The organism is Amycolatopsis albidoflavus, from assembly GCF_039525725.1.
Classification (GTDB): domain Bacteria; phylum Actinomycetota; class Actinomycetes; order Mycobacteriales; family Pseudonocardiaceae; genus Amycolatopsis; species Amycolatopsis albidoflava.
Genome location: NZ_BAAAHV010000006.1, coordinates 1 through 112344 on the forward strand (window position 1 = coordinate 1; position 112344 = coordinate 112344).

Here is a 112344-nt window from a genome sequence, read left to right on the forward strand (position 1 = left end):
GCCGAGGACTTGCCCACAAAGATCGCTCGCATCCACTCTACGGTTCTGAAACACCACACCGGCCCCACCATGACAGGTGGGTGGTGTGTGTTGTTTCGGAGTGTTTCGGTGGTTTTAGCGTCAGGGAAACGCCCGGTCCCATTCCGAACCCGGAAGCTAAGCCTGACTGCGCCGATGGTACTGCAACCGAAGGGTTGTGGGAGAGTAGGACACCGCCGAACTTAACCAAACAGTCTGGGCCCCGGTCGAGAACCTGAAAAGGTTTTCCCGGGGCCCAGACTCATTTCCAGGCCCGTCAAGGCCCGAACCCCCGCCGGGGTTCGGGCCTTCGTCATATCCAGGTCACAGCGGCAACCCGCGGCTCCGAACGGGAGAAGAGAACACAAGCGACGTCGTCGTCTCGCCGTAGCGATGGGCCCGCTCCACGAACTGCTCCAGCTCCGCCGTCGTACGGCAGTGCACCCGGAGCAGCCAGCACTCGTCTCCGGTGACGTGGTCGGCGTCGGTGATCTCCGGCAGCGGGAGGATCGTCTCGCGGAACCGCGGGCCGTCCAGGCTGCGGACTCGGACCCGGACCATCGCCTGGATCGGACGGCCCAGCTTCTCCGGGTCGACCCGCGCGCCGTAGCCGGTGATCACCCCGCGCTGTTCCAGCCGGCGCACCCGCTCCGTCACGGCCGGCGCGGACAGCGAGACCCGGCGGCCTAGTTCCGAGAACGTCAGGCGGCCGTCGTGCTGGAGCAGCTCCAGCAGCTGTCGATCAACGTCGTCCAGATCCACTCGCGGCACCCCTTCCCGAGACTCAAGGCTAACTGCTGTCCAGACCTGGAAAACCCTGGTGAAGACGGCGGCACACCTGGATCTTCCCCTGTCTCCCGACCGCGGCGGAACGGGAGGATCAACAGCGTGAAACCTCGCATCCTCTCCCTTCCCCTCGAAGCTCCTGTCAACGCCGTCGAGTACTTCGGGCGGGAACTCGCCTTCGAGGTCGATCCGGTCGATCTCGCCCTGGACCTCGCGGACGGACGCACCGACGGCTACGTCCTGGTCGAGACCCGCAGCCCCGGCGCGTACGAGGAAGCGCACCTGCCGGGCGCGATCTGCTTGCCGTACCGGGAAATGACCGAGGAAGGCACTCGTGACCTCGACCGGAACCTCGTCTACGTCTGCTACTGCGAGAGCATCTACTGCAACGCCGCCACCCAAGGCGCGTACCGGCTCGCGCGGCTCGGCTTCACGGTGAAGCGGCTCTCCGGCGGCATCACGACCTGGCTCGCCCACGGCTATCCGACGGAGGCCGGCATGGCCGTACCCTGGACGCCGTGACTCGTCTGCTCATCATCCAGCCCGACGCCACTGACCCGCTCGGCCCGCTCGGGGAGTGGCTCACCGAGGCGGGGGCGGAGCTCGACGTGCGGCTGCCGCCGGAGCAGGACCTGCCCGCGAGTCTCGACGGCTACGACGGGCTGATCTGCCTCGGCGGCGGCATGGGCGCGCTCGACGACTCCCGGCACCCGTGGCTCATCGACGTCCGGAAGCTTCTCGCCGCCGCGGCCGGGAAGGCCGTGCCGACGCTGGCGATCTGTCTCGGCGCGCAGCTGCTCGCCGTCGCGACCGGCGGGCAGGTCGCGGAGGGCGAGGCCGGACCCGAGGCCGGGCCGGGGCTGGTGTCCAAGAAGGACGCCGCGTGGATCGATCCGCTCTTCGCGGACATGCCGTTCCTCCCGGATGTCCTGCAGTTCCACCGCGACGTCATCACCGTTCTGCCGCCGAGTGCCGAGCTGCTCGCGTCCACGCCGAAGTACGCGAACCAGGCCTACCGGATGAACCGTTGTGTCTACGGTGTCCAGTTCCACATCGAGACCACGCCGGACGTCGTCCTCGCCTGGGCCGAGGCGGAGCCGGAAATGGCGGAACTCACCCGTCCGGGCGCGCTGGACAGCGACACCTTGATCTCTGCGCACGCGGACATCGCCGAGACGTGGCGTCCGTTCGCGCGCCGGTTCGTCCAGTTGGCCGCCGGTCAGCTACAGGCGGCTCCGGAAAGTCAACGCCAGTTGCCGTTGGCTTAACGGATGACGTCGGAATCACTTACGGCGAGTTAACGGTTCACCCAAACGGTCAGGTACCTTGCGAGAGGTATTTCCGTAGGGTTCGGAGGTCGGGGTGGACCCCTCGCTGCTCGTCGTCGTCGTGATCTGCACGGCGCTGGTTTTCGATTTCACGAACGGCTTCCACGACACGGCGAACGCGATGGCGACCTCGATCGCCACCGGAGCACTCCGGCCCCGCGTCGCCGTCGCGATCTCCGCGGTCTTGAACCTGGCTGGCGCGTTCCTGTCGGTCGAGGTCGCGAAAACGATTTCCAGCGGTCTGGTCGACGAGACGAGGATCGGGCCCGCCATCGTGTTCGGCGGGCTCATCGGGGCGATCGTCTGGAACCTCTTCACCTGGTACGTCGGCCTGCCGTCGAGTTCGTCGCACGCGCTGTTCGGCGGCCTGATCGGCGCGACCTGGGTGTCCGCCGGCGCGGATTCCGTGCACTTCGCCAAGATCGTGGACAAGGTGCTCGTTCCGGCCGCCGCGTCCCCGCTCATCGCGGGAGTGGCGGCGGCCGCGGTCACCTTCCTCGTCTACCGGTTCCTGGTCCGCAAGCGCGGCGGGCGCGGATTCCGGGTTGGACAGATCATCTCCGCGTCTCTCGTCTCGCTCGCGCACGGCACCAATGACGCGCAGAAGACGATGGGCGTCATCACCCTGACGCTCGTGGCGGCTGGCAGTCTCCCTGCCGGGTCCGCTCCGCCCGTCTGGGTGATCATCAGCGCCGCGTCCGCGCTCGCGTTGGGCACGTACCTCGGCGGCTGGCGGATCACCCACACGCTCGGCAAGGGCCTCACTGACATCGAAGGTCCGCAGGGCTTTTCCGCGCAGACCAGCAGCGCGGTCGTGATCCTGCTGTCCTCGCACCTCGGTTTCCCGCTGTCGACCACGCACGTGTGCTCGGGCGGCATCGTCGGCTCCGGCGTCGGCCGTCGCGAGGCTCCGGTGCGCTGGCGGATGGCGGGCCGGATGGTCGTCGCTTGGCTGTTCACGCTGCCTGCCGCGGCTGTCGTAGGTGCGGCGGCGGGCAAGATCGCGTCTCTCGGCGAGGCCGGGACCATCGCGGTCGGCGTCGCCGGGATTCTCTTCGCAGCCGGGATTTACCTCCTGTCGCGGCGCAAACCCGTCACCGCGCACAGCTTCCAGGTCCCCGAACCGTCCGCCGCCGATACCGAACCGGACCGCCTGGCTGCCTGAACCACCCCGTGTCCGGCTACGGTGTGAGCGATGGCAGAGCGCGCGCGGACCACAGCTTCGGCGGCCAGGTACGGCTTCACTGACACCCGGGCCGACGGTCAACTGCGCGCAGCGGGCTGGTGGACCGAGGGCGGACCAGCCGACGGTGCCGCGGACGTCCTCCTTGCGTTGTCTCGCGCTGCCGATCCCGACCTCGCGCTAGCCGGGCTCGACCGCATCCGCGAGGCTGACGAACCCGGCTGGCCTGAGCTGGACAGCACGCTCCGCGAGAACCGCACGTTCCGCGGGCGGCTCCTGGGCGTGCTCGGCACTTCCACCGCGTTGGCGGACTTCTTGGTCGCCAATCCCGGTGAGTGGCGCTGTCTCGCGGACAACCGCTGCACCGATCCGGCGAAGTTCGCGGAACGGCTGCTCGAGCGGGTTCGGCAGGACGACGGAACGTACCTCACCGGGACGGCGGCCGAACACGAGTTGCGTGCTGGCTATCGCGGACTGCTGCTCGGCATTGCCGCTGCGGACCTCGGCCACCTCGTGGAGCCCGGGCTGGAACACCCGCAGTTCCGCGACGTCGCCAGCGAGCTGACCACCCTCGCCGAGGCGTCGCTGCAGGCTGGGCTCGTGGTCGCCGAGCAGGAGGTTGGCGCGTCCGCCGAAGGCACGCTCGCGGTGATCGCGATGGGCAAGACCGGCGGTCGCGAGCTGAACTACGTGAGCGACGTCGACGTCATCTTCGTCGGGGCGGGTGATCTCAGCGTCGCGACCCGGCTGGCCAGCACGATGATGCGACTGGTCGGCAACGCGTGCTTCGAGGTCGACGCGGCATTGCGGCCGGAAGGCAAGAGCGGTGCGCTGGTGCGCACGCTCGAAGGGCACACCGCGTACTACCAGAAATGGGCGAAGACCTGGGAGTTCCAGGCTTTGCTGAAGGCGCGTCCGGTGGCGGGCGATGTCGAACTGGGGCGGCAGTACGCGGAGATGGTCGCGCCGATGGTGTGGTCGGCCGCGGACCGCGAGAACTTCGTGACCGAGGTCCAGCAGATGCGCCGGCGGGTGGAGGACCACGTCGCGTCGGAGCATCTCGAACGCGAGCTGAAGCTGGGCCGCGGCGGGCTGCGGGACGTCGAGTTCGCGGTGCAGCTGCTGCAACTCGTGCACGGCCGGGTGGATCCCGCGCTGCGCTCGCCGTCCACTTTGGAGGCTTTGGCCGCGCTCGGCGATGGCGGGTACGTCGGCCGCGCGGACGCGGCGGAGATGAGCTCGTCGTACGAGTTCCTGCGCACCGTCGAACACCGGCTGCAGCTGCGCCGGTTGCGGCGGACGCACCTGTTCCCCGCCTCGTCGGACACTGATGAGCTGCGGATTCTCGCGCGCGCCTGTGGGATTCGGCCGGTTCGCGGGCGTAGTCAAGGCGAGGCGCTGCTGGCCGAGTTCCGCCGCCACGCGCAGGGGATTCGGCGGCTGCACGAGAAGGTCTTCTACCGTCCGCTGCTGCAGTCGGTCGCGAATGTGCCGACAGAAGCGTTGCGGCTCACCACGAAACAGGCCGCCAGCCGGCTCGCCGCGCTCGGGTACGCCGCGCCGGAAGGGGCGCTGCAGCACATCAAGGCGCTGACCTCGGGGGTCTCGCGGCGCGCGGCTATTCAGCAGGCGCTGCTTCCGGTGTTGCTCGACTGCCTGGCCGACACGCCGGATCCGGACGGCGGGCTGCTCTCGTATCGCAAGGTGTCCGAGGCGCTTCAGGACACGCCTTGGTACCTGCGCGTGCTGCGTGACGAGGGCACTGTCGTCGAGCGCTTGGCCTTCCTGCTCGGCACGTCGAATTTGGTGCCAGACCTGCTCGTCCGCGCACCGGAAGTGCTGCAGCTGCTGGGAGATCCGGCGCGGCTGACCGGACGTACTCCGGCCGAAGTGGCGACGTCGCTGCGGGCCGCCGTACGTCGTCAGCCTGGGTTGAGCGCCGCCGTCACCGCTGCCCGGTCGCTTCGTCGGCATGAGCTGCTGCGTGTCGCGTGCGCGGATTTGTTGGGACTGCTGGATGTTCCGTCGGTCTGCGAAGCGCTGTCGAGCGTGTGGGTGGCGGTGCTGCAGGGCGCGTTGTCGGCGGCTTACCGGCAACGGCAGGCTGAGCTGGGACGTACTCCGGCGACGATCGCGGTCATCGGCATGGGGCGGCTCGGCGGAGCGGAACTGGGCTACGGCTCGGACGCCGACGTTCTCTTCGTCTGCGAGCCCGCCGAAGGGGTTCCGGACGCCGAAGCGGTGCGGTTCGCCTCGTCGGTCGCGGAGACGGTGCGGAAGATCCTCGGCGCGCCGAGCGCGGACCCGGCGCTGGTCGTCGATGCCGATCTCCGGCCGGAAGGGCGCAGCGGGCCGCTGGTGCGGACGTTGGAGTCGTACCGGGCGTACTACCAGCGCTGGGGCGAGGTGTGGGAGTCGCAGGCGCTGCTGCGGGCCCGGTTCGTCGCCGGCGACGAGGACCTCGGCCAGCGGTTCATCGAGATGATCGACCCATTGCGCTACCCGGAGGGCGGGCTCGACCCGACGGACGCGCGCGAGATCCGGCGGATCAAGGCCCGGGTGGAGACCGAACGCCTCCCGCGCGGCGCCGACCCGACGCGGCACACGAAACTCGGCCGAGGCGGTCTCGCCGACGTCGAGTGGACCGTCCAGCTTCTGCAGTTGCAGCACGCACACGAGGTGCCTGGCCTGCGGACGACGTCGACCCTCGACGCACTGACCGCCTTGGCCGAAGCGGGTCTCGCGCCCGCGGAGTCGGTGGAGTCGTTGCGCGAGGCTTGGCTGCTGGCCACGCGCGTGCGCAACGCGACGATGCTGGTGCGCGGGAAGGCCGCGGACGAGGTGCCCGGCACCGGCCGCGACCTCGCCGCAGTGGCGCGCGTGTTCGGCTACTCGGTGGACGACGACCCTGGCGAGTTCCTCGACGCCTACCGCCGTGTGACGAGGCACGCGCACGCGGTGGTCGAGGAACTTTTCTACGACAACTAACGTGGGCTGCGTGACTGACCGCGAACCGTTCCGCACCCGGATCAAGGTGCGCCACTACGAACTCGACACGCTGGGCCACCTGAACCACGCCGTGTACCACTCGTACGGCGAGGTCTCCCGGCTGGAAGTCTTCGAGGCAGCGGGCGGCAACACCCTGCACGAATCGCGTCTCGCGCCGGTGCTGCTCGAATCGAACATCGTCTACCGGCGGGAACTGCGCGCCGGCGACGAGGTGGACGTGACCTGCGACGCGTCGTTCAGCGAGGGCAAGGTGTTCTGGATGACCTCGCGCATCGTGAAGCTGGACGGGACGCTGTCGGCCGAGATCAAGTGCACGCTGGGGCTGATGGATCTGGAGAAGCGCAAGCTGGTGCCGGATCCGCGGGGGCATTTCGAGCGGGCTGGGGTGGATTTGAAGGTGCTGTCCACTTCGGAATGATCTGCGGAATGTCAATAGCGGCTTAATCTATCGGGTAAAAGCGCGCGTCTCCCCGGATGAGTATTTCTCGAAGATCTTTTTTATACGGTGGTCGCGCGCTTTCCTGCCGAAGCCGATTGCGGGGTCCGTGCGTCGTGCCGCGTACGGGCGGCCGAGATCTCCTCGCCGTGCTGCTCGCTCCAGTCGATGAGACCGCGCAGCCGTCCGCTCAGGTCGTGCCCGATGGCGGTGAGCGAGTACGAGACCCGCAGCGGCGTCTCGGTTTCGACCGTGCGGTCGAGCAGTCCGTCGCGCACCAAGGTGCGCAGGTTCTGCGTCAGCATCTTCTCGCTGATCCCGCCGATCCGGTCGCGAAGCTGCGCGAACCGCAGCGCGCCCGGCGCGAGTGCCAGGAGGATGAGCAGGCCCCAGCGGCTGGTCGCCTGTTCGAAGAGCGGGCGGCCGGGGCAGTCCTTGCGGAACGTCGCGTCCAGCGGCGCGGCGGCCGGGCTTCGTCCAGGGCTGGTCGCATCCACGAATGGACCTTACCAAATTGTCAGTGCTTGTCAGTGCTTTTCAGTGCGGCGCAGGGATCCCTATTCTTGCGGCATGACGAAGATCGCGGTCGAAATCTGGTCCGACTTTCTGTGCCCGTGGTGCTATATCGGCAAGCGGCGGTTCGAGGTCGCGTTGTCCGAATTCGAGCGCGCTGAGGACGTTCGCGTCCGGTGGCGCAGTTACGACCTGCACCCCGACGAAAAGAAGGTGCCGGACCTGACCATCCCGCGCAGGCTCGAACGGGACCTCGGGCTCAGCCTCTCCGACGCGGAGGCCGCGGTCGACCAGGTCGGCGAGCTGGCCGCGGAGCTGGGGTTGCGCTATCGGATGCGGGACGCGCTCCTGGTGAACTCGTTCGACGCGCACCGTCTCGCGCACTTCGCGGAGGCCCGCGGGCACGGGAACGACTTTCGCGAACGGCTGATGCGGGCCTATACCGGCGAAGGGGCGAATATCGCCGACCATGCTTCGTTGCTGCAGTTCGGCGTCGACGCCGGGCTCGACAAGGACGACGCGCAAGCATTGCTCGACAGCGACGGTTCCGCGGACGCTGTCCGGGATGACCACCGCGAAGGACGGGCGCTCGGCGTGAGCGGCGTTCCGACGGTGATCGTCAACCGTCAGTTCGTGGTTTCCGGAGCCGCGTCCTCGGCCGCTTATCTCGACGCCCTCCGCCGAGCCGTCGCGGCCTGATCCGGCGGGCTGGTCAGCGCTACCCTGGTCAGAGAGCCTTGGGGGGGGCGTTCATGGTGGGAAGCTCATTGCAAGTGTCACTCGACGGCTGCACTCTTCGCGGGCAGACAGCCGGAGAAGGTCCGGTGCTGGTGATGGTGCCAGGCGGAGCCGGTCAGGCACATCAGACAGATCCGATGCGAGAGATGCTCAAGCCGCGGTTCGAGGTGGTCTCCTACGATCGCCGCGGCATCTCGCGCAGCCCGCTCGCCCCGGGCGCGCCGTCTCCGACGATCCAGACGCATGCCGATGACCTGCACAGCTTGATCGAGACGCTCGGCGGTGGCGGCGTCTTCCTCTTCGCCACGAGCATCGGCTGTCTGATCGCTCTGGATCTCTTGGCCCGCTACCCGCACGACGTCGTGAAGCTGGTCGCTCACGAACCGCCGGACACTCATCTGCTCAGCGGCGCGGCGCGGGAAGAAACAGACGCCGGGATCGCGCGCCTGGCCCAGACTTTTCAGACTGACGGCACCGTGCCGGCGCTGCAGCAACTCGCGGCTCTGATCGGCCTGAATCCGGCCGAGCGCGAGGCCGATGCCCCGGAATTCGTGGTGACGCCGCAGTTCTTCCAGGACATGTCGTTCTACTTTGAACACGATCTCGGCGCCGCGCGCGACTACCGCCTGGACATCGAGGCCCTTCGCACGCATCGAGACCGGGTGATCGTGGGCGCGGGCGAGAAGTCCGGCACGCTGTGGACTTGCCTTTGCGCGCAGGCACTGGCCCGGGAACTGGACCTGCCGTTGACCACTTGGCCCGGCGGTCACAACGGTCCGACGGCGTATCCGAAAGCCAGCGCGAGGGCCGTCATCGAAGCTCTCGCCGAGGCCTGACGCGGTCAGTCCAGTCGCATTCCGTGCCACACCAGGTCGACCACTCCTTCGGTCTCCGCCTTCCAATCTCCGTCCGGGGTAAGGAAAAACAGCCCGCCGAGGCCGCGCATCAGCGTTTCCGTTTTCAGGTCCGGCCGGATCGTGCCCGCTTCCGCGTTCGCCTTCCGCAGGGTGTCCAGTGCGTCGATCATCCGCGCGTACGCCTGCGTCGGCAGTTCGCTCTGCGACGCGCGCAACGCGTTGGCCAGCCCGCGTTTCGTCATCATGTAGTGCGCCAGGTGGTCCACGATCCAGACGCGCAACGCCTGATCGGGGGAATGTTTGGCGAGTAATTCGGGCACGATCTCGACGAGCTGGTTCACCTCGCGCTCGTAGACGGCCAGCACCAGCGACTCCGGCGTGGGGAAGTGCCGGTACACCGTGCCGACGCCGACGCACGCTTCCTTGGCGACCGCGTTGAACGACACTTCTCCCGCTCGGCTCACGGTTTCCGCGGCCACCGCCAGGATCCGTTCGTGGTTGCGCCGGGTGTCCGCCCGCCGCGGGCTCACCGGCATCGCGCCTCCCGCGTTTGCTTCGCCTTGTCTGACCTGGAGCCGCTCCAGCCTCACCTGGAGCAGCTCCACTTCGTTGCGTAGCGGATTCTAATCCGCTAGCCTCGTTCAAAGCGAGCCAAGCGGATGAATATCCGGTTTACCCCGGCGGCTCGTGTTCCCGAAGGGCCGTCACCACCACCATCACGCCGCAGGACGTCCGCCGCGGACGGGCTGCGGGAAAGCGAACCCTACTGTGGACATTTCCCTTGAAGTCAATGGAAGAACCGAACAGGTCAGCGTCGAGCCGGGAGTGACCCTCCTGGACGCGCTGCGCGAGCGGCTCGGCATCACCGGCCCGAAGAAGGGCTGCGACCGCGGTCAGTGCGGCGCCTGCACCGTGCACGTCGACGGCAAGCCGGTGCTGTCCTGCCTCACGCTCGCGGCCGCTGTGCGCGGTCCCGTCACCACCGTCGAAGGACTGTCCACTGAGGACGAACTGCACCCGGTGCAGCAGGCGTTCGTGGACCAGGACGCGCTGCAGTGCGGGTTCTGCACGTCCGGTCAGGTGATGTCGGCGGTCGCCGCGGTGCGCGACGACGTGTCCGACGTCCGCGAGTTCATGTCCGGAAATCTGTGCCGCTGTTCGGCTTATCCGAACATCGTGCGCGCCGTGGAACAGGCGAGGCAGGCCGATGCGACCGTTTGAGCTCACCGCACCCGCCACGGTCGAGGACGCGCTGGGCAGCGCGGGCACGTACCTGGCAGGCGGCACCACCCTCGTCGACCTGATGAAGCTCGACGTCCTCACCCCGCAGCAGGTGCTGGACATCAACGACCTGCCGTTGCGGGGCATCGACACCGCCGACGGCCTGCGGTTCGGCGCGCTGGAACGGATGGGCGACATCGCCGCGCATCCCGGCGTGTACCCGGCGATCTCCCGCGCGCTGCTGCTCAGCGCGTCGCAGCAGCTGCGGAACATGGCCAGCATCGGCGGCAACCTGATGCAGCGCACGCGGTGCTCGTACTTCCGTGATGTCGCCATGCCGTGCAACCGGCGTTCGCCGGGCAGCGGCTGTTCGGCGATTTCCGGCGTCAACCGGATGCACGCGATCCTCGGCACCAGCGACTCCTGCGTGGCCACCCACGCCAGCGACGTCGCGGTAGCGCTGGTCGCGCTCGACGCGGAGGTCGTGCTGGCCGGCGCCGAGGGCACCCGGACGGTCGCGCTCACCGAGTTCTACCGCGAACCGGGCGACACCCCGGAAATCGAGCACGACCTGCGTCCCGGCGAGCTGATCACCGAGGTGCGCGTGCCGCGGCTCGACTGGGCGGAGAACTCCACGTACCTCAAGATCCGCGACCGGCAGTCGTACGAGTTCGCGCTGTGCTCGGCGGCGGTCGCGCTCGACGTGCGCGACGGCAAGATCGCCGACGCGCGCGTGGCGGCGGGCGGGGTCGGGACGGTGCCGTGGCGGCTGCCCGCCGTGGAAGAGGCGCTGCGCGGCGCGGAGCTGACCGAAGAAGCCTTCGCCGCTGCCGCCGCGGTCGCGGTGGACGGGGCAAAGCCGTTGTCCGGCAACGTATTCAAACCTTCGCTGCTGAAGCGGACGATCGTCCGCGCGCTGCTCGAACTGACCGAAGGGAGCCGGGCATGACTGCGCGGCTGGACGGTCCGCGGAAAGTCACCGGCCAGGCCGATTACGCGCTGGACCGCACTCTCCCGGGCATGCTGTACGGGTACATCGTGCTCAGCACGATCGCGCACGGCGAGATCACCGCGATGGACGTGACCGCGGCGAAGGGCGCGCCCGGCGTGGTCAGCGTCTACAGCCCGTTCGACCCGCTCGAACTGCACCCGTTCAAGTCGCAGCTGATGGGGGACGTGTGGCTGCCGCTGCACGACCGGGACGTGGTGTTCTACGGGCAGCCGATCGGGCTGGTCGTGGCGGAAACGTTCGAGCAGGCGCGGGACGCGGCGGGGCTGATCGAGGTCTCGTACCAGGAAAAGCCCGCTCAGACGTCGATGGAGGACGGGCTCGCGACTGCGGAGGACGCGCCGGAGAGCCGGGGAGCCGCGCCGTCGATCGAGGTGCTCGCCGACGGTGTCGAGTCTATTGTGGACGCGTTGGCGCAGAGCCCGGTCGTCGTCTCGCAGACGTACCGCACCGCGACGCAGAACCACGCGGCGATGGAACCGCATTCGGCGGTCGCGAAGTGGGACGGCGGCGAGCTCACCCTCTACAGCGGAAACCAGGCCAGTCACCTGCAGGCCATGGAAATGGCCGGCGTGCTGGGCATCGAGCCGTCGGCGATCCACGCGGTGAACCCGTATGTGGGCGGGGCGTTCGGCGGCAAGGCGGGTACCTCGGCTCCGGGGATGCTGGCCGCGGCCGCGGCCAAGGCGCTGGACCGGCCGGTGAAGTGCGCGCTCACCCGCGAGCAGGTGTTCACGGCGACCGCGAACCGGCCGGCGACGGTGCAGAAGGTGGCACTGGGCGCGGACCGCGACGGCACGCTGATCGCGGTGCAGCACGATTCCTGGTCCGCCACGTCGATGAGCCGGTCCTTTGTGGAGCCGACGTCGCACGGCACGTCGCGCGAGTGGTACGCGACGCAGAACCTGTCGATCAGCCAGAAGATGGTGCCGCTGCACATTCCGCCGGGCACGTTCATGCGCGCGCCGGGGGAGGCGTCGGGGTCGTTCGCGCTTGAGAGCGCTGTTGACGAACTGGCGATCGCGCTCGAGATGGACCCGATCGAACTCCGCAGGCGCAACAGTTCGCTCGCTCCGCCCGGGGTCGATCTGCAGTGGTCGAGCAAGCATCTCGACGAGTGCTACGAGATCGGGGCGCAGCGGTTCGGCTGGGCGAACCGGTCGCCACGCGGGCACGTCGACGGCGACTGGCTCGTCGGCATGGGCACCGCGACCGCGATGTTCCCGGGGCTGCGCTTCCCTGCGACGGTCGAGATCACGCTCAACGCGGACGAGACCGCGGACGTCTCCACGAGCGGGGCCGACCCGGGCACCGGGCTGCTCACCGTGCTGGCCACCATCGGGGCCGAATCCCTCGACATCGACCCGGAACGCGTCACCCCGCACCTGGGCGACTCGCGGTACGCACCGGGCGGGATGTCCGGTGGCTCGACCGCCACGGCGAGCACCGGCACCGCGATCATGCTCGCGGCGACCGAGTTGCTTGACGAACTGGTGGCGCTCGCCGCCGAACCGGGCGCGCCGTTCGAGGGCGAGGTGGTCACGTACGCCGAGGGCCTGCTGCACGGCAACCGCGGCACCATGCCGTTCGGTGAACTGCTGCGCGAGATCGGCCGGGAATCCTTGTCCGCCAAGGGTTCCTCCGCCCCGGGCGAGGAGATGACGAAGCATTCGTTCAGCTCGTTCGGCGCGCAGTTCTGCGAGGTCCGGGTGCACCGGCTGACCCGCGAGGTCCGGGTGTCGAGGATGCTGGGCGTCTTCGACGGCGGCCGGATCATCAACCCGACGCAAGCGAGGAGCCAGCTGTCCGGCGGCATGATCTGGGGCGTGTCCGCGGCTCTGCACGAGGGGCTGGAAGTGGAGCCGAGCGGCCGCTTCGCGAACGCGGACTTCGCGAGCTACCTGCTGCCGGTCAACGCCGACATCCCGGAGATCGACGTGCAGTTCGTCGAATACCCGGACACGCTGCACAACGCCGTCGGCGCCCGCGGAGTAGGCGAGATCGGCGCGGTGGGCATGGCGGCCGCGGTGGCGAACGCGGTGTGCAACGCGACCGGGATTCGGGTGCGGAGCATTCCGATCATGATTGAGGATCTGCTGGTGGAGTGACCCCGGTGGGGGCGTCCGGGTGTGGGCGCCCCCACCGCCGGGGTCCGGGGTGGTGCACCGGAGGGCTGCCGTGCCGTGGATCTTCGGCGGCGGCCGGGCAAGCGAGTGCATGCGCAGGCGTTCCCGGAGCGGCGGGCAGCGCGTTCCGGAGTGTGTGCGCGCTCGGTCGTGGAGCAGCGGCGAAGGCATGGCATCGGGCCACGAAGGCGGTGACCTCCGCGGTTCGCTCAGCACAGCCGAACCCGGCGGTTCGCTCAGCACAGCCGAACCCGGCTAGATCGCCGCGCACGCCGTTTCCGCGGAGCCCCTCGAACCGTCGCCGGAACTGCTCCTCGGTCCCATTCACCCCATTGCCCACATCCGGAAAATTGTCCTCAGCTGTGCGGCGCAGGTCTGGCCCCGCGTGCCCGGATGCGGCTTCCGCAGGTCAGCGGCCAGATTCTCCTTCCCATTTTCCCCTGGTGAGAAATTCGCTCGTGCTTCCGCTCTCGGGCGGTATGGTTTCGAGGGCACTTGTTCGGGGAGGCTGGCGAATGGACGCAGCACCGGCCGGGAGTGCGGACCTGCCTCGAAGAGGCGGGGTCGGCTCGTATCGCGGATCCGAACCGGGCGTTCCGCTGATTGGCCGGGACGCCGAATTCGCTGTGCTGGCAGGGGCGATCGACGCCGCGGGCACCGGGCGAGGGGGCGCGGTCGTGGTCTGCGGGCAGCCGGGGATCGGCAAGTCCCGGCTGGCCGCCGAGGCGATCGGGGCGGCTCGCGGCAAGGGATTCGCGATTGTCGAGGGGCGCGCGGACCCGTTGTTGTCGGGCCTTTCGTACGCGCCGATCGTCCAGGCTTTCCGCGGCCATCTGAGTGAATCCGCCGGATTTTCTCCGGAGCCCGGTAATCTCGGCGCATTGTTCCCCGATCTGCGTCCGGTTTCACCCGAATCCGGGGATCCGGGACTGCAGCGCACCCGGATGTGCGAAGCGGTGCTCGCGGCGACGCGGCAGCTCACCGTCGGTAGTCCGGTGCTGCTCGTCGTCGACGACCTGCATTGCGCTGATCGGGGGACCATCGAACTGCTGCACTATCTCGGGCGCAACGCGGAGGAACTGCCGCTGCTCGTGATCGGGTGTTTTCGCTCGGGCGTCGACAACGAGGCGCTCGACGCGATGGCGGAGGCGACCCGGCGGCATCAGGCGGGGAGGCTGCTCGAACTCGCGCCGCTCACCGACCAGGCGGTGCGCGATCTGGTGCAGCACGTCCTGGGCACGCCGCCGCCGCTCGCGTTGCTGCGTGCGGTCACCGCGCGCGCGTCCGGGTTCCCGTTGTTCGTCGTCGCGCTGACCCGGCATCTCGTCGCGAGCCGGATGTGCGGGCCGTTGCCGGAGGTGATCCGGGACATCGTGCGGGAGCAGATCAGCCGGCTCGGCGAGGTGGACCGGCGGCTGCTGGAGGTGGTCGCGGTCGCCGGGACGCACGGGCGGCCGGAGGTGCTGGCCGATGTCTCCGGCATGGGGTTGCCCGCGCTGCACGCGGCGTTGCGGCGGCTGGTCGGGCGCCGGCTGGTCACTGAGCATCAGTCGGAGGTCGAGCCGCATTATCAGGTGGCGCATCCTCTTTACGCCGAGGCGGTTTATCACGAACTTCTGCTCGCTGAGCGAAGGGCGCTGCACGCGGCGATCGGGGCGGCGCTGCATCGCGCGGACCGTACCGTCGCGGCGGCGCCGCATTACGCGGCCGGCGGGAACAGCGTTCCGGTGGACCGGGCGATCGAGGCGTTCAGCGCTGCGGGAACCCGGGCGCTGACCGTCGGGGATTTGGACGAAGCTGCTGAGTATCTCGCGGCCGCGTTGCGGCGGGCGCGTGATGCGCGGCCGGACGCGGTGCCGGCGTTGCTTGTCGACTTAGCGAGATTGCAGCAGGGGCGTGGCCGGTTGGACGAGGCCGCTGAGTTGTTGCAGGACGCGGTCGCGCTCAGCGAGCGGCGTGGGCAGGACACCGAGCGTCGGCGGGCGTGGCGGCATTTGCAGGCGTTGCTCGAAGTCGAGCGCGGGAACCTTCCGGCGGCGGTCGGGCTGGCGAGGGCCAGCGGTCGCCGTCCGGACACGGATCCGCCGACGCGGTTGCTGATCCATTGGATTATCGCGTTGCGGCACGGCGATTTTCCGGAGCTTGCGGTGATTTCGCAGGAACTCGTCGCGCTTCCGTCCACAAGCGACACTCCGGGGGCGCATTCGGTCGCGCATCTCGGGGCCGGGGCGCTGGCGGCGTTGTCGGGTGATGTCGAGACGGCGGTCGTGGAGTTGCGCAGTGCGCTGGAGCTTGCGCTTCGCTGTGGCGACGAAGGCCCGCGGCTCGCGTTCGCTCCGCGGATGATGCTCAACGGTTTGTCAACGCTGCGCGGTGATCTCGTCACGGCGATCCGGGTCGCGGATGTCAGCAGTACTCCGGCGGTGCGGCAATGGCTGCCGTCTGCCACGTGTTATCTGCAGACAATGCTTGCGACCACACGGTACTTCTCCGGGGATCTCCGGACCGCACTGTCTGAAATGGACAGTGCAGTGGCCGAGGCGCGCCGGGTCGGGCAGGATCGGCTGGTGGGGCGAACCCTTGCTGGACGGGCGTTTGTCCGTGCGGAACGAGGTCATCTTGATGAAGCAGCGGCGGACCTGGCCGACGCGCGCAGGCATTACGACCCTTCGCAGATCGATCTGCTGGACGCGTTCGACCTGGCGGCGACGGCATTGGCGGTGCGGCGAGGGGTCGCGGCACAAGCCCCGGCGCTGACCGACACGCTGCCGTTCGGCGACACGCAGCTCAACTGTCTCCGAGTGTCGTTCGCTGGATACGCAGCGGTGCAGCGGGGAGATCTGACGGAGGCTGACCGCGTGGTCGGCCTGCTTCGCGGGGCGGGCAGCAACGCTCCGGTGCTGCACGCGCTCGCCGACCGCCAGCAGGGGTTCGCCGAGGCGGCCCGGGGGAACGCGACGGAGGCGGTCGACCGGCTGCGTGGTTCGGCGACCGTGCTTCGCGGGTTCGGGATGAATCTGCTTGCCGCGCAAGCGGAATTGGAGCTGGCCGAACTGCTGGACCCGTCGGAGGCGGAGGTGATGGCGTCCTCGGCGACGGCGGCGTTCACCGCGGCCGGCAGTGCGCCCTGGCCGGAGCGGATCGTGAAGCAGGGGCATTCGGTACCTGCGCAGCGGTCCGGGCCGCTCACCCGGCGGGAATCGGAGATCACCGTGCTCGTCGGGAAGGGACTGTCGAACGCGGACATCGCCTCCGCGCTCTTCCTCAGCGAGCGGACGGTGGAGACGCATCTGCGCAACGTCTACCGCAAGCTCGGCCTCAAATCCCGGGTGCGGCTGGCGCAGTGGGTTCGCGACCGGCGCGCTCGCTGACCGACGGCAGCGTCGCGGGGAAAAGGAATATGCCGAATTTACCGGCCGTCGCCGCGAAAAACGGTGACGTAGCGGTGACGGATCCCGATGACACTGCCCCGGTGGTCCAGTGATCGGGAGGGTCCTCGATGGAGCAGCACGTCCGGGTGCCCGCGCCGGGACCGGCCGAACCCGGGCCTGAGCCCGCGCGCGGAGGAAACCCGCTCGAACCGGACATCCGGCATTTCATGGAGCAGCGCTTCGGCCAGGACTTCAGCCAAGTGCGCGTGTACTCGGACCGGACGGCAGCCGATTCGGCGGCCTGGCTCGGCGCGAAGGCGTACACGGTGGGCGAGCGGATCGTGTTCGGTACTGGGGAATACCGGCCCGGTACGGCGTCCGGCAATCGATCCCTCGCACACGAACTGGCGCATGTCGTCCAGCAGCGGCGCGGCGGCGGACCGGCGGCCGGGCATCAGCTCGAACGGTCGGCGGACGTGGCGGCGGACGCGGTCGTCAGCGGCGGGCCGGTCAAGGTGTCCGGGGCCAGTGCGCCCGGCGTCGCCCGGCAGGCTGAGCCCGACACCCGGGCGGTGGTCACGAATCTTCGCGGCAACCGGATCTTCGGCGCCGCGCGGGTGGCCGTCTCGGTGTTGTCCGCGCCGCTGAGGTTGCTGGGGTGGGCGATCACCGGCGCCGCGATCGGGATGCGCGCTTCCGGCAATGCCGGTGCGGTGGTCGGGGCGGGCGCGGGGCAGGACACGATGGTCTTCGTCAACATCGAGTCCGGCGAGGTGACGACCGACGTCATCGGTTACGCCGAACTCGGGGTCGGCGTGACCGCGGGAGGCAGCGAAGCGATCGTCTTCGCGCTCCGGCTCGGCCCGGCCGGCCGAGCGGGAAATGTGTCCGGCGCGTATGCGGGCGGAAGCGTCAACGTCGCGGTGAAACTGCTTGCCGGGGTGGGGTTTTCGGTCAGTACCGGGCTTTTCTCGGGGGAGGAAGGCTGGGTGGCGGCCGCGTTCAGTCTCGGGGCCGAGGCCGGCGCGCGAGCGTCGGGCAGTTACGGCGTGAGCGTGACGGACACGGTCGCGCCGGCGGTCGCGGCATGGACTCAGCGCGTCGCGACCGGGCTGGCGTCCGGGGTGCAGACGGCGGGTGCGGTCGCGCAGGGCGTCAGCAGTGTGGTGGCGCAGATGTTCGGCAGTGTGATTGGCATATTCGACTCGGCCAACTGGGATCTCACCGGGTACACGCCGGCGGAGCAGCAGGCGTGGCGCGAGTTCGGCGGGTATCTGGCCCGGGTCATCACCAGCACCACTCTCGACCGGTTTCTCGCCGGGGAAGCGCAGGGGGTGCCGGTGTCGCAGCGGATCGCGTCGATCGGGGACGTGGGGGTGTTCATCCGGGTCTCCGAGGCGATCAACGCGCGGTACCGCCGAATGGCTGGTGCGGCGCTGCGGCCGGGTGACGAGATCTGGCCGGCCAACGCGTTCAACCAGCGCACGTATCTCCAGTTCCTTTCCTTCCTGCGGGACCAGAGACTGCTGGCCGGGGCAGGTCCGGGAGGGTCGTTCACGCGGGCGCGGGAACGACCGTGAGCGAAGTTACGTGGTAGCACGGATGGCGCGGCGGCGGCACGGTCACGATCATCGGAGTACGACCGGCAGCGCTCGCGGGGGACGCTGCCGTGGATCGAGGGGGTGTCGGTTCGGATGGTCGGTTCGCGGGCGAAAACGGTGGACTACGAATCGGGAGAGGGAACTGGAACGGCGTCGGTGCTTGTCGTGCAGACGTTGCCGGCCTTCGCGGTGGACGGCGCGGCTGACGCGCGGCCGCTTTCCCGTGCGGCTCAACGGTTAGTGACTTATCTGGCGCTTCGAGACCGGCCCGTGCGGCGGGCCGAGGTCGCGCACGCGCTGTGGGCGGACTCGTCGGAGGAACACGGTGCGGCGAGCCTCCGCACCACGCTGTGGCGGATCGGCCGGGTGCATCGGGATCTGGTGCAGGCGACGGCCGAGCGACTGTCGCTCTCGGACACCGCGGCCGTCGACGTGCAAGCCGCGTCGAGCCTGGCGCGTTCGCTCGCGTCCGCCGACGCGGAGCTTCCCGACGACAGCGAACCGGTGATCGGTTTGCTGTCGACCGATTTGCTGCCGGACTGGTACGACGACTGGCTGTTCGTCTTCCGTGAACGGTGGCGGCAGCTTCGCTTGCACGCGTTGGAATGCCTGGCGGGACGGCTCGGCGAAGCGGGCCGGTTCTCCGAGGCGATCGACGCCGCGCTCACCGCGGTTGACGCCGAACCGTTGCGGGAGAGCGCGCATCGCTGTCTGATCCGGGTTCATCTTCTCGAGGGGAATCGCGGGGAAGCGGTGCGGGCTTATCGCGCCTTGGCGGAATTGCTGCACACCGAACTCGGCGTGCGGCCCAGCCCGGGTGTGCGGGCGTTGCTCGCCTGATCCGGGTGACGGTGCGGTGACGGGGAACCGTTGTACTGCACCGTATGGCAGGTGCGGACCCGGAGCGAATCGCGCTGCACGTCCTTCGGGCGTGGTGCACTTCCGAAGGACAGCTGCGGGTCCGCATCACGACCACCGCGGACGTGCGCACCGACGCGACGACGTCGGAGGTGCTCACGACCCGCGAACAGGTTCTCGCGTCGGTGGACCGCTGGCTGAGCCGGATCGGCGCCGGCGAAGGCGACGTGACGCCGCGGTGACGGAACCAGTGCACGCTCACGACCACGGCCGAGAAAGCCGCGGAGGGAGACGGCCATGCCCATCACGCCCACTTTTCCGGGTGTCTACATCGACGAACTGCCGAGCGCGGTTCGGACCATCATCGGGGTGCCCACCTCGGTCGCGGCTTTCGTCGGCACCGCACCGCGCGGCGTCACGAACGTGGCGGTGCACATCACGAGCTGGGAGGACTACGAACAGCAGTTCGGCGGCCTCGATCCGGCGAGCGACCTCAGCTACGCGGTCTGGCAGTTCTACCAGAACGGCGGCAGCGAGGCCGAAATCGTGCGGGTGTTCGGCACCGCGCAGCCGACCACCCCGCCGTCCGGCACGGGCCAGCCTGCTGCCGAGGACACCACGCCACCGCCCGCGGCCGCGCGGGCGAAGATCGTGTTGCCGGCGGGGCCGACGCTGAACGCGGCTGGAGAAGGAACCTGGGCCAACGGAACGCTGCTGGCGCGGGTCGACTACAACACCGTCAAGGACGAGCTCAACCAGCTGTACAACCTGACTGTGCACGACCGGACCAGCAAAGTCACCGAGCAGTACCTCAACGTCAGCATCGACAAGAATTCCCCGCGCACACTGGGGAACGTCATCGCGTCCTCGACGTTGATCGGATCGGTCGAGAACGCCGAGCGACGGCCGACCGCGCACAGTTCCGCCGGGCTGGAGGACGGGCAGGATCCGTTCCAGGACACCACGAAGAAAGACATCTGGTACACCGAAGCGGGCCAGGGCGCCAACGGGCCCACGCCGCGGCGCGCGGATTACCTTGGCGACAAGGTGCAGCAAACCGGCATGTACGCCTTGCTCGAGACCGACATCTTCAACATGCTCTGCCTGCCGGGCGCACCGGGGCTCATCGGCGGCGCGCAGAGCGTGCTGGACGACGCGATCAAGTTCTGCGTGGACCGCCGGGCGATGCTGATCGTGGACCCGGACCCGCAATGGCAGGCGCCGGATGTCGTCGCCAAGGCCGTGAAGGCGGACGGATTCGTGATGAACAACGATTTCGCCCGCAACGCGGCGCTGTACTTCCCGCAGGTAAAACAGCCGGATCCCAAGCAGGAGAACTTCGTTCGCAATTTCCCTCCGTGCGGAATGATCGCGGGAACCTGGGCGCGTACGGACGTCCAGCGGGGCGTCTGGAAGGCCCCGGCCGGAACCGAGGCGACGCTGAACGGGGTCAGCGGTCTCACCGTCCGGCTCACCGACCTGCAGAACGGCGTGCTCAACCCGCTCGGCGTGAACTGCCTGCGCGGCATGCCTTCGGTGGGGAACGTGATCTGGGGCGCGCGCACCCAACGCGGCGCGGACGTGCTCGCGAACCAATGGAAATACCTGCCCGTGCGGCGGTTGGCGCTCTTCATCGAGGAAAGCCTTTTCCGCGGCACGCAGTGGGTGGTGTTCGAACCGAACGACGAACCGTTGTGGTCGTCGATCCGGCTCAACGTCGGCGCGTTCATGAACAATCTGTTCCGGCAAGGCGCGTTCCAGGGCCGTACGCCGAAGGACGCCTATCTCGTGAAATGCGACGCGACGAACAATCCGCAGAACGACATCGACCGCGGCATCGTCAACATCCTGGTCGGGTTCGCCCCGCTGAAGCCCGCCGAGTTCGTGCTCATCCACATCCAGCAGCTCGCCGGCCAGATCCAGGTGTAGCAGGAGGTAGACGTTATGTCCGACAGCAAGACGAGGCGGCGCGATCCGTACAAGAACTTCCGGTTCCGGGTGAAGTTCAGCGGCGGCGACTATCTGCTCGGGGTCAGCAAGATCACCGGCTTCAAACGGAGCACCGAGGTGATCAAGCACCGGTCCGGCGGCGATCCGGCGACCAGTGCGAAACTGCCCGGCCGCACCGAATACGACGCGATCACCCTCGAACGCGGCGTCACCGCGGACAAGGTGTTCGCGCAGTGGGCGAACCGGGTGTGGAGTTTCGCCAACTCCGGGCAGGGGCTGGAGACCTCGCTCAAGGACTTCCGCCGCGACCTCATCGTCGACGTGTTCGACGAGGGCGGCCAGAAAGTACTGTCCTATCAGGTCTTCAACTGCTGGGTCTCGGAATGGCAGCCGGTGTCCGATTTGGACTCCAACGCCAACGCGGTCGCCGTGCAGCACATCAAGGTCGAGAATGAGGGGTGGGTCGCCGAGGAGGTTTCGGAGCCGCAGGACACGTCCTTCGAAGACCCGGCGTGATGTTCACCGAAGCGAGCCTTCTCGACGTATGGGAGGCGGCGCACGGGCTGGGCGCGGTACGGCGGGCGCTCGCGCTGGCTGTGGCGGGCGGTGCGGAACCGGGCGAGGTCGGCGATCTCGCGGTGGGCCGGCGGGACGAATTCCTGCTGGCCCTGCGGGAACGGTGCTTCGGGACCGCGTTTCCGTGCCTCGTGAGCTGTCCTTCGTGTGGTGAGGAACTTGAGCTGGAACTGTCGAGCCGGGATCTGCGTCCGTCGCAAGTGGACGCTGCCGCGATCGTGGCTGTCGACGGGTACGAGGTCGAGTTCCGTGCGGTGACGAGCCGGGATCTGCTGGAAGTCCACAGTAGACGGGCGTTGCTCGAACGGTGCGTGGTGACCGCGCGGACCGGCGGGCAAGAGGTGGAGCGGTCCGAGTTGCCGGACGCGGTGCTCGGCGCGCTCCCGGACGCGTTGGCCGCGGGCGATCCGCAGGCGGACGTCCGGATCGACCTGGACTGCGCGGTGTGCGGCCACCGGTGGGCGTCTCCGTTCGACATCGCGGTTTATCTGTGGGCGGAGCTGGAAGCCTGCGCGCGGCGGTTGTTGTATGACGTGCACGCGCTGGCGCTCGCCTACGGCTGGTCGGAGGCGGAGGTGCTCGCGGTGAGTCCGGGGCGGCGCCGGCGGTATCTGGAACTCGCGGGGACGATGGCATGAACGATTTCGTGGACCGGCTGCTGGGCCGGATCGACGCGCCGCCGATCCGGCCGCTCGTGCCGACGTTGTTCGAACCCGCCAGTCCGGTCGGGGCGGAGCCCGAGTTGCCGATGGGCACGTTCACCGAATCGGAGCAGAAGCCGGTGGTCACGAAGGAAACCGAACGGGTCCGCGAGGTTCCGGGTCTGGGGCGGGTTATCCAGGAAACCTTGGCGACGCTGCCGGGTCCGGTCGAGCGCGTCCGCGAGACCGAAGTGTCGCACACGGAGCGAGTCGAAGGCGGTCACGAAACCCGGGTGCTGGGGCCGGAATCAGTCGAGCGAGTCCGGGAAACCTCGGTGCCGTCCCCTCCTCCGGTGATCGAGCGCGTCCGCGAAGTTTCCGAGCCGGGAGAGCCGGGCACTGTGGTTCGAGAAAGTGTTGTCGAGTCACGGACGCACACCGAGCACGCGACCGTATCGAGCTCGGAGCGGGTCACTGAATCGTTGCTGGAGCACGAAGTGCGTACGGAACACCTGCAGCGAGAGACGGTACTGCAGCCAGTCGCCGCGGCGGAGCGAGAAGCCGTCCTGGTGCCTCCAGAACCAGAACGGGCCGCGCCGGTGCCGGCGGTCGAACCGGTCCGTGCGCATCCAGTCGCGCGTCCCCGTCCGGAACCGGGACCGCAGCCTCAGCAACAACTGCAGCAGCCCTTGGTGATCCGGCGACAGAAAGCACCGGCTGAACCGGACGTGCACATCAGCATCGGCCGGGTCGAGGTCGTTGCCCGTCCGGCTCCTTCGGCGGCACCGAAGCCGCCGAAGGAACGGAAACCGTTGCTGAGCCTCGACGACTACCTCCGGGAGCGGGGATGAGTGACGCCAACGCGATCGAGGCCGTGACCGAGGCGCTGGTCCAGCTGGTCCTCGAAGGCGCGCGTGAGGTCGAGAGCGGCGCGAAGGTCGAAGCGCGGCCTCCGCACGAGACGCCGGGGCCGAGCGGCGATCCGCAGCTGAACCTGTTCCTCTACCAAATCGGCATCGACGAGGCGCTGCGCAACGAGGATCCCGTAGGGCTGCGGTCCGGAGAGCACGGCGATCCGCAGCTGCCGCTCGTCCTGCACTACCTGCTCACCGCGTACGTCCCGGGCGGCGCGGACACCATCGCGCACCGGATGCTCGGCGGTGCGCTGCGGACGCTGCACGAACATCCGCACCTCAGTCGCGCGCGGCTGAGGCAGGTGCAGTCGCCCAGCGACGTCTCGGAACAGTCCGAACTGGTCCGGCTCACCTGGCAGTCCTTCGCGGAGAAGGACATCTACTCGCTCTGGTCGGCGTTCCAGACCAGCTACCGGCTCACGGTCGCGTTCGAAGCCGGGCCGGTGCTCATCGACAGCCGCCGCCCGCCGCGGACAGCGGTGCCGGTGCTGCGCCGGGGCGCGCTGGACCGGGGGCCGGAAGCGGCTGCCAGCGTCGAATCGCCGTACCCGCAGCTCACCGCCGCGGTGCCGGTCGCGGTCGGCCCCGACGGTCTCGAGCACGAGCAGGCGTCGGTCAAACTCGGCGGGCGCGTCGTTCTGCGGGGCGCGAATCTCGACCAGGCGAACGAGGTCCGGTTGTCGCATCCGCTGCTGGCCGGGCCGGTCTCGATTCCGGTCGTGCCGGGCAGTGCGGCCGAGGTCCGGTTCGAGCTGACGGGGCCGCCGCAGGCGTTTCCGGCCGGTCTGTGGTCGGTGGCGGTGGTGTCCGGCACGACGGCGACGAACGAGGTCTCGCTCGCGGTCGCGCCGGAGATCACCAGCGCGATGCCGATGGCTGTGCAGCGGGACGGGACCGCCGCGGTGGTCCAGCTCGTCTGCCGTCCTCCGGTGCGGACCGGGCAACCGGTGCTGCTGGTACTCGGGTCGCGATCGGTGCTGGAGCGGCGTGCGGTCGCGGCCCAGCCGGAGGACCCGGTGGCCGGCGCGGACCTGACCTTCGACGTCCCGGACGCGCCGGTGGGCACCCATCTCGCGCGACTGCGGATCGGCGGCGTGGACAGCCTGCTGGTCGACCGCACCGGGCCGAAGCCGGTGTTCGACGCCACCCAGACGGTGACGATCTCATGACCTGGGAGGCGGCGAACGGACGCTTCCTCGCCGCGTCGCTGGAGTGGGTGCGGGAGGTGCTGCGACACCCCGGCGAAGAGGTTTCGACCGCCGCCATTGAGGAAGCCGAGGCGATCGACCCGCCGCCCGCGCTGACGGTACTGGCGGCGCGGCTCGGGCTGTCGCGGTTCGAGCGGGACACCTTGCTGCTGTGCGCGGCGGTCGAGCTGGATCCGTCGATCGCCGGGCTTTGCGCCGAGGCGCACGGCAATCCGCACATGGCGTATCCGACGTTCGGGCTGGCTCTTCGCGTGCTGCCCGATCCGGCGTGGGAAGCCGTGTCGCCGCAAGGCGGTCTGCGGTATTGGCAGCTCATCGAGGGTGTGTCCGGGCAGGGCGTGGTGTCCGCGCCGCTGCGGGCCGCTGAGCGCGCGGTCAACTATCTGAAGGGGCTCAACAGTCTCGACGACCGGCTGAGTCCGCTGGTCACGCCGCTGGCTCTCACCGAGCTGTCGGCTTCGCAGCAGAGGATTGCCGAGGAAGTCGCCAGCCAGTGGGCGCTCGCCGGTCCGGTTCAGCTCACCGGTGCCGACGAGGCCGCCAAACGACAGGTCACCGCGCACGCCGCGGAGATCTCCGGACTGGCGGCGTACCGACTTGAAGCGGCCGCGTTGCCCGCACAGCCGGTGGAGCTGGACCTTCTGGCTCGCAGCTGGCAGCGCGAGGCCGCCTTGCTGCCGCTGGCGTTGTACCTCGAAGCCGACGACGCGGACGGTTCCCGGTTTCTCGACCGGATCACCGGACCGGCGGTGCTGGCCGTGCGGGAAGGCGGGCCGGGACTCCGGTCGATCGAGGTCAGCCCGCCGACGCCGGCGGAACGGGCGCTGGCGTGGCGGGAGGCGCTCGGGAGCGAGCAGCCGGTGATCGACGCGCTGGCCGCGCAGTTCGCGCTCGACCTGCCGGGCATCGCGGCGGTGGCCGCGGTCGCCGGAGCCGATCCGGAGAAGGTGTGGCAGGAATGCCGTGTTCGCACCCGGCCGCGGCTGGACGGCCGCGCGCAGCGACTCGAATCGACGGCGGGCTGGGACGATCTCGTGCTGCCGGAGCAGCCCCGCCGGTTGCTCGGCGAGATCGCCGACCAGGTGGGGCAGCGCACGCGAGTGCACGAGACGTGGGGCTTCGGTGAGCGCGGCCTGGGATTGAGCGTGCTGTTCACCGGGCCGAGCGGTACCGGCAAGACGATGGCGGCCGAGGTGCTCGCGAACCGGCTGGCGCTGGACCTTTACCGGATCGATCTGTCCACAGTGGTCAGCAAGTACATCGGGGAGACCGAGAAGAACCTGCGGAAGCTGTTCGACGCGGCCGAGGGTGCGATCCTGTTCTTCGACGAGGCGGAATCGCTGTTCGGCAAACGCGGCGAGGTCCGCGACGCGCACGACCGGTACGCCACGATCGAGGTCGACTATCTGCTGCAGCGGATGGAAGCGCACCGTGGCCTGGCGATCCTCGCGACCAACATGCGTTCGACGCTGGATACCGCTTTCCTGCGTCGGCTGAGGTTTGTGGTCGAGTTCGTTTTTCCCGGGCCTGCTGAGCGGAAGATTATGTGGCAGAAGGCGTTTCCGACGCGGGCCCCGTGCGAGGGCCTCGACTTCGGCCGGTTGGCGCAGCTGCAGACGAGCGGCGCGATGATCCGCAACATCGCGCTCAACGCGGCTTTTCTCGCTGCGGCGGCCGGGTCGCCGATCACGATGGAGACGGTGCTGGCCGCTGCGCGCACTGAGTTTCGGAAGCTTGAACTTCCCGTGCCGGAACGGGATTTCCGGCGGTGATCGAGGTCCGGATCGACCGGCTGGTGCTGACTGGGGTGGTCGAGGATCCTGGTCTGCTTCGCGATGCTGTGCAAGCCGAGTTGGCGCGCCAGATGGTGGCTGCCGCGCCGCGCCGGGGGTGGCGGGAGTCGCGGCGGCGGGTCGTGGTGGCGCAGCTGGCGGAAGGCACGCTCGCGGAGGCGATCGCGAGCTCGATTCACCGCGGCATCCGCGAGGCGGCCGGTTGAGCTGACCGGGTTGGCTGAGGATCCCGGTCAGCTTCGCGATGCCGTGCAAGCCGAGTTGGCGCGTCAGATGGCAGCCGCGCCAGGGTCGGCGGCGGGTCGTGGTGGCGCAGTTGGCGGAGGGTTCGCTCGCGGAGGCGATCGCGCGGTCGATTCACTGTGGGATTCGTGAGGCGGCCGGTTGAGTTGATCGGGTTGGCTGAGGATCCTGGTCAGCTTCGCGATGCTGTGCAAGCCGAGTTGGCGCGCCAGATGGTGGCTGCCGCGCCGCGCCGGGGGTGGCGGGAGTCGCGGCGGCGGGTCGTGGTGGCGCAGCTGGCGGAAGGCACGCTCGCGGAGGCGATCGCGAGCTCGATTCACCGCGGCATCCGCGAGGTCGCCGGCTGATCGGTGACGGCTCGGTGACGCGCTCCCGGCACGCTTTGGGGCAAGGCGTTCCGCCGTTCGCTGGGGAGGACTACGACGATGACCACCTTTCCGCAGAGCCTGAATCCCGTCCGGGGCGGGTTCGTGCTGGTGGATCCGGACAGCGGGCGGGCGTCGAAGACGATTCCGTTCCAGTACAACCCGGACACGCTCACCCGGACCCTGCAGGTGCAGGGCCTCGGCGGGGAGCCGGGCGACCGGCTGGAAGCGTTGCGGCTCAAGGGGCCTTCGCACGAGACGTACCGGTTCGACGCCGAGTTCGACGCCACCGCGGCGCCCGAGAAGTTTCCCGACGGATTGTTCCCCGTCCTGTGTGCGCTAGAGAAAAGCCTTTCGCCGACCTACGCCCAGCTGCAGAACGAAGACCAGCTAGCCGGCCAAGGGCAGCTGGAAATCGTGCCGGTCGAGGCACCGCTGACCGTCCTGGTGCTCGGGCCTAAACGCGTGCTGCCGGTGCGGATCACCGACTTCAGCGTCGCCGAGGAAGCCTTCGACGCCGCGCTGAATCCGATCCGGGCCAAGGTCAGCATCACCGTCCGGGTGCTCACTGTGGACGATCTCGGCTACCCGCGTCCCGGCGATCCGGGAGCGCGCGCCAAGGGCGGAACGCTGTACCTGACGTATCTCCAGCAGAAAGAACAATTCGCCGACGGGGTCGACAACCCGGTGACCGACGTCGGCGTGCCGACCGTCTAGGAGGTGCTTGATGTTCTCCGCGACCAGTCGTTACTACAGTCTGCCCACCGCGGTCCGCGACCTTCCGGACGGTCGTTCGGTCCGCTTCGTCCAGCGGCGGTTGCTGCCCCAGCCTGAGCAGCTCGCGCAGATCGGCGAGCGCGTGGTCAAACCCCGCGACCGGCTCGATCGCATCGCCGGCGAGGTGTTCGGCGACGCCGAGCAGTACTGGCGGATCGCCGACGCGAACCGGGCGATGGATCCGGACGCGCTGACCGCGGAGCCGGGCCGCCGGCTGCGGATCACGCTGCCGCCCGGGATTCCGGCGGGAGGGACCGGTGGGTAAGAGCTTTCAGCTGCAGTTGATGATCGGCCGCGTCCTCGCCGCACCGGTGCCGCATGAGCTGATCGACGCGTTGCAGTCCGTGCAGGTCACCTCGTCCGCGGGCGAGCGCAGCGGGTTCCAGCTGACCTTCGCGGTGAGCCGGAAGTCAGTGCTCACCCGGACGTTGCTGCCGTCCGGGCTGCTTGATCCGCCCGCGCGGGTCGTGCTGTCGGCGATCGTCGGCGGTTCGGTGGACGTGCTGATGGACGGCGTGATCACCCGGCACGAGATGAGCCCGGGCGCGGGGCCCGGCGAGTCGCGGCTCACCCTGACCGGCGAGGACCTCACCGCGCTGATGGACCTGCGGTATGAGGAAGAGATCTTTCTCGAGATGCCGCTGCACGTGCGGGTGCTGAAGATCCTCGCGAAGTACGCGATGTACGGAATCGTGCCCGCTCCGGTACCGGCGCGGCTGTGGGAACCGGAGCCGCCGCTGTCGAGAATCGACGGCCAGTCCGACACCGATCTCGGCTATCTCCGGGAACTGGCGCGGCAGGCGGGGTACGCGTTCTACCTGACCCCGGGGCCGATGCCGGGTGCGAGCATCGGGTACTGGGGCCCGGAAATCCGGGCCGGGGTCGTGCAGCCCGCGCTCACCGTCGATTCCGGGACCGCGACCAATGTGGAATCCCTGTCGTTCAGTTTCGACGGGATGTCCGGGAAGCAGTACACGATCCGGATCACCGAGCCGCACACCAAGATCGGGTTTTCCATTCCGGTGCCGGACCTCGCGTTGCTGCGCCCGCCGCTGGCCGCTCGTCCCGCGGTCGCCCTGCAGGAGCGGCCGTTGCCGGACCTGGACGGCCGGTCCACGACGGACATCTTGTTGCGCGGCCTCAGCAAAACCGCGAAGGCGGCCGACGCGGTGACCGGACAGGGAAAGCTCGACGTGCTCCGGTACGGCCACGTGCTCAAGGCACGCGCGCTGGTCGGGGTGCGCGGCGCGGGGCTCGCGTACGACGGCCTCTACTACGTCAACCGGGTCACCCACGAGATCAAACGCGGCGAGTACAAGCAGAGTTTCGGACTGACCAGGGACGGTTTCGTCCCCTTCTCCCAGCAGGTGAGCGCATGACCGAAGAAACGCGGTTCGACGGCACCTACGAGGGCGTGGTGGTGTCCAATGTGGACCCGCTGCGGCTCGACCGGCTGCTGGTGCGGGTCCGCGAAGTGCTGGGCGACAACGCCATCTGGGCGCGGGCGAGCACCGCGACGCCGGGCATGAACGTGGTGCCGCTGGTCGGTTCCGGGGTGTGGGTCGAGTTCCAGAGCGGAGACATCGGCCGCGCGATCTGGACCGGGTTCCGGCGCGACGTGGCCGAGGAAGGACCGCCGATCGCGTCGAGCATCCTGCCCGGGGTGCCGCAGGTCGTCATCGGGACGCCGCTGACCCCGTTGGGCGTTCCGCCGCAGAACTACCTGCTGATCACTCAGCAACCCGGTCCGACCGGCGGCATCCAGCTGCAGATCCTGGGGCCGTCCGGGCCGTACATCAAGCTCAACGAGACCGGGATCGAACTGTCCTGCGGTCCCGGTCTCGCCTCGATCCGGCTCGCCGGGACCTCGGTCATCGTCAACAACGGCACTTTCGTCGTTCCGAACTAGGGGGTGGCGGCATGCCGGGTTTCCTGCTCCACAGCGGAATGACGATGACCTGCCCGCACGGCGGCGCGGTGACCGCGATCCCGGCCGGGCCGCCCGCGGCGCTGGTGAACGGAATGCCGGTGCTCACCACGAAAGACCAGCTGATCGTCGCCGGGTGCACGCTGACTCCGCCGTGCGCGACGGTGCAGTGGACGAACATTTCGTCCCTGCTGGCGGGTGGAACGCCGATGCTCACGCAACTTCCTCCGGCCGGACAGGGCGGCGGCACGTGCCTCGGCTCTCTTTCGCCCGGTCCGCCGATTGTGCTTGTCATGCAACAGTCCGTCACGGGGAGGTGACCACTGTGGACATTGACTTCCCGTTCCACTTCGACCAGCGCGGCCGGGTCGCGGAAACCGGCTACGCGAACCACGTGCTCGACCTGATCGAGCAACTGCTCTTCACCACGCCGGGGGAGCGCGTGATGCGCCCGGACTTCGGCTGCGGACTGCTGGACCTCGTGTTCGAGCCGAACAGCCCGGAGCTGGCGGCGGCGGTGCAGGCGTCGGCGGAAGGCGCGTTGCACCGCTGGCTGGGTGACCTGATCACCGTGCAGCACCTGGAGGTCACCGCGGAGGAGAGCACTTTGCGGATCGAGATCGGGTACATCCTCCTCGCGACCGGCGAACGGCGCGAGGACGTCATCACCGGGAGGGCGGCATGATCGGCTGTGCGGACGAGCGCCGCCGGGCGGACGTGCGCGTCGCGGGCGGCAACGGGATCGACTCGGTGGGCGTGAGCGACGACGGTCGTTCGCTCACGGTGGGGTTCTTCGGCAAGGCACCGGAAGAGTTGGTGCCGGCCAATTTCCGGATCGACGGCGGACGGCGCGTGACCGGGATCGCGGTCGTCGCGGTCGAACTGTGGGCGAGCGACGATCCCGACCTCGCCGACGCGGTACGGCTGACGGTCGACCGGGCCGGAGATCTGTCGACCTACCGGTTGTCCATTGTGGAATGCGGACCGATCGGCAAACCGGGAACGAGGCCGTATCCGGGCTTTGATCCGCGGTACGCCCAGGTGGACTTCACGTTCGGCAGCTGCGGCGACGTCGACTGCGCGCCGGTCGCGGAAAGCGCGCCACCGGCGGAAGCAACGGCCGAGATCGATTACCTCAGCAAGGATTACGCCAGTTTCCGGCAATTGCTGCTGGACCGGTTGAAGCTGACGATGCCGTCCTGGACCGAACGGCACGTCCCGGACATCGGCATCATGCTCACCGAACTGCTCGCCTACGAGGGCGACCGGCTGAGCTACCAGCAAGACGCCGTGGCGACCGAGGCGTATCTGGATACCGCGCGGCTGCGGGTTTCCGTGCGTCGGCACGCCCGGCTGGTCGACTACCCGATGCACGACGGATGTTCCGCGCGGGCTTGGGTGTGCATCGAAGCGGACGAGGAGGTCCCGCTCCCGAAGGGGACTTTCCGGTTCAGCACGCTGCCCGGCGTCTCCCTGAAGGAAAGCGATCTTCGCGGTGCGCCGGAGATCTTCGAGCCGGTCCACGACGAGGAGGTTCGGCTCCTTCCCGCGCGCAACCGGATCAGCCTGTGGACGTGGGGCGACCACGACTGCTGCCTGCCGGCCGGGGCGACCTCGGCGACCCTGGTGGACAGTGACCGGGCGTTGGGTCTCGCAGCAGGGGACGTGGTGCTCTTCGAGGAACTGATGGGCGTGCCGTCCGGTCTTCCGGCCGACGCTGATCACACGCACCGACAGGCTGTCCGGCTGACGTCGGTGAGCGAGACCGAAGACGAGCTGTATCGGCAAAAGCTGCTGGAAGTGACCTGGGGTCGCGAAGACGCGCTCACTTTCCCGCTGTGCGTCAACTCTCGCGGCGGCCCGGAGTGCCTTGACCTTGAGGTCGGGGTCGCTCGCGGCAACGTGGTGCTGGTCGAGCACGGCTGGCGAGTCGACCCGGAGTGCCACCCCGTTCCCGACCCCGCACCGGACGAGCCGCAGTGTCCGCGCGACTGTGGCTGCGGTTGCGGCGGTGAGACCGAACCCGAACCTGCTTACCCGCCGTTGCCGGTGGTTGTTCAGCCGCAGCTGCGACACCAGCCGATCACGCAAAGCGTGCCGTTCCCGGATCCCGCCGACATCGCGGCCGCGCAGGCGCGCTGGCTGGTGGGGCTGCCCGGCCGGATCCGCGCGAGGCTGATCAAGCTGTGGCGGAGCGAACTGTCCGAAGAGGACATCAAGTTCGTCACCGTGCTTTTCGGGGCCAAGCTCGTCAAGAAGCTGCACCTCCGCGAGCATCCGCGACGCGCGCTGCGGTACCTGCTGGCGTGTTTCGACGACCTGCTGGAAACCAAACTGGAGCGGGTGAAAGACCTCATCCGGCAGGCTCGCGCGGGATACGTGCTCACGGCGAAGAACGAGGGCTGGGAGATCGGTCAGAGCTGGGGTGCGGACGAGGGCGCGAAGCTCGACGAGCACCGTGAGGCGTTTCGCGGTCCGGCAAGTCTTGCCACGCAACCGGATCCGCGCGCGGCGCTGCCCGCGGTAACCGTCACTGACCGAAACCATGATGTTTGGCTGCCCCAGCGGGATCTGCTCGACAGCGGGCCAGTCGACCGGCACTTCGTCGGCGAGCTCACTGATACCGGCGCGACCGTGCTGCGATTCGGCGATGGACGCAACGGCGCGAAGTTCCCCTTGAGTGGCGAGCTGACTGCGTCGCTGCGTGTAGGGACCGGTCTGGCGGGGAACGTCGGCCGCGAAGCCATCAGCAGCATCATCTTCGACCGCGCCGACGTGCCCGGCATCCGAAGCGTGCGGAATCCGTTGCCTGCCAAGGGTGGAGTGGATCCCGAGCCGGTGTCCGAGGTCCGGCTGCGTGCTCCGCAGGAGGTCCGCCGTCGGCTGCTGCGCGCCATCACGGCGGACGACTACGCGACGCTGGCCGGTGCCTCGCCGAGCGTGCAGCGCGCCGCGGGCGACCTGCGGTGGACGGGCAGCTGGTACGAGGCGCAGGTCGCGATCGACCCGCTCGGCACGGAGGTCGCGCCGAGCTGGCTGCTCGACGAAATCCGCGCCGGGCTGTACCGCTACCGCCGGATCGGCCACGACCTTTCGGTGTTCACCGCGACCCTCGTGCCGCTCGACCTCACGGTGCACGTCGAAGTGCTGCCGGACCACATCGCCGGACACGTGCGGTCGGCCCTGCGGCGGGCGCTCGGCGCGTTCTTCCAGCCGGATCGCCTCACCTTCGGCACTCCGATCCGGGTCGGCCAGATCGTCGCGACCGTGGCCGCGGTACCCGGGGTCCGGCACGCCGAGGTGACCCGGCTGGAGCGGCTGTTCGGACCGCCCGGCACCGCACTCGCCACCGGCGTCCTCCCGATCGGGCCGCTCGAGGTGGCGCAACTGGACGACGACCCGAGCCGGCCCGAGAACGGGCAGCTCACCCTCGACCTGGCAGGCGGACGATGAACTGCTGCGCGCGAACCAGCCTGACAACTCCGGCGACGACCTACCAGCGCCCCGGCCTGCCCGCGCTGTCCCGGCGGATCGGCACCTACGCGCGGTTCCGCCAGTCGATGCTGGCCAGGCTGGCGAGCCGCGCGGCGCTGGCCCCGCTCACCACGCGCGACCCGGACGACCCGGCGATCGCACTGCTGGACTGCTGGGCCGTCGTCGGCGACGTGCTGACCTTCTACCAGGAGCGGATCGCGAACGAGGGCTACCTGCGGACCGCCACCGAACCCGAATCGCTCAACCACCTCGGCACTCTCGTCGGCTACACGCCGCGGCCCGCGCTGGCGGCGACCACCTTTCTCGCGTACACGCTGGATCCCGGCGCGCGGACGGTGATTCCGGCTGGCACCGCTGCGAAGAGCGTGCCCGCGCAGAACCAGCTGCCGCAGACGTTCGAGACCACGGCGGAGCTCCAGGCGCGCGAGGAGTGGAACGCGCTCCAGGTCGCCACTGCCGACCCGGTGGACGTCACCGCCGACACCGCCCCGGCCACCGAACAGATCGGGATCCAAGGCACCACCGCGGCGCTCAAGCCGGGGGACCGGTTGCTGCTGCTGTTCGGCAAGTTCCCGCCGGTGATCCGCGTGGTCGCCGAAGCGGCGACGGACTTCCAAGCCAACCGGACGACCGCGAAGCTGGTCATCTCAGGCCTCGACGACCTGAACCGGGCTATCGCCCACCTCCGCAAGGTGATCGGCACCGCGGTGGAGCGAAAGCCCGCGCCGTCGGACTGGATCGACTGCACGGTAACCGTGTTGAACAACACCGAGACCTATCTGCGCGGCCTCGGTACCTCGGCCACGGTGACCTATGTCCTCGCTCGCACGGCCCACCAGGTGAGCACCGAACTGGCGGAGCAGGCCGCGCTCGCCAGGGCGCACGCGAGCTGCGCTGTCCAGGACTGGTTTCGCGATTCCGTCGGGCCGGTTTCGGACGCGACGGACGTGCTGCTGAAGCTCTGTACCGCGGCGATGCGCGAAAGCGATCCGGAGCTGCGCTACCTGAACAACTTCGCCAAGGAACTGTTCTGCTCGTCGCCGGGATACCGCTTCGAAGGCAGCGGCGACGGCTGCGGTTGCGGTTGCGGCTACGGCACCGATTGCGACCGGGCGGCGGCGCTGATCGGGCTCACCCCGGTGCTGCCGTGGCTGCGGCGCGAGCCGTCCCGGCCGCCGCGCAAGGCGGTCGACCTTCCGTCCACAGTGGACCAGTTGTTCCACGCCGGTTCCGACGTGCACCCGAAGCTGCTCATCGAGGCCGACCCCCGACTGGGACCGAACCTGCACCACGCGTGGGCGAACGAGCAGATCGCGCCGCCGCCGGCGTTGTCCGGCCTGCAGGTGCTGCGGACCAGGGCGGTCGCGATCGCGCGCCCGGCCGGTGCGGAGGCGGACCCGGCGGGCACCACGAAGGTGTGGCTGGACGCGGTGTACGACGGCATCGCCGGCGGCAGCTGGGTCGTGCTCGAATCGCCGGACGGCAAGCGGTCCGCCGCGCAGGTGACGTTGGTGGAGCTGGCCAGCGTCGACGTCACCGTTCCGGGAAAGACCGACCCGGTCGGGAAGAAGCAGGTCACCAAGATCACCGTGAACCAGGTCGTTTCGCCGGTTCCCGGGGCGGGCACGGTCGTCTGGGCGCGCGGCGAAACGCTCACCGCGGTCGGCGACCCGATCACCAAGGACGTCGAAGGCGCCGAGATCGAACTGTCGCGGGTCTACGACGGGCTGCGGCCGGGCCGGTGGCTGGTGGTGTCCGGCGAACGCACCGACGTGCCGCACACCAGCGGGATCCAGGCCGCCGAGGTGACGATGGTCGCCGGGATCCGGCAGCGGGTCGAGCCGACGCGCAACGGCAGCCGGGTCCGCACGTTCCTGTCGCTGGCCACGGAGTTGTCCTACCGGTACCGCCGGGACACCGTGACCCTCTACGGCAATGTCGTGGAGGCGGACCAGGGCGAGACCCGCACCGAGGTGCTCGGCAGCGGCGATCCGGGCGTCGCGAATCAGGTTTTCCAGCTGCGCCAGGCCAATGCGGACAATCCGCTCACGTTCCGGCCGTCCGCCAACGCTTCCGGCGCGGAGAGCACGCTCGCCGCTCGCGTGGCCGGTGTCCGCTGGCACGAAACCGAGGGGCTGGTGTGGTCCGGGCCGACAGGCCATGACTACGAGGTCTCGGTCGGCGCGGGCGGCACCCGCTCGCTTCGGTTCGGCGACGGTGTCCACGGCGCGCGCCTTCCCGCAGGCGTGGAGAACGTGACGGCGGTTTACCGGATCGGCGCGGGCCACGACGGGAACGTCGCGGCCGGGCAGATCAGCCAGGCCACTGGCCGGCCGCCGGGCGTGCGCGCGGTGACCAACCCGCTGGCGTCCGGCGGGGGAGCGGACGGCGACGGACCGGCGGACGCCCGGGCGTCGATCCCGCTGCGGATGCTCGCGCTCGACCGGCTGGTGTCGATCCGCGACTACGAGGACTTCACGCGTGCGCGGGCCGGGATCGGGAAAGCCAAGGCAGTCAAGCTGTCTGACGGCGGACGGCGGGTCGTGCACGTGACGGTCGCGGCGACCGGGGACGCGCGGATCGACTCGTCCTCCGGCTCGGTGGTCGCGCTAGAAGCGGCGCTGGCCGGCTTCGGCGATCGCGGCGTCGGAGTGCGGGTCGCGGTGCGGGAACGGGTGCTGCTCGTGCTGCGCGCCGGGGTCAAGGTGCTGCCGGACTACTCGTGGGAGCTGGTGGAGCCCGCGGTGCGCGCCGCGTTGCTGGACAAGTTTTCCTTTGCTCGCCGGGAGCTCGGCGAGCCCGCGTTCCTCAGCGAGGTGTTCGCCGCGATCCAGGCCGTGCCGGGCGTCGACTACGCCGCGATCACTGTCTTCGACGGCATCGCCGGCGACGTCACGCCGGTCGAACTGGCCACGGTCGCGGACCGGCTCACCGAGGCGAAGCCGTGCGTCGGGGCGTCCGGGGCGCGGTTCGAGGAGGTTTTCGACGAGGTGGGCTACGTGGACTCGTTCGGCAAGGACACCTTGACGACGATCGCGCTCCGGCACGGGCTGACTGTCGACGAGCTGGTCCGGTTGAACCCGGGGCTGGAGTCGACGGAGCTTGAGTGGGGACAGAAGTTGACTGTGTACCGAGGAATCCGGCCCGCGCGGCTCGCTGTGCTCCCGGCGGGGGTGCCGGAAGCGCTGATGTTGGTGAGGATCCCATGACTCGCAATCCGGATCGGCTTTACGACCTGATGCCGTCGGTCTACCGGCGGCGCGACGAGGAAAACGCGGGGCCGCTCAAGGCGTTGCTCGGCGTGATCACCGAGCAGGCCGACCTGATCGGCGCCGACCTGGACGCGCAGTACGCGGACTGGTTCATCGAGACCTGTCAGGACTGGGTCGCGCCGTACCTCGGCGATCTCGTCGGGTACCAGATCCTGCCGGGTGCCGACGAGACGCTCGCGACGGGATCGGCGGCGGCCCGGCGGCTGTTGTCCGCTCTCGCGCCTCGTCGCGATGTCGCGCACACCGTCGGCAATCGGCGACGCAAAGGCACCTTGGCGTTGCTGGAACAACTCGCCGCGGACGTCGCGGAATGGCCCGCGCGGGCGGTCGAATTCCGGCAGCTGCTGGCGGTCTCGCAAGCGATCCGGCTGCACGGCCGAGACCCGCGTGCGGACCGGCGACGGCTGACTAGGGGACAGCTGACCGACCTTCACGGCGCCGACGCGCTCGACCGGCTCGACGGGCCGTTCGACGAGCTCGCGCATTCGATCGACGTCCGCCGGATCACCTCGCACCGGGGGACCGGCCGGTTCGGCATCCCGGAGATCGGCCTGTATGTATGGCGGCTGAAACCGTACTCGATCACGCGCGGGCCCGCGTATTGCGAGGACCGGGCGCGGACCCGGTTCACGTTCAGCATTCTCGGCAACGACACTCCGCTGATCGTCTCTCCGGTCCGGGAGCCGTCGCCGACCCACATCGCCGACGAGACGAACGTTCCGGTTTTCATTCGGCGGCAGGCGTTTTCCGAGCGACCGGCGGTCTACTATGGACCGGAGAAGAGCCTGTGCGTCTACCTCAGCGACGGGAACCCGATCCCGCTGGACGACATCATTCCGGCGGATCTCTCCGGCTGGCGTTACCGGCCCGCGCACGGGAAGGTCGCGCTCGACCCGGTGCTCGGCCGGATCGCCTTCCCCGCCCGGCAGGCGCCGGAATCCGGGGTGTGGGTCGACTACCACTACGGGTTCTCCGCCGACATCGGCGCCGGTGAATATCCGCGAGCGCCGGAAACGGCGAAGCACGTCTATCGCGTCGGTCCCGGGCACCACGAACTCGTCATGGAAGCCGTCGAGGAGTGGCAGCGGGACAAGGAAACCGACAAGACGGCGCGCAAGGCGGTCATCGAATTCACCGACAGCGGGGCGTACCAGGAGCAAATCAAGCTGGTGGTCGACCGCGGTGATTTCCTGACCCTGCGGGCGGCGAACGGAAAGCGTCCGGTGCTGCGCCTGCTCGACTGGAACAGCAACCGTCCGGACGCGCTGCGGATCATCGGCACCGACCGCGGCGCGAAAGACGATCCGCTGCCCAAGGTCGTCTTCGACGGGCTGCTGATCACTGGGCGCAGCGTCCAGGTGCACGGTCCGGTCGGGCAGTTCGCTTTGCGGCACTGCACTTTGGTGCCCGGATGGTCGCTCGACGCGCAGTGCTGTCCGGAACACGAGGAAGAGGCGAGCGTCGAACTCACTGACACGCCAGCGTGCCTGTGTGTGGAACGCAGCATCCTCGGCACGATCCTCGTCACCGCCGACGAAGTACACCGCGAACCCAACCAGATCCGGCTCATCGACAGCATTCTCGACGCCACCGGACCCGGCCTCGCCGCGCTGTGCGGCCCGGACGACGGCTGCGCGCACGCGGTGGTCGACTTCCGCCGGTGCACGGTGTTCGGCTCGGTTTTCGCACATGCCGCCGGATTGCTCGAGAACTCCATTATGGACGGTCGGGTGCGGATCGCCCGTCGCCAAGACGGCTGCGTGCGGTTCTGCTGGCTGCCGAAGAGTTCGCGCACCCCGCCCCGATTCCATTGCGAACCGGAGCATTCCGGCGATCCGGTCCGCGTCGTCCCCCAGTTCACCTCGACTCGCTACGGCACCCCGGGTTACGCGCAGCTAGCGCGGTCCGGGCCGGAAGAAATCAGCCGCGGCGCGGAGGACGGTTCGGAAATGGGGGCCTTCCACGACCTGTTCCACCCGCAACGCGAGGACAGTCTCCGGCTGCGGCTCGCCGAGTACACCCCAGCCGGCACGGACGCCGGCATCCTGTTCGCCACTTAGGAGACCGCCATGCAAGCCGACTTCTCGCGCCGCACCTTCGACTCGCTGAAGCACTTCTCCGCGGTGCTGGCGCAGCAGGGCCGGGTCCAGCTCGACGCGGACGCGAACGAGCAGGCCGCGATCCTGCTGTACCAGCTGCGGACCACGGTGGCCGACCTGCTCGGCCAGTCCGCCGCGCCCGCCGGGTCGCACGGCTTCCGGATCGACCCGCACCAGGAGAACTCGAAAATCACCGACCTGGACCTTTCGGCGGGCCGGCTGTACGTCGACGGGCTGCTGGTCGAGAACGACCAGGCCACGAGCTACTGGACTCAGCCCGAGGGCTACCTCGACCAGGAGAAGGACGAACTCCCCGAGACCGGGCCGTTCGTGGTGTACCTGCGGGTGTGGGAACGGCTGATCACCGCGTTGCAGGACCCGGCGATCCGCGAGATCGCGCTCGGCGACCCCGGCCCGGACACCGCGGCGCGGGCCAAGGTCGTCTGGCAGGTGGCCTGGTGCGCGGGACAGACCGTCGACGATTTCGAGACCTTCCGGAAATCGCTGAACCCGGAACCCGGTCTGCTTGCCGCGCAAGCGAAACACCCGGGCGACACCGACGCCTGCCATCTGCCGCCGGAGGCGCGGTTCCGCGGCCAGGAGAACCAGCTGTACCGCGTCGAGGTGCACACCGGCGGTCGCGGGTGGACGGATTCCGTGCCCACCAAGGGTTTCCGCCGGACACTCCACGGCGCGACGTTCAAATGGTCGCGGGAGAACGCGTCGGTGGTGTTCCCGATCGTCTCGGTGTCCGGTGCGACGGTGACGCTCGGTACGCTGGGCCGGGACAGCAAACTGGACCTGGACGTCGGCGACTGGGTTGAGCTGCTCGACGACGCGGCCGCCACCCGCGTCGCGGATGACGTCCCCGCTGACGACCGGCCCGAATCCGCGCCCGCGCTGCGGAAGGTCATCGCGGTCGACCCGGCGGACCGGCTGGTCACCCTCGACGACGAACTCGACGAACGCTGCGGTCCCGGTTCCGACCCGGACCTGCACCCGTTCCTGCGCCGCTGGGACCACCTCGCCCCGGACGACAGCGAGGACGGCGCGGTGCCGCTGGTCGAGAACACCTGGATCGACCTGGAGGACGGCGTCCAGGTCCGGTTCGAGGCCCCGCCGAGGTCGTCGGCGGAGGTCGCGGCCGGGCAGCCGGGCACGTACCGGCGCGGCGACTACTGGCAGATCCCGGCCCGCACGGTGACCGGGGACGTCGAATGGCCCCGCGACGACGACGGCCCGCGTCCGGTGCCGCCGCACGGGGTCGAATACCGCTACGCCGTGCTGGGAGTGCTCGACGGGAACGGCAAGGTGACTCATCCGCCGGACACCTTCGAGCCGCTCTTCCGGACGGGAGCGAATCCCGTCACGCCTCCCGCGGAGACCCCGAAGAAGGCGACCGTGATCGACGCACCGCCGCCGGCCGCGCATCCGACTGATTCGGTGGTGTTCGAGGCGGAGAAATCAGCCGGTGCGTCCACCGGTGCGAAAGCCGTGTCCCCGGCGCCGAGCCCGACTCATGCCACGGGCACCGCGGGCGCGGGCGGCAACGGTTCGGCCGCATCCGTCGTCCCGGCGCGCGACGTCGCCACCGAACCGGATCTCCCGGACGCAACTGTCACTTCGCCGAGCACTGCAGTCACCGCACCGACCACCACCGAGCCGACCGCCACCGAGCCGTCCGAACCCCCGACCACACCCGCCACCGAGCCGGAGAAACCAGCCATGACGCAACCGACCACGCAACTCGGCGACCACTTCACCTCCTGGCTGCGCACCGTCGTCCCCGGCCTGTGGTCGGCGCTCGTCGCGTGGCTGGTCTCGCTCGGCCTGCCCGCTTCGGTGACCGACGCGGTGTCCGGGCTCGGCAACCAGGTGATCGTCCCGGTCGTGCTGGCCATCGTGTACGCGTTGCTGCGGCAGCTCGAACCGCAGATGCCGCCGTGGCTCACGCGGATCCTGCTCGGCTCCAACCGGCCGCCGAGCTACGCCGAAACCGGGTCGGACCACCATGCGCTGGGCTGACTATTCCGAGGGCACGCCAAGCCCGGGGGCGCTCAAGGGCGCCGGTTTCGACGGCGTGATCCGCTACGCCGGGCTGGGCCGCGGCACGAAGCGACTCACCGGCCCCGAATACCGGACTCTCGTCGGCGGCGGGATCACCGTCGCGCTGGTCGTCGAACTGGGCACCGACGACGCGTGGGGAAGCGGCAACGACGACGACTTCGCCCGCGGAGTCGCGTTCGGACGGGCGGGACTCGCCGACGCGCGCGGCATGGGCGTCCCGGACACAGCGCTGATGGCCTGCGCCGCCGACGCGCACGCGGCGGCTTACCAACTCGACGACGTCGTGCGGTTCGCGAGCGGGTTCGCCAGCGTGGTCGGCCGGAACCGGGCCGGGTTCTACGGGTTTTCCGAGACGCTGCGCGCGGTGCACGACGCCGGGGTCGTGTCCTGGTACTGGCGTTGCGGTTCGCAGCCGACGGCCGCCGAGCGGACCTGGACGCATCTGTGGCAGCGCAACGACGGCAAGGTCAAGGTCGACCGGATCACGTGCGACATCAACGAGCAATACATCCCGCTTTCCGGTGGCGGCACCGGACCCGCCCCCGGCAATGACGAGGAGACTCTGATGCTGATTCCCGCAGCCCCGAACGGCGACCACTTCTACATCCCGCTCGCGGGCCGGCCGCCGTATCTGTACCTGTTCGCCGGTTACGGCGACACCATCGAGATCAAGCAGATGGACTTCGTCCGCGCGACCAAGGAAGGCACCCAGGGCGACTTCGTGCCCGGCGCGGAGATCCGGAACTTCACGTTCCTGTCCGACCGGCCGGGCCCGCTGGACCTGCGCAGCGTGGCCGCGGCCGGCGCCATCGGGATCTCGATCTGGTACCAAGCCAAGCACTCCTTCACCGCGTACGTCGGCTGACGCTTCGGCCGGTGCCCCCAATGTGGCATTGGGTGCATCTGACGCACCGAACGCCACATTGGGTGCATCCCGCGCACCCAATGCCACATTGAGGCGGCGGCCCCGGCGCGAGTTCAACCGGGCAGCTGGGCTCCGTCCGGGAAGTCGGTGGACCGGCTCAGCTCGGCCCATTCCTCGATCTCCTTGTCGACCGCGGCGCGGCCGTTCGCGACGAGCCGCAGCGCGTCCGAGCCGAGGACCAGGTGCGCGGGCGGGTTCGGGACGTCGAGGATGCGCAGCACGGCCTCGGCGGCCTTCCGCGGGTCGCCGAGCTGTTTGCCGCTGGCCGCGAGGCGGTGGTCGCGGATCGGGTTCATCACCTGGTCGTAGTCCGGCACGGAACGATCGGTGCGGACCATCGACCGGCCCGCCCAGTCGGTGCGGAACGATCCCGGCGCGATCGCGGTGACGTGCACGCCGAACGGCGCGACCTCCTTGCCGACGGTTTCGAGAATGCCCTCCACGGCGTACTTGCTGCCTTGATAGAAGGACGTGCCGGGCACGGTGATCAGCCCAGCCATCGACGTGACGCCGAGGATGTGCCCACGCCGCCGCTGCCGCAGGTACGGCAGCACCGCCTTTACAGTCGCGACGACGCCGAAGACGTTGACCTCGAACTGCGCGCGCAGCTCCGCCATCGTCGACTCTTCGAAGACGCCCTCGTGGCCGTATCCGGCGTTGGCGATGACGACGTCGATCGGGCCGACCTCGGTCTCGATCTCGTCGACGGTCCGGAACACCGCCTCGTCGTCGGTGACATCGAGCAGGCGCGCGAGGGATTTCCCCGGCTGGAGCTGCTCGAACGCCTCGGCGTCGGCCTGCTGGCGGACGGTGCCGACGACGGTGTGGCCGGCCTGGAGCGCGGCCTCGGCGAACGCGCGGCCGAGGCCGGAGCTCGCGCCGGTGATCAGGAAGATCTTGGTCATGAAGCAAACTCTACACTGTGCTGATAAAAATCTGCACAGCGTCAAAAATAGTCGGCGTGATAGAACGTGCAGGTGGAAGAGCAAGGCACCCGGGCCCGTCGCCGGACGGCTCCGACCAAGGGAGACCTGCGCGAACGCGCGATTCTCGACGCGGCGGAGCAGCAGCTGAACGCGACGGGCGGGGCGTGCATGACCGTCGCGACGATCGCGCAGGAGGCCGGGATCACCCGGGGCGCGCTCTACTTCTATTTCGGGTCCAAGAACGACGTGCTCGCCGCGCTGGTCGAACGGACGGTGGCCAAGCTGCGCATCGAGGTCGACGCAGTGGACGCGGCCGCCGAGGTTCCCGGCGACGCGGTCCGGCAGGGGATCGAGCAGACCGCGCGGATGTGGCGCGAGCACGGCACGGTGATGCGCACGGCCGTCGAACTGTCGCCGTCGGTTCCGGCGATCGACCAGGCGTGGCGTTCCGCGGTGGTCGCGCTCGCCGACACCATGCGCGGGGTCGCCGAGCGCGCCGGACTGCCGTCCGGAACCGCGGCGGAGGTCGCTGCGGCATTGGTCTGGATGACTGAACGCGTCTTCTACCAGGCGGTTGTCGCCGGCAGTTCGCTGGACGACGCGGCGGCGACGCTGACTCAGGTGTGGCTGGCGGCGCTCGGCCTCGCGGCCTAGCCCACGGCGATGGCGACCTTGCCGCGCGGACGTCCGCCAGCCGAGCCGCCTTCGACCAAGGCGTGCGCTGACGCGATGTCGGCCAGCGGGAGCACGGTACCGATCACCGGCCGGAGCTTGCCTTGCTCGATCAGCTGGGTGAGAGCTTCGAGCTTCGCGCGGCCGGGGCTGACGAAGAGGAAGTGATACGTCGCGTTGACACCCCACGCGGCGAGCAGGTTCTGCGGTTCGGGAATGTCCACAATGGACACCACGCGGCCTCGATCGGCGAGGACCTCCGGACTGCGGGTGAGGGTGTCTCCGCCCACGGTGTCCAGTACGACGTCCACTCCGCCTAGGGTGCGGACCTGCGGCACGTAGTCCCCAGCCGAGAAGTCGATCGCGGCATCGGCTCCCAATCCGGCGACGAACTCGTGGTCCCGCTTTCGCGCGGTGGTCACCACCTCGGCCCCCAGTGCGCTGGCGAGCTGGACGGCGACCGAGCCGACCCCGCCCGCTCCGCCGTGCACCAGGACCCGTTCGCCGGCCCGCACCGCGGCGCGTTCGACCAGCGCCTCCCACGCCGTCACGCCCACGAGTGCGAGACCGGCGGCTTCGACGTGTGACAACCCTGCGGGCTTGCGGGCGACCAGGGCCTGGTCGACCACGTGGTACTCGGCGTAGGTGCCCGGCCCGGCGAACACCGGCGCCAGGTACCAAACCTCGTCGCCCGGTGCGAAGTCGCTTGCCCCGGGGCCGGTCTCGACCACCACGCCGGACACGTCGTTGCCGATCACCGCGGGCAGCGCGACCTGGTCGCGGTAGTCGCCGCGCCGGGCCTGCAGGTCGAGCGGGTTCACGGACGTGGCCGCCACGCGCACCAGCGCCTGGCCAGGGCCGGGGACGGGTCTTGGCAGCTCACGGGCGGCGAACGCGGTGTCCGCGGCGCCGAAGCGGGCGAGTTCCGCCACGCGCATCGAAGTCTGCATGCGGCGAACATAGATCTACATATCGCGAATTGTCAATATGATGGTGCGCGTTAGGATCGTCCGGTGTTCTCGGAGGCGGAGTTGCTGGCGGTGTTCCGCGCCCTGTCCAACCCGACCCGCCGCCAGATGCTGGTCTGGCTCAAGGATCCGATGAGCTTCCCCGGCCAGGAGCCCGAGGACGTCGAGATCGGCGTCTGCGTGACCGACATCCAGCAGCGCGCGGGCCTCGGCCAGTCGACCACCTCGCAGTACCTCGCGATGCTGCGGCAGGCGGGCCTGGTCGTCGCCACGCGGCGGGGCAAGTGGACCTACTACCGCCGCGACGAGCCGAACATCGCCCTCCTCCTGGAGACCCTGCGCGACGTGTTCTAGGCCGGGGTTGCGAGGCCCGCCGAGGTCCTGCCCGCGCGGACCAGCCGAGGGCGACGTTGGGGCAACTATGGCTCTTCGCGGAACTTCCGGGCAACGTCATTCGGTGCTTCACGTCTTTGGGGTTAGAGAATCGCCAAAGACACGGGGAGCGCACAATGGGATTCACCGCGATGAAGTCGATGAAGCTGGTCATGGTCGGCGGGGCGGTCGCCGCGACCGCGTTGCTTTCCGCGTGCAGCGGAAACAATGTCGACGGAAATGGTTCCGCGGCGAAGAGCGTTTCCGACGCGGCGGCGGTCAAGCAGGGCGGTTCGGCCGGTGCGGCGGGCACCGCGGCCACGTCGAACGGCGACGTGAACTGCAGCAAGCTCGGCGGACAGGTCGGCCCGGCAGGCGGCAAGCAAATGGACCTGATCGCGGTGCAGAGCACCAGCGGAAGCATTCCCGGCTGCACCGAGGCATTCACTGTGATGACGAAGTACTACGAATTGGCGCCGTCGCAGGGCGAAGGCCCCGGCCACCGCGTTCTCGGAATCGAAGGGCACTGGGACTGCGCATTGGGCGCGGAAGAAGAATTCACCCAGGGCGTCGTGAACTGCGGCAAGGACGGCGGCAGCGAGTTCATGATCAAGACCGCGCCGACCGCGGGCAAGGGCTCCGGCCAGCAGCCCGCCGCCCCGACGCGCCGCTTCCCGAACACGACGCAGACCGTGCAGTTCACCGGGTTCGACCGTTCGGTCAACATGGCCCAGTTCCAGCTGATCACCTGGAAGAAGGGCGGCGCGGACAACGGCCACTACGTGCCCGTTCCCGGCGACGGCAAGACCTACCGGCTGCCGGTGAGCAAGACCGCGCAGGTGTTCGGTGCGGCCGAACTGTGCCCCGGCGGCGACGTGGCCATCGACCAGCAGGGCCGCGGCACGAACCCGTGCACTGAGCAGGCCCTGATGGAGGCCCTGACCGGCCCGACCCCGCCGCTGGCCGAGATCCACGTCGACAAGAACGACAACATCGACGTCGCCAAGGAGCTTTACCGCCCCTGACGGAACCGGCGGGATTGCCGTCCGTGAGGGGAACCCTGAGGGACTCTGATTCCCTCAGGGTTCCCCTCACGGATCTGAGACCACCTGGGCGCCGGTTCGTGTTAGGCGTCGAGTTTCTGTTGTCCGGCGTCGAAACTGCGCAACGCGGCGCCGACGGCCGCCGCGACGGTGATCTCGTAGACCTCGTCTTCGCGGTATTTCGTGGCCAGTTCGGCGAAATCGTCATCGGTGAGCCGGTAGGACGCGTCACGGACCTTCGCCGCGAACGGCTGCAACGGCGCGGGCAAACCATCCCCGCTCGCCGCCGCGCCGCGAAGTGCCTGATCGGTCACCGCAGGCCCGGTGAAGACGGAATACCGCATGTTCTCCACGGGATCCTCGTGCGTGCCCGCCGGACCGTCCGCGAGCAGGAAGCCCGGGAACCGGTACCCGAACCGGTGCAGGGCACGGGTTCCGCTCTCCAGTTGACCTTCACGGAGCACGAACCCGAACGCGTTCGCGAGCCGGTTCACGATGTTCCACACCAGATTCACCCGCAGCGCCTCGCCAATCGCCGCCGCGGGAAGATCCGGCAGCACGATCTCGTCCGGGTGCAGCGTGACGGTCTCCAGAAACGCCCGAACGGTCCGCACCTCAGGCCGTGCCGCGTCAGGTCGCAAGGGGTCGATCTCTCCGTGTCCGGCGATCCGCGTCAGCTCCGCATGCGAGTCGACGCAGAACGGGCACTCGTGCAGCAACGCCGTTGACATGGCGAGAAACTCGCGTTCCCCGGCCGTCCAGTACGACGGGCCGCGCATCGCCGGAGCGGTGAGGTCCAGCAACGGCCGGGTGAGAAAGCCGGGACGGTACAGCAGCATCTTCACGATGTCCGGCGGCTGTTTCGACGTGATCGACAGGAAAAGCCTGGCCCGCAGGCGATGTCCGTTGTCGAGAATGGACAGTCTCATCAGGACTCCAAGGTGGCTAAGCGGCCTGCGAGAAATCGCCGGTCGGCGGGGTTGACGGCGAGTTCGTGCGCGCGCCGGTATGCGGCCTTCGCGTCGGCGGTATGGCCGAGACGACGCAGCAGATCGGCGCGCGCGGCGTGCATCAGGTGGTACCGGTCAAGGCCTTCGATGCCGTCGATGAGCGCCAGGCCCTCCGACGGGCTCGTGGCCATGGCGACCGCGACAGCGTGGTTCAACGCGATCACCGGTGAGGGATTCGTTTCGTACACACGGAGATACAGCCCGGCGATCGCCGCCCAGTCGGTGTCCGCCGCGGAACGAGCCTGAGCATGCTGGACGGCGATAGCGGCCTGCAGCTGATACGGCCCCACCATCTCGAAGCGCAGCGCACGGTCCAGGAGTCCGATCGCTTCGGCGATTTCACCGTGGTCCCAACGACTTCGGTCCTGGTCTTCGAGCAACACGACGTCGCCGTCCGGCGTATACCGGGCGGCGGCGCGCGAATCGTGCACCAGCAGCAGCGAAACCAGGCCAAGTGCTTCCGGTTCGTCCGGCATCAGCGTCGCGACCAGCTTCGCCAGCCGGATCGCTTCCTGTTGCAGCTCGCGATCTCCCCCAGCGGTGTAGCCTTGGGTGAAGATCAAGTACAGCACCGCCAGAACCCCGGACAGCCGCTCGGACAGCAGATGATCGGGCGGGACCGCGAGGCTGATTCCGGCGTCGCGGATCTTGCGCTTGGCCCGCACCAGCCGCTGCGCCAGCGTCGCCTCGCTGACGAGGAACGTCCGCGCGATCTGCCCCGCGGTCAGCCCGGCCACCGCCTGCAGCGTCAACGCGACGCGCGCGTCCTCGGCGAGCGCGGGGTGGCAGCAGGTGAAGACCAGGCTGAGCCGTTCGTCGCCGATTTCGAGCAGGCGTTCTTCGGCCGGGCCCGCGCTCGTGGCTGGTTCCTCGAGCTGCGCGAGCTTTTCCTGGCCGCGGCGGGCGCGCCGGAGCCGGTCGATCGCGCTGTTGCGGGCGGCGGTCAGCAGCCACGCCACGGGGTCGTCCGGCGGCTCGTCGCCCCACTTGCGCAGGGCGAGCGCGCACGCGTCCTGCAGCGCGTCCTCGGCGAGTTCGAAGTCGCCGAGGACGCGGACCAGCGCCGCGAGCATCCGGGCCCGGTGCTCGCGGTAGGTCTCCCGCAGCAATGCCGAGGTCATGTCTGGTGAGACAGCCCCGGCACGCCGGCGACCGGCCGCACCTCGACGGTCCCGACCTCGGCCATCGGGCACAGCGCGGCGAGTTCGAGGGCTTCGTCGAGGTCGCGGCAGTCGAGGACGTAAACGCCGCCGAGATGCTCGTGAGTCTCCAGGAACGGCCCGTCGGTGATCAGGGTCTTCCCCTCGCGGACGCTGACCGTGGTCGCGGTGTGCTCGCCCTGCAGCGGATGCCCGGAGACGAACACCCCGCGCCGGCGGCATTCGTCGGCGAACGCGTTCACCCTGGCCAGCGCGTCCGGGAAGGCCGGATCGCCGGGTTCGGGGCGGTCGCAGTTGTAGATCACCAGCAGGTACAGCATGTGTCCTCCGAGAGCCGGTCCGACGTTGTCGTAATGGAAGACGAATGCGTCGACCGTAACTCGACAGCGCGGGGGAGGCTTCCCGGAAAAACGGAGAACGGCGGGCCCGGGGGAGCCCGCCGTTCTCTTCAGGAGGGGATCAGCCCTTCTGCCACAACGCGGGCGCGTTGGGCGGTTCCCAGCCCTGCTGGGCGGTGTGGCCTTGCAGGCACACGTAGCTGACCCCGTTGAACGTGACGCGCGTACCGGCGGTGTACGCCTTGCCGGTGGCCCAAGACGTCCCGCCCGGCTGCCCGGTCGGCGGTCCCGTGGTCGGCCCGCCGGTCGGCGTCTGCGCGACGTTCAGCACGAAGTCGAACGCCGCCTCCTTGGCGTTGTTCGGGGCGTCGCGGACCGTCATGAGCAGCCGCGGGTCGAAAATCGTGTCCGTGTTGTTCCGCGGCTCGCCGGGGAAGTACAGCTGCGTAGTCAGGATCGGCTCGTTGGGGGCCTGCACCTTGACGTGGATGTGCCGCGTCCGGCCGGGGTAGAGGCCGGGCACGATCGTGGTCAGCTTGAACTCGCCGAGGTCGTTCGTGTACTGGTGGCCGCGGAAGTTGTAGCCGACGTTGTCGTACGCGCCGTTGTCGTCCGCCTGCCAGAAGTCCAGCAGCGCGCGGCTGATCGGCTGGCAGGCCGTGCCGAAGACGTACCCGCTCACTGTCAGCCGCGTGCCCGGGGTGCTCCCGTCGACGAGCACGCTGCGCTCGGGCGAGCCCGGCGTGAAGTACGGGCCCTCGGTCTGGTCGATCGTCGGTTCGTCGCCGTCGTGGCAGTACGGGGTCGGCTCGACCTTCTGCCCGCCCGCGAAATTCGTGCGGGCGAGCGCGGGTCCGCCGACGAGCGCGACCGGCGCGGCGACTCCTGCGGCCAGCGCGGCCTTCAGCACTGTCTTGCGGCTGAACTTTCTTTCTTCGTCCATGCCTGCTCCTCGGTGGGGGCTCGGGATTCCCCTCGACGGTAGGGAGAAGATCAGCCCGCAGCGATGGACGGAGTCATGCAGTCGTGGTGAATCTTCGGGGCGGCGTCGCCGGTGCGGCGGAATCCGCCGGGGCTCAGCCCGGTTTCGCGCCGAAAGAACCGACAAAAGTAGGCTGGATCGGCGAATCCGACGCGGCTCGCCACCTGCCGCACGGACAGATTCGTCCGCAGCAGGAACCGTTTCGCCTCCTGCGTTCGCGCCTCGCGCACCAATTCCGCCGCGGTACGCCCGGTTGCCGCCTTGACGGCCTCGGTGAGGTAGCCGGGAGTGACGCCGAGCCGTTCGGCGTGCGCGCGCACCGACCACAGTCCCAGCTCGGATTTTTCCGCCTGCTGCGCGAATTCCGCCGCGACCGCGCGGGCGCGGACGGGGGCCGGCGCCGGCGGAATGCCGGGAAGCCTTCCGGCGCGCACGATCAGCACGTGCAGCAGCGCGCGCAGCACGGATTCGCCGTCCTCGCCGCCGCGGCGGAATTCCTCCTCGAGTTCGGCGATCAGCCGCGCGGTCCGGTCGTGTTCGGTCCCGTCCAGTCGCAGCCACGGCCGTTCGCGCAGCCTGCGCAGGGTTTCCCGGTCGGCCGGATGGTCGAAAAGGAAGTCGTCGGTGAACAGCACGACCGACCCGGTGAGCCCGCTGGCCTCCCAATGGTGCACCTGGCCCGGCGTGACGACGCCGAGGTGCGGCGGGCTCAGTTCCCACCGCGTCAGGTCGACGACGTGCGCGCCGGTCCCTCCGGTGACGAGCACGATTTCGTAGAACGTGTGCCGGTGCGGGAATTCCGCGCGCGACAACGGTCCCACCGCGTCGAAAGAACCGACCGCGAACGGCACCGCGTCGGGCGCGGGCACCTCGAGCCGGTGCAGTGGAAGTTCACCGGTTTTGACCGGTCTGCAGCACATTCCCGGGGGCACCGTCGTCCCACGCATCAGTCCGTCCTTTTCGCCGGTTTCGGAACGAAAAGTCTAGACCAATTTCGGAGCGGATACCTCCGACGGAAGTATCAGTACTGTGCCGGATGGTTACTGATCCGACCACAGTCACGGCCTATGACTTCGCTGCGACGGTTACGTGCCGCTTCAGGGGCGGCCTGCTTTTGGTCGAATCAGTAACTCGGTGGAGTGACGCTGACGAGGAATCGGGCGGTGGTCCGGCCGTCGTTGCGGAAGCGGTGCGGGATCGCCGAATCGAAGTGGCAGCTGTCGCCGGTCTTGAGCACGTGCGTCTGCTCGCCGACCTGGACGGTCAGCCGCCCGGCGATCACCACCACGCATTCCTCGGACGGATGCGAACGCAGTTCGTCGGACGAGACGCCGCCCGGTTCGAGCACGCCTTCGAGCACTTCGAGCTTCGCGCCGCCGGGCGACGCGCGGGTGTAGGTGATCGCGTGGTGCGGCGAGGAGATCCGGTACCGGTCGTCGTGCCGGATCACCGCGACGGTTTCCTCGTCCGGCTCCTGGAACAGGCTGAACAGCGGGATGTCGAGCACCTCGGCGATCCGCCGCATGGTTTCCAGGCTCGGGTCGGTCACGCCCCGCTCGACCTGGCTGATCAAGCCGGTCGACACTCCCGCCTGGTCGGCAAGCTGGCGCACGGTCAGCCCGCGCAGGGTGCGGAACTCGCGGATCCTCGTCACGGTCACCCGATCATTATCGTCAAACGGCGCTTCGGCGCAGGTCACCGGCCTCGGCGGAGCCCGCTGGGCGGTCCCCGGCCCCGACGTCGACGGCGGTTCGCGACGGCGGCCGGGTCACCAGGCTGACCGCCACCGTCACGATCAAGTTGACGACGAGCGCGGGCAGTCCGACGACGGTCCCGGGCGGCATCGTGTGCGCGACAAGCGAACCCAGCGCGGGCACGCCGACGATCAGCCCGCCGCACAACGCGCCGGCCGCGAGCCCTGGTGCGGTGACCCGCCGCCACAGCATCGAAAGGAACAGCGCGGGGGCCAGTTGCCCGACGGCGCTGTACACGTTCGTCATGATGCTCAACAGTTTTTCGTTGCTGTGTGCGACAAGAAGTACGGAAAGCGCGGTGAAAACGAGAACGCCCACGCGCATCGCAGTAAGCGACGAGGCCCATTTCGCCGAGCGGGCACCGAGCACATTGCGGGTGAACAGACTGCTGGCTGCGAGGACAAGCACGGCGGTCGGCACGAGCGCGACGAGAATGCCCGCGCCGCCGAGCAGCCCGATGACCCATTCCGGATACTTCTCGCGCACGAAAATCAGCAGCGACGCGTTGGCCTGCTTGCCGGTCAGCTTCGGCAGCGCGAGCACCGCGGCGAGCGCGATCATCACGATCAGGACGTAAAACAGCGAATACAGCGGCTGGACCACCTGATTGCGGCGGATCGTCGCGACGTCCTTCGCGCTGTAGGACACCTGGAACATGTGCGGCAGCGCGAACGAGCCCAGCGGCGTGAGCAGCAGGAAGCTCATCCACCACCAGGTGTTCGTCGCGGCCGAGCCGTGCAGCCCGGGCAGCGTCGCGCCGCTGGGATGCGCCTGCTTCATCGCGTCGAACACGCCCATCGGGCCGCTCACTCCGGCCGCGTTCGCCGCGCCGATCGCGACCACGAGCAGGATCGCGATCAGCAGCACGTCCTTGACGATCGCGGTGAACGCGGCCCCGCGCATCCCGCCGACCAGCACGAACCCGGCGACCAGCACGCCGCCGGCGATGACGTAGACCAGCGACGGGACCTCGCTCCCGAACAGGCTCGCCAGGATCAGGCTCAGCCCGGTCAGCTGGACCTGGGCGTACAGCAGCAGCGCGACGATGCCGAAGACGGCGACCAGCCCGCCGAACCAGCGGGCCTCGAAGCGGGTGGTGAAGTAGTCGGCCATGGTGACGAGGCCGTGCTGCTTGCCCGCGCGCCAGATCTTGGGCACCACCCAATAACCGACCGCGGCGGTCAGCACGACCGTGCCGAGCACGTAGAACCCGGGCGCACCGTTGCTGAACACCCCTTGCGAGGCTCCGAGCAGCGCGAACGTGGTGAATGTTTCGCCGACCAGCAGGAACCAGAACAGCCAGGTGCCGAACCGGCGTCCGCCGACGGACCATTCCTGCAGATTCATCGCCCGGCCGCGTGCGGCGGCGACGGTGCCCCAGACGATCGAGCCGACCGCGATCAGCAGAGCGAGCGCCAGTGCCATCGCGTCACACCCGGTCCAGGTCGCCGCGGCGGCGGTCGATCGCGTAGACGAGACCGATCGCGCCGGAGCCGATCAGCACGCCCGCGGTCATCCACACCAGCAGGAACGGGATCGAGCCGAAGACGTAGTCGATCCGGTTGACCAGGGGAATCGCCGCGACGCACCACGCGAACGGGACGACGAGCAGAAGCCAGTGCCAGCGGCGCTTTTTCGGTCGGGCCATCGATCGCTCCTCAGCTACCCACGTCACTGTGTTCAGCCTGGATGAATGTGCATCAGTGTGAGCGATGACTTGTAGCGCGTCAATGACGACGATCAGGTGGACGCAAGAGAGGCTTGCGCAGTGGGAGTGCTGACTGTTCACTGTGCCTAATGGCAGCCCAGCGCATCTCCGCGGAGGCAGGCATGATTTTCACCGCCGCACGACTGCTGACCGACGCGTCCGCCCCGCTGATCCGCGACGCCGCCGTGGCCGTCTCGGACGGCGTAATCACCTATGCCGGGCCAAGGAATTCCGTCCCCTCCGGCGAAGCTGCCGATCTCGGCGACGTCACTCTGATGCCCGGCTTGATCGACTGTCACGTCCACCTCTGCCAGGACCCAGGCTCCGGCGAGGTCACCCTGGAAATGTCCGCCGACGACGATGCCCTGAGCCGCCGGATGATCGCCAACGCACAACGATTGCTGGACGCCGGCGTCACCACCGCCCGCGACCTAGGCGCACCCGGCACCCTGGGCACCCGCGTACGAGATTTCCTCGCCGCCACAACGGAAGCCACCCCGAGAATGCTCGCCGCGAACGCACCGATCACCGTCACCGGCGGCCACGCCGCGTCGATGGGCGGCGTCGCGGACGGCGTCGACCAGGTCCGCGCTGTGGTGAAACAACACTCCGACGACGGCGTCGACCTGATCAAAGTCATGACCACCGGCGGCTTCATGACTCCCGGCAGTCACCCGTCGGAAGCGCGTTACACCGTGGACGAGCTAGCCGCCTTGGTGTCTGAAGCGCACTCTCGCGGGTTGCCAGTCACGACGCACGCTCTCGGCGTCGAAGGCATTGAACGAGCCGTACTCGCCGGTGTCGATTGCATCGAGCATTGCGGCTGGGTCACCCGTACTGGCACCGAATTCGATCCGCGGATCGCCGAGATGATCGTGGCGCGCGGAATCGCCGTCAGTCCGACCATGAACACCGCTTGCACCGCAGCGGATTACATGTGCCCGTGGGACGAACGCGACGCCGTTGTCGGCAACCTCCGCGCGCTGTTTTCCTTGGGTGCCACCATTGTCGCCGGAACCGACGCCGGAATCCCGTTAGTCCACTTTGAACGCTACGCCGACTGCCTGGACACCTTCGCCGAAGCCGGAATGACTCCCCGGCAAGCGATCGCGAGTGCCACCTCGGTCGCCGCCCGCGTTTGCGGCCTGGCCGACGTAACCGGTCGATTGGCACCCGGATTCCGCGCCGACGTCATCGCTGTCGACGGCGATCCGACTGAGTCACTGGCCTCCCTGCACCGCCCCCGTTTCGTCATGGCCGACGGTCTCCGCCACGAAATCCGCGGCCACGACGTGGGTACCGGCGACTCCGCGGCCAGGGACCGAATCCGCCGAAACCTCGAACAGGGAGCCGGACGATGACAGACTGAAGGTCCACTGGCCGGAGGGGGACCTGATGCTGTTCGACTGGACGCCGGAGGCGGTCGTCTTCGATTGCGACGGCCTGCTGATGGACACCGAACCCTGCTGGTCTGTCGCCGAAACCGAGCTGTTCGCCCGCCGCGGCCTGCCCTTCGGCGCGGAGCAGAAGGCGCTGGTCATCGGAAAATCGGTCGCCGCGGCCGCCGACACCATGGCCGGCGTGTTCGGCGAACCGGGCAACGGCCCCGCGATCGCGGACGAGCTGCTGGCCATGGTGACCGAAGTGGTGTCCGCCAAGGCCGAGGCGATGCCCGGTGCCCACGAACTGGTCGAACTCGCGTCCGCCGCGGTACCGGTCGCGGTGGCCAGCAATTCGCCTCGCGCGCTCTTGGAAGCCGCGCTGGCGCGAGGCGGTTTCGAGTTCCAGGTCAGCGTGGCCGCCGACGAGGTCACCGAGCCCAAGCCAGCACCGGAGATCTACCTGACGTCCTGCGCCCGGCTAAGCGTGGCCCCGGCCTCCGCACTCGCCTTCGAGGACTCGATGACCGGCCTGCGGTCCGCCCGCGCCGCTGGCGTGCCGGTGGTCGGCGTTCCGACGTTGCCCGGTACCGAATTCCCCGCCGACGTCGTGGTCCCGTCCCTGCGGGACGCCGGACTCCTGACCTGGATCAAGCAGTGGCGATGACCCCGCGCCCCGCGTGAAGACCCGCCCGTCTCGTGATTGACTGGCCGGCATGGCCGTACTTCCGCATCCGGGTGCTCGGGGTCCGCAGTGACCTCCGAACCGGCCGCGGCCACCCGTCCGCGCAACCGCAAGCAGCTCATCGTCGAGGCGGCGGGCCGGGCCTTCAGCGAACGCGGCTACCACGCGGCGTCCATGGAAGAGATCGCCGCCGCCGTCGGAATCACCGCGGCGGCGCTGTACCGGCATTTCCCGAACAAGTACGCCCTGTTCACCGAATGCGCCAACGTGATGGCAGACCGACTGGTCGCAGCCCTGGACGCAGTCCCCGCTGACGCTCCCGCGGACGACGTCCTCCGCCCGCTGGCCCGCGTCACGGTGGCCCACCGCGAGTCCGGCGGCCTGTATCGCTGGGAGGCCCGCTACCTCGACCGAGCGGACCGTCGCGTCCTGAGCGCCAAATTCGCCCACGTCGTCGCGCGGGTGACAGAGGTAGTGCAGCCATCACCGGACGCGGACCTGCGAGCGGTAGCCGCACTCGGCGCGATCGGCTCGATCACCATGCACCGCACGTCGATCGCCCACCACCGCGCCGAGAACCTGCTGACCGAATCCGCCCTGCGCCTGGTCACCGCAACGACCACCGCGTCCGTGCCCGCCGTCTCGCTGCCCACCCAGCCTGTCCCGCGAACCCGCCGCGCGCAGATCCTCGCCGCCGCCGTGCCGCTGTTCGAACGCGACGGATTCGCCACCGTCACCAACGCCCGAATCGCCGAGGCAGTTGGGCTGGTTCCTTCCGCCCTCTACCGCCATTTCCCCAACAAAGCCGAAATCCTGGCAGCCGCGTGCCTGCAAGCCGCCGGGCTCCTGTCGCAAGCGGTGGAACAAAACCTCCACGGCACCACCGGCGCGGAAGCCCTGCCCGTCCTAGCCGCGACCTACGTGGCCTACAGCTTCGAACACACCGCCCTGACCAACGTCGCCGCCGCCGAACTGGGCGGTCTCCCGGCCGCGTTGCAACGCCCGCTGAACCTCGCCCAACGCGAGCACATCGCGGTCTGGGAACACCAACTCCGCCTGGCCCGCCCGGAATTGGACGCGCACCAAGCCCGCGTACTGGTGCACGCGGGCTTCGGCGCAGTAGTCGAAACCGGACGGCGGCTGCGGTGGGAGGACACTCCCGGCCACCGCGCCGCCGTCACCGCTTTCCTGCTGAGTGCGCTGGGACTCTAAGCACCCGGCCGATTCGCCGTGGGAAGCGTGATCGGCGTCTGCGTCGGCGACGTCCCGTTGTTGAGGTACAGCATCGAAATGCCGCGCACGAACTGATCGAAAAGATAGAAACTGCCCGGCATGATCTTGGACGTGCCTTCCCTGAACGCCACATACGCCGGCCATTCGATCCGCACGAGTGCCGCCTGCGCGTAATCGCGGGGGAGCCCGAGCCAATCGCCCATCTGGTCGTTGAGCAGATACCGCACCAGTTCATTGACGAACCCGGAATCGAGTCCGAGCGTCGGCTTCTCGATATACCCGAGCAACGTCTTCGCCAGGCTGACCCCTTCGTCAGTCGGCCCGAGCACCGGCCACAACATCTGCTGTGCCTGAGCTTCCGCGTCCGCCCAGGTCGGCGGAATGAACTGCTCCTGCACGCCGAGCAGATGCAGCGCGACCTGCCAGGCATGCAGATCCGCGTCCTGCTCGGCCGTCGACAACGCGATGTTCCACTTGAGCATGTTGCTGCGCGCGAACGTCGCCACCGAATGGAACGTCCGCAAAATGTCACCGTTGCTGATCGGCTTGGGCTGATCCGCTCCGTCCTGGTACTTCGCCGACGTCGGCAGCAAATTCCGCACCACAGCATGTACGAGCCGAGTCTTGTTGGCCGTGACAACGAAATGCCCGTCCGGCGCCCAAGCCTTGGAATTATGCAGGTCGTACCCGAACGTGAACGTCTTCGCGGCCCGCTGTTTCATATCCGCGCCGCCGGCCGACCAGTAAACCGCCCGCGCCTCCCGCGGAATGACGGTGCTCATGATCCCGCTGCCCAGCGTCTCCGAGACGAACAGATAACTGCTCAACCGGGTATACAGCTTCTCCGAAGCGGCGAGCTTGGCCGGATCCGCCCACGACGGCAGTTTGTTGACCTGCCGCAGATACGCGACCACATAGTCCGGCATGCCGGCAGGCAACGGCGCGTTGTTGTCGATCCAGCCCTGCCAAGCCGTATTGACCGCGGGAATCTTGCCCTCTTTGAGCAACGCCGCGGCGACCGCGTCCGCCGTGTCGTCCCAGACCTGGAACGGATCGGCCCCCGTCCCGCTGCCGGCGATCGACCCCTTGCCCGACCACGCCCACGCAGTGCCGGTGGTGCCCGCCATGCCCGCGATGCCCAACGCCGCGCCGAGGGTCAGCACCTTCCTTCTGCTGAGATTCTCCATGTACTTGTCTGCCTCCCTGGTAGGCGTCGTTGCCATCCCATCACCGGCCAGGGGCTGCTCGCCGCCCCGTGTCGACAGTCTCGGAAGAAGTGATTTCTCATTAACATAACGGCGCCGGTCGGCTGGTGGCAAGAGGTGTCGCCGCTCCGGATCAACGCCCCGCGCGGTTTGCGGTGTGCGCGCCGGTTTGTGACACTCGACGACTGTGAGTGATTCGGCGGCGCAGGAACCGGCTTCGCTCCCGCCGGAGTTTCCGCCGGTGGTGTACGTGCCCTGCGCCGAGCACGTGGAGGAGATCGCGGACGCCCGGCCGGTGCTGCGGCGGACGAAAGAGGGCAAGGTCGCCCTCTTCGCGTACTCCGCGCTCGACCGGTATCGGTAGGGGATACGAGCTCGGACCGGGGGTGCTCGACGGCATCCGGGGCCAGCTGAGCGACGCTCGCGGCCAGGTCGAAGGACTGTCCGGCTCCGTTCCGCAAGGTGTCGACGCCGGACTGCTGACCGGCCCGCTCGACGCGGCGCTCTCGAGTCTGGTCGAAAGCGCCGCGCAGTTCTCGACGGCACTCGGCGGAGTCGCCGACGATGTCGAGACCGGGAAGAAGGACTACGAACGCGCCGAGGCCGACGTGCGGGACCAGCTGCCGAGGCCGGGCGGGGGTGCCTGATGCCGATAGAGACCAAGGTGGACGGCGATCCCGGCAGCATGCGTGCCGCGGCGAATTGGCTGAGACAAGATCTTTCGCAAGCGATTCACCGCGCGAACGACAAGGTGTACGGCGCGCGGAACAGCGCCGCGAGCGGCCTTCGGGGCGAGGCGGCCGATCAACTGCGGCAGAAGCTGACGACGGGCGGCAGGCAGGCCGACGACTTCGCGGAAAGCGTTTCCTCGGTGGCACAGAAAGTGGACGCCGCTGCCGACGTCTTGCAGCAGGTGCAGACCGACCTGGGGCGAATCCGCTCGGACGCCGCCAGCGCCGGGTTGTCCGTGACGGGAACGGTCATCCAAGATCCCGGGCAGTCTGGCTCAGCCGGGGATCACCAGGCCAAGGCCGACGCGTACCAGAAGGCCAGCACCGAAGCGGAGGACGCGCGCCGCCGGTGGAAACAGCAGGTCGAGCAGCGGTCGCAGGACTTTCAGAACACCAAGAACAAGACCGTCTTCACACTCGCCGGATTCGGGGTCACGGGCGGGACGGAAGCGGCCAAGGTGCACAAGTCGATCCTCGAGAAGGATTCGACCGAACTGCGCACCCGCGCCGCGCAATCCCTCAAGCACGCGGAAGCCATCGGTGGAGCCGATCCGAAGGGCTTCTACACGAATATCGACGCCGCGGCAGCGGACAGCCAAGCCGCGCGAGCCGCGAAGTTCGGCAAGACGCTCACCCGGGTCGGCAACGTCGGCGGCGGCGCCTTGGCGTTGGGCGGGATCGCCTACGACATCTCCCACGGCAAACCCGTGGCACAGGCGGTGACGTCCGGCGCGGCGGGGTTCGGCGCGTCGATCGCGACCGGGGCCGCGGTCGGCACCGTGATCGGCGGCCCGGTCGGCACCGCGGTGGGCGCGGTCGCGGGAACGGTGGTCGGCGCGTTCACCTCCGGCGCGGTGGATTCGATGTTCAAGCACGGCGGACACGTCGGATCGGCGATCGACGACGGGATCAAAGCGGTCGGGGACACCGGCAAAGCGGTGGGGTCGCTCGCATCGGACGCAGGCAGCGGGGTGAAACATGTCTGGGACTCGATCTTCTGATCACCTGACGGTTCCGGAGGCGTGGGCCGCCGGCCCGGCCGGCCGGTACCGCAACGCGCTGGCCATCCTGATGCTGCTGACGCTGGCGGCGGCGGCGATCAGCGTGTACCTGTACACCGGCGGAAGGTGGATGGCCGGAACCGGCGCGGCGTGGTTCACGGTGCTGCTGGCCGTTTTTGTCTACGTCGGCACGGACGCTCGGTTGCGCCAGAAGCCGACGGGATCGGCTGTGACCACAACGGTGACCGCGCAAGGACGGCCCGCGACTGAACTGAGCTATTCGGCGGTGCAGTTCTCGGGCTACCTGTTCATCCTGTCCTGGATCGCGTTCGGCCTGTTCCTGTTCGCTGTTCTCGCGCACGAATCGGACGACTCGACGGTGCGGAACGCGACGATCCCGTTCGCGGTCGCGGGCGTGCTGATCTTGACTTTCCCGGCGGTCGTCGCCCTCGGCTGGTTCCGCCGAGGGCGGATTCTCCTGACCGCAGAAGGCATTTACCAGCGCGGGTGGACGTTCGAGTCGTTCCTGCCGTGGTCGGCGATCACGTCGATCCAGCCGTACTTCCTCGACGGCCCGGAGATCTGGGTCGCGGCCGGGAAAAACGAGCGACAGTGGCAGCGCAAGCAATTCACCCGCTGGTGGCGCCAAGACCGGCTGCCCGCGGACCCGGTACTCCAAGTCCCGGCCAAGAACCTCGGCGTCGACGCCACCTTCGCCTACCACCTGCTCGGCTACTACTACCTGCATCCAGCCAGCCGGACCGAACTCGGCAGCACGCTCGCCGTCGACCGGGCACGGCAGGCGAATTTCTGAGCTTGTTCAGGCGCAACAGCCCTCGGGCTTGGCGGCATCGTCGGACGTGCAGCACGCGGTGTTGTCCGATCCGAACGTCTGCGCATCCGCCTTGACGGTGTAGACCTCCCACGGCTCCCGGCCCGGACCGTGCACCCACACCTTGTCCTGCACGGCGTAGCAGCAGGTGGTGTTGTCCTCGGGCAAAGTCTCCAGACCCTCTCCGGTGAGGCGCTTGCTGGCCGCGTTGACGTCCTCCGTCGACTCGACCTCGACGCCGAGGTGGTCCAGGACGGTGTCCTGTCCGGGCTCGCCTTCCAGGAGCACGAGCTTGAGCGCGGGTTCGGCGACGGCGAAGTTGGCGTAGCCGGGCCGGAGTTTGGCAGGCTCGACGCCGAAGAGCTTCGAGTAGAAGTCGATCGAACCCGCCAGGTCTCCGACCCGCAGGGCGAGCTGAACTCGGGACATCGGTCCTCCTTGAATAGATGTTTGTCGAAACAGGATGGGACCTAGATTGCTGTCTATGTAGAGATCTGTCAAGATAGACAGATGTCGAAGCAACTGCCGCTGGTCGCGATGGACGCGTGCTGCTCCCCGTTGGCGCGCGACCCGCTGACGGCCGATCAAGCCGTGGAGCTGTCGAAGCTGTTCAAGGCGATGTCCGACCCGGTGCGGCTGCGGCTGCTGTCGCTGATCGCGTCCCACGCCGGCGGGGAAGCGTGCGTGTGCGACTTGACCGACGCGTTCGACCTGACCGGCCCGACGATTTCCCACCACCTGAAGGTGCTGCGCGAATCCGGCCTGATCACCGGGGAGCGGCGCGGCACCTGGGTCTACTACCGGGTCCACCCCGAAGTGCTGGCCCGGCTCTCGGCCGTGCTGGTCCCGGGCGGGACGGAGGCGCTGGCATGACCGGGGAAACGGGCGTCGTCGGCAAACTGTCCACTTTGGACAGATTCCTGCCGGTGTGGATCGCCGTCGCGATGCTGGCCGGATTGCTGGCGGGCCGATGGATTCCCGGCCTTGGCGAGGTCCTGAACGCGGTGCGGGTCGACGGGATTTCCTTGCCGATCGCGCTCGGGCTGCTCGTGATGATGTACCCGGTGCTGGCGAAGGTCCGCTACGACCGGCTCGGCAGCGTGACCGGCGACCGGCGGCTGCTGTGGCCGTCGCTGGTGCTGAACTGGCTGATCGGCCCGGCGCTGATGTTCGCGCTCGCCTGGCTGCTGCTGCCCGACCTGCCGGAATACCGGACGGGGCTGATCATCGTCGGCCTCGCCCGGTGCATCGCGATGGTGATCATCTGGAACGACCTGGCCTGCGGCGACCGGGAAGCCGCCGCCGTGCTGGTCGCGCTGAACTCGGTGTTCCAGGTCGTCATGTTCGGCGTCCTCGGCTGGTTTTACCTCGCCGTGCTGCCCGGCTGGCTGGGCCTGCCGCAAGCCGGGTTGAGTGTTTCCGGGTGGCAAATCGCCAAGAGCGTGCTGGTGTTCCTGGGCATCCCGCTGCTCGCGGGTTATCTTTCGCGTCGGCTGGGGGAGCGTGCGAAGGGCCGTACCTGGTACGAATCCCGGTTCCTGCCGAAGGTCGGCCCGGTCGCGCTGTACGGGCTGCTGTTCACCATCGTGGTCTTGTTCGCGTTGCAGGGCGACCAGATCACCAGCCGCCCGCTCGACGTCGCCCGGATCGCGCTGCCTTTGTTGGTCTACTTCGGACTCATGTGGGCCGGCTCCTACGCGGTCGGCAAGGCGGTCGGCCTGTCGTACGAACGGACCACGACGCTGGCGTTCACCGCCGCGGGCAACAACTTCGAACTCGCCATCGCCGTCGCTATCGCCACTTTCGGCGCCACGAGCGGACAAGCGCTCGCCGGAGTCGTCGGGCCGCTCATCGAAGTCCCGGTCCTGGTCGCGCTGGTCTACGTGTCTCTCGCGCTCCGACGCCGCTTCGTCACGACGCCCGCGGAGGTCTCGTCATGACCGTCCCCGAAGTGCTCTTCGTCTGCGTCCACAACGCCGGACGCTCGCAAATGGCGGCCGGGCTGCTGCACCATCACGCGCGCGGCAGGGTTGCCGTCCGCTCTGCCGGATCCGCCCCCGCCGACACGGTCAATCCCGCCGTGGTCGCGGTGATGGCCGAACTCGGCATCGACCTGTCCCACGAATTTCCCAAGCCCCTGACCGCCGACGGCGTGCGCTCGGCCGACGTTGTGATCACCATGGGCTGCGGCGACGCTTGTCCCGTGTTCCCCGGCAAGCGCTACCTCGACTGGCAGCTCGACGACCCGGCGGGCCTTCCGGCCGAGCAGGTCCGGCCCATCCGGGACGAGATCGACCGGCGGGTCCGGGACTTGCTCGCCGAGCTGGTCAGCTGACCCCTTCATCGTCTATCGTCGATGGACGATGAAGGAGGATGCCGTGCTGGACCGTGCCGCCGCGGAGACCTATGCCGGATGGTTCCGCGCGCTCGCGGATCCGACGCGCGTCCAGATCCTGCACCTGATCGCTTCCGCGGGCCGTCCGCTGCCGGTCGGCGAGATCGTCGAGCAGGTGAGCGTGAGCCAATCGACGGTCTCGGCGCATCTGAAGATCCTGACCGAGGCCAGGTTCGTCCTGGTGCAACCGCACGGCACCGCCCGGTTGTACCAGGTCAACAGGCAGTGCTTGTCCTGCTTCCCCAGTGCGGCCGACGTCGTCATGGGCAAGGCGGCCGTCCCCTTCGCCGACATCGTTTGCGAGGTATCGAGATGACGTCAGGCCAGGACGCGATCCGTGACCGCTATGCCAATGCCGCACGACGAGCGTTGGCGGGCGAAGCCACCGGCCTGCTGTCTGGATCCGAACGACTCGGCGCGGTGCACTACGCGGAAGAAAACGTCCCCGAAACGGTGGCAGCCACTAGTCTGGGCTGCGGAAATCCGCTTGCAGTCGCCGATCTGCGGCCCGGCGAAACTGTCCTCGACCTCGGCTCCGGCGGCGGCCTGGACGTACTGCTTTCCGCCCGTCGCGTCGGGCCGGAAGGCCGCGCCATCGGTCTCGACATGACCGATGAAATGCTCACCCTCGCCCGACGGCACGCCGCACAGGCGGGGGTCGGGAACGTCGACTTCGTCAAGGGCACGATCGAAGCCATTCCCTTGCCGGACAACACTGTGGACGTCGTGATCTCCAACTGCGTCATCGCCCTGTCGCCGGACAAACCGGCAGTTTTCGCGGGGATCGCGCGCGTTCTGCGTCCCGGAGGCCGTCTCGGGGTGACTGACCTTCTCGCCGGGGAAACCTTGACCGACGCGGAGCGAGCTGCCGCTGACGAAGAATGTCTCGGCGGGGCACTCACGGCCGACGACTACCGAGCCTTGCTTCACTCCGCGGGCCTCGTGAACGTCGACATCCGGCGTACCCACGAGGTCGGGAACAAGCTGTACTCGGCAATCATTCGGGCGGACAAGCCGTCAGGCTGACTCGCTCACTGCCGAAGCAGCGGCCCCACTCCCGGAACCCGAATGATCTCCTCCGCGAGAAAGTTCCGCAACAACCGCACCCGAGTCAGCTCCGCCCGCTCAGGCACGACGAGCAGATTTACCGGCAACGGCGCACAGCTGTACCCAGGCAACACCGCCTGCAACACCCCGTCCCGAAGAAGGTCGTCCACCAGCCACCGCGGCACCGGCGAAATCCCGCGCCCAGCGACGAGCGCCTCCCGCGCAGCCAGCCCGTGATCGACGCGCAACCGAGGCTCGAAGGTCGCGACGTGCGCCGCCCCCTGCGCGTCGATGAGCGTCAACTCATGGCTCTTCGCGACACTCGTCCGCCGAATCACGTCGTGCGTCGACAGATCCTCCGGCAACTCAGGCGTCCCGCGCCGCGCGAGATAGTCCGGCGACGCGACCAGGATCTGATGCGCCACCCCGAGCGGATGCAGCCGCAGTTCGCTGTCCGGCTGAGGTCCGATCTGGATCGCGACGTCCACGCCGTCGCGGATCAGGTCGGAGCGTTCGTCGGTGAGGACGAAGTCGACGCGGATGTCCGGATAGCGGTCCTGGAAGTCGAAGATCAGCCTGCTCAGATGCATGACCCCGAAGAACGCCGAACACGAGATCCGCACCTTCCCGGACGCACCCGGCTCGACCTCTTGGCGCGCCTGCTCGACCAGCCGGAGGATCTCCGTGGCGCGGTCGTAAAAACGGCGCCCTTCCTCGGTCAGCGAAATGCTCCTGGTGGTCCGGCTGAAGACGGACACCCCGAGCGCCTCCTCCAGGTCGCTCACGTGCCGCGTGACGGTGGACTGGCCGACGCCGAGATCCCGTGCGACAGCGGAAAAGCTGCCGCTTTCGGCGACGCGGACGAACGTGCGCATGCGATCGAGCGTGACTTCTGGCTTATGCATCGTGTGGATAAATCCTCTCCGCCGACGAGGCTAAATGAATCGCCCTCCCGCGGCTACCGTGACGATATTCCGAGGGAAAGAAGCGAAAAATGCCCATGGGACCTGTGCGGACTTGGCCGGACGGCAAGAAGGTCGCGGTGAAGATCTGCGTCGCGCTCGAGTCGTGGTCCGAGGGCCATTGGCCGGTCTACGCGCCGATGGCCGCCGCGTGGCCGTTGTCCGAGGTGGAGTGCCGGCACAGCATGTCGTGGGCCGAATACGGGGCGACGACGGGAGTGTGGCGGCTGCTCGAAATCCTGGACCGGCATGGCATGCCGGCCACCTTCGGCGTCAGCGGCCTTCTCGCGGAGCGGCATCCCGAACCCGTACTGGCCGCGCACGCCGCCGGGCACGAGATCGCAGCGCATTCCTACGCCCAGGACATCATTCCCGGACAGCTCAGCGCCGCCGCCGAAGCCGAAAACATCAGGCGCTGCACCGACATCCTGCGCCAAGTCACCGGTTCCCGGCCGACCGGCTGGCTCAGCCCGCGAGCCACCGAATCCCGCCATACCCCGGCCCTGCTCGCCGCGTCCGGCTACCTCTGGTCCGGCGACCGCAGCGACCGCGACCTGCCCTACGTCGCCGCCACCTCGGCGGGTCCGTTGGCCTACCTCATGCACAGCGACTTCACCGACGTCCGCGGCGTAATGGCGGGCCCGCGCGCGTACCGAGACATCCACGTCGACTTCCTCGACTACCTCCTCCGCCAGCCGACGCGAGGCATCCTCAACCTGACCGTTCACGCACACGTCGGCGGACGCCCACTGTTCGCCGATCAGTTCGACCAGCTGCTCCAGCAGGTCGCCGTCCTCCGGGACGACCTCTGGATCGCCACCCACCACGAGCTAGCCGAGCACGTGCTCAACACCGAAAAGGCCGCATCATGACCCGAACCCTCGTCATCGGCGGCACCGGAGCCATGGGCAGCCGGGTCGTCGAGCGACTCCTCGCCGACACCGAGCACGAAATCACGGTGCTCACCCGCGACCCAGACTCATCACGCGCCGCAGCCTTGTCCCATGACCGCGTGCGTCTGGTCCGCGGCGACGCGGGCGACCCGCGAAGCATCGAGTCCGCGCTGCACGACGTGTCCCAGGTCTTCTGCAACACCGACTTCTTCTCCACCAAAAGCCCGCTCGCCGAGTTCGCACAAGGCACGAACATCCTTGAAGCAGCCAGACAACACGGCGTCGACCGGTTCGTATGGTCATCGCTGGACAGCGCCGCGACCCTGACCAACGGACGCGTTTTCGTGCCGCACTACGAGGCCAAGGCAGCAGTCGCCGCGCACATCCAGCTCCACCGCTCCGAAGAAATGATGCGGCAGGAACCGGACGGCTGGTACACCGAGCACGTCTCGATCCTCGTGACTTCGCCGTACTTCGAGAACCTCCAATCCCGGCTCTCACCCTCCGCCGAGGACGCGGTGTTCACCCTCCCGCTAGGCACCGGCCGATACCCCATGATCGCCCTGGCCGACATCGCCTGGTTCGCGGTGCACATGCTGGAACACTGGCAATCCTGGGGCGCACGCGACCTGTCCGTCTCCGCAGACAGCCTGACCGGCAACGAAATCGCCGAGACTTTCGCGCGGGTAACCGGAACCCCCGCCCGCTACGAAGACCTGCCCCTCGACGAACTCCGCACGAGCATCCCCGACGTCGGCCATGACTACGCCGGAATGTTCGGCTTCTTCCAGCAACACGACGTCGCCGCCCACGACCGCGACCTAGCCCTGCTGCGCCGCCTCCACCCCGGCTTGATGACCTTCGAAGACTGGCTGCACCACACCGGATGGGACGGCAGCCGCCGCGAGGTCCAGCAATTCCGGCCCCGCGCATGACCTACACGTCCGTCCAACCCGAACTGCGCACCGCGCTAGCCGAACTCCGCAGCGCAGACCTGTACAAGACCGAACATCACCTCACCTCGCCACAATCGGCACGGCCGGTCGTCGACGGACGGGCTGTCCTGAACTTCTGCGCCAACAACTACCTGGGCCTGGCCGACCACCCCGCAGTAATCGACGCCGCCAAACAAGCCCTGGAAACCCGCGGCTTCGGAATGGCAAGCGTCCGCTTCATCTGCGGCACCCAAACCGAACACGCCGCCCTTGAGAATCGCCTGTCAGCTTGGCTGGGCACCGACGCGACGATCCTGTACTCCTCCTGCTTCGACGCAAACGGCGGCGTATTCGCCACATTGCTAGACGAGCGAGACGCGGTTCTCTCCCACACCCTCAACCACGCCTCAATCATCGACGGCATCCGCCTTTCGAAAGCGCGCCGCCACCGCTACCGCACCCTGACCGACCTGGAAACCCAACTGTCGACCCCCGCCCGCCGCCGCCTCATCGTGACCGACGGCGTCTTCTCCATGGACGGCTCCATCGCCCCCTTGCGAGAAATCTGCGACCTAGCCGACCGCTATGCCGCCCTGGTCATGGTCGACGACTCACACGCCGTCGGGATCCTCGGCCCGACCGGTGCCGGAACCCCCGAGTTGCTTGGCGTGCAGGACCGAGTCGACATCGTCACCGGCACGCTGGGCAAAGCCCTCGGCGGTGCTTCCGGCGGCTACGTCAGCGCTCACGCCGAGATCGTGGAGTTGCTGCGACAGCGTTCCCGTCCGTACCTGTTCTCGAACGCCCTCTCACCCGCCATCGTCGCGGGCGCTCTCGCCGCTCTCGACCTCGCAACGGACCCCTCTCGCCGCGCCGCACTCCACCGCAACACCGCTTGCTTCCGCGACCAGATGACTGCAGCTGGCTTCTCTCTCCTGCCTGGCGAACACCCCATCGTGCCAGTGATGTTCGGCGACGCAGGGGAGGCCGTCCGCGTGGCCGAGCGGATGCGGCGGTCGGGCGTCTACGTGACGGCGTTCAGCTACCCAGTGGTGCCATGGGGAGAGGCCCGCATCCGGGTGCAGGTCTCGTCGGAGCATTCTCGCGAGGACCTGGACCGCTGCGTCGCCGCGTTCGTCGCGGCACACGGCGCGAACAGCTGAGGAACGCGCCGAGATACTGCCTCTCCGACAGCCGTTCGTGCCCGGAGCGGGGATGAACCAGGTCAGCGCACGATGCGAAGGCGGGGCCCAGTGAGCTGGTCGAGCCGGCGATTGGCGTCCTCGGCGGAAAACGCGTGCGGGTCGAAGTCGGCGGGCGAAGCCAAGCCGAGCCATCCGAGCATGCCCTCGTGCTCGTCGTCGCCCGGATCGGCCAGAATCGCCTTCAGCTCCTGGTAGCCGTACGGGCCGCCGCAGTCCTCCGGTGGGCACGCCCCTTCACCGACAGTGCAGATCGGACCGGTCGTTCCGGCTTCGGCAGGCAGGATTTCTTCCAGCGTGAGCTCGTGTTCCCAGCCGTCGCCGAAGTCGTAGGCGTAGCCCAGCCGGTCGCCGGCCTCGGCCAGCAGCTGGGACAGGCGCACCGCCCGCTCGTCGGCGTGGCCGAGGTCCGGGTCGGGAATTCCGTACTGGGCGCCACCCGCGGAGAAGGCGTGCAGATGGCAGTTGTCCCAGCCCATCGCGATCTGGATCACCTCGTGCACCTGGCCGAGATCGAGATCGGCGGGCACCTCCAGGCGTCGCCACACCGGCGGTTTCGTCACGTCGCGCAGGGCGAGCTTGACCTGGTAGCGAGTGTCGGGGCGCACCGCGGCGGGCGGGACGGGCGCGTCCGGTGCGGGCGGTGGACCGCCGGGCAATCCGGCCATCGGAGAAACCGGCAGGAGTTTGACCAGCCGGTCGGCCGCCGGATGACCAGTGGCGGCCAGCAGCGGCAGGATCTCGGCCTGCTCGGCGCCTGCCTGGTCGTGGAGCAGGCCGGACAGCGCTTGCGGGGGCAGATCGGGAGCCAGCGTGTCCTGCAGGACGGCGAGTGCGTCCACGGCGGTCCATGCCAGGTCGGTCTCGGCCGGCTCCGTGCCGTCCTGCTCGGCCAGCCAGATCCGCGCGTAGGAGCCGAACCCTTCATAGCCCGCCCACTCCCGCCAAGCGGCGGCCGCGTCCGGGCCGCATTCGCGAGCCAGCGCCAGTGCGGCGAGCCGCTGTTGCCCCGAGGCGGATTCGCCGGCCGAGATCAGTTCGGCCGCGGCCTCGGCCGGCGCGCGGGCGGACAGCCAGGGCCGGGCCATCAGTGCGGCGATCCGGTCGGGCAGCGCCACCACCGCATCCACCAGCGCGGCGGCATCGGCTCCGGCCGCCGGCGCGTTTCGCCGGAACAGGAAATCGGTGAGCCAGCGCCCCAGCGGGGTCAGCTCGGCGGTGTCGCCGTGCAGGGCGGCGATACCGAACTCGGCGAGGGCTTCGACGATCTCGCCGCCGGCTTCCGTCGTGCCTGCCAGGTCATCGAGGAGGCCGGTCGCCAACGAGCAGGACGGGCAAGTGCAGCCCGGCGTGCCGGCGGCGAGGCCCCTCGCGATGTCCTCGCTCAGGTCGTCCAGCGAGATCGCGCCGCCCCGCTCGTACAGGACGGCCAACCCGTCCAGGAGCTCCGCATCGGGATCGCCCGCCTCACCGGCCAGCCCGAAACACTCCAGCGTGCACCGGGTCCAGATCGCCAGTACCTCGTCCGCGGTCCCCTCGGCCCAGGTCTCCAGCGCGGCGCCCGCGGCCGCCCGGCCACGCTCCACCTCGACGAATCCGGCCGCCGCCGCGGTGAACCACGCCAGCATCAGCTGATCGATGTCCAGCGCGCTGCGGGGCTTGCGGGTAGCCAGTTCGATCCCGAGCAGGTCGCAGGCCTCGACGGCGGCGGCAGGCTTGAGCACTCCCCGAGCGGTCAGCGGCCGGCCAGGTCCGACCCATCCGGCCAGCTTCGCCGCCTCGGCGAGCGCCGGACAGCTCCGCGCGGCCGAGGCGAGTTCCTTGGGCGAGAAAACCGGCTCTCGTTCGTCCGCGCGGAATGGCATGAAAGCACCTTAGGGCCGCCGGTCACCAGGGGAACGGCAGGCCGGACTTCTCCACGGCGCGCCGTGGACACCGGGAAACACAAACGGCCGGTCCCGCACGGATGGCGGAACCGGCCGCTTGTCGCTGCCGTTTTACCAGGTCAACCCCGGTGTTGCAGCACACGTCGTAGGTCTGTCACGCCCCGGCGCTGACCTGCGGTCCGCCCAGTTGTACCCCTTCTGACCTGGCGGTTAGTGGTTGTCGTCGGTCGTTCATGGTCAACACTCGCCGACCTCTGACGGCCTGGAGACGGCCTGGCGGGTCGTTCCTGCACCCGTCCGGCGGCCGACCGCGGAACTGACCTCGTGGGGTTCCTGTTCGCCCCTTCTCCCTCGTCCCTGCTGCCTCTAGCGCCGGGTCGGTCGTGTCAAGGCACGCTTTCCCGCCTTGATGCGGCCGACCCGGTGTTAGATGCTGAGTAACGAGGGACCCTTGGTGACCACTCCGCGTCGGCTGCGCAAGTCGGGGGACTGAGCCGGACAGCTCGATGAATCTCCGTCGCCGTTGGCGGCGCGCTCGCGTTGCCACGTCTACGGCGGGCTCGCCCGGCGGCGCGGGCCGGAGCGGAGCGGCAGGCTCGCGTCCGCCACTGGGCGGAGCCCGCCGCACGCGAGGTGACACGCGCGCCGCCAACGGCGGCGCGCCTTGATCCCATAGAGCCAAGTTCGGCAGTAGGCAATTTTTACTGCGCTTGAGCGATTAACAAGTCGACAGTTATTCGAATCGGAAGCCTTCTGGTTTGGTGCCGGTTGTTTTTGTTGCCAGATGTCACAAGAAGGTATGCTCCGTGGTCTGTTGCGATGCTAAGCACGACAGTATCGAAGGCTCTTGGCTTGCTCGTTATTGCGATTTCACGGCTGCGAGCTTGATAAGTTTGGAAAATTTCTAACATTACTCTTGTGATCATTACGTTGCGTGCTGATCGTAACTAATCGTCAAGGCTGGGCGACTGTCACTTGAAGCCGGAAGACGCAAGGAGGCAGCTTGCCGCGCGAGTGGGACACCTACACCGCCGCCGGTGGCGGCTGCCCTGTGGAGAAGGATCTTCTCAAGGCGAGGCTAAGCAAGTGGGAGGCCGGTCGCCTGGACGAGGTCCAGACCATGATCGCCGAGGGTCGGGGTCGACCGAAGATCGACTTCAAGTACCTGCGAGACGGCGTCTCAGAATGCCTGGTTGACGGGCACAACCGGACGTTTCGGCTGTTCTACGCGGACCTCAACGGAGGCCCGTTTCTCTTGGCGCTTCACTTCATCAGCAAGAAGAAGCAGAACGACAGGAACGCCGTCAACCTCGCTGTGAAACGCCTGCGCGACTGGCTGCAACGAAACCCGCAACCATGAGCGTCACACAATTGGAACTAGCGAGCATATCGCCTAGAGGCGATACTGGAGCATGACGGAGGTGATGGGACATGGCAAAGAAGCTGCTTGACCTGCTTGGATATGACCGAAACGACCCTCGGGTCGCTGCTGGCCGCCGCCATGGGGCTGCGATCGCACGCCTGATCGATAGCCTTGTTCAGATACGTGACAAGCGAAATCTTACGCAGAGTGATGTCGCTGAACGCATGGACACCACCCAGTCTTCAGTGTCGAATTTTGAGCGCCAGGGCGGTGACCCCAAAGTGTCTACCCTGTTCCGGTACGCCGATGCGGTCGGTGCGGATCTTGATTTCATCGTGGATCCGGTGGACCCGATCATGAGCCAACCGCACGCGCCGGTGGTCCCACGGGCTGCCGAAGCAGCGACCCGAAGCGGCTACACGACCTCCCGCTTTGAGGTGGCGGTTCATTGAGAGTCAACGTTCTGCTCGGGGACTCGGCACAAGTCGATGTCGGCGGTAAAGCGCATGTCCTTGGCATGGGATGGACCAAGACCGGGGTTCCGACCGGTCCAATGGCTGTCGTCGTTCTGATCTCCTTGGACGACGAGGCAGAAGTAACCAAGCCTCACGATGTTGTCATCAAGCTGATGGACCAACGCGGTGAAGTCGTGGATCTTTCCGCAGTGGGTGCGCGCCGGATGGAATTCGAAGCAAAGATCGAGCCGCGGCCCGACGTGCAGGTCGAGTTGCCGTCGGTGGCCCCTATCGCGATTCAGCTAGTGGGCTTGCAGTTGAGCCCAGGCGAGTCGTACGTGTGGCAAGTGGACGTTGATGGGAGGAGCGAGTCCGCTTGGTCCGCGAGCTTCACCACGCATCCGGAGATGGCAGGGATACCGGTCAACACGGCTTGACGTCTTGCCAAAGGGGGAGACCTCGGTTGATGCTTGACGCTGATGGTCAGCTGAGAACTTCTGTCAACGCGCGGTGAATCGCTGCCGAGGCTCCGACGGTTTCGGCGGAGTCGGTGGTGTGCTGCTTGCCTTCGATGTCGGTGACGAGTGCACCGGCTTCGCGGGCGACGAGTACGCCGGCTGCTGTGTCCCATGGCTTGTTGGACAGGATGACGCATGCGTCTGTGCGGCCCTCGGCGACGAATGCGAGGTCGAGGGCCGCCGATCCGAACATGCGGACGCGCTCTACGTTCTCGGCTAGGGCTTGGGTGACATCGAATCGGCGACGGTTCTTCTCTGTCGCACCTGCGCCGGTGGCGTAGTCGCCGAGGGAGACGATGGCGCGGGCGAGGTTGGCGTTGGTGCTGGCTTGGATTGGCTTGCCGTTGCAGCGCGCGCCTGCTCCCTCAACCGCGGAATAGCTGAGGTTCAGGAACGGGGCGACGACGACACCGACTACGGGTTTGCCGTGGCGGACAAGGGCTAGCTGGGTTGCGCAGAGCGGTATGCCGTGTGCGAAGTTGGATGTGCCGTCGATGGGGTCCAATGTCCAGACCTGGGGTGTGCTCGGGTCAATCGAGCCGCCGCCTTGTTCTTCGCCGAGGAAGCCGATTTCTGGTGTGGCGTGTGCCAGGAAAGCTTGAACTTCCCGTTGAATGCGAAGATCGAGATCGGTGACGAGGTCGCGATCGCCCTTGGCGTGAACCTCGCCGGGCCTTTGGGTGGTCATGAGTTTCCGGCCGATCTCGACGGCCTCCTGAGCGACGGCGAGCATCGCGTCCAAGTCGTCGTTCTTCACGCGGTGACCTCCGTAGAACGCGCCCACATGGACTCGAAGACCTGGGAGAACGTGTCGAAAAGGCCGGCGGGCTTGCCTGCCTGCCGTTCCATGACCAGCGTCGGTGACTCGACACCTCGCGCGTCCGGTAGGTAGGGCTGGACCACGCAGGTGTCGTTGTCGATGACGGTGATGTTGAAGCGCACGGGCTCGTCGTATGTGCGGATCTGGAGGCTCTCCCGCGCAGACGGGCTGAGCTTGGAGTGAAGGCGCTGCAAGGTCTGCATGTTCAGCGTCGTCAACGTGGTGAGCACGTCCGGCGGAAGCCCTTCTTCGCGTTCGCGCGCCTTGATGTACTCCCCAGCTGGGTCGAGGAACAAGGCGCGAACCGTGGTTCCATTCTCCAGCAGGTCCGTGAGCGACCGGTCGGAGTACTGCTGGCACAGGGCGTTGAGCGACAGTCCAACGATGCTGATCGAGTCCGCGTCGTCGAACAGCCGGTGTGGCGGCATCTCGTGGCTGAACTCGGGCCGCGTGGTGAACACGGCGGTCACATCGGCCATGCCCTCGGCACGGGCAACCGGCGGCGCAGCTGGCGCGGCGGGCTTGGTCGACGGCGGCTCGGGAACGAAGCCGATTCCGCCGGTGTGCTTCTGGAACAGCTGCTCGGCAGTCCACCCGGGCAACATGCTCTCCAGGATTCGGCAGTGGTCGGCGTAGGGCAGGCCGCGGACGTCCCCGGACAGCCACCGGTAGAACTGCGCCTTGCTGGGATAGCCGCCCTTCAACGCATCGTCGATCTTGGCGGCGTGCTTGTCGTACTCGCGGCAGAACGCCCGATGTCCCTGCAGGTGCCGCTGCTTCAACAGCACCTTGAGCACGTTCGCTTTCTCGGTCACCGGTCCCGCGTCGTGCACCGCCATCGACTCACCGTAGCAGGCAGATGAGACAAAGACGAGACTCGACGATGGTCAGAAGTTCGAGACGAGACCTGCGCGCCATCTCGATGAAACTCCTGGTCAGCCGATTGTGTACGTAGCCGCCAGTGAGGCGGGACACAACGGTGAATCAGGTGAATCCAACATGGCGATCAGCAAGGGCTTTCGGTTCCCGGGCGAGTTTGACGAGGCGTTCCCGCAGGGTTTGGTGATGGTTGGCGAGGTGTCGCCGGGTAACGAGTACCAGTCGCGAGAGGACCGGGCGGCGGGTCGGCCTGCTCGGCAGCGGGTGGACGAGTCCACGGGCAAGCGGCAGTGGAAGGTGACGGTCACCGACCCGAGCGAGCAGAACGCGAAGCGGGCGTCGTATGAGGTGACGTTCTTGGCCGATGTTCAGCCGGTGCCGACGACGAGTGAGGTTCTGCCGGGGATGCGGCCGCTCGAGCTGGACGGGCTGACGGCGGAACCGCGCGTCGCGGGCAACGGCGAGTTCAAGTACCAGTCCTACGTCTGCCGCGCGACGGTCGCGAGCGGTGGCGGGTCGAAGTCGGCGTGTTCGGCACAGCAGGAGCAGACGGCTAAGGCCGCGTGATGGCGCTGACGGCTACCTGACTGGGAGTCGCAATGGTGACCAAGAAATCGGTGAAGGCGTGGGAGGACGCGTACCGCAAGTACGGTGCCGCATCGGAATTCGCGGCTCGTGCGGGTCGGGGCGATCACGAGGCGGCGTCTGTCATGGCGCACGCCTCGTGGGTCGTCGCTGAAGCCTGGCGGGCCATCGCTGCGGAGCGTCAAGACCTGACCTGGTGGATGTTGGCTGCGATCGAGTCCGCGGCGGAGGCATTCGAGGACCAGGCACGCCATTGGCAACAAAAGGAAGGACAAGACGGTGCCATTCAACGCGACCTGGGTGCCTGGTCCGGACGCGGTGGCGGGAATGTATGTCAGTGGCCCGGAAACCCTGCCGGGTTTCGTGTGCCGCCTCGACAAGGACAGCCCGTCGACGGATCCGACACAGTGGCAGAGGTTCGCCCTTCACCGACTCCGCGCCGAAGCGGACCAACTGTCGGCCGTCCTCGAGACATCGGCAGGGCAAGCACATGACAACCAGGACTGAACCGGCGACGCTGGAAGCTGCTCACTCCACCGCGATGTCTCGGCGTCCCGCGTCCGACGCAGCTCGTTCGGAATGGGTGGCTTTCCACCTGGCGAACGCGGCGATGTACCGCACCGTCGCAGACTTTGATCGCTGGCATCACCATGAAGCCCTGTACTGGGCGGACTACGAAGAACGCCAAGCGGCAAGACTTTCCTCGTCGGACGATGTGGCACCAGTAGTCCACATTGGACGAGGGGAATCCGACGACAGTAAGAAAAATGCACGTTCGGCCGCGCGGCGATGAAAGACACCTCGTTCAGGTGCGCAAAAAAAGGACGGCGGCCGAGGAATCCCTCGACCGCCGTCCCGTGCTAAGCGGAGGCTCCGACCAGTAACCCCTGGTCGAACCCCCAACCGCATCACACGTCGTAGTACAGCGAGAACTCGTACGGGTGCGGACGAAGCCGCAGCGGGTCGATTTCGTTCTCGCGCTTGTACTGGACCCACGTCTCGATCACGTCGGGCGTGAAGACGCCGCCCTCGAGCAGGTAGTCGTGGTCGGCTTCCAGCGTGTCCAGCACGGTGCCGAGGTCGCCCGGGACCAGCTTGACGTTCTTGGCCTCCTCGGGCGGCAGCTCGTAGAGGTCCTTGTCGATCGGCTCCGGCGGCTCGATCTTGTTCTTGATGCCGTCGAGCCCGGCCATCATCATCGCGGAGAACGCCAGGTACGGGTTGCCCGAGGAGTCCGGGCAGCGGAACTCGGCGCGCTTGGCCTTCGCGTTGTTGCCGGTGATCGGGATGCGCACGCAGGCGGAGCGGTTGCGCTGCGAGTACACGAGCGAAACCGGAGCCTCGAAGCCCGGCACCAGGCGGTGGTACGAGTTCACCGTCGGGTTGGTGAAGGCCAGCAGGCTCGGAGCGTGCTTGAGCAGGCCGCCGATGTAGTGCCGCGCCGTGTCGGACAGGCCCGCGTAGCCGGACTCGTCGTGGAACAGCGGCTGGCCGTCCTTCCACAGCGACTGGTGGCAGTGCATGCCCGAGCCGTTGTCGCCGGCCAGCGGCTTCGGCATGAACGTCGCGGTCTTGCCGGCGGCGAACACGGTGTTCTTCACGATGTACTTGAACAGCTGCAGGTCGTCGGCAGCGTGCAGCAGCGTGTTGAATTTGTAGTTGATCTCCGTCTGGCCCGCGGTGCCCACCTCGTGGTGCGCGCGCTCGATCTCGAAGCCGGAGTTCGTCAGGGTGCGGACGATGTCGTCGCGCAGGTCGGCGAAGTGGTCGACCGGCGGGACGGGGAAGTAGCCGCCCTTGAACTTCGTCTTGTAGCCCTGGTTCCCGCCCTCGGTGTCGGCGCCGGTGTTCCACCAGCCCTCGACCGAGTCGATCTCGTGGAACGACAGGTGTTCGGCGTCCTCGAAGCGGACCGAGTCGAAGATGTAGAACTCCGCCTCGGGACCGAAGAAGACGTTGTCGGCGACGCCGTACTCCGCGATGTACTGCTCGGCCTTGCGCGCGATGTTGCGCGGGTCGCGGCTGTAGGCCTCACGGGTGAACGGGTCGTGCACGAAGAAGTTCAGCGAGAGCGTCTTCGCCTTGCGGAACGGGTCGATCCGCGCCGTCTCGGGGTCCGGCAGCAGCAGCATGTCGGACTCGTGGATCGACTGGAAGCCGCGCACCGAGGAGCCGTCGAAGGCGAGGCCCTCTTCGTACGCCTCCAGGTCGAACGCCTTGGCCGGCACCGTGAAGTGCTGCATGACGCCCGGCAGGTCGCAGAACCTGACGTCGATCGACTCGACCTTCTCGTCGGCGATGAGGCGCTGAATGTCGTCTGGAGTAGTGGGCACCCTCGGTGACTCCTTCTCGTTCGTTACCGGCGGCTGTACTCTCTTCGGCTCACGCTAAGAGGGCGGTGTTGCCCGACCGTCACCCGAATGTTTCGCCGGTGTTAACGGGTCGCCGCCACTGCCCAGTCGACCAGGCCGGATGTGGTCCGCGCCACCGGCATACCCTGGACGGGTGGCGAGATGGACGGGTGAATGGCTGCCGGGCACCGGCGACGGCTCCACCGCGGCGGGCCCGCGCGAGGCCCCGAAGTGGCGCGGCGAGTCGATGGGCCTGCCCGAAACCGGCGTCGGCGCGGTGGCCGGCGGCGGCCCGCGCTTCCTCGCGCTGGTCGTCGACCTGGTGCTCGCGTCCCTGATCACGGCCCTGTTCGTGCGCTACGACCTGCAGAACGCGGCTGCGATGCAGACGTTCAACCTTTGGGCGGGCGCGGTCTGGGCGGTCATCACGGTCGCCCCGGTCACGTTCTTCGGATTCACCCCCGGCATGGCGGTCCTCGGCATCCGGGTGGCCCGCCTCGACGGCGCGACGATGGTCGGCGCGTGGCGCGCGCTGGTGCGGATGGTGCTCACCGCGCTGCTGCTCCCGCCGCTGGTGCGCAACGCCGACGGCCGCAACTGGCTCGACCGCGCGACCAACACCGTCGTCATCCGGATGCGCTGAAGTCCGTGAAGGGCTCCTTGAGGGAATCAGATTCCCTCAAGGAGCCCTTCACAGACCGCAAGCTCGCTCCCTCGAATGCGAAGAACCCCCGGCCGTGGCGGACCGGGGGTTCTCGGTAAGCAAGCGTCAGCGACGGCGGATGGTGCGCTGCACGTTCCGCATCTTCGCGCCCGCGGGCATCGGCCCCTTCGGCATCGCCGCGCCGCGCGAGCCGAGGGCGGCCAGCTTCGCTTCGAGCGCGTCGACCTGGGCCGGCTTGAGGTTGCGCGGCAGCTTCGTCAGGTGCGACTGCAGCTTCTTGAGCGGGACCTGCTTGTCCTCGTGGCCGATCGTGACGTCGTAGATCGGGGTGTCGCCGACCAGCCGGGACACGCGCTTCTTCTCCTGCGCGAGCAGGTTCTTCACCCGGTGCGGAGCGCCCTCCGCCACGAGGATCACGCCGGGGTGGCCGAGCACGCGGTGCACGGCGTCGAGCTGGGTCGTCGCGGCGACGGTCGGCGTGACCTTCCACTTCCCGCGCAGGTTCTCCAGCGCCCAGGCGGCCGCGCCGGGCTGGCCGTCGGCCTTCCCGTAGACCGTGCGCTGCACGCGCCTGCCGAAGATGATCACGGCGAGCAGGATGCCGAGCACGACGCCCAGCGGCAGCAGCGTCCACTGGATGTCGAAGATGAACCCGATGCCGAACAGCACACCGGCGACCACCACGATCGAACCGACCATCCAGGGGATGAGCATCGGGTCTTCGCGGCGCTGCATCTTGAACGCCTCGAACAGCTGGCCGCGCCGTGCCTTGCTCGCAGCGCGCTTTTCCCGCTTGGCCTGCTTGGCCGCTTCCTTGTCCTGCTTGCCCGCCATATGACCAGGATACGGCCGCGTGCCCGGCCGGGAATCCGTCGGCCCCCTCTGCGAGGATCGCGGGGTGGCCATCGCATCGTCTCCCCAGAGCCGGCAGAGCCGCGCGGGCCTGCTCGACGGGCTTGATCCCGAGCAGCGCGCCGCCGCGGCGGCCCCCCGCGGTCCCGTGTGCGTCCTCGCCGGAGCGGGCACCGGCAAGACCCGGACGATCACGCACCGCATCGCCCACCTGGTGCAATCGGGCCACGTCTCGCCCGGGCAAGTACTGGCCGTCACCTTCACCACGCGCGCGGCGGGGGAGATGCGCACCCGGCTGCGCGGTCTCGGGGTCGACGCGGCGCAGGCGCTGACGTTCCACGCCGCCGCCCGCCGTCAGCTCCGCTACTTCTGGCCGCGGGTCGTCGGCGACCGGCCGTGGGACCTGATCGACAACAAGTTCCGGCTTGTCGCCCAGGCCGCCCAGCGCGTCCGGCTGAGCACCGAGACCGAGGTGCTGCGCGACCTGGCGAGCGAGATCGAGTGGAGCAAGGCGTCCCTCGTCTCGCCGGACGACTACCCCGCGGTCGCCGCGCGGACGCAGCGCGACACCCCCGCGCCGGTCGCGCAGGTCGCCGAGGTCTACCGCTGGTACGAGGAGCTGAAGACGAACGCGCAGGTCCTCGACTTCGACGACCTGCTCCTGCAGACCACCGCGGTGCTGGAGAAGCACGACGCGGTCGCGGCCGAGTTCCGCGACCGGTACCGCTGCTTCGTGGTCGACGAGTACCAGGACGTCACGCCGTTGCAGCAGCGGCTGCTCGACGCGTGGCTCGGCGGCCGCGACGACCTCACCGTCGTCGGCGACGCCAACCAGACCATCTACTCCTTCGGCGGCGCCTCGCCGAAGTCGCTGCTGGAGTTCACGCGGCGGTTCCCGGAGGCGACCGTCGTGCGCCTCGAACGCGACTACCGGTCGACGCCTCAGGTCGTCGCGCTGGCGAACCGCGTGATCGGCGCCGCGCGCGGACGTCCGGCCGGGTCGCGGCTGAAGCTCATCGGACAGCGGCCGGAGGGCCCGGAACCTCAGTTCGCCGAGTACGAGGACGAGGCCGCCGAAGCCGGCGCGGTCGCGCGGCGGATCCGCGAACTGCTCGACGCGGACGTGCCGGCCAGCGAGATCGCGGTGCTGTTCCGGGTGAACGCGCAGTCGGAGGCCTACGAGCAGGCGCTCACCGAAGCCGGGATCCCGTACCTGGTCCGTGGCGGCGAGCGGTTCTTCCAGCGCACCGAGGTGCGGCAGGCGATGGCAGCGCTGCGCACGGCGTCGATGGAGCCGACCTCGCTGGAGCTGGTCACCGCGGTGCGCTCGGTGCTCGCGCGGGTCGGGCTCACCGAGCAGCCGCCGTCCGGCGGAGCGGCGAAGGAGCGGTGGGACGCGCTGCTCGCGCTGGTGGAGCTGGCCGAGGAGCTGGCGGCGTCGGTCGAGGACGCGGACCTGCCGCGGTTCGTCGCGGAGCTCGAACAGCGCGCAGTGGCGCAGCACCCGCCGACGGTCGAGGGCGTCACGCTCGCGTCATTGCACGCGGCGAAGGGCCTTGAGTGGGACGCGGTGTTCCTCGTCGGGCTGTCCGAGGGCACCATGCCGATCTTGCACGCGGACGGCGACGACGCCGCGATCGAAGAGGAACGACGGCTGTTCTACGTCGGCGTCACGCGAGCCCGGGAGCACCTGTCGTTGTCGTGGTCGCTCTCGCGCGGTCAGGGCCGGGGACGCAACCGGCGGCGGTCGAGGTTCCTGTACGGGCTGATCCCGGAGGACCACCCGGCGGCGCGCATCGCCCGTTCGCAGCAGGTGTCGAAGCCCGGGTCGAACGTCGCGCGCTGCCGGCTGTGCGGCGGTCCGCTGGTGCAGACCATGGAGGTCAAGCTGGGGCGGTGCGGGAAGTGCCCGTCCACAGTGGATGAGGATTTGCTGGAGAAGCTGAAGACGTGGCGCGGGGAGCGTTCGCGGGAGTTGAAGGTCCCGGCGTTCGTCGTGTTCACTGACGCGACGCTGATGGCGATCGCCGAGCAACGGCCGACCGACGACGGCGCGCTGGTGTCGATCTCCGGGATCGGCGCGACGAAGCTGGAGCGGTTCGGCGCGGAAGTGCTCGACGTGGTCCGTTCGTCGATGCGATCTTGACCGCGTCTTCGCGGTGATCGATGCGGCGAACCTGCTGCTAGGGGGCGATCTTCGTCTCTTCGGCAGAGATTTGGGAAAATAAGTTGCCCCGGCTGTGCCGGGGCGCATAGCCTGCGTAGGCACCCGGGCGAGAAGAAGGCCCGGTCTGGGGAAGAACAAGAACATGACGGCCGCCGCTCCGCGCGGCGCAGTCCGACAGAGAAAGGCGGTGCCGGTGAAATGATCAGCAATCTGATGCACACGATCCCTGGCACTGGTCTGCCTGTCTGCACGACCGTCGCCGCCCCGCGCCAGGGCACCGGTGTGTCCACGTTCGCGCCAATCGACGGAACGCGTCGTCACGTTGACGGATTGCGTCGCATCGAGCGCAACTGGGCCCCGGCCGGCATCACTCTCGCGACCGCCGCCGTCGTTGCCGCGTACCCGCAGGTTGATGTCGATCTGCCGACCATCAAGCAGTTCCGTGTTCCGTTGTCGATACGGGAGCGAAGTTCCTGACCTGACGTCAGGACTCAAGGCTCACGAAGGCCGCGGAACCGGTAACCGGATCCGCGGCCTTCGTGTTTTTTTGGCTGCACAACAAGAAGGAACAAGTTGTCCAGTTCGATCGCCCACCGCCACACCACCACCGAATCGCAAAGGAGCACGGATATGTCTGCCGCCATCGCCCTCGCCGAGGGCCCCTTAGCCGAAGGGTTCGACATCGGCGACCTGCTCGACGGGGTCGCTGAGCCCGAACTCCCCTGCCGCTCGCGCGACGCGGACCTCTGGTTCGCCGAATCGCCCGCGGAACTCGAGCGGGCCAAGGCGTTCTGCGCCGGCTGCCCGGTCCGCGAGGCCTGCCTCGCGGGAGCACTCGCCCGGCGTGAGCCGTGGGGTGTCTGGGGAGGGGAGATCTTCGAGCGCGGTGCGGTGATCGCGCGCAAGCGGCCCCGTGGCCGTCCGCGCAAGAACGCCGCCCTCGAACCCGCCGCCGCAGCCCGGAGCGCCGCCGCATGACCGTCGACCTCATCACCACGCGCGATTTCGAGGCCCGCACCGGAAAACCGGTCCGAGTGCAGCCGAAACCCAAGCAGAACAAGTCTCAGGAGACCACGAAGATGTTGCTTCACGAAGAACTGTCCCGAGCGCGAATACGCGACCTGATAACCGAACACGAAGCCCAACGCCCATGGCGCCGAGCGCGAGCCGCGCGCCGCTGGTCGCGGGTAGCCCGCTGGGCGACCAGCCGAGCGGAACGATTCCAACCACCCAGCTAGACCCACTCCGGTCCGGCTGCGGTCCGGCATCAGTAGACCTGCTCTGGTGCGGCTGGGGCGGGTCCGGCTTCAGCAGACCTGCTCTGGTGCGGCTGGGGCGGGTCCGGCTTCAGCAGACCTGCTCTGGTGCGGCTGGGGCGGGTCCGGCTTCAGCAGACCCGCTCTGGTGCGGCCGGTCGGGGTCCGGCTTCAGCTGGCCTCCGCCCGGCCCGGCCGGTGCCTCTTTGCCCGGGAGCCGATGCCCGCCATCAGGATTGCCTCCAATCCTGGCTGGCGAGCGTCGCCGCCCGGGCTTTGCTCCCACCTCCGAGTCGATTCGCGCCTCCGAGCCGATTCGCGCTGCCCGGCTCATCTCGGGCAGGGCGGATCTGATCCGGCTGCGTCGTCTGATCATCCGGCTGCGAACCAGGTAGTCGGACGTCCGCCGACCTGATCTGCCTTGCCCAACCGGCTCGGCTGCGAGCAACCGGCATCGGTTTTCGGGAACGGGGAGGCGGGCGACCGCGCAAGACGCTTTGCCCAAGGGGAGGGGCAGACGTCCGCTCGGCCAACACCGTCGCTGATCACTTCGCGGGAATGAGCCTGGAAGGTCCGTCGGGGGACCGTCCAGGCTCGTTCTCGTCCGCGGACAGGTGTTCAATGAGCCCGTGTCCGGACATACGCACGACCACATCGACTGGGCTGACCGGCTGGTTCTCCTCCGCGCGGCCGACGCTCTCGACGCTCCCGCGCAAGCCGCCATCGCAGCCCGCCTCATCGAGAAACTCCCCGCCAACCCCACGGTGATCGACCTGGGCTGCGGTGCCGGCGGAATGAGCACCCACTTCGCCCAAGCCCTGGCCACCCAGCACGGCGGCACGATAATCCTGGTCGACGCGACGCCCGAACTGCTCCACGAGGCCGAGCGTGCTGTCCTTGCCGCCGCCGAAGGCCTCGAACCAGACGGAGACGCCGCGCCGACAGTCGAGGTTCGGGCGATCGTCGCCGATCTCGCCGACGGTGCCTTGCCCGACTTGCTTCCCGCCGCGGATCTCGTGTGGGCGTCGCGCGTGGTGCATCATCTTCCGGACCAGCAGGCCGCGATCGGCACGCTTGCCGCTGTCGCACGGGCTGGCGGCGTGGTCGCTCTCGCTGAAGGCGGGTTGTCTTTTTCTTGCCTCCCTTGGGATCTCGGAGTCGGACGGCCCGGCCTAGAGGACCGGTTGCAGGCCGCGCAGGCTGAGTGGTTCGTCGGAATGCGCGAGGGCATCGACGGCGCCGTGCCGATGCCCTACGGCTGGACCGTCGCACTTGAACGGGCCGGACTCGCCGACGTCAGCTCGTTCAGCGCGTTGGTGGACCACCCCGCACCCGGCCCGAACGGTCTCGCCGACTATGTGCACCACCACCTTTCCCGCCTCGCGACGCACGGCGCCGACCACCTCGCGGAGCAAGACCGCGCGACGCTGGCTTCTTTGCTCGATCCGGACAGCTCCCACTACCTCGGCAAACGCCGAGATCTCTTCCTGCTCGGCGCACGCACCGTGCACCACGGACGCCGACCATGACCGCGCCCGCCCCGACGTGCTCCCGGTGCGGCCGAGCACGTGCCGCCGAAACGGACCCGCTCGCGACCCTGGCTTGGGTCAGCACCAAGGAAAACGGCGAACAGCGCTGGCTCTGCCCGGACTGCGCGCGCAACCACGTCCGGGACATCGAGGGCAAGCTGCCCGACGAATACTGGTGACCGAGCGCGCGAGATCCGGGATGCAGGCTGCCTGACGATCCCTCGCGACCGGACCGCGTGCGCAGACCATGCCAGACGCCGCTCATCGAGCTTGGCGGTGGAGTGCGTGCGACCAGGCCCGGGCACTGAGGGCAGGCTTGCTGGACGAGTACTGGTGACCGGATTGCGTGCAGCCAGATCCGGGGCGTCAACGGCGATCCGCTTAACGTGTGCCGGTACCCGCGGTCGGCCACAGACAGATCTGGCGTGCCAGCGGTGGTCTGTTGGCGTATGCGGGCGCCGGGGCTGGCCGCGGCCGGATTCGGGGTGCCAGCGGTGGTCTGTTGGCGTGTGCTGGTGTCGGGGTTGGCCGCCGCAAGATCCGGGCGTCAACGGCGATCCGTTTAGCGTATACCGGCACCGGGGTCGCCGCCGCCAGTTTTTGCTACGTCGTTGGCAGGCTGTCTGACGAATACCGGACACTGGATCGCGTGCACGCCGGTGCCCTGCGAGTCGAGTTCCTGGCGATCAGCCTCGCGCGCAACCACGTTAGATGCGTCGAGACGAGTCGCTCACCGAGTACTGACGGCTAGATCCCCTGCATAATCACGTCCGCGGCGTTGCCTGCTGCACGGCTGCCCGCCGAGCGCCCGTCACAGTGCTGGCCCGGCCCCAACGTCGTCCCGCCCGTGCTGTCAAGTTGGGCTCATGCGGCATTTCCCGTCTTGTAGATCGCGCGCACCTTCGGCCGAGGCGTGCGTGCTGCATGGCGGTAGGCATTGAGAAGCTCAGTGCTCATCTCCTCTGGTGATTCCCGGAGTTGGCGTGGGGTGCACCGAAACAGCACGGTGCCGGTTGCGGCTAGGGCTAGGTGGCTGAAGTCGTCGGGGCCTGCTGCGGTGCGGTAGCGCCAGGCGAGGCCGATTTCGTCCCACCAGGCATCCGCGGTACCGAGCCGGCGGCCGCGGCGGTCGCAGACTGCGACGTTCCATTGCGGGGTGGGCAGCGGGGTTCGTTGGAGGACACGGAGTGCTTGTCCGTGCGCGAAGGTTACTTGGTCGTCGAGGCTGCGCAGGACTGTGCGGACGGCTGCTGAACCGCGCTGGTTTCCGTTGTCCAGTTCGCGCGTCAGTTCGGCGCGGTCCGCCAGACCCCAGTACAGCGGCAGCGAGACCAGTCTTGCGATCTCATCCGGATCGTTTTCCCGTCTGGCCAGGTCGAGAGCGGCGCGGGCGGCGCTTGCGTAGGGCAGGCCGTCGATCAGGATTTCCTTGGGCATCCGGGCGGTGCGGTATGTGATGACGCTCGGTTCGTTGGCCGGCCTTCGGTTGTGCGGCACCAGCAGATGGATTTCCGGGGTCCGGGGATGGCTGATTCCGTGTGCGCACAAAGCATCTGTGCCGGTTATGACGGTTCCGGGACCGTACCGGGCAACGGCTGCGTGCAGGAGTTCTTCGCGGCTCGGAGGTTTGTCGTGCACGAGGTACACGCCGGAATACACCTGTCGCCACGGGCCGCCCGGGCCGGAGAGTTGTGCGGCTCTTCGATCGGAAATTCCCGCGACGCGCAGATGCCGGCGATGGAGAACTCCATGCGAGACCAGGTCACCGAAGGCGAGGGAATCCGTGCTTGCTGTAGTCGTCATACCTCGAGAATGACGGCTTGATCAACTCCGCGAAACCACCTTGCGCAATCTGTGGACAACTCGGCGTCGCGCCCTCGTCTTGTGGATAACTCAGCCGGCGAACCCGGGCTGCCACCGTTCCACGATGCCGCGGGCGGGGATCTCGGCGTCGAGTTGGCAGAGGATGCCCGTCGATCCTGCCGTGACCCGGTGGATCATCAGGTATTCCGGCGGCAGGTTCAGCGAACGGCCGACGTGGAAGTCGTTGCCTCGGGAGTCGCCGACGCGCCCCGCCTGCCGCTGCATCCAGCGGCGCGTGAAGTGGAACGTCGGCTCGGCCAGCGGCTCGGTGAACGGTGCGAGATAGGCGAGCACTTCGTCTGCTTCCAGCGACGAATCCGCCCGCACGAAACCGTTTTCGCGCAGCAGCCGCATCAGCTCGTCGGAGTGGCCGTCCAGGGCCAGTCGCGTGATTTCGCCCAGGTGCCGCGGAATTCCGTGCGGCAGCTTCGCGACGCCGCCGAAGTCGATCACGCACAGCCTGCCGTCGCCGGTGAGCATGAAGTTGCCGGGGTGCGGGTCGGAGTGCAGCAGATGCGCCCGCGCGGGCGACGAGTAGTGGAACTCCGCGAGCAGCCGGCCGGCGAGATCGCGGGTGGCCGGATCGCCGTCCGAGATGATCTTGGCCAGCGGGGTGCCGGTGGCCCACTCGCTGACCACGACCTTCGGCGCGCTTGCCACGACGCGCGGGATCAGGAACTCGGGGTCGCCCTCGAACGCCTTCGCGAAGGCGCGCTGGTTGTCGGCTTCGGCGAGGTAGTCCAGCTCCTCGTCCATCCGCTCGGCCAGCTCCGTGAGCAGCGGTTTCACGTCGGTGCCCGGGACGAAAGCCTGGAACAGCCTGCTGAAGCGCTGCAACTGGCGCAGGTCGCTGCGCAGCGCCTCGTCGGCACCGGGGTACTGGACCTTGACCGCGACCTCGCGACCGTCGTGCCAGGTCGCGCGGTGCACCTGGCCGATGCTCGCCGCGGCGGCCGGTTCGTCGTCGAAGTGCGAGAACCGTCCGACCCAGGAACGGCCCAGCTGCTCGGCGAGCACGCGGTGGGTTTGCCGGGCAGGCATCGGCGGCGCGGCCGACTGCAGCTTCGTGAGCGCTTCCCGATACGGCTGTGCCATGTCGTCCGGCACCGCGGCCTCGAAGACGCTCAGCGCCTGCCCGAACTTCATCGCGCCGCCCTTGAGCGTGCCCAGCACCTCGAACAGCTGCTCAGCGGCCTTGGCCGAGAGCGTCGCGCTCACCTGCTCAGCGCTCTGCCCGGCCAGCCGCTTGCCCCAGCCACCCACTGCTCGTCCGGCGATGCCGAGCGGAAGGCTCGCCAGCTTCGCGGTACGGGCAGCGCCGCGACGCGGCATGGCGGAATCGCGGTCTCCGGTTCGGTCGCGAAAGTCGGTCACCCTGCGATTCTGCCTTGACGAGCGCGACGCTCGCAGCCTGCTGACCGCACCCAGGTGTGTCCTACGTCTCTTGCAGCACCTCCGCGGGCACCTCTTCGGCAGGCAAGGGACCTTCCTCGAAGGGGACGGGCGCACCACAGCCGCAGTCCGGGTGTGGCTCCCAGTCCTTGCGGTGCAACTTTCCGTCGAAGTTGTCGATCTCCAGCGTGGCGTTCCAGGCCGGCGGCGGGGTTTCGCTCGGCGAAAGCAGCCGCATCGCCTGCGCGACAGCGAGCGAGGCGCAGGCGTGCACGGCACCCAGATCCGCTCGTGGAATCCGGCCTACCAGCTGCGTCGCGATCCTTGGCCACGACAGGTCAGCGTCGGTCCGGTGCAGGTCGCAGCAGCGGAGGCAGGCGCTGCGACCAGGCACGACGAGCGGCCCGACGATGCCTGTGCCCTCGCACACCCGGACCGGCAGATGGGACGTGGCGGAGTCGACCAGTTCGGCCACTTCTTCCGGCGGTGGGACGAGTGTGTCGGTGAGCAGCACGAGGTCGGGGAGTCGCCGCTGGTTTCGGGCGGTGGTGACGTCCGGCGCGACCCGGGCGACGACGGTCCGGATCGCGCGTTGCCTCGGTTGGCCCAGTTCAGCAGGCGTGAACCCGGACCCGAGGTCGGCTTCGGTGACCGTGCCGGACGCCCGGATGTCGAGGTGCCCGACTCCGGACGCCGCGAGCAGCGCGGCGACTGCCACGGCGATCCGTCCGCTGCCATGGACCGCGATCAGGCTTTGCCAGCGACGGTCCATGAGCGCCGGCTGGTAGTGCCGCGCTCGCAGCGACCACAACCCGGTCTCGACCCGTTTCGCGCTCTTCTTCGCCGCTTCCGTCACCAAACCGAGCGCGGACAGCTGTTTCAGCAGCAGCTGGAACTGCTCCCGGTGTTCGCCTACAGCGAGCAGGACGTCCTCGAGCCCGCGCCGGCCGTCGAGCCTGCGGACGCTGTCGACGATCGGAGCGGGCAGGCCGTTGGCGACGATGCCGTGGCGGGGGTCGAGGCCGAACTGGATCTCGTTGCCGTCGCGTTCGAGCACGTGGATGCCCGGAAGCAACGTCGGATACTCCGGGAGGAGCACATCCGGCGGCGGAACACTGGACAGGGTCATGCGGCCAGCTTGGCAGCTCCGGAGCTCCACTCGCGGGTGAGAAGCTGAGTTGTCCACAGGGAAATCTACTTGTGGACAACTCAGGGCTGTGACCTTTCGGCGCTCCAAGTTGTCGGTGCTGAGCCTTACCGTTGTCGAGTGGTCGAAGCACGGATGCCCTCACTGAGAGGCAGGGGCGAGAAGGCCCCGTCGGACACTTCTCAACACAAGGTCGAGGTGCGGCGCAGCCAGCGCAGGCACCGGACGGTCACCGCGTACTGGAACGAGGACACCCTGGTGGTCCTCATCCCGGCACGGATGACCCGCGAGGAAGAGAAACACTGGGTCGCGGAGATGGAGCGCAGGCTGCTGCGCTCGGGAGGACGGAAGGCGGCGCCGCCCAAGGCGTCGGACGCGGCGTTGCTGGCGCGCTGTGCCCTGCTCGGGGCGAAGTACCTGGACGGGAAAGCGCTGCCGGCCAGCGTGCGGTGGGTGCCGCCGATGCGGACCAGGTGGGCGTCGTGCACGCCGGTGGACGCGACCATCCGGGTCAGCGACCGGCTTCAGCGGGTGCCGCAGTGGGTGCTGGATTACGTGCTGATCCACGAGCTGGCGCACCTGAAGGAGCCGGGGCACGACGCGGCGTTCTGGACGCTGGTCAACCGGTATCCGAAGACGGAACGGGCGATCGGATACCTGGAGGGGCTTTCGGCGGCGGCTGGGTGGGGGATTTCGGAGGAAGACTGACGGGCTGGGGCTCGGGCTCGGGCTTGGGCGGCTGGGTGCGGCTGTGGCTGTGCGAGGTGCGGGGGAGAGCAGGTGGGTGGCCGGGTGCGGCCGGCCGGACGGAGTGCGGAGTGTTTGGCCTGTGGTCGCGGGGCGAGGATCTTCGCGAGGACTAGGCGCGCGGTTGTTGCGGGCGCGAGTGCGGACCAGACGGCTGTGCGAGTGCGGGGAGAGCAGGTGAGTGGCCGGGTGCGGCCAGCCGGACGGAGTGCGGAGTGTGTGGCCTGCGGCAGCGGAGTGAGGACCTTCGTGAGGACTTGGCGCGCGGCTGTTGCGGCCGTGAGGACCAGACGTCGCCGGGGTTTCCGAAAGAGCGGGCGGCCCGTCGAGGAGCCCGACAGTTCGGCGGCCAGGTCAGCTACTGGGAGGGAAGCGGAAAGCCACCGCGGATTGCCGGTGGGAGGAAACGAGGGGAGCGGTTTCGAGCGTTGCGAAGCGGAGCACAGGCGGTACAAAAGCCGCACGGACCGTCTCAACCAGGTGAGACGGTCCGCGCGGTGGGTCGAACGGCAGCCTAGGCAGATCGCTGGGCGGCCTCAGGAAGGCGAGTTCCCCTCGTCCTTCGGAGTCTCGTCGCCCTTGTCGGCGGAGGCAGTGTCGGAGTCCTTGGTCCCGCCAGTCTCGTCGCCGCCCTCGGCGGCCGTGCGGGCCTCGCGCTCGGCCTTCTCCGTGCGCTCCAGCTCCGCGATCGGGTCCAGGTCCGAGGCGAGAGCCGCCGGTTCGGCCATGCGGTCGGCGAAGTCCAGGGGCTCGTCCAGGTCTTCGGCGGTCGGCATCAGGTCGGGGTGGGACCAGAGACCATCGCGTTTTTCCATGCCGTGGCGGTCTTCCACGAGCTTCCACAGGGACGATGCGGCGCGCATCCGGCGCGGGCGGAGTTCGAGGCCCACCAGAGTCGCGAAGGTCTGTTCGGCGGGGCCGCCGGTCGCGCGGCGGCGGCGCAGCGTTTCGCGCAGGGCTTCGGCTCCGGGGAGACGGTCGCCGATGGCCTCCGCCACCACCACGTCTACCCAGCCTTCCACCAGCGCCAGCAGGGTTTCCAGGCGCTTCAGCGCGGCCTGCTGCTCGGGGGTGGTCTGCGGCTCCAGCAGACCGGACGACATCGCTTCCTCGATGCTCGCCGGGTTCGCCGGGTCGATGCTTCCGGCCAGGGACTCCAGCGCGGAGGTGTCGACGGTGATCCCGCGGGCGAACTCCTCGACCGTCGCCAGCAGGCGCTGCCGCAGCCAGGGCACGTGCGCGAACAGGCGCTGGTGCGCGGCCTCGCGCGCGGCCAGGAAGACCAGCACCTCGCTCGCCGGCAGCTCCAGGCCCTCAGTGAACTTCTCGATGTTCGCCGGCAGCAGCGCCGACGTCGAGGCCTCGCCGAGCGGCAGGCCGACCTCGGTCGACGTGAGCACTTCCTGCGCGAGCTGCGCCAGCGCGTTGCCGAGCTGGGAGCCGAACGCCATGCCGCCCATCTGGCCCATCATCGACAGCAGCGGACCCGCCGCCTGCTTGGCCTCCTCGGGCAGCGCCTGCATCCACGCGCCGGACACCTGCTGCGCCACTGGATCGCACAGCCGCTGCCAGGTCGGCAGTGTCTTCTCGACCCAGGTGCGCGCCGACCACGACACCGTCGACGTCGCGCCCGCGGGGAGGATCGTCGCCGCGTCGAGCCACAGTTCCGCCAGGTGTGCGGCATCGCGCACGGCGGTGGCGGAGTCGCCGCCCTCAGACGTGAAGCCGATCTTGGCGTCGTCCCGTCCGCTCAGGTTCTGGAGTGCGATCTGCTTCGCCAGGTCGTAGTTGACCGGCCCGCTCGACGAGCCCGCCTGGCTCAGCATCTGGCCCAGCTGGCTCAGCATCTGCCCGAGCTGGTTGAACGCCTCGGCTCCGCCGGGCTGGCCCGGGTTCGAGGGGTCGTTGTCGCCTCGCTTGTCGGGATCGGGCGGTCCGAAGCCGAACGGGGGATTGCTCATAGCTCCACCGTACGCGGGTACGACCCGGCTCAGCGCGTCAACCGTGGCCTTCACCGGGAAGCGAACACAGTCACCGTACGCTGTCGCTCGTGACAAAACCGGACGAGGACACCGCGAACCAGTCCCGCCGCGCCGAGCCGTCGCGCGCGCCTGCCCGCAGCGACCGGCGGATGACCCGCCGCGGATGGACGATGCTGGTCAGCGGCGTGCTGTTCCTGGTGTTCGTCGTGGCGGGGTTCCTGGTCCAGGTGCCGTATGTCGCGATCAGCCCCGGACCCACCTACGACACCCTCGGCCGCGACGCCGCGGGCAACCCGGTGATCCAGGTCAAGGGACAGCAGACCTACGGCACCAGCGGCGAACTGCGGATGACCACCGTCTCGCTCAACGACGGCATCAACCTCTTCACCGCGCTCGGCCTCTGGGCCAGCGGCCGTTACGCGCTCGCGCCGCGCGAGGAGTACTACAAGCCCGGCGAGACCAACGAGCAGGTCAAGCAGGAGAACATCCAGCAGCTGCAGAACTCGCAGAGCAACGCGCAGGTCGCCGCGCTGCGCCACCTCGGCTACCCGGTGCAGGTCGTCGCGAAGCAGATCGTGTCCGGCAGTCCGGCCGACCACATCCTCGCCCCCGGCGACAAGCTCATCGCGGTCAACGGCAAGCAGGTCCGCGAGGCCGCCGAGGTCGCCGCCTCGATCGCCAACACCAAGCCGGGCGACTCCGTCCAGGTCACCTTCCAGCACCTCGGCCAGCCCGAACGCACCGTGCCGGTCACGCTCGCCCAGCGCGAGGACCGCACCCAGGGCTTCCTCGGGCTGACCGCCGTCGACCGCGCGGTCGCGCCGTTCTCCGTCGACATCTCGCTGCAGGACGTCGGCGGCCCGTCGGCCGGGCTCATGTTCACCCTCGCGATCATCGACCGGCTCACCCCGCCCGGGAAACCGGGCAGCGACCTCGCGGGCGGCAGGCACATCGCGGGCACCGGCGAGATCAGCGAGACCGGCCAGGTCGGGCCGATCGGCGGGATCTCGTTCAAGGTCGTCGGCGCGAAGGAAGCGGGTGCGACCGACTTCCTCGTCCCCGAGCACAACTGCGCCGAGGCGAAATCCGCCGCGCCGGAAGGGCTCAACCTCATCAAGGTGTCGACGCTGGACGACGCGCTCAAGCAGCTCGACAACCTGAAGGCCGGCCGCCCGACCGCGCACTGCTGACCGTCAGCCGAACTCGCCGGTGACGGCCAGGCCGACTCTGCGCAGGACGTCGACGATGCCCGCGGGACTGCCCGGGGATCCGTCCGCGAGCCACCGGCGCAGCACTTCGGTGGTCCCCGCGACCACCAGCACGAAGGCCGACTGGGCGGCCGGATCGTCCTCGCGGCCGGGGAGCAGGATGCTGACGAGCAGATCGGCGAACTCGGCGTAAGCCTCGCTCCGGTGTTGTTCCAAGGCCGGATGGTGATTCGCTTCCACCCACAACCGGCTCACCCGGGGGTCGGTGGCGATGGCCTCCACGGTGGCGGTGACCAGCAGCGTCATCCGTTCCTCAGCGGCTGAGGGGGCGTCCGTCAGTGCTGTCTCCAACGAAGACCGGACGGCGTCGAAAACCCCGGTCAGCACCGCTGTCAAGAGCGCTTCCCGGTCCGCGAAGCTCTCGTAGAAGTAGCGCTTCGACAGGCCCGCGCGCTTGCAGACGAGGTCAACCGTCGTATCGGCGACGCCGACCTCGCCGACCACGTCGAGACCCGCTTCCAGGAGTTGGCTTCGACGTTGCCTACGGCGCTCGTCGGCGCTGACCCCGCGGTAGGGGCGGACTACTTCGGGCACCGGGTCATCTTGACACACGAACGTTCCTAGTTGATAGTCGGCTGAATCAGGAACGCTGGCGTTCTTACTTGGTCCGGAGGTGCCCATGAACGGACTCGCGGGCGGGCGCAGCCTCGCCGCCGCCATCGCGGCCCTCGACCCGGTGCGGGACAACGAGGCCATCACCCACCTCAGCCTCGGCGTCCGATACGGCGACGCGATGTTCGTGCACGGTGCCTACACCGTCGCGTTCGCCCGCCAGGTCGCCTCGCCGTCGATCGCGCGGATCGTCTACCGGACCGGCTCCGGCGACATGATGCGGAACGTCCGGCGGCGCAACGACCACACTCTCGTCTTCTTCGGCGAGATGATCCGGCACGTGCACAGCAGCGAAGCCGGTCGCCGGGTCATCGACCGGATGGAGGAGATCCACGCCCGATTTGGGATCACCGGCGAGGACAAGCTGTTCACGCTCGGGTCGCTGATCTTCGAGCCGGCCCGGATCCTCGGCGAGCTGGGGCTGTCGGTCTTCACCGAGGCCGAGGACCAGGCGCATTACTACTTCTGGCGCGGCGTCGGCGAGCACATGGGCCTCGAAATCCCGCCCAGCCGAAGAGAATTCCTGGACTGGATCCACGGCTACGAGCAGCGGCTCGGCTTCACCGACGGCGGCCGGAAACTGGTGGACCAGCTGTTCCTCGACTGGCGACGCTGGTTCCCCCGGCCCGCGCGTCGCCTCGCCGCGCCGAGCCTGTTGCTCCTCATGAGCAGGCAGTTGCGCGAGGTCCACCGGCTGCCCGAGCCGCCCGCCGGGCTGCGGCGGGCGGGCCCGAGCCTGGTGTCGGCCTACCTCGGTCTTCAAGGAGCCCGGCCGCACCACGTCGATCGATCCTGGTCGGACCACTTCGCCGACCCGCGCGCGGTCGACATCGCCCGGTACGGCCACCAGCCGCCGGAGCGGAAGGTGGCCGTCCCCGGCTGATCAGGGCTGCAGGGTCGTCTTCAGCGCGTCGACCAGATTCGGCGCGAGATCCGGGCTTTCCACCAGTTCGTCGACCGCGTTCTCGTCCTCGTCGCCCGGCTGGACGCCGCGCAGCCGCATCACGCAGGCCGCGTCGCCTTCGCGCAGGACGGCGGCGACGAGACGGGCCTCGGTGCGGCGCGGGTGGTCCGCGGCGGCGCGGCGAAGGCTTTCGGCGTCCGCCTCGGCGATTCCTTCGAGCTCCGCCTCCACGTCCGGGGGCAGCACGATGATTTCCTGCGCCAGCGCGCAGCCGACCACGATGTCCGGCCACGCGATCCGGCCGAGCGATTCGGCGAGATCGCCGTCCGGCAACGCCTCCTGGGCCACCGGCGTCAGCGGGTTCGCGCGGTCGAGCTGACCGGCCAGCTCGGGCTGTTCGTCCAGCAGCGCGGCGGTCGGCACCAGCGCGAACAACTGCGGCGGCTGGTTCCAGCCCGCGGCGGCGACGAACTCTTCGACTTCCCGGGCCAGCCCGGCGACTGGGTGGGCGGCAGACGGCTCACTCGGTGGCATGGCGACCATCGTGTCAGGCGTCCTCGCGACGCGCCGCGCGTGCCCGGTTTGGGTGGTCCCGGGAACTCGCGGCACCGTCCGTAGAGTTAGAGGTCACGGGGACACAGCTGTCCCCGGCGAACGTGTTCACGAAGACAGGAGCATTGCCGTGGCGACTCGGCCCCCGGTGAGCCTGAAGCTGTCCCGGCGCAGCCGGATCCTTCTCATCATCGCCGCGGTGATCGTGCTGGCCCTGCTGGCCGGCGTCCGGTTGCTCGACACCTACGTGGACTGGCTGTGGTTCGGCGAACTGCAGGCGCGTTCGGTGTTCACCACGCAGCTGGTCACCCGCATCGTGCTCTTCCTCGCGGTAGGGCTGCTGGTCGGCGGGGCGCTGGCGGTCAGCCTGCTGATCGCCTACCGGACCAGGCCGGTGTTCGTGCCGGTGTCCGGCCGCGACGATCCGCTCTCGCGCTACCGCTCGGTGATCGTCAGCCGGATCCGGCTGTTCGGCATCGGCATCCCGGTGCTCACCGGCGTCATCTCCGGCGCGTCGGCGACCGGGGACTGGCAGACGATCCAGCTGTTCCTCAACGGCACCTCCTTCGGCCAGAAGGATCCCGAGTTCGGCATCGACCTCGGCTTCTACGCCTTCACCCTGCCGTTCGTGAACTGGCTGCTCGGCTGGCTCTTCGTCACCGTCGTCGTCTCGTTCTTCGGCGCGCTGATCGCGCACTACATCTTCGGCGGCATCCGGCTCGCCGGCCGCGGCGGCCAGCTGGCCGGCCCGACGCGCGCGCAGCTCGCCATCACGGTCGGGCTTTTCGTGCTGCTGAAGGCCGTCGAGTACTTCTTCGACCGGTACAACCTGCTGCTGTCCGACCGGAACATGCCGCTGTTCAACGGAGCCACCTACACCGACCTCAACGCGGTGCTCCCGGCGAAGCTGATCCTGCTGTGCATTTCGGTGATCTGCGCGATCGCGTTCTTCGCCGGCGCGTTCCTGCGGAATCTGCAGCTGCCGGCGATTTCGCTGGTCCTGCTGATCCTCTCCGGCGTGCTGGTCGGCGTCGCCTGGCCGGCGATCCTCGACCAGTTCTCGGTCAAGCCGAACGCCAACGAGAAGGAAGCGCCGTCGATCCAGCGCAACATGGACGCGACGCGCGCGGCGTACGGCCTCACCAACGTCAAGTACGAGCAGTACCCGGGCAAGACCGAAACCACCGCGGACGCGGTGAAGGGCGACACCGGCACGGTGTCCAACATCCGGCTGCTCGACCCGAACATCCTCAGCGACACCTTCACCCAGCGCGTCGGCCGCGAGAACTTCTACGGCTTCCCGTCCAAGCTGGACATCGACCGCTACACCATCGGCGGCACCACGCAGGACTACATCGTGGCCGCCAAGGAAATGAAGACCGACGGGCTGAGCGGCAACCAGACCAACTGGATCAACAAGCACATGGTCTACACGCACGGCAACGGATTCGTCGCCGCGCCCGCGAACACGATCGACCGTGCGGTAAAGGATTCGAACTCCGACGGCGGCTACCCGATCGCCACCACGAGCGACACCACGAACCCGACCGGCGCGGGCTCGGTCAACGGCCAGCCGGGCATCAAGGTCGACCAGCCGCGGATCTACTACGGCGAGCTCACCAACCAGTCCGACTACGCGATCGTCGGCGGCACCCCGGGCAAGGCCCCCGGCGAATACGACACCGATGCCAAGCGCGACTACCTCTACCAGGGCAAGGGCGGCGTCTCGCTCGACAACTGGTTCAACCGGTTGATGTTCGCCGCCGAGTACCGCGAACCGAAGATCCTCTTCTCCGACGCCATCGGCGACGGTTCGAAGATCATGTACAACCGCGAGCCGCGCGACCGCGTCGCCAAGGTCGCCCCGTGGCTCACCCTCGACGGCGACCCGTACCCCGCGGTGGTCAACGGCCGCATCCAGTGGATCGTCGACGGCTACACCACGCTCGACAACTACCCGTACGCCCAGCAGACGCAGCTCGGCGAGGCGACCAACGACTCGCTCAACGGCGTCACCAAACAGGCGAACAACTCGATCAACTACATCCGCAACTCGGTGAAGGCGACCGTCGACGCGTTCGACGGCACCGTCAACCTGTACTCGATCGACGACAACGAACCCGTCCTCAAGGCGTGGGAGAACGTCTTCCCCGGCGTCGTGAAGCCAAGCTCGGAGATTTCGCCCGAACTGCGCTCGCACTTCCGCTACCCCGAGGACCTGTTCAAGATCCAGCGCGAACTGCTCGCCCGCTACCACGTCGACAGCCCGCAGGAGTTCTACGCACAGCAAGCGTTCTGGAGCGTCCCGCAGGACCCGACCGAGGACGGCAGTTCCACCACCGCCGGCGCGAATGTCGCCAACCAGCCCGGTTATTACGTCCTCGCCAACGCGGCGGGCGAAGGCAGGCCGACCTTCCAGCTGACCAGCGCGCTCACCGGCCTGCAACGGCAATACCTGTCGGCCTGGATGTCCATCTCGTCCGATCCGCAGGACTACGGCACCATCCGCGTCCTCCGACTACCGCCGGCCAGCGGAGCCAACCAGGTCGACGGACCCGTCCAGGTGCAAAACCGGTTCCAGAGCGACCCCCGCGTCGCCCAAGACCGGACATTGCTGAACAACCCCAACGTCATTCCCATTTACGGCAACCTGATCACACTGCCGGTCGCCGACGGATTCCTCTACGTCGAACCCGTCTACATCCGCCAGCGCAACCAGCTCAGCTACCCGCAGCTGGCCCGCGTGCTCGTCTCCTACGGAGCCAAGATCGGCTTCGCGTCCACCCTCAACGAAGCCCTCGACCAAGTCTTCGGCAAGGGCACCGGCGCGGCGGCCACCACGCCCAAGGAAAGCGACCCCGGCACCACGACGACCCCGCCGACATCCAGCACCGCCACCCCGCCGCCCAGCACCGGCGGCAGCAACCCGGCCATGGACAAAGCGGTCGCCGACATCCAAGCCGCGCTCGCCAAACTCAAAGCGGCACAGCAATCCGGCAACTTCACCGACCAAGGCGCGGCCCTCGCGGCCCTCGACGCGGCCACCAAGGAATACAACTCCGCCAAACCCACCACCCCGCCCGCCTCCAGCGGGCCGCCGTCCCAGCCCGGCGGGTGACCTCGGTTACCTAATAGGCACCTGCTTTGCGCCCGCCCGAAACCAGGGCGTAAGGTAGGTCCTACGACGCGGGGTGGAGCAGCTCGGTAGCTCGCTGGGCTCATAACCCAGAGGTCGCAGGTTCAAATCCTGTCCCCGCTACAGAGGTGAGAGGCCCGTCTTCGCAAAAAGCGCGAAGACGGGCCTCTTTCGTTGTTGCCTCTGGGGGTCGAACCCCCAGACCCCCGCCAGGGGGCAAGCCCCCTGGACCCCCGGTTGGGGCGCGTTGGGGGAGTGCCTCGCCTTTGTTTCTGGCTCGTTGGGTAGCCGTTGCTCGCGGAGCGAGCTTGGCTCGTGGGGCGGGTTGGGGAATGGGGCTTCCTCCCAGTGCCCAAACGAATCCCCGCCCCCATGACCACGCCCCCCGCCGAGCCGCCCCGCAGCCCCCGAACGCCAACCGACACCCCACCGCCCACCGAGCACCGAGCCGACCACACAAACAGGTCTTGTGGGGCTGAAGTCGCCCAGAGAGCAAGAACTTGGGGCGCTTCATGGGGTTGGGCTTGTTGTCTTGGGGGGATTGACAGGTTTAGACCTCTTTTTTGTCTTGTGTAGAGGGTCGGGAATCGTTGGGGCGTTGGAATATTCCGGTGCGGATGGGCTGGGTTGGGGTGGGGTGCGGAAGGCGTGGTGTTTTTTTGTTTTGGGTGGGACTTTCGTGGGGCTGGCGTGATGAGGTGGGGGTGGGGTGGGTGGCGGCCGGTGGGGGGGTGTTTTTGCTGGTTGGGGGGTGTTTGTGGGGGTGGTGTTGGGGGGTTTGGAGGGGGGTGTATTGTTGTTTTCACAACGACGCGGGGTGGAGCAGCTCGGTAGCTCGCTGGGCTCATAACCCAGAGGTCGCAGGTTCAAATCCTGTCCCCGCTACTTGGATACAAAGCCGGGGCTCGTGCGGATGCACGGGCCCCGGCTTTTTTGTGCGCCATTTGGCCGTCGCTCGGGTGGTGGTTGCGGCGCGGTGATCGTTTCGGCGGTGGTTGCGGAGCGTGGCAGAGTCTATTGTGGACATACCTGCGGACTGGGCTGTTAGAGGGGTTGCCGCTGGCCACAATGGACTGATTGGTGACCACTGTGGACACAGCGACGGATAAGTGGGACCGTAGAGGGGTGTCCGAATTGAATGCAACCGCCGCCGCTCTGCTCGGTCTGCTCCACGACGGCCCCGCCACGGGCGGGCAGCTGGTCTCGGGCGCCGACGAGCGTTTCGGCGCCTTCTTCAGTGTCACCCGCAGCCAGGTCTACCGCGAGCTCCCGGCGCTCTCGAAAGAGGGTCTCGTCCGGCTCGGCAAGCAGGGACCCCGTTCGAGCCAGCAGTACGTGCTCACCGCGGCAGGCAAGAAGGCCTTCAAGACGTGGCTCACGTCCGAGGCCGGACCCGACCACCTGCGCAGCCCGCTCATCCTGCGGCTCGTGCACGCCGGCTCCTTGACGGCCAAACAGCGCAGCGCACTGCTCGACAGCGCTCGCACCACCTACCAGGCGCAGCTCGAAGAGGCCAAGAACGCCACCAAGACCGCCGACGGCCCCTACGCCAAGGCAGTCGCCGAGTTCGCCCAGGCGCAGGCCAAGGCCGCCCTGAAGCTGCTCGACTCGATCCCCCAGGCCTGAGCTTCGCCACGGCCCCACGACCGGTTCGCGACCGGTCGTGGGTTTTGCCGTAACGTTGTCCGACGTGAGTGATGAGTTCGATGCGGCGCTGAAGGACCTGACCGGCAAACTGACGCAGATCGAGTCGGTGATGGACCTCGACGCGCTGCGGGCCCAGGTCGCCGAGCTCGAGGAACAGGCGTCCAGCCCCACCCTCTGGGACAACGTGGAAGAGGCCCAGCAGGTCACCAGCCAGCTGTCCCACCGGCAGGCCGAGCTGCGCCGCGTCTCCGAACTGCGCCAGCGCCTCGACGACCTCGGCGTCCTCTACGAGCTCGCCGCCGACGAGGGCGACAGCGGCAGCATGACCGAGGCCGAGAGCGACCTCGCCGACCTCGGCAAAGACATCGACGCGCTCGAGGTCCGCACCCTGCTGTCCGGCGAATACGACGACCGCAACGCCGTCGTCAACATCCGCTCCGAAGCGGGCGGCGTCGACGCGGCCGACTTCGCCGAAATGCTCCTGCGCATGTACCTGCGCTGGGCCGAGCGGCACGGCTACCCGACGGACGTCTTCGACATCTCCTACGCCGAAGAAGCGGGCATCAAGTCCGCCACCTTCAAGGTGACCGCCCCGTACGTCTACGGCACCCTCTCGGTCGAACAAGGCACCCACCGCCTAGTGCGGATCTCGCCGTTCGACAACCAGAGCCGCCGGCAGACGTCCTTCGCGCACGTCGAGGTCCTGCCCGAGGTCGAGGAAGTCGACCACGTCGACATCCCGGAAAAGGACATCCGCGTCGACGTGTACCGCTCGTCCGGCCCCGGCGGCCAGAGCGTCAACACCACCGACTCCGCGGTCCGCCTCACGCACATCCCGACCGGCATCGTCGTCTCGTGCCAGAACGAGAAATCGCAGCTGCAGAACAAGGCGGCCGCGATGAAGGTCCTCCAGGCGCGTCTCCTGCAGCGCAAAAAGGAGGAGGAACGGGCCGAAATGGACGCGCTCAAGGACGGCGGCTCCAGCTGGGGCAACCAGATGCGCTCCTACGTGCTGCACCCGTACCAGATGGTCAAGGACCTGCGCACGGAATTCGAGGTCGGCAACCCCACCGCGGTCCTCGACGGCGACATCGACGGCTTCCTGGAAGCCGGAATCCGCTGGCGCAAGCAGGCGAACGCGGTCTGATCCGCGACGCGGCGGCGACCCGCGCCGGGACGAGGCGCGGGTCACCCAAGGCACCGGCAACCCGGGCTTAACGGGGCCCATGGGTAGGATGCCGAACCGTGATCCGGCTCGAAGAGGTTTCCAAGGTCTACAAGACCTCGACCCGTCCCGCCCTCGAACGGGTGTCGGTCGAGATCGACAAGGGTGAGTTCGTCTTCCTCATCGGCCCGTCCGGTTCCGGGAAGTCGACGTTCCTGCGGCTGCTGCTGCGGGAAGAGGTGCCCTCCAAGGGACGGGTCATGGTGTCGAACTTCGACGTCGCCAAGCTCGCCCGGCGCAGGGTCCCCCGCCTGCGCCAGACCATCGGCTGCGTGTTCCAGGACTTCCGGCTGCTGGCCAACAAAACCGTCGCGGAAAACGTGGCGTTCGCCCTCGAGGTCATCGGGAAACCGCGGCCCACGATCCGCAAGGTCGTGCCCGAGGTGCTCGAACTCGTGGGCCTCGACGGCAAAGCCGACCGGCTGCCCAACGAGCTCTCCGGCGGCGAGCAGCAGCGCGTGGCGATCGCCCGCGCCTTCGTGAACCGCCCGCTCGTGCTTCTCGCCGACGAGCCCACCGGGAACCTCGACCCGGACACCAGCCAGGACATCATGCTGCTGCTGGAGCGGATCAACCGCACCGGCACCACCGTGCTGATGGCCACGCACGACCATTCCATCGTGGACTCGATGCGGCGGCGGGTCGTCGAGCTGCAGCTCGGTCGCGTGATCCGCGACGACGCCCGCGGCGTCTACGGCATCGGCCGCTGACGCACCCCGCCCTTTTCCGCCCCGACCCAAGGAATTACTAGAGCGATGCGAGCCAGTTTCGTCTTCAGCGAGGTCGTCACCGGGTTGCGCCGGAACGTCACGATGACCATCGCGATGATCCTCACCACCGCGGTCTCGCTCGCCATGCTCGGCGGCGGTCTGCTCGCCGTGCGCACGATCGACAAGATGAAGGCGAACTTCCTCGCCGAAGTCGAAGTTTCGGTCTCGCTGGTCGACGACGTGAGCGCGAACGACAAGAACTGCACCCAGGCACTCTGCAACGGGCTCCGCCAGTCGCTGCAGAACAACCCCGGTGTCGAGTCGGTCGTCTACGAGAACCGCGACCAGGCCTACGACCGGTTCAAGAAGATCTTCGCGAGCCAGCCCGAACTGCTCGAGCTGACCGGCCCCGAGGCGCTGCCCGCGTCGCTGCAGGTGAAGCTGAAGGACCCGGACCGGTCCGACGCGATCATCAAGCAGTACACCGGCCAGCCCGGCGTCAAGAAGGTCGACGACCAGAAGAAGTTCCTCGACCGCGTGTTCAACGTCTTCAACGGCGTCCGGAACATCGCGTTCGTGATGGCGCTCATCATGGCCGTCGCCGCCCTGCTGCTGATCGCGAACACCATTCAGGTTTCGGCGTTCACGAGGCGGACGGAAGTCGGCATCATGCGCCTGGTGGGCGCGACGCGGTGGTATACCCAGCTGCCGTTCCTCTTGGAGGCGGTGGTCGCCGGCACGGTCGGTGCCGTGCTCGGGGTGGTGTTCCTGCTTCTGACGAAGCTGTCCTTCCTCGACACGGTCTTCACCGGCGAAGTGTTCCCGCAGATCACCACGCTCGAGGTGCTGTTCCCGGTCGCGCCGATCCTGCTGGCGGTGTCGATCGTGATCTCGGCGATCACCGGGTACGTGACGCTGCGCCTGTACGTGCGCCACTAGCCGCTTTCTCTCCGCATCCGAACCGCCCGGCGAACGTTTTCGCCGGGCGGTTCGTGCGTCTCCAGCAGCACTGACTTCGCCGGGTGACCGGCCGTAAACCGGCGTGCTTGATCGCCTGGACGCCACGTAAACTGGCCGGTATGCCCAAGGAACGTGGACAGAAGGTCATCGCGTCGAACCGCAAGGCTCGGCACGACTACTCCATCCTGGACACCTACGAGGCCGGGATGGTGCTGGTGGGCACAGAGGTGAAAAGCCTGCGGGCCGGCAAAGCGTCGCTTGTGGACGCGTTCGCGACGGTGGACGACGGCGAGGTGTGGCTGCGCAACGTCCACATCCCCGAGTACACCCAGGGCACCTGGACCAACCACATGCCGCGGCGCACGCGCAAGCTGCTGCTGCACCGGCGCGAGATCGAACGGCTCATCGGCAAGACCAAGGAAAGCGGTCTGTCGCTGGTGCCGCTGTCGATGTACTTCAAGGACGGCAAGGTCAAGGTCGAGATCGCGCTCGCGCGAGGCAAGAAGGCCTACGACAAGCGCCAGTCGCTCGCCAAACGCGACGCGCAGAAGGACATCAGCCGCGCGATGGGACGGGCGTTGAAGGGCCGGTTCACGGAGTGAGCGCGGGTCCGGCCGCCGACGCCGACGTCCCGGGCTGGATCGCCGGGCTCGGCCTCGACGGAATCGTCGACCTGCACGTTCACTTCCTGCCGAAGCCGGTGCTGGACAAGGTGTGGGCGTATTTCGACCGCGCCGAGCAGCACTACGGCACGCCCTGGCCGATCCACTACCGCACGCCCGAGGCGGAGCGGATCGAAACGCTGCGCGCGCTGGGCGTGAAAGCCTTCGCGCCGCTGGTGTACCCGCACAAGCCGGGCATGGCGGAGTGGCTCACGTCGTGGGTTTTGGAGTTCGCCGAGCAGGTTCCGGACGCGGTGCCGACTGGCACGTTCTACCCGGAGCCGGGTGCCTCGTCCTATGTGGACAGTGCGTTGCGCGCGGGAGCCCGGTGCTTCAAGGCGCACGTTCAGGTCGGCGCGTACGACCCGCGGGACGAGCTGCTCGATGGCGTGTGGGGCTCGCTGTCCGAAGCGGGTGTGCCGGTGGTGATCCACTGTGGACACGGGCCGTTGCGCGGCGATTTCACCGGGCTCGAGGTGTTCGAGGAAGTCCTGCAGCGGCATCCTCGGCTCACCGCTGTCCTCGCGCACGCGGCGATGCCCCAGTTCACCACCGCGTTCGAGCTGATGGCTCGCTACCCGCGGGTGCACCTGGACACCACCATGGTCGGCGTGCCGTTCTCAGAGGCGATGTCGCCGCTGCCGCCGGACTGGACGGTCCGGCTGGCGGAGGTGGCCGACCGTGTGGTGCTCGGCACCGACTTCCCGAACATCCCGTACTCCTACGCCACACAGCTGAAGGCGATCGCCGGCTGGGCAGCCGACGATCGCCTTGGCGAGCCATTCCTGCGAGCGGTGCTGCACGACACCCCCGCGAAGCTGCTCAGCGTTTGACCGCCACGAGGGCCCGGCCGCGCGGCAGCGACACCTGACGTCCGGCGAGGGCGAACCCGGCCGCGACCAGCGCCACCCACGGCAGCGGACCGTTCAGCACGCCGTCGCGCAGCGGAGCGAACCCGTGCGCGGCCAGGCCGAGGAGACCGCCGGAGGCGAGCAGGCCCGCCAGCACCAGCTGCGGCGTCCGAGCGGTCACGACCAGGCCGTCCGGCTGCATCTCGAAGCGCTCGAACAGGCGCAGCAGGCCCAGCAGCACCGCACCGCACACCGCGAACCAGGCGGGTGCCATGAGGAACCACATCGACGAACCCGGGGTCGGCGTGGAGTAGCCGAGGCCGAAGACGGTCACGCCGGAAACCACGACCAGCGCCGGCATGTGCCACAGGTAGACCGACATGAACCGCGGGCTGAGCCAGCTGAGCGCGGCCGTGACGCGGGGGAGCGAGACGAGCTTCTCGCGGAACGCGAGCAGGAAGCCGATCTGGCCGAGCGCCAGGAACAGCAGCAGGACGGTGGGCGGGCTCATGTTGGACACCGGCGCGCCCGGCATGCCGATCATGCTCGCCGGGTACGGACCGAACGCGACCAGCAGCGCCGTCACCCCGAAACCGGCGGCGGACACGGCGAGCGCGGCCCGGCGGCTGAGCGAGCCGAGACGGCCTTCGACGTAGTGGAAACCGAGCTGGTGCACGGCGACCCAGACGATGACGGCGTTGGCATACCCGATCAGGCCGAGGTCGGAAAACCGTGCCACGTCAACGAGAACGCCCAGTCCGGCCAGTGCCGCCGGCACCGCGAGACCCCAGCGCCGATGTGCGGCGACCATCAGCGGCGTGAGCAGCACAGTGAGCAGGTAGACCGACAGGAACCACAGCAGCTGCGCGGCGATCGCGCTGGCCACCTGTACCGGCTGTGGCGGAACTCCCAGGCCGTGCAACAGATCCGGCACGACGAGCCAAACCGCCATGAGCGGCAGCACCGGAACGAGCAGCCGGCGCACGCGTCCGGCGAACCAGGCGCGGGTGGATTCCGCGCGGCGCAAGGAGATCAGGTTCGCCGCGCCGCCGGCGAAAAAGACCAGGGGCATGACTTGCGAGGCCCAGGTGATGATCCACCAGCCCGGCGTCGCGAGGGCGTTGCCGGTGGAAAGAGTGTTGCCGGAGAAGGAAAGCACCGGCATCGTCCAGTGCTGCGCGACCACCGCGAGGATCGCTCCGGCGCGCACCACGTCGAGAAACTTGTCCCGGGACGCCCGTGGGGCGCGGGTCGGCAGCTGGCTCGTCGTCATGCTGAAGAGCTTGTCGGTTTCCGGGCGCGGAAACAGCGGTGCAGACCACCGAAAAGGGGCTCTGGCCAGCAGGGGGTGCGAGGTGGGGTTTGCCCTACCTCGCTACGGGAGGGTGTCGGGCTCCGGTTCGGATTCGTGCGCCTGGACCCGGTACGCCCAGCCGTCCTCGGTGAGGCCGAGTTCGTACCGCGTCTCGATTTTCGGGCCGCCGTGCAGGTGGATGTGGCGCACGACGGTGCCCGGAACCGGTTCCTCGTCGGCGAGTTCCTGCACCCGGCCGTCGAGCGGGCCGCCGAAGAAGCGGACGCTGCGGTCGGACATCGGGTTCTCCTCGCTCGGTTCGGGCGGCATCAGTCCATGGTAGGCGAGGGACGCCCGCCCGGGCTGCCGTCAGTTCGAGTGAGGGGTTTTAACAGCCAGGCTTTGACGGCCAGGCTTTAACGGCCAAGGTAGGTCAGCACCGCGCGAACCCGGCGATGTTCTTCGGAACTTGCCTCGAGACCGAGCTTCGCGAAGATGTTCCCGATGTGCTTTTCGACCGCTCCGTGCGACACGACCAGCGAGTTCGCGATGGCGTTGTTGGACAGTCCCTGCGCCATCAGCCCGAGCACCTCGGATTCGCGCGCGGTGAGCGAATCGAGCGGGTTGCGGCGGCCGCGGGCCATCAGCTGGGCGATGACGTCGGGGTCGATGGCGGTGCCGCCGTCCGCGACGCGGCGGACCGCGTCCAGGAACTCGTCCACGTCGGCGACGCGCTCTTTCAGCAGGTAGCCGACGCCGCCGGCACCGCCGGACAGCAGCTCGACCGCGTAGCTTTCCTCGACGTACTGCGACAGCACGAGCACCGGCAGGCCAGCGATCTCCTTGCGGGCGGCCAGTGCCGCGCGCAAGCCCTCGTCGGTGAACGTCGGCGGCATCCGGACGTCGACAATCGCCAGGTCAGGGCGGTGTTCGGTGATCGCGCCGAGCAGATCGTCGCCGTTGTCGACCGCGGCGACCGTCTCGATGCCCTCGTCGGCGAGCAACCGGGTGACCCCGGCCCGAAGCAACACGGCGTCTTCGGCGATCACTACTCGCATCAAAGCCCCCAGGTCCGTGAGTGAAAAGCTCCCGGAGGCTATTCACTCACGGACGGGTCACCATTGACACGGCAGGTCCGCTCTGATGACCGTCGGCCCGCCGACCGGGCTCACGACGGTGATCACGCCGTCGATGGTCGCCGCTCGGTCGGCCAGCCCGGCGAGGCCGCCGCCAGGGCGAACCTCGGCGCCGCCGTGGCCGTTGTCGGTGATCTCGGTGATGACGTGCGTGTCCGAGCGCCACACCTTCACCGTCGCCTCGGTCGCTCCGGAGTGCTTGGCGATGTTGGTGAGGGTCTCGCCGACGATGAAGTACGCCGTGGTCTCGACCGCGGCGGGCGGCCGCGGCTCGACGTTGACGTGCACGTCCACCGGGATCGGCGACTTCGCTGCCTGCGCGGACAGAGCCGCGTCGAGACCGCGGTCGCCGAGCACGGCGGGGTAGATGCCGCGAGCGAGGTCGCGCAGCTCGGAAACGGCGAGCTTGGCGTCCGAATGCGCCTCGTCGATGAGATCGCGCACCGCGTTCGGGTCGTTGTCGAACTTCGACTTCGCCCGGCCGAGGCTCATCGCGACGGCCACGAGCCGCTGCTGGGCGCCGTCGTGCAGGTCGCGCTCGATCCGGCGGCGCTCGGCCTCCGCGGCGTCGACGCCACGAGCCCGCGACGCCTGCAGGTGCTCAGCCTTCCTTTCGAGCTTCTTCGTGCGGTTCGGGCCCAGCATCGACAGCGCCAGGTTGCCGTGCAGCCAGCCCAGCCACGGCGTCACCCAGATCGCCATCGGCAGCAGCACGATCGACGCGATCGCGATCGGCAATTCGACGATCGCCAGCGGGAACGCGACCATCAGGTAAGCCAGGTCGCGCCAGGTCGTCGGGTCGGACAGCCGGGTCAGCCAGCGGCGGGTCAGCGACTGCCCGTCCAGCGGCAGCCGCTCGACCGGGCCGAGCGGGGTGCCGAGCATCCGGCGGGTCCAGCGTCGTTCGAGGTCGCCCGACCAGCGGATGAACCCGGTGACGGCCAGCAGGATCGGGAAGCCGATCCAGATGATGAGCGTGCCCGTGCCGAGGGTCCCGCCGACCACGATGAGGATGAACTGCAGCAGCCGCAGCACGAACGACGGGATCATGTATCCGATCGTGCGAGCCGGATTCGGGCGCGGGTGCTCCGGAGGCGGTTCTTGCGAAGTCATCCGGCCACCGTGATCCCGTCGATCTCGTTCCACGAGCGCTCCATGCGACGCCGCTGGGCGACGGTGGGCCGCAGCAGCCCGGTCGCGAACGCCGCGTGCAGCGCAGCCAGCCCCTTCGTCAGGGCCACGGCGATCGCGGCGAACAACACCCCCAGCGCCGCCCACGGCAGCGCGGTCACCGTCGAGTCGACGACGAACCAAGGCACATCGTAGCTCGGGAAGGCGTAGACCCCGTCCGGAAGGAAGCGGTAGTAGACCGGCAGCGCGACCAGGCCCAAGCTGACCGCCCACACCGTCACGACCAGCACGAACTCCGCCAGGCCGAGCGGGAAGAGCAGGAAAAGGTAGGACAGGTCGCGCCAGGTCGCCGGGTCCTTCAGCCGGGTCAGCCAGCGCTGCTTCAGCCCCGACGGCGGCAACGGCAGATAGGGGTCGTCGACGTAGACGTCCAGCAGCGCGAACACCCGCCCCCGCTCGACCCGCCCGGCGGTCCGCGCGAACAGGACGAGCAGCGCGAGCAGCGGAACGCCCAGCCACACGACGAGCGTCCCGAGCCCGGCCGACGCCAGCGTCACGATCAGCGTGAACGAGAGGATGCCGATGGGCAGGTTGAGCAGCAGATAAGCCAGCGCCCCGCCCAACGGCGGAGTGCGGCGCCCAAAACTGCGACCGGCGGGCACGGTGACCATGGCGGGGCTCCCTCACTGCGGAATCTGACCTGCTCAGCATGGCCGCGCCGGCACCGGGCAACCAGGGGGCGAGCGGGCATCTTGGAGGTGGGGACAGCCCTACCCCGCCCGCGGGCCCATGCCGGAATTATCGGGTTGCCGGGGGAGTTATGATGGGTAGGTTAGGAGCACCTACAAGGGGGTGAACGGTTTCGACTCTGGACGTTGAATCAAGGGAAGCGTGCCGGTGCAGGCGAGAGACCACCGCAAGCGTCATCGCAACCTAATAAGCGCCAAGGCCAATAGCCAGCGCGACTTCGCTCTCGCTGCCTGATCGCAGTAGAGCAAGTCTGTCGGCCCGGGGTCGCCTCCGACCCGGTTTCCGGCATCAGCTAGGAGGCTCACCTCCAGTCCCGGCCACGGGGCCTGGCAGGGAAGCAAACAGTGGCTGGGCTCGTCACTTCAGCTTGTTCGCGTGACTGAAGGGGCCAAGCAGAGACAGAGCGGACTGCGCACGGAGAAGCCTTGAGGAGGCGCTAGAGGACCCGGGTTCAATTCCCGGCACCTCCACTCGACTGTCGGCACCTGATCCACGGGATCAGGTGCCGACAGTCGTTTTACTCCACGGTGCTGTCGCGTTGGGTATCGGCCAAACCGTAGTAAGTCTGGTCGAACCAGCGCTCGAAATGCCGTTTGTGGCCGCCTGGAGGGAAGATCTCCTCGGAGTACAGAGCGTAGATGATCTCGTCGTCTTCGCCGTTCAGGCTGTACTCCCACTCTTCGGCATCGCCTTCCTCGAAATCGCCTGCCTCGTCGATCTCCCAGCTGATCGCACCCTGCTCGAAAATCAGGTGCAGAGCGAGATCGTCTGCTGGACAGCGGGTCAGGTGGGGAACGCCGTCGTAATTCGGGTGCGTCATCCGGAGCCGGAGCGTGGTGATCGTGGAGAGGAGCCGGTAGCCGAACTCGTAGTCATAACGGGTCAGCCATCGGTCTGGAAGCCAGGTCTCCATCCAGCTGGCACCGAGTTCGCCGGCGTGTGTTCCTCTCGGCATGTTCGCCAGCGACCTGAGGTCTTCCTTGATGCCGTCGATTGTGTAGTCGCAGCCCAGCGCAAACGTTCGAGCGCAGGCTTCTCCGTACGCAGCGGCCATCGTTTTTGAATAGCCGCGACTTTTCACCGCCATATCCCACAGGCTCGGCTGGTCTTGTGCTGGCGAGGCGGCTTCTCCCTGTGCGGCCTCGCGCAGGCTCGGCCACCGGAGCGCTCGGCACACGCCTCGTACTTTGTCCGACCGGATGGACTTGCCTTGCTCGTAACGGCGCCAAGATTCGCTGCCCACTCCGGCGGCGGCGGCCGCTTGCTCAATGGTCAGATTGAGTTCTTCGCGGCGTGCGCGGATTCTCGTGCCCAGCTCCGCGCTGCTTGCTTGCGTGTTCGGCGGCATGGTTTCCAAGATGCTGATGCGTCACTGATGCGCCAGTATTTTTCAGCCGTCTGCTGGCTGCATCCGCATGCATGGGCGGCGGCTTGGAGGTGAGTCACTCCGGCCGGTTGCCGCCGATGTGGGCAGTGAGCGTGGCCGCTGTCGCGGCGACTGCTTCGGCCAAATCAGGAAAGGTCTCTTCGCACGGAACGTCGTCCGGACAAAGATGACGCAACGTCACGCTGATCGCCGCCATCGGGCGCGAGCCGTGGTCGAACACCGGCGCGGCGACAGACGCGAAACCGGCCGTTACGTGACCATCCTCCACTGACCAGCCCAGGCGGCGTTCGGTTGCCAAGGTGCGGCGTAGTGCGGCCAGCGAATTGGGGCCGCGCGGTGTGCGCAGGACGAAGGACGCGGCAGCCGGGAACAGGGCGCGGACGTGTGCGGCCGGCAGGTGTTGCAGCATCGCGCGGCCGGAGGCGGTCAGGTGGGCGGGGAGGCGTACGCCGACGTCGGTGACCAGTGTTTCTGGGCGGGCTGGGCGTTCCTTGATCAGGTACAGGGACTCGTTGCCGTGCAGGACGCCCAGGTGGGCGGTGTGGCCGATGCGGTCTACCAGTTTGCGCAGCAACGGCCCGGCCAAGCGTTCCAGCGGGTCGTGGCGCAGGTAGGCCGAGCCGAGTTCGAAGGCGGCGATGCCCAGGCCGTAGCGGCGTTCGGCGGGCAGGTGGGTGACGAAGCCGGCTGCGGTCAGTTCGTTCAGCAGGTGGTAGGTCGTGGACCGCGGCAGTTCCAGGTCTCTGGCGATGGCGGCGGCTGACACTGGGCCCGCGTGGCCGGCCAGCAGGCGCAGGACGGAGAGGCCGTTGCGCAGGGCGGGGACGTCGGAACTGCTCACCGGGGACTCCTCTGCCTCCTCGGGAAATGGTGCGAGGGGACCCCTCGCACCGCCCAGACGGAGTATGAGGGGTCCGTTCGCTCCGGTAGCCGAGGCTCTCGCCACGTGTTGTCTTGAATCCCAGACACTACCGCCAACTCCGCACTGTCGCCGCAGCCCGCCGGGAGGTGCAATGGCGGCATGCCGGAACCAGTCCTCCTGAGCTCGAAGCCGATGACCGCGGCGCAGGTCGTCGACGTTGTCCGCGGGCACGCGCACGTCGGGCTCGCCGAGGCGGTCGAGAAGAACCTCGCCGCCACTCGCCAGCACATCGAAGACCTCGCCGACGCCACGTCGCCGACCTACGGGGTCTCGACGGGGTTCGGCGCGCTCGCCACGCGCCATATTCCCGTCGAGAGCCGCACCGCGCTGCAGCGCAGCCTGATCCGCTCGCACGCCGCGGGCGCCGGGCCCGCGGTGGAGACCGAGGTGGTGCGCGCGCTGATGCTGCTGCGTCTGCGCACGCTGGCCAGCGGCTACACCGGCGTGCGCCCGCAGACGGCGCAAACGCTTGCGGCGCTGCTCAACGCGGACATCACGCCGGTCGTGCACGAGTACGGTTCGCTCGGCTGCTCCGGCGACCTCGCGCCGCTGGCCGCGGTCGCGCTGGCGTTGATGGGCGAGGGCGAGGTGTTCCACGCGGGCGAGCGGAAGCCCGCCGCGGACGCTTTGCGAGCGGCTGGGATCACGCCGGTCGTGCTGGCCGAGAAGGAAGGCCTCGCGCTCACCAACGGCACCGACGGCATGCTCGGCATGCTGCTGCTCGCCGCGGCCGATCTGCACCGGCTGCTGGACGTCGCGGACCTCACCGCGGCGATGAGCGTCGAGGCGCTGCTGGGCACGGACCGTGCGTTCGCCGCCGATCTGCAGGCGTTGCGGCCGCACCCGGGGCAGGCGACCAGCGCGGCGCGGATGTTCGCCGCACTGCAGGGGTCGAAGATCGTGGAAAGCCACCGCGGTCCGGACTGCAACCGCGTGCAGGACGCGTACTCGCTGCGGTGCGCGCCGCAGGTGCACGGTGCCGCGCGGGACACGCTCACGCACGCGGAACTGGTCGCGGAGCGGGAACTCTGGTCCGCTGTGGACAATCCGGTGGTGCTGGCCGACGGCCGGGTGGAGTCGAACGGCAACTTCCACGGCGCGCCGGTCGCGTATGTCCTCGACTTCCTCGCGGTGCCGGTGGCGGACGTGGCGAGCATCGCCGAACGCCGCACCGACCGGATGCTCGACCAGGCCCGCTCGCACGGGCTGCCGCCGTTCCTCGCGAACGACCCCGGCGTCGACTCCGGGCACATGATCGCGCAGTACACCCAGGCCGCCGTCGTCAGCGAGCTCAAGCGGCTCGCGGTGCCCGCCTCGGTCGACTCGATCCCGAGCAGCGCGATGCAGGAGGACCACGTGTCCATGGGCTGGTCCGCCGCGCGCAAGCTGCGCAAGGCGGTCGACGGCCTGACCACCGTCCTCGCCGTCGAACTGCTCACCGCGGCCCGCGCGCTCGATTTCCGCGCGCCGCTGCAGCCTTCGCCGGTCACCGGACGCGTCCGGGACCTGCTGCGCACCAAGGTCGAGGGTCCCGGCCCCGACCGTCACCTGGCGCCCGAGATCGCGGCCGCCGAAGAACTCGTGCGGTCGGGCGCTGTCCTGGCCGCGGCCGAACTGGAGGCCTGAGCAATGACAAGCACCGCCCGTACCGTCCGCGCCGCCCGCGGCACCTCGCTGACCGCGAAGAACTGGCAGACCGAGGCCGCGCTGCGGATGTTCCACAACAACCTCGACCCCGAGGTCGCCGAGCGGCCGGACGACCTGGTCGTCTACGGCGGCACCGGCCGCGCCGCGCGCAACTGGGCGAGCTTCGACGCGATCACCCGCGAGCTGACCGCGCTGGAGCAGGACGAGACGCTGCTGGTCCAGTCCGGCAAGCCGGTCGGCGTGTTCCGCACGCACGAGTGGGCGCCGCGGGTGCTGATCGCGAACTCGAACCTGGTGGGCGACTGGGCGACCTGGCCCGAGTTCCGCAGGCTCGAGCAGCAGGGCCTCACCATGTACGGGCAGATGACCGCCGGTTCGTGGATTTACATTGGCACGCAAGGCATTCTGCAGGGCACCTACGAGACGTTCGCCGCCGTGGCGAAGAAGCGCTTCGGCGGAACCCTGCGCGGCACGCTCACCGTCACCGCCGGGCTCGGCGGCATGGGCGGCGCGCAGCCGCTGGCGGTCACGATGAACGACGGCGTGGCGTTGTGCATCGAGGTCGACGCCCAGCGCGCGCACCGCCGCGTCGAGCACCGGTACCTCGACGAGGTGGCCGACGACCTAGACGACGCGATCCGGCGGGTCACCGCGGCGAAGAAGGAGCGGCGTCCGCTGTCGGTCGGTGTGGTCGGCAACGCCGCCGAGCTACTGCCGGAGCTGCTGCGCCGCGACGTCGAGGTGGACATCGTCACCGACCAGACCTCGGCGCACGACCCGCTGTCCTACCTGCCCAAGGGCATCAGCGTGGACGACTGGCAGGACTACGCGGCGAAGAAGCCGGACGAGTTCACCGACCGGGCGCGCGAGTCGATGGCTGACCACGTCGACGCGATGCTCGGGTTCCTCGACCGCGGTGCCGAGGTGTTCGACTACGGCAACTCCCTGCGCGGCGAAGCGAAACTCGGCGGCTGCGAGCGCGCGTTCGACTTCCCCGGCTTCGTGCCCGCCTACATCCGGCCGCTGTTCTGCGAGGGCAACGGACCGTTCCGCTGGGCCGCGCTGTCCGGCGACCCGGAGGACATCGCCGCGACCGACCGGGCGATGCTCGAACTGTTCCCGGAGAACGAATCGCTGGCGCGCTGGATCAAGATGGCCGGCGAGCGGGTCGCGTTCCAGGGCCTGCCCGCCCGGATCTGCTGGCTCGGCTACGGCGAACGGCACCTGGCCGGACTGCGCTTCAACGAGATGGTGGCCAGCGGCGAGCTGAAGGCCCCGGTCGTGATCGGCCGCGACCACCTCGACTCGGGCAGCGTCGCCTCGCCGTACCGCGAGACCGAGGGCATGGCCGACGGCTCCGACGCGATCGCCGACTGGCCGCTGCTCAACGCGCTGGTCAACACCTCGTCCGGCGCGAGCTGGGTGTCCATCCACCACGGCGGCGGGGTCGGCATGGGCCGGTCCATCCACGCCGGGCAGGTGTCCGTCGCGGACGGCACGCCGCTGGCGGCGCAGAAGCTGGAGCGGGTGCTCACGAACGACCCGGGCATGGGCGTCATCCGGCACGTCGACGCCGGGTACGACCGCGCGGCCGACGTCGCCGACGAGCGCGGCGTGCGGGTGCCGATGCGGGAGCAGGCGTGACCGCATCCGGGCTGCTCGGCGAGATCGCCGACGTCGGGCGCGACGCCCGGCGCGGCGGCTACTCGCGGCACGCGTTCGATTCGCCGGAGCACGACCTGCGCACGTGGTTCGTCGAACGGGCGCAGCAGCTGGGCCTTGACGTCGAGACTGACCGCAACGGCAATCTGTGGGCGTGGTGGGGCGCTCCCGGCGCGAACGCGGTCGTCACCGGCAGCCACTTGGACTCCGTGCCGGGCGGTGGCGCGTTCGACGGGCCGCTCGGCGTCGTGAGTGCGCTGGCGGCCGTGGAAGCGTTGCAGGCCAAGGGGTTCCGTCCGAACAAGCCGTTCGCGGTGGTGGTCTTCGCCGAGGAGGAGGGCGGGCGCTTCGGTGTGCCGTGTCTCGGTTCGCGGCTGCTCACCGGGACGATCGACGCGGACCGGGCGCGGGCGTTGCGGGATCCGTCCGGCGTCACCCTCGCCGAGGCGGCGGCGAAGGCCGGGCTGGACGTCGACCGCGTCGGCGCGGATCCGGACCGGCTCGGGCTGATCGGGCAGTTCCTGGAACTGCACGTCGAACAGGGCAGGGGGCTGATCGACCTCGGGTCGCCGGTGGCTGTGGGCAACACAGTGATCGCGCACGGCCGGTGGCGGTTCTCCTTTGCCGGACAGGGAAACCACGCGGGTGCGACATTGCTCGCGGACCGCGTCGATCCGATGCTGCCCGCCGCGG

General features: G+C 68.5%; 109 protein-coding genes, 2 tRNA genes, 1 rRNA gene and 1 other RNA gene (1 of these 113 only partly in view). 79 read left to right on the top strand and 34 right to left on the bottom strand.

Going from position 1 to position 112344, the window contains the following annotated elements:
* Nucleotides 1-104: 104 nt before the first annotated feature.
* Nucleotides 105-221: ribosomal RNA gene (gene rrf / locus ABD156_RS08290) — 5S ribosomal RNA — on the top strand.
* Nucleotides 222-342: 121 nt separating this feature from the next.
* Here the strand turns inward: rrf and ABD156_RS08295 are convergent.
* Nucleotides 343-780, bottom strand: a complete 438-nt coding sequence (locus tag ABD156_RS08295; RefSeq protein ID WP_344268601.1) for an Lrp/AsnC family transcriptional regulator — start codon at nucleotides 778-780, stop codon at nucleotides 343-345.
* Between the two features lie 126 nt (nucleotides 781-906).
* Between ABD156_RS08295 and ABD156_RS08300 the strand changes: the two genes are divergently transcribed.
* From ABD156_RS08300 to ABD156_RS08320, 5 genes are all read left to right on the top strand, one after another.
* Nucleotides 907-1326, top strand: a complete 420-nt coding sequence (locus ABD156_RS08300; RefSeq protein ID WP_344268604.1) for a rhodanese-like domain-containing protein — start codon at nucleotides 907-909, stop codon at nucleotides 1324-1326.
* Nucleotides 1323-2072 (top strand): type 1 glutamine amidotransferase, encoded by a 750-nt coding sequence (locus ABD156_RS08305; protein WP_344268607.1) that lies wholly within the window; start codon nucleotides 1323-1325, stop codon nucleotides 2070-2072. The genes ABD156_RS08300 and ABD156_RS08305 overlap by 4 nt, the downstream gene beginning before the upstream one ends.
* A gap of 94 nt (nucleotides 2073-2166) precedes the next feature.
* The gene (locus ABD156_RS08310) at nucleotides 2167-3297 is read left to right on the top strand and encodes an inorganic phosphate transporter (protein WP_344268611.1); all 1131 of its coding nucleotides are present in this window, start codon (nucleotides 2167-2169) and stop codon (nucleotides 3295-3297) included.
* Nucleotides 3298-3327: 30 nt separating this feature from the next.
* On the top strand, nucleotides 3328-6303 hold the full coding sequence (locus tag ABD156_RS08315; protein ID WP_344268614.1) for a bifunctional [glutamine synthetase] adenylyltransferase/[glutamine synthetase]-adenylyl-L-tyrosine phosphorylase: 2976 nt from the start codon (nucleotides 3328-3330) through the stop codon (nucleotides 6301-6303).
* 10 nt (nucleotides 6304-6313) lie between these two features.
* A complete protein-coding gene (locus tag ABD156_RS08320) occupies nucleotides 6314-6742 on the top strand; it encodes an acyl-CoA thioesterase (protein WP_344268617.1) in 429 nt (142 codons plus the stop codon).
* Nucleotides 6743-6822: 80 nt separating this feature from the next.
* On the opposite strand, the gene ABD156_RS08325 is transcribed toward ABD156_RS08320, so the two are convergent.
* The gene (locus ABD156_RS08325) at nucleotides 6823-7257 is read right to left on the bottom strand and encodes a winged helix-turn-helix transcriptional regulator (protein WP_344268620.1); all 435 of its coding nucleotides are present in this window, start codon (nucleotides 7255-7257) and stop codon (nucleotides 6823-6825) included.
* A gap of 73 nt (nucleotides 7258-7330) precedes the next feature.
* Between ABD156_RS08325 and ABD156_RS08330 the strand changes: the two genes are divergently transcribed.
* Both ABD156_RS08330 and ABD156_RS08335 read left to right on the top strand, forming a co-directional pair.
* Nucleotides 7331-7972, top strand: a complete 642-nt coding sequence (locus tag ABD156_RS08330; RefSeq protein ID WP_344268623.1) for a DsbA family oxidoreductase — start codon at nucleotides 7331-7333, stop codon at nucleotides 7970-7972.
* Between the two features lie 134 nt (nucleotides 7973-8106).
* Nucleotides 8107-8847, top strand: coding sequence for an alpha/beta fold hydrolase (locus ABD156_RS08335; protein WP_344269249.1), 741 nt, complete (start codon nucleotides 8107-8109; stop codon nucleotides 8845-8847).
* 5 nt (nucleotides 8848-8852) lie between these two features.
* On the opposite strand, the gene ABD156_RS08340 is transcribed toward ABD156_RS08335, so the two are convergent.
* Nucleotides 8853-9404 carry a TetR/AcrR family transcriptional regulator gene (locus ABD156_RS08340; RefSeq protein ID WP_344268626.1) on the bottom strand — a complete coding sequence of 184 codons (552 nt, stop codon included), beginning with the start codon at nucleotides 9402-9404 and terminating at the stop codon, nucleotides 8853-8855.
* A 232-nt stretch (nucleotides 9405-9636) separates the two neighbouring features.
* On the opposite strand from ABD156_RS08340, the gene ABD156_RS08345 reads away from it, so the two are divergent.
* From ABD156_RS08345 to ABD156_RS08470, 26 genes are all read left to right on the top strand, one after another.
* Nucleotides 9637-10089 (top strand): (2Fe-2S)-binding protein, encoded by a 453-nt coding sequence (locus tag ABD156_RS08345; protein WP_344268629.1) that lies wholly within the window; start codon nucleotides 9637-9639, stop codon nucleotides 10087-10089.
* Nucleotides 10076-11038: an FAD binding domain-containing protein gene (locus tag ABD156_RS08350; RefSeq protein WP_344268632.1), complete on the top strand. Its 963-nt coding sequence runs from the start codon at nucleotides 10076-10078 to the stop codon at nucleotides 11036-11038. The genes ABD156_RS08345 and ABD156_RS08350 overlap by 14 nt, the downstream gene beginning before the upstream one ends.
* Nucleotides 11035-13206 (top strand): xanthine dehydrogenase family protein molybdopterin-binding subunit, encoded by a 2172-nt coding sequence (locus ABD156_RS08355; protein ID WP_344268635.1) that lies wholly within the window; start codon nucleotides 11035-11037, stop codon nucleotides 13204-13206. The genes ABD156_RS08350 and ABD156_RS08355 overlap by 4 nt, the downstream gene beginning before the upstream one ends.
* Before the next feature lie 533 nt (nucleotides 13207-13739).
* Nucleotides 13740-16595 carry a helix-turn-helix transcriptional regulator gene (locus ABD156_RS08360; protein WP_344268638.1) on the top strand — a complete coding sequence of 952 codons (2856 nt, stop codon included), beginning with the start codon at nucleotides 13740-13742 and terminating at the stop codon, nucleotides 16593-16595.
* A gap of 128 nt (nucleotides 16596-16723) precedes the next feature.
* Nucleotides 16724-18175, top strand: coding sequence for an eCIS core domain-containing protein (locus ABD156_RS08365; RefSeq protein WP_344268641.1), 1452 nt, complete (start codon nucleotides 16724-16726; stop codon nucleotides 18173-18175).
* Between the two features lie 102 nt (nucleotides 18176-18277).
* On the top strand, nucleotides 18278-19036 hold the full coding sequence (locus ABD156_RS08370) for an AfsR/SARP family transcriptional regulator (RefSeq protein WP_344268644.1): 759 nt from the start codon (nucleotides 18278-18280) through the stop codon (nucleotides 19034-19036).
* 44 nt (nucleotides 19037-19080) lie between these two features.
* Nucleotides 19081-19296: a hypothetical protein gene (locus ABD156_RS08375; protein ID WP_344268647.1), complete on the top strand. Its 216-nt coding sequence runs from the start codon at nucleotides 19081-19083 to the stop codon at nucleotides 19294-19296.
* Between the two features lie 55 nt (nucleotides 19297-19351).
* Complete coding sequence (locus tag ABD156_RS08380; protein ID WP_344268651.1) at nucleotides 19352-20983, top strand: phage tail sheath family protein; 1632 nt, start codon at nucleotides 19352-19354, stop codon at nucleotides 20981-20983.
* A 15-nt stretch (nucleotides 20984-20998) separates the two neighbouring features.
* The gene (locus ABD156_RS08385; RefSeq protein ID WP_344268654.1) at nucleotides 20999-21520 is read left to right on the top strand and encodes a phage tail protein; all 522 of its coding nucleotides are present in this window, start codon (nucleotides 20999-21001) and stop codon (nucleotides 21518-21520) included.
* Nucleotides 21520-22218, top strand: coding sequence for a T4 family baseplate hub assembly chaperone (locus ABD156_RS08390; RefSeq protein WP_350539808.1), 699 nt, complete (start codon nucleotides 21520-21522; stop codon nucleotides 22216-22218). Before ABD156_RS08385 ends, ABD156_RS08390 begins: the two co-directional genes overlap by 1 nt.
* Nucleotides 22215-23072: a hypothetical protein gene (locus ABD156_RS08395; protein WP_344268660.1), complete on the top strand. Its 858-nt coding sequence runs from the start codon at nucleotides 22215-22217 to the stop codon at nucleotides 23070-23072. Before ABD156_RS08390 ends, ABD156_RS08395 begins: the two co-directional genes overlap by 4 nt.
* Entirely contained in the window at nucleotides 23069-24304 is a 1236-nt protein-coding gene (locus tag ABD156_RS08400; RefSeq protein WP_344268663.1) for a Pvc16 family protein, read from the top strand. Before ABD156_RS08395 ends, ABD156_RS08400 begins: the two co-directional genes overlap by 4 nt.
* Nucleotides 24301-26115, top strand: coding sequence for an ATP-binding protein (locus tag ABD156_RS08405; RefSeq protein WP_344268666.1), 1815 nt, complete (start codon nucleotides 24301-24303; stop codon nucleotides 26113-26115). Before ABD156_RS08400 ends, ABD156_RS08405 begins: the two co-directional genes overlap by 4 nt.
* Nucleotides 26112-26342: a hypothetical protein gene (locus tag ABD156_RS08410; protein WP_344268669.1), complete on the top strand. Its 231-nt coding sequence runs from the start codon at nucleotides 26112-26114 to the stop codon at nucleotides 26340-26342. Before ABD156_RS08405 ends, ABD156_RS08410 begins: the two co-directional genes overlap by 4 nt.
* A gap of 165 nt (nucleotides 26343-26507) precedes the next feature.
* Entirely contained in the window at nucleotides 26508-26726 is a 219-nt protein-coding gene (locus tag ABD156_RS08415; protein ID WP_344268672.1) for a hypothetical protein, read from the top strand.
* Between the two features lie 78 nt (nucleotides 26727-26804).
* Nucleotides 26805-27461 (top strand): hypothetical protein, encoded by a 657-nt coding sequence (locus tag ABD156_RS08420; protein ID WP_344268675.1) that lies wholly within the window; start codon nucleotides 26805-26807, stop codon nucleotides 27459-27461.
* A gap of 10 nt (nucleotides 27462-27471) precedes the next feature.
* Nucleotides 27472-27786, top strand: coding sequence for a LysM peptidoglycan-binding domain-containing protein (locus ABD156_RS08425; RefSeq protein ID WP_344268678.1), 315 nt, complete (start codon nucleotides 27472-27474; stop codon nucleotides 27784-27786).
* The gene (locus ABD156_RS08430; protein WP_344268681.1) at nucleotides 27779-28900 is read left to right on the top strand and encodes a hypothetical protein; all 1122 of its coding nucleotides are present in this window, start codon (nucleotides 27779-27781) and stop codon (nucleotides 28898-28900) included. The genes ABD156_RS08425 and ABD156_RS08430 overlap by 8 nt, the downstream gene beginning before the upstream one ends.
* Nucleotides 28897-29430, top strand: coding sequence for a phage baseplate assembly protein V (locus ABD156_RS08435; RefSeq protein ID WP_344268684.1), 534 nt, complete (start codon nucleotides 28897-28899; stop codon nucleotides 29428-29430). The genes ABD156_RS08430 and ABD156_RS08435 overlap by 4 nt, the downstream gene beginning before the upstream one ends.
* An 11-nt stretch (nucleotides 29431-29441) precedes the next feature.
* Entirely contained in the window at nucleotides 29442-29768 is a 327-nt protein-coding gene (locus ABD156_RS08440; RefSeq protein WP_344268687.1) for a hypothetical protein, read from the top strand.
* A gap of 5 nt (nucleotides 29769-29773) precedes the next feature.
* Nucleotides 29774-30133 (top strand): GPW/gp25 family protein, encoded by a 360-nt coding sequence (locus ABD156_RS08445; RefSeq protein WP_344268690.1) that lies wholly within the window; start codon nucleotides 29774-29776, stop codon nucleotides 30131-30133.
* The gene (locus ABD156_RS08450; protein WP_344268693.1) at nucleotides 30130-32901 is read left to right on the top strand and encodes a putative baseplate assembly protein; all 2772 of its coding nucleotides are present in this window, start codon (nucleotides 30130-30132) and stop codon (nucleotides 32899-32901) included. Before ABD156_RS08445 ends, ABD156_RS08450 begins: the two co-directional genes overlap by 4 nt.
* Nucleotides 32898-36152, top strand: coding sequence for a putative baseplate assembly protein (locus tag ABD156_RS08455; protein ID WP_344268696.1), 3255 nt, complete (start codon nucleotides 32898-32900; stop codon nucleotides 36150-36152). The genes ABD156_RS08450 and ABD156_RS08455 overlap by 4 nt, the downstream gene beginning before the upstream one ends.
* Nucleotides 36149-38275: a hypothetical protein gene (locus tag ABD156_RS08460; RefSeq protein WP_344268699.1), complete on the top strand. Its 2127-nt coding sequence runs from the start codon at nucleotides 36149-36151 to the stop codon at nucleotides 38273-38275. Before ABD156_RS08455 ends, ABD156_RS08460 begins: the two co-directional genes overlap by 4 nt.
* Nucleotides 38276-38284: 9 nt before the next feature.
* The gene (locus ABD156_RS08465; RefSeq protein WP_344268702.1) at nucleotides 38285-40339 is read left to right on the top strand and encodes a DUF6519 domain-containing protein; all 2055 of its coding nucleotides are present in this window, start codon (nucleotides 38285-38287) and stop codon (nucleotides 40337-40339) included.
* A complete protein-coding gene (locus ABD156_RS08470; protein ID WP_344268705.1) occupies nucleotides 40326-41246 on the top strand; it encodes a glycoside hydrolase domain-containing protein in 921 nt (306 codons plus the stop codon). The genes ABD156_RS08465 and ABD156_RS08470 overlap by 14 nt, the downstream gene beginning before the upstream one ends.
* Nucleotides 41247-41359: 113 nt before the next feature.
* On the opposite strand, the gene ABD156_RS08475 is transcribed toward ABD156_RS08470, so the two are convergent.
* Nucleotides 41360-42211, bottom strand: a complete 852-nt coding sequence (locus ABD156_RS08475; RefSeq protein WP_344268708.1) for an oxidoreductase — start codon at nucleotides 42209-42211, stop codon at nucleotides 41360-41362.
* Between the two features lie 72 nt (nucleotides 42212-42283).
* Here ABD156_RS08475 and ABD156_RS08480 point away from each other — a divergent pair, with 72 nt between their 5' ends.
* A complete protein-coding gene (locus ABD156_RS08480; RefSeq protein ID WP_344268711.1) occupies nucleotides 42284-42886 on the top strand; it encodes a TetR/AcrR family transcriptional regulator in 603 nt (200 codons plus the stop codon).
* On the opposite strand, the gene ABD156_RS08485 is transcribed toward ABD156_RS08480, so the two are convergent.
* Entirely contained in the window at nucleotides 42883-43854 is a 972-nt protein-coding gene (locus ABD156_RS08485) for a zinc-binding dehydrogenase (protein WP_344268714.1), read from the bottom strand. The genes ABD156_RS08480 and ABD156_RS08485 overlap by 4 nt on opposite strands.
* 63 nt (nucleotides 43855-43917) lie before the next feature.
* Between ABD156_RS08485 and ABD156_RS08490 the strand changes: the two genes are divergently transcribed.
* Both ABD156_RS08490 and ABD156_RS08495 read left to right on the top strand, forming a co-directional pair.
* Nucleotides 43918-44226, top strand: a complete 309-nt coding sequence (locus ABD156_RS08490) for an ArsR/SmtB family transcription factor (protein WP_377928536.1) — start codon at nucleotides 43918-43920, stop codon at nucleotides 44224-44226.
* A gap of 155 nt (nucleotides 44227-44381) precedes the next feature.
* The gene (locus ABD156_RS08495; RefSeq protein WP_344268717.1) at nucleotides 44382-45269 is read left to right on the top strand and encodes a hypothetical protein; all 888 of its coding nucleotides are present in this window, start codon (nucleotides 44382-44384) and stop codon (nucleotides 45267-45269) included.
* Nucleotides 45270-45370: 101 nt separating this feature from the next.
* Here the strand turns inward: ABD156_RS08495 and ABD156_RS08500 are convergent, their stop codons facing one another.
* The 8 genes from ABD156_RS08500 to ABD156_RS08535 form a co-directional block, all read right to left on the bottom strand.
* Nucleotides 45371-46216: a carboxymuconolactone decarboxylase family protein gene (locus ABD156_RS08500; RefSeq protein ID WP_344268720.1), complete on the bottom strand. Its 846-nt coding sequence runs from the start codon at nucleotides 46214-46216 to the stop codon at nucleotides 45371-45373.
* Nucleotides 46216-47418, bottom strand: coding sequence for an RNA polymerase sigma factor (locus tag ABD156_RS08505; protein ID WP_344268723.1), 1203 nt, complete (start codon nucleotides 47416-47418; stop codon nucleotides 46216-46218). Before ABD156_RS08505 ends, ABD156_RS08500 begins: the two co-directional genes overlap by 1 nt.
* A complete protein-coding gene (locus ABD156_RS08510) occupies nucleotides 47415-47777 on the bottom strand; it encodes a YciI family protein (protein WP_344268725.1) in 363 nt (120 codons plus the stop codon). Before ABD156_RS08510 ends, ABD156_RS08505 begins: the two co-directional genes overlap by 4 nt.
* A 139-nt stretch (nucleotides 47778-47916) precedes the next feature.
* Nucleotides 47917-48738, bottom strand: a complete 822-nt coding sequence (locus tag ABD156_RS08515) for a dioxygenase family protein (protein WP_344268727.1) — start codon at nucleotides 48736-48738, stop codon at nucleotides 47917-47919.
* Between the two features lie 50 nt (nucleotides 48739-48788).
* A complete protein-coding gene (locus tag ABD156_RS08520) occupies nucleotides 48789-49724 on the bottom strand; it encodes a helix-turn-helix transcriptional regulator (RefSeq protein ID WP_344268731.1) in 936 nt (311 codons plus the stop codon).
* Between the two features lie 176 nt (nucleotides 49725-49900).
* Entirely contained in the window at nucleotides 49901-50437 is a 537-nt protein-coding gene (locus ABD156_RS08525; protein ID WP_344268734.1) for a helix-turn-helix domain-containing protein, read from the bottom strand.
* Nucleotides 50438-50450: 13 nt separating this feature from the next.
* Nucleotides 50451-51956 carry a sodium:solute symporter family protein gene (locus ABD156_RS08530; protein ID WP_344268737.1) on the bottom strand — a complete coding sequence of 502 codons (1506 nt, stop codon included), beginning with the start codon at nucleotides 51954-51956 and terminating at the stop codon, nucleotides 50451-50453.
* Between the two features lie 4 nt (nucleotides 51957-51960).
* Nucleotides 51961-52179 (bottom strand): DUF3311 domain-containing protein, encoded by a 219-nt coding sequence (locus tag ABD156_RS08535; protein WP_344268740.1) that lies wholly within the window; start codon nucleotides 52177-52179, stop codon nucleotides 51961-51963.
* A 149-nt stretch (nucleotides 52180-52328) separates the two neighbouring features.
* On the opposite strand from ABD156_RS08535, the gene ABD156_RS08540 reads away from it, so the two are divergent.
* The 3 genes from ABD156_RS08540 (at nucleotide 52329) to ABD156_RS08550 (ending at nucleotide 55515) form a co-directional block, all read left to right on the top strand.
* The gene (locus ABD156_RS08540; RefSeq protein ID WP_344268743.1) at nucleotides 52329-53600 is read left to right on the top strand and encodes an amidohydrolase family protein; all 1272 of its coding nucleotides are present in this window, start codon (nucleotides 52329-52331) and stop codon (nucleotides 53598-53600) included.
* A gap of 34 nt (nucleotides 53601-53634) precedes the next feature.
* The gene (locus ABD156_RS08545) at nucleotides 53635-54285 is read left to right on the top strand and encodes an HAD family hydrolase (RefSeq protein ID WP_344268746.1); all 651 of its coding nucleotides are present in this window, start codon (nucleotides 53635-53637) and stop codon (nucleotides 54283-54285) included.
* Nucleotides 54286-54372: 87 nt separating this feature from the next.
* On the top strand, nucleotides 54373-55515 hold the full coding sequence (locus tag ABD156_RS08550; protein ID WP_344268749.1) for a TetR/AcrR family transcriptional regulator: 1143 nt from the start codon (nucleotides 54373-54375) through the stop codon (nucleotides 55513-55515).
* Here the strand turns inward: ABD156_RS08550 and ABD156_RS08555 are convergent.
* Complete coding sequence (locus tag ABD156_RS08555) at nucleotides 55512-56723, bottom strand: oxygenase MpaB family protein (protein WP_344269255.1); 1212 nt, start codon at nucleotides 56721-56723, stop codon at nucleotides 55512-55514. The two genes, ABD156_RS08550 and ABD156_RS08555, sit on opposite strands and share 4 nt — an antisense overlap.
* Before the next feature lie 205 nt (nucleotides 56724-56928).
* Here ABD156_RS08555 and ABD156_RS08560 point away from each other — a divergent pair, with 205 nt between their 5' ends.
* Genes ABD156_RS08560 through ABD156_RS08575 form a run of 4 tightly spaced genes read left to right on the top strand, consistent with a single transcriptional unit; the run spans nucleotide 56929 to nucleotide 59287 of the window.
* Nucleotides 56929-57105, top strand: coding sequence for a hypothetical protein (locus ABD156_RS08560; RefSeq protein WP_344268752.1), 177 nt, complete (start codon nucleotides 56929-56931; stop codon nucleotides 57103-57105).
* Between the two features lie 22 nt (nucleotides 57106-57127).
* Nucleotides 57128-57388, top strand: coding sequence for a hypothetical protein (locus ABD156_RS08565; RefSeq protein ID WP_344268755.1), 261 nt, complete (start codon nucleotides 57128-57130; stop codon nucleotides 57386-57388).
* Nucleotides 57388-58473: a hypothetical protein gene (locus tag ABD156_RS08570; RefSeq protein WP_344268758.1), complete on the top strand. Its 1086-nt coding sequence runs from the start codon at nucleotides 57388-57390 to the stop codon at nucleotides 58471-58473. Before ABD156_RS08565 ends, ABD156_RS08570 begins: the two co-directional genes overlap by 1 nt.
* Nucleotides 58451-59287, top strand: a complete 837-nt coding sequence (locus ABD156_RS08575; protein WP_344268761.1) for a hypothetical protein — start codon at nucleotides 58451-58453, stop codon at nucleotides 59285-59287. The genes ABD156_RS08570 and ABD156_RS08575 overlap by 23 nt, the downstream gene beginning before the upstream one ends.
* A 6-nt stretch (nucleotides 59288-59293) precedes the next feature.
* Here ABD156_RS08575 and ABD156_RS08580 read toward each other — a convergent pair whose 3' ends face one another.
* On the bottom strand, nucleotides 59294-59734 hold the full coding sequence (locus ABD156_RS08580) for an ArsI/CadI family heavy metal resistance metalloenzyme (protein WP_344268764.1): 441 nt from the start codon (nucleotides 59732-59734) through the stop codon (nucleotides 59294-59296).
* Nucleotides 59735-59815: 81 nt separating this feature from the next.
* On the opposite strand from ABD156_RS08580, the gene ABD156_RS08585 reads away from it, so the two are divergent.
* From ABD156_RS08585 to ABD156_RS08605, 5 genes are read left to right on the top strand one after another with little or no spacing between them, the layout of a single operon-like run.
* Nucleotides 59816-60178 (top strand): ArsR/SmtB family transcription factor, encoded by a 363-nt coding sequence (locus ABD156_RS08585; RefSeq protein ID WP_344268767.1) that lies wholly within the window; start codon nucleotides 59816-59818, stop codon nucleotides 60176-60178.
* Nucleotides 60175-61245, top strand: a complete 1071-nt coding sequence (arsB, locus tag ABD156_RS08590) for an ACR3 family arsenite efflux transporter (RefSeq protein ID WP_344268770.1) — start codon at nucleotides 60175-60177, stop codon at nucleotides 61243-61245. Before ABD156_RS08585 ends, arsB begins: the two co-directional genes overlap by 4 nt.
* The gene (locus tag ABD156_RS08595; RefSeq protein ID WP_344268773.1) at nucleotides 61242-61640 is read left to right on the top strand and encodes an arsenate reductase ArsC; all 399 of its coding nucleotides are present in this window, start codon (nucleotides 61242-61244) and stop codon (nucleotides 61638-61640) included. The genes arsB and ABD156_RS08595 overlap by 4 nt, the downstream gene beginning before the upstream one ends.
* A gap of 28 nt (nucleotides 61641-61668) precedes the next feature.
* On the top strand, nucleotides 61669-62016 hold the full coding sequence (locus ABD156_RS08600; RefSeq protein WP_344268776.1) for an ArsR/SmtB family transcription factor: 348 nt from the start codon (nucleotides 61669-61671) through the stop codon (nucleotides 62014-62016).
* Nucleotides 62013-62726, top strand: coding sequence for a methyltransferase domain-containing protein (locus ABD156_RS08605; RefSeq protein WP_344268779.1), 714 nt, complete (start codon nucleotides 62013-62015; stop codon nucleotides 62724-62726). Before ABD156_RS08600 ends, ABD156_RS08605 begins: the two co-directional genes overlap by 4 nt.
* Nucleotides 62727-62731: 5 nt before the next feature.
* Here ABD156_RS08605 and ABD156_RS08610 read toward each other — a convergent pair whose 3' ends face one another.
* On the bottom strand, nucleotides 62732-63622 hold the full coding sequence (locus tag ABD156_RS08610; protein ID WP_344268782.1) for a LysR family transcriptional regulator: 891 nt from the start codon (nucleotides 63620-63622) through the stop codon (nucleotides 62732-62734).
* A 119-nt stretch (nucleotides 63623-63741) separates the two neighbouring features.
* Here ABD156_RS08610 and ABD156_RS08615 point away from each other — a divergent pair, with 119 nt between their 5' ends.
* From ABD156_RS08615 to ABD156_RS08625, 3 genes are read left to right on the top strand one after another with little or no spacing between them, the layout of a single operon-like run.
* A complete protein-coding gene (locus ABD156_RS08615) occupies nucleotides 63742-64581 on the top strand; it encodes a polysaccharide deacetylase family protein (RefSeq protein ID WP_344268785.1) in 840 nt (279 codons plus the stop codon).
* Nucleotides 64578-65537 (top strand): NmrA/HSCARG family protein, encoded by a 960-nt coding sequence (locus ABD156_RS08620; RefSeq protein WP_344268788.1) that lies wholly within the window; start codon nucleotides 64578-64580, stop codon nucleotides 65535-65537. The genes ABD156_RS08615 and ABD156_RS08620 overlap by 4 nt, the downstream gene beginning before the upstream one ends.
* Nucleotides 65489-66700 carry a glycine C-acetyltransferase gene (locus ABD156_RS08625; protein WP_344268791.1) on the top strand — a complete coding sequence of 404 codons (1212 nt, stop codon included), beginning with the start codon at nucleotides 65489-65491 and terminating at the stop codon, nucleotides 66698-66700. Before ABD156_RS08620 ends, ABD156_RS08625 begins: the two co-directional genes overlap by 49 nt.
* A gap of 62 nt (nucleotides 66701-66762) precedes the next feature.
* Here ABD156_RS08625 and ABD156_RS08630 read toward each other — a convergent pair whose 3' ends face one another.
* Nucleotides 66763-68604: a plasmid pRiA4b ORF-3 family protein gene (locus tag ABD156_RS08630; RefSeq protein WP_344268794.1), complete on the bottom strand. Its 1842-nt coding sequence runs from the start codon at nucleotides 68602-68604 to the stop codon at nucleotides 66763-66765.
* Nucleotides 68605-69628: 1024 nt separating this feature from the next.
* Here ABD156_RS08630 and ABD156_RS08635 point away from each other — a divergent pair.
* The 3 genes from ABD156_RS08635 to ABD156_RS08645 all read left to right on the top strand — a co-directional run bounded on the left by ABD156_RS08635 (nucleotide 69629) and on the right by ABD156_RS08645 (nucleotide 70880).
* Nucleotides 69629-69985, top strand: coding sequence for a hypothetical protein (locus ABD156_RS08635; protein ID WP_344268796.1), 357 nt, complete (start codon nucleotides 69629-69631; stop codon nucleotides 69983-69985).
* A 71-nt stretch (nucleotides 69986-70056) separates the two neighbouring features.
* Nucleotides 70057-70440, top strand: a complete 384-nt coding sequence (locus ABD156_RS08640) for a helix-turn-helix domain-containing protein (protein ID WP_344268799.1) — start codon at nucleotides 70057-70059, stop codon at nucleotides 70438-70440.
* Nucleotides 70437-70880 carry a DUF6941 family protein gene (locus ABD156_RS08645; protein WP_344268802.1) on the top strand — a complete coding sequence of 148 codons (444 nt, stop codon included), beginning with the start codon at nucleotides 70437-70439 and terminating at the stop codon, nucleotides 70878-70880. Before ABD156_RS08640 ends, ABD156_RS08645 begins: the two co-directional genes overlap by 4 nt.
* 46 nt (nucleotides 70881-70926) lie before the next feature.
* On the opposite strand, the gene ABD156_RS08650 is transcribed toward ABD156_RS08645, so the two are convergent.
* Both ABD156_RS08650 and ABD156_RS08655 read right to left on the bottom strand, forming a co-directional pair.
* Nucleotides 70927-71718 carry an inositol monophosphatase family protein gene (locus tag ABD156_RS08650; protein WP_344268805.1) on the bottom strand — a complete coding sequence of 264 codons (792 nt, stop codon included), beginning with the start codon at nucleotides 71716-71718 and terminating at the stop codon, nucleotides 70927-70929.
* Nucleotides 71715-72620 carry a DUF5919 domain-containing protein gene (locus tag ABD156_RS08655; RefSeq protein ID WP_344268808.1) on the bottom strand — a complete coding sequence of 302 codons (906 nt, stop codon included), beginning with the start codon at nucleotides 72618-72620 and terminating at the stop codon, nucleotides 71715-71717. The genes ABD156_RS08650 and ABD156_RS08655 overlap by 4 nt, the downstream gene beginning before the upstream one ends.
* A gap of 160 nt (nucleotides 72621-72780) precedes the next feature.
* Between ABD156_RS08655 and ABD156_RS08660 the strand changes: the two genes are divergently transcribed.
* Both ABD156_RS08660 and ABD156_RS08665 read left to right on the top strand, forming a co-directional pair.
* Complete coding sequence (locus ABD156_RS08660; protein ID WP_344268811.1) at nucleotides 72781-73227, top strand: hypothetical protein; 447 nt, start codon at nucleotides 72781-72783, stop codon at nucleotides 73225-73227.
* A gap of 508 nt (nucleotides 73228-73735) precedes the next feature.
* Entirely contained in the window at nucleotides 73736-74038 is a 303-nt protein-coding gene (locus ABD156_RS08665; RefSeq protein WP_344268813.1) for an AMED_5909 family protein, read from the top strand.
* A gap of 115 nt (nucleotides 74039-74153) precedes the next feature.
* Here ABD156_RS08665 and glnA read toward each other — a convergent pair whose 3' ends face one another.
* On the bottom strand, nucleotides 74154-75578 hold the full coding sequence (glnA, locus tag ABD156_RS08670) for a type I glutamate--ammonia ligase (RefSeq protein WP_116201910.1): 1425 nt from the start codon (nucleotides 75576-75578) through the stop codon (nucleotides 74154-74156).
* A 172-nt stretch (nucleotides 75579-75750) separates the two neighbouring features.
* Between glnA and ABD156_RS08675 the strand changes: the two genes are divergently transcribed.
* Complete coding sequence (locus ABD156_RS08675; RefSeq protein ID WP_344268821.1) at nucleotides 75751-76239, top strand: RDD family protein; 489 nt, start codon at nucleotides 75751-75753, stop codon at nucleotides 76237-76239.
* Between the two features lie 126 nt (nucleotides 76240-76365).
* Here the strand turns inward: ABD156_RS08675 and ABD156_RS08680 are convergent, their stop codons facing one another.
* Complete coding sequence (locus tag ABD156_RS08680; protein WP_344268824.1) at nucleotides 76366-77094, bottom strand: DUF4191 domain-containing protein; 729 nt, start codon at nucleotides 77092-77094, stop codon at nucleotides 76366-76368.
* Between the two features lie 64 nt (nucleotides 77095-77158).
* Between ABD156_RS08680 and ABD156_RS08685 the strand changes: the two genes are divergently transcribed.
* The 5 genes from ABD156_RS08685 to ABD156_RS08705 all read left to right on the top strand — a co-directional run bounded on the left by ABD156_RS08685 (nucleotide 77159) and on the right by ABD156_RS08705 (nucleotide 82243).
* Nucleotides 77159-79258 (top strand): ATP-dependent DNA helicase UvrD2, encoded by a 2100-nt coding sequence (locus ABD156_RS08685; protein ID WP_344268827.1) that lies wholly within the window; start codon nucleotides 77159-77161, stop codon nucleotides 79256-79258.
* Nucleotides 79259-79477: 219 nt separating this feature from the next.
* The gene (locus ABD156_RS08690; protein ID WP_344268830.1) at nucleotides 79478-79756 is read left to right on the top strand and encodes a hypothetical protein; all 279 of its coding nucleotides are present in this window, start codon (nucleotides 79478-79480) and stop codon (nucleotides 79754-79756) included.
* A gap of 153 nt (nucleotides 79757-79909) precedes the next feature.
* Nucleotides 79910-80257 (top strand): WhiB family transcriptional regulator, encoded by a 348-nt coding sequence (locus ABD156_RS08695; protein WP_344268833.1) that lies wholly within the window; start codon nucleotides 79910-79912, stop codon nucleotides 80255-80257.
* A 907-nt stretch (nucleotides 80258-81164) separates the two neighbouring features.
* Nucleotides 81165-82064, top strand: a complete 900-nt coding sequence (locus ABD156_RS08700; protein ID WP_344268836.1) for a class I SAM-dependent methyltransferase — start codon at nucleotides 81165-81167, stop codon at nucleotides 82062-82064.
* Nucleotides 82061-82243: a hypothetical protein gene (locus ABD156_RS08705; protein ID WP_344268839.1), complete on the top strand. Its 183-nt coding sequence runs from the start codon at nucleotides 82061-82063 to the stop codon at nucleotides 82241-82243. Before ABD156_RS08700 ends, ABD156_RS08705 begins: the two co-directional genes overlap by 4 nt.
* A 685-nt stretch (nucleotides 82244-82928) precedes the next feature.
* Here ABD156_RS08705 and ABD156_RS08710 read toward each other — a convergent pair.
* The 3 genes from ABD156_RS08710 to ABD156_RS08720 all read right to left on the bottom strand — a co-directional run bounded on the left by ABD156_RS08710 (nucleotide 82929) and on the right by ABD156_RS08720 (nucleotide 86448).
* Complete coding sequence (locus ABD156_RS08710; protein WP_425546103.1) at nucleotides 82929-83711, bottom strand: hypothetical protein; 783 nt, start codon at nucleotides 83709-83711, stop codon at nucleotides 82929-82931.
* 246 nt (nucleotides 83712-83957) lie between these two features.
* Nucleotides 83958-85259 (bottom strand): ABC1 kinase family protein, encoded by a 1302-nt coding sequence (locus tag ABD156_RS08715; RefSeq protein WP_377928552.1) that lies wholly within the window; start codon nucleotides 85257-85259, stop codon nucleotides 83958-83960.
* A 103-nt stretch (nucleotides 85260-85362) separates the two neighbouring features.
* Nucleotides 85363-86448 carry a ThiF family adenylyltransferase gene (locus ABD156_RS08720; RefSeq protein ID WP_344268848.1) on the bottom strand — a complete coding sequence of 362 codons (1086 nt, stop codon included), beginning with the start codon at nucleotides 86446-86448 and terminating at the stop codon, nucleotides 85363-85365.
* 216 nt (nucleotides 86449-86664) lie between these two features.
* Between ABD156_RS08720 and ABD156_RS08725 the strand changes: the two genes are divergently transcribed.
* On the top strand, nucleotides 86665-87174 hold the full coding sequence (locus ABD156_RS08725) for a M48 metallopeptidase family protein (RefSeq protein ID WP_344268851.1): 510 nt from the start codon (nucleotides 86665-86667) through the stop codon (nucleotides 87172-87174).
* Nucleotides 87175-87749: 575 nt separating this feature from the next.
* On the opposite strand, the gene ABD156_RS08730 is transcribed toward ABD156_RS08725, so the two are convergent.
* Nucleotides 87750-89174 carry a zinc-dependent metalloprotease gene (locus tag ABD156_RS08730; protein WP_344268854.1) on the bottom strand — a complete coding sequence of 475 codons (1425 nt, stop codon included), beginning with the start codon at nucleotides 89172-89174 and terminating at the stop codon, nucleotides 87750-87752.
* A gap of 191 nt (nucleotides 89175-89365) precedes the next feature.
* Here ABD156_RS08730 and ABD156_RS08735 point away from each other — a divergent pair, with 191 nt between their 5' ends.
* Nucleotides 89366-90385: a YlbL family protein gene (locus ABD156_RS08735; RefSeq protein ID WP_377928550.1), complete on the top strand. Its 1020-nt coding sequence runs from the start codon at nucleotides 89366-89368 to the stop codon at nucleotides 90383-90385.
* A 3-nt stretch (nucleotides 90386-90388) separates the two neighbouring features.
* Here ABD156_RS08735 and ABD156_RS08740 read toward each other — a convergent pair whose 3' ends face one another.
* Nucleotides 90389-90997: a TetR/AcrR family transcriptional regulator gene (locus ABD156_RS08740; protein WP_344268858.1), complete on the bottom strand. Its 609-nt coding sequence runs from the start codon at nucleotides 90995-90997 to the stop codon at nucleotides 90389-90391.
* A gap of 85 nt (nucleotides 90998-91082) precedes the next feature.
* Between ABD156_RS08740 and ABD156_RS08745 the strand changes: the two genes are divergently transcribed.
* The gene (locus ABD156_RS08745; protein ID WP_344268861.1) at nucleotides 91083-91958 is read left to right on the top strand and encodes an oxygenase MpaB family protein; all 876 of its coding nucleotides are present in this window, start codon (nucleotides 91083-91085) and stop codon (nucleotides 91956-91958) included.
* Here the strand turns inward: ABD156_RS08745 and ABD156_RS08750 are convergent, their stop codons facing one another.
* Complete coding sequence (locus tag ABD156_RS08750; protein WP_344268864.1) at nucleotides 91959-92513, bottom strand: PPA1309 family protein; 555 nt, start codon at nucleotides 92511-92513, stop codon at nucleotides 91959-91961.
* Nucleotides 92514-92679: 166 nt separating this feature from the next.
* Here ABD156_RS08750 and ABD156_RS08755 point away from each other — a divergent pair, with 166 nt between their 5' ends.
* From ABD156_RS08755 to ABD156_RS08795, 9 genes are all read left to right on the top strand, one after another.
* The gene (locus tag ABD156_RS08755) at nucleotides 92680-95649 is read left to right on the top strand and encodes a UPF0182 family protein (protein ID WP_344269258.1); all 2970 of its coding nucleotides are present in this window, start codon (nucleotides 92680-92682) and stop codon (nucleotides 95647-95649) included.
* Nucleotides 95650-95716: 67 nt separating this feature from the next.
* Nucleotides 95717-95790: transfer RNA gene (locus tag ABD156_RS08760), tRNA-Met, on the top strand.
* A gap of 688 nt (nucleotides 95791-96478) precedes the next feature.
* Nucleotides 96479-96552 (top strand) — tRNA-Met (locus ABD156_RS08765).
* A gap of 240 nt (nucleotides 96553-96792) precedes the next feature.
* Complete coding sequence (locus ABD156_RS08770; protein WP_344268867.1) at nucleotides 96793-97293, top strand: PadR family transcriptional regulator; 501 nt, start codon at nucleotides 96793-96795, stop codon at nucleotides 97291-97293.
* A 64-nt stretch (nucleotides 97294-97357) separates the two neighbouring features.
* Complete coding sequence (prfB, locus tag ABD156_RS08775) at nucleotides 97358-98461, top strand: peptide chain release factor 2 (protein WP_344268870.1); 1104 nt, start codon at nucleotides 97358-97360, stop codon at nucleotides 98459-98461.
* A 98-nt stretch (nucleotides 98462-98559) separates the two neighbouring features.
* Nucleotides 98560-99249 (top strand): cell division ATP-binding protein FtsE, encoded by a 690-nt coding sequence (gene ftsE, locus ABD156_RS08780; RefSeq protein WP_009073292.1) that lies wholly within the window; start codon nucleotides 98560-98562, stop codon nucleotides 99247-99249.
* Between the two features lie 45 nt (nucleotides 99250-99294).
* Nucleotides 99295-100188 carry a permease-like cell division protein FtsX gene (ftsX, locus tag ABD156_RS08785; RefSeq protein WP_037359041.1) on the top strand — a complete coding sequence of 298 codons (894 nt, stop codon included), beginning with the start codon at nucleotides 99295-99297 and terminating at the stop codon, nucleotides 100186-100188.
* A gap of 140 nt (nucleotides 100189-100328) precedes the next feature.
* Nucleotides 100329-100811, top strand: coding sequence for an SsrA-binding protein SmpB (gene smpB / locus ABD156_RS08790; protein ID WP_116206697.1), 483 nt, complete (start codon nucleotides 100329-100331; stop codon nucleotides 100809-100811).
* Nucleotides 100808-101704, top strand: a complete 897-nt coding sequence (locus ABD156_RS08795; RefSeq protein WP_344268889.1) for an amidohydrolase family protein — start codon at nucleotides 100808-100810, stop codon at nucleotides 101702-101704. The genes smpB and ABD156_RS08795 overlap by 4 nt, the downstream gene beginning before the upstream one ends.
* Here ABD156_RS08795 and ABD156_RS08800 read toward each other — a convergent pair.
* From ABD156_RS08800 to ABD156_RS08820, 5 genes are all read right to left on the bottom strand, one after another.
* Nucleotides 101694-102995 carry an acyltransferase family protein gene (locus tag ABD156_RS08800; protein WP_344268892.1) on the bottom strand — a complete coding sequence of 434 codons (1302 nt, stop codon included), beginning with the start codon at nucleotides 102993-102995 and terminating at the stop codon, nucleotides 101694-101696. The genes ABD156_RS08795 and ABD156_RS08800 overlap by 11 nt on opposite strands.
* A gap of 102 nt (nucleotides 102996-103097) precedes the next feature.
* Nucleotides 103098-103316: a hypothetical protein gene (locus ABD156_RS08805; protein ID WP_344269261.1), complete on the bottom strand. Its 219-nt coding sequence runs from the start codon at nucleotides 103314-103316 to the stop codon at nucleotides 103098-103100.
* A 116-nt stretch (nucleotides 103317-103432) separates the two neighbouring features.
* A complete protein-coding gene (locus ABD156_RS08810) occupies nucleotides 103433-104074 on the bottom strand; it encodes a response regulator transcription factor (RefSeq protein WP_344268895.1) in 642 nt (213 codons plus the stop codon).
* 57 nt (nucleotides 104075-104131) lie between these two features.
* Nucleotides 104132-105265, bottom strand: a complete 1134-nt coding sequence (locus ABD156_RS08815; protein ID WP_344268898.1) for a sensor histidine kinase — start codon at nucleotides 105263-105265, stop codon at nucleotides 104132-104134.
* Nucleotides 105262-105954: a sensor domain-containing protein gene (locus tag ABD156_RS08820; protein ID WP_344268901.1), complete on the bottom strand. Its 693-nt coding sequence runs from the start codon at nucleotides 105952-105954 to the stop codon at nucleotides 105262-105264. The genes ABD156_RS08815 and ABD156_RS08820 overlap by 4 nt, the downstream gene beginning before the upstream one ends.
* A 177-nt stretch (nucleotides 105955-106131) precedes the next feature.
* Here ABD156_RS08820 and ssrA point away from each other — a divergent pair.
* Nucleotides 106132-106506: a transfer-messenger RNA gene (gene ssrA / locus ABD156_RS08825) on the top strand.
* 44 nt (nucleotides 106507-106550) lie between these two features.
* Here the strand turns inward: ssrA and ABD156_RS08830 are convergent.
* Nucleotides 106551-107381 (bottom strand): helix-turn-helix domain-containing protein, encoded by an 831-nt coding sequence (locus ABD156_RS08830; RefSeq protein WP_344268903.1) that lies wholly within the window; start codon nucleotides 107379-107381, stop codon nucleotides 106551-106553.
* Between the two features lie 94 nt (nucleotides 107382-107475).
* Entirely contained in the window at nucleotides 107476-108261 is a 786-nt protein-coding gene (locus ABD156_RS08835; protein ID WP_344268906.1) for an IclR family transcriptional regulator, read from the bottom strand.
* Nucleotides 108262-108441: 180 nt separating this feature from the next.
* Here ABD156_RS08835 and hutH point away from each other — a divergent pair, with 180 nt between their 5' ends.
* The 3 genes in view from hutH to ABD156_RS08850 are tightly spaced (at most 3 nt apart) and all read left to right on the top strand, a layout consistent with a single transcriptional unit that may run on beyond the window.
* A complete protein-coding gene (gene hutH, locus ABD156_RS08840) occupies nucleotides 108442-109968 on the top strand; it encodes a histidine ammonia-lyase (RefSeq protein ID WP_344268909.1) in 1527 nt (508 codons plus the stop codon).
* 3 nt (nucleotides 109969-109971) lie between these two features.
* Nucleotides 109972-111633, top strand: a complete 1662-nt coding sequence (hutU, locus tag ABD156_RS08845; RefSeq protein ID WP_344268913.1) for a urocanate hydratase — start codon at nucleotides 109972-109974, stop codon at nucleotides 111631-111633.
* Nucleotides 111630-112344, top strand: partial view of an allantoate amidohydrolase gene (locus ABD156_RS08850; protein WP_344268916.1) — the 5' portion only. Its footprint extends 482 nt past the window's final position; only the first 715 of its 1197 coding nucleotides appear in the window; the start codon lies at nucleotides 111630-111632; the stop codon falls past the right edge of the window. Before hutU ends, ABD156_RS08850 begins: the two co-directional genes overlap by 4 nt.

Excerpts from the sequence above, each read along its gene's own strand:
- ABD156_RS08335 (WP_344269249.1), top strand. The coding sequence starts at position 8,107 with ATGGTGCCAGGCGGAGCCGGTCAGGCACATCAGACAGATCCGATGCGA.
- ABD156_RS08460 (WP_344268699.1), top strand. The coding sequence starts at position 36,149 with ATGACTCGCAATCCGGATCGGCTTTACGACCTGATGCCGTCGGTCTAC.
- ABD156_RS08500 (WP_344268720.1), bottom strand. The coding sequence starts at position 46,216 with ATGAGACTGTCCATTCTCGACAACGGACATCGCCTGCGGGCCAGGCTT.
- ABD156_RS08680 (WP_344268824.1), bottom strand. The coding sequence starts at position 77,094 with ATGGCGGGCAAGCAGGACAAGGAAGCGGCCAAGCAGGCCAAGCGGGAA.
- ABD156_RS08720 (WP_344268848.1), bottom strand. The coding sequence starts at position 86,448 with ATGACCCTGTCCAGTGTTCCGCCGCCGGATGTGCTCCTCCCGGAGTAT.
- arsB (WP_344268770.1), top strand. The coding sequence starts at position 60,175 with ATGACCGGGGAAACGGGCGTCGTCGGCAAACTGTCCACTTTGGACAGA.
- ABD156_RS08465 (WP_344268702.1), top strand. The coding sequence starts at position 38,285 with ATGCAAGCCGACTTCTCGCGCCGCACCTTCGACTCGCTGAAGCACTTC.
- ABD156_RS08535 (WP_344268740.1), bottom strand. The coding sequence starts at position 52,179 with ATGGCCCGACCGAAAAAGCGCCGCTGGCACTGGCTTCTGCTCGTCGTC.
- ABD156_RS08640 (WP_344268799.1), top strand. The coding sequence starts at position 70,057 with ATGGCAAAGAAGCTGCTTGACCTGCTTGGATATGACCGAAACGACCCT.
- ABD156_RS08455 (WP_344268696.1), top strand. The coding sequence starts at position 32,898 with ATGAACTGCTGCGCGCGAACCAGCCTGACAACTCCGGCGACGACCTAC.
- ABD156_RS08400 (WP_344268663.1), top strand. The coding sequence starts at position 23,069 with ATGAGTGACGCCAACGCGATCGAGGCCGTGACCGAGGCGCTGGTCCAG.
- ABD156_RS08695 (WP_344268833.1), top strand. The coding sequence starts at position 79,910 with ATGTCTGCCGCCATCGCCCTCGCCGAGGGCCCCTTAGCCGAAGGGTTC.
- ABD156_RS08375 (WP_344268647.1), top strand. The coding sequence starts at position 19,081 with ATGGCAGGTGCGGACCCGGAGCGAATCGCGCTGCACGTCCTTCGGGCG.
- ABD156_RS08830 (WP_344268903.1), bottom strand. The coding sequence starts at position 107,381 with ATGCCGCCGAACACGCAAGCAAGCAGCGCGGAGCTGGGCACGAGAATC.
- ABD156_RS08585 (WP_344268767.1), top strand. The coding sequence starts at position 59,816 with ATGTCGAAGCAACTGCCGCTGGTCGCGATGGACGCGTGCTGCTCCCCG.
- ABD156_RS08355 (WP_344268635.1), top strand. The coding sequence starts at position 11,035 with ATGACTGCGCGGCTGGACGGTCCGCGGAAAGTCACCGGCCAGGCCGAT.
- ABD156_RS08655 (WP_344268808.1), bottom strand. The coding sequence starts at position 72,620 with ATGGCGGTGCACGACGCGGGACCGGTGACCGAGAAAGCGAACGTGCTC.
- smpB (WP_116206697.1), top strand. The coding sequence starts at position 100,329 with ATGCCCAAGGAACGTGGACAGAAGGTCATCGCGTCGAACCGCAAGGCT.
- ABD156_RS08425 (WP_344268678.1), top strand. The coding sequence starts at position 27,472 with ATGTTCTCCGCGACCAGTCGTTACTACAGTCTGCCCACCGCGGTCCGC.
- ftsX (WP_037359041.1), top strand. The coding sequence starts at position 99,295 with ATGCGAGCCAGTTTCGTCTTCAGCGAGGTCGTCACCGGGTTGCGCCGG.
- ABD156_RS08610 (WP_344268782.1), bottom strand. The coding sequence starts at position 63,622 with ATGCGCACGTTCGTCCGCGTCGCCGAAAGCGGCAGCTTTTCCGCTGTC.
- ABD156_RS08555 (WP_344269255.1), bottom strand. The coding sequence starts at position 56,723 with ATGGAGAATCTCAGCAGAAGGAAGGTGCTGACCCTCGGCGCGGCGTTG.
- hutU (WP_344268913.1), top strand. The coding sequence starts at position 109,972 with ATGACAAGCACCGCCCGTACCGTCCGCGCCGCCCGCGGCACCTCGCTG.
- ABD156_RS08435 (WP_344268684.1), top strand. The coding sequence starts at position 28,897 with ATGACCGAAGAAACGCGGTTCGACGGCACCTACGAGGGCGTGGTGGTG.
- ABD156_RS08405 (WP_344268666.1), top strand. The coding sequence starts at position 24,301 with ATGACCTGGGAGGCGGCGAACGGACGCTTCCTCGCCGCGTCGCTGGAG.
- ABD156_RS08800 (WP_344268892.1), bottom strand. The coding sequence starts at position 102,995 with ATGACGACGAGCCAGCTGCCGACCCGCGCCCCACGGGCGTCCCGGGAC.
- ABD156_RS08580 (WP_344268764.1), bottom strand. The coding sequence starts at position 59,734 with ATGTCCCGAGTTCAGCTCGCCCTGCGGGTCGGAGACCTGGCGGGTTCG.
- ABD156_RS08705 (WP_344268839.1), top strand. The coding sequence starts at position 82,061 with ATGACCGCGCCCGCCCCGACGTGCTCCCGGTGCGGCCGAGCACGTGCC.
- ABD156_RS08440 (WP_344268687.1), top strand. The coding sequence starts at position 29,442 with ATGCCGGGTTTCCTGCTCCACAGCGGAATGACGATGACCTGCCCGCAC.
- ABD156_RS08620 (WP_344268788.1), top strand. The coding sequence starts at position 64,578 with ATGACCCGAACCCTCGTCATCGGCGGCACCGGAGCCATGGGCAGCCGG.
- ABD156_RS08665 (WP_344268813.1), top strand. The coding sequence starts at position 73,736 with ATGACAACCAGGACTGAACCGGCGACGCTGGAAGCTGCTCACTCCACC.
- ABD156_RS08605 (WP_344268779.1), top strand. The coding sequence starts at position 62,013 with ATGACGTCAGGCCAGGACGCGATCCGTGACCGCTATGCCAATGCCGCA.
- ABD156_RS08315 (WP_344268614.1), top strand. The coding sequence starts at position 3,328 with ATGGCAGAGCGCGCGCGGACCACAGCTTCGGCGGCCAGGTACGGCTTC.
- ABD156_RS08545 (WP_344268746.1), top strand. The coding sequence starts at position 53,635 with ATGCTGTTCGACTGGACGCCGGAGGCGGTCGTCTTCGATTGCGACGGC.
- ABD156_RS08735 (WP_377928550.1), top strand. The coding sequence starts at position 89,366 with ATGCTGGTCAGCGGCGTGCTGTTCCTGGTGTTCGTCGTGGCGGGGTTC.
- ABD156_RS08810 (WP_344268895.1), bottom strand. The coding sequence starts at position 104,074 with ATGCGAGTAGTGATCGCCGAAGACGCCGTGTTGCTTCGGGCCGGGGTC.
- ABD156_RS08745 (WP_344268861.1), top strand. The coding sequence starts at position 91,083 with ATGAACGGACTCGCGGGCGGGCGCAGCCTCGCCGCCGCCATCGCGGCC.
- ABD156_RS08510 (WP_344268725.1), bottom strand. The coding sequence starts at position 47,777 with ATGCTGTACCTGCTGGTGATCTACAACTGCGACCGCCCCGAACCCGGC.
- ABD156_RS08330 (WP_344268623.1), top strand. The coding sequence starts at position 7,331 with ATGACGAAGATCGCGGTCGAAATCTGGTCCGACTTTCTGTGCCCGTGG.
- ABD156_RS08595 (WP_344268773.1), top strand. The coding sequence starts at position 61,242 with ATGACCGTCCCCGAAGTGCTCTTCGTCTGCGTCCACAACGCCGGACGC.
- ABD156_RS08600 (WP_344268776.1), top strand. The coding sequence starts at position 61,669 with ATGAAGGAGGATGCCGTGCTGGACCGTGCCGCCGCGGAGACCTATGCC.
- ABD156_RS08395 (WP_344268660.1), top strand. The coding sequence starts at position 22,215 with ATGAACGATTTCGTGGACCGGCTGCTGGGCCGGATCGACGCGCCGCCG.
- ABD156_RS08815 (WP_344268898.1), bottom strand. The coding sequence starts at position 105,265 with ATGACTTCGCAAGAACCGCCTCCGGAGCACCCGCGCCCGAATCCGGCT.
- ABD156_RS08450 (WP_344268693.1), top strand. The coding sequence starts at position 30,130 with ATGATCGGCTGTGCGGACGAGCGCCGCCGGGCGGACGTGCGCGTCGCG.
- ABD156_RS08805 (WP_344269261.1), bottom strand. The coding sequence starts at position 103,316 with ATGTCCGACCGCAGCGTCCGCTTCTTCGGCGGCCCGCTCGACGGCCGG.
- ABD156_RS08485 (WP_344268714.1), bottom strand. The coding sequence starts at position 43,854 with ATGCAGACTTCGATGCGCGTGGCGGAACTCGCCCGCTTCGGCGCCGCG.
- ABD156_RS08570 (WP_344268758.1), top strand. The coding sequence starts at position 57,388 with ATGCCGATAGAGACCAAGGTGGACGGCGATCCCGGCAGCATGCGTGCC.
- ABD156_RS08515 (WP_344268727.1), bottom strand. The coding sequence starts at position 48,738 with ATGGACGAAGAAAGAAAGTTCAGCCGCAAGACAGTGCTGAAGGCCGCG.
- ABD156_RS08420 (WP_344268675.1), top strand. The coding sequence starts at position 26,805 with ATGACCACCTTTCCGCAGAGCCTGAATCCCGTCCGGGGCGGGTTCGTG.
- ABD156_RS08615 (WP_344268785.1), top strand. The coding sequence starts at position 63,742 with ATGCCCATGGGACCTGTGCGGACTTGGCCGGACGGCAAGAAGGTCGCG.
- ABD156_RS08380 (WP_344268651.1), top strand. The coding sequence starts at position 19,352 with ATGCCCATCACGCCCACTTTTCCGGGTGTCTACATCGACGAACTGCCG.
- ABD156_RS08475 (WP_344268708.1), bottom strand. The coding sequence starts at position 42,211 with ATGACCAAGATCTTCCTGATCACCGGCGCGAGCTCCGGCCTCGGCCGC.
- ABD156_RS08820 (WP_344268901.1), bottom strand. The coding sequence starts at position 105,954 with ATGGTCACCGTGCCCGCCGGTCGCAGTTTTGGGCGCCGCACTCCGCCG.
- ABD156_RS08660 (WP_344268811.1), top strand. The coding sequence starts at position 72,781 with ATGGCGATCAGCAAGGGCTTTCGGTTCCCGGGCGAGTTTGACGAGGCG.
- ABD156_RS08530 (WP_344268737.1), bottom strand. The coding sequence starts at position 51,956 with ATGGCACTGGCGCTCGCTCTGCTGATCGCGGTCGGCTCGATCGTCTGG.
- ABD156_RS08385 (WP_344268654.1), top strand. The coding sequence starts at position 20,999 with ATGTCCGACAGCAAGACGAGGCGGCGCGATCCGTACAAGAACTTCCGG.
- ABD156_RS08390 (WP_350539808.1), top strand. The coding sequence starts at position 21,520 with ATGTTCACCGAAGCGAGCCTTCTCGACGTATGGGAGGCGGCGCACGGG.
- ABD156_RS08360 (WP_344268638.1), top strand. The coding sequence starts at position 13,740 with ATGGACGCAGCACCGGCCGGGAGTGCGGACCTGCCTCGAAGAGGCGGG.
- hutH (WP_344268909.1), top strand. The coding sequence starts at position 108,442 with ATGCCGGAACCAGTCCTCCTGAGCTCGAAGCCGATGACCGCGGCGCAG.
- ABD156_RS08540 (WP_344268743.1), top strand. The coding sequence starts at position 52,329 with ATGGCAGCCCAGCGCATCTCCGCGGAGGCAGGCATGATTTTCACCGCC.
- ABD156_RS08505 (WP_344268723.1), bottom strand. The coding sequence starts at position 47,418 with ATGACCTCGGCATTGCTGCGGGAGACCTACCGCGAGCACCGGGCCCGG.
- ABD156_RS08350 (WP_344268632.1), top strand. The coding sequence starts at position 10,076 with ATGCGACCGTTTGAGCTCACCGCACCCGCCACGGTCGAGGACGCGCTG.
- ABD156_RS08730 (WP_344268854.1), bottom strand. The coding sequence starts at position 89,174 with ATGAGCAATCCCCCGTTCGGCTTCGGACCGCCCGATCCCGACAAGCGA.
- ABD156_RS08630 (WP_344268794.1), bottom strand. The coding sequence starts at position 68,604 with ATGCCATTCCGCGCGGACGAACGAGAGCCGGTTTTCTCGCCCAAGGAA.
- ABD156_RS08690 (WP_344268830.1), top strand. The coding sequence starts at position 79,478 with ATGATCAGCAATCTGATGCACACGATCCCTGGCACTGGTCTGCCTGTC.
- ABD156_RS08520 (WP_344268731.1), bottom strand. The coding sequence starts at position 49,724 with ATGCGTGGGACGACGGTGCCCCCGGGAATGTGCTGCAGACCGGTCAAA.
- ABD156_RS08575 (WP_344268761.1), top strand. The coding sequence starts at position 58,451 with ATGTCTGGGACTCGATCTTCTGATCACCTGACGGTTCCGGAGGCGTGG.
- ABD156_RS08340 (WP_344268626.1), bottom strand. The coding sequence starts at position 9,404 with ATGCCGGTGAGCCCGCGGCGGGCGGACACCCGGCGCAACCACGAACGG.
- ABD156_RS08470 (WP_344268705.1), top strand. The coding sequence starts at position 40,326 with ATGCGCTGGGCTGACTATTCCGAGGGCACGCCAAGCCCGGGGGCGCTC.
- ABD156_RS08365 (WP_344268641.1), top strand. The coding sequence starts at position 16,724 with ATGGAGCAGCACGTCCGGGTGCCCGCGCCGGGACCGGCCGAACCCGGG.
- ABD156_RS08750 (WP_344268864.1), bottom strand. The coding sequence starts at position 92,513 with ATGCCACCGAGTGAGCCGTCTGCCGCCCACCCAGTCGCCGGGCTGGCC.
- ABD156_RS08495 (WP_344268717.1), top strand. The coding sequence starts at position 44,382 with ATGGGATTCACCGCGATGAAGTCGATGAAGCTGGTCATGGTCGGCGGG.
- ABD156_RS08625 (WP_344268791.1), top strand. The coding sequence starts at position 65,489 with ATGGGACGGCAGCCGCCGCGAGGTCCAGCAATTCCGGCCCCGCGCATG.
- ABD156_RS08715 (WP_377928552.1), bottom strand. The coding sequence starts at position 85,259 with ATGCCGCGTCGCGGCGCTGCCCGTACCGCGAAGCTGGCGAGCCTTCCG.